Annotated in this window: 117 protein-coding genes, 2 tRNA genes and 1 pseudogene (2 of these 120 running past the window's edge); 86 read left to right on the top strand and 34 right to left on the bottom strand. The window is 67.4% G+C overall.

What is annotated here, in order from left to right:
* The 4 genes from tdh to MRBLMI13_RS06075 form a co-directional block, all read left to right on the top strand.
* On the top strand, positions 1-593 hold the 3' portion of the coding sequence (gene tdh / locus MRBLMI13_RS06090; protein WP_367819730.1) for an L-threonine 3-dehydrogenase. It extends 451 nt beyond the left edge of the window; 593 of the gene's 1,044 nt are visible here — the last part of the coding sequence; the start codon falls outside the window, past its left edge; the stop codon is at positions 591-593.
* Entirely contained in the window at positions 593-1,771 is a 1,179-nt protein-coding gene (locus tag MRBLMI13_RS06085; protein ID WP_367819732.1) for a glycine C-acetyltransferase, read from the top strand. The genes tdh and MRBLMI13_RS06085 overlap by 1 nt, the downstream gene beginning before the upstream one ends.
* Before the next feature lie 74 nt (positions 1,772-1,845).
* Positions 1,846-2,469 (top strand): ArsR/SmtB family transcription factor, encoded by a 624-nt coding sequence (locus tag MRBLMI13_RS06080; RefSeq protein ID WP_309689368.1) that lies wholly within the window; start codon positions 1,846-1,848, stop codon positions 2,467-2,469.
* Positions 2,466-2,684, top strand: coding sequence for a hypothetical protein (locus MRBLMI13_RS06075; RefSeq protein WP_309689365.1), 219 nt, complete (start codon positions 2,466-2,468; stop codon positions 2,682-2,684). Before MRBLMI13_RS06080 ends, MRBLMI13_RS06075 begins: the two co-directional genes overlap by 4 nt.
* 66 nt (positions 2,685-2,750) lie before the next feature.
* Here MRBLMI13_RS06075 and MRBLMI13_RS06070 read toward each other — a convergent pair whose 3' ends face one another.
* The 7 genes from MRBLMI13_RS06070 to MRBLMI13_RS06040 form a co-directional block, all read right to left on the bottom strand.
* Positions 2,751-2,966, bottom strand: a complete 216-nt coding sequence (locus tag MRBLMI13_RS06070) for a hypothetical protein (protein ID WP_042540758.1) — start codon at positions 2,964-2,966, stop codon at positions 2,751-2,753.
* Positions 2,966-5,560, bottom strand: a complete 2,595-nt coding sequence (gene valS, locus MRBLMI13_RS06065; RefSeq protein WP_367819735.1) for a valine--tRNA ligase — start codon at positions 5,558-5,560, stop codon at positions 2,966-2,968. The genes MRBLMI13_RS06070 and valS overlap by 1 nt, the downstream gene beginning before the upstream one ends.
* 97 nt (positions 5,561-5,657) lie before the next feature.
* Positions 5,658-6,131 (bottom strand): hypothetical protein, encoded by a 474-nt coding sequence (locus tag MRBLMI13_RS06060; protein WP_079113043.1) that lies wholly within the window; start codon positions 6,129-6,131, stop codon positions 5,658-5,660.
* A 1-nt stretch (position 6,132) separates the two neighbouring features.
* The gene (locus MRBLMI13_RS06055) at positions 6,133-7,704 is read right to left on the bottom strand and encodes a hypothetical protein (protein ID WP_367819738.1); all 1,572 of its coding nucleotides are present in this window, start codon (positions 7,702-7,704) and stop codon (positions 6,133-6,135) included.
* A complete protein-coding gene (locus MRBLMI13_RS06050) occupies positions 7,701-8,024 on the bottom strand; it encodes a hypothetical protein (RefSeq protein ID WP_367819740.1) in 324 nt (107 codons plus the stop codon). Before MRBLMI13_RS06050 ends, MRBLMI13_RS06055 begins: the two co-directional genes overlap by 4 nt.
* Positions 8,025-8,064: 40 nt before the next feature.
* On the bottom strand, positions 8,065-8,358 hold the full coding sequence (locus tag MRBLMI13_RS06045; RefSeq protein WP_367819742.1) for a WXG100 family type VII secretion target: 294 nt from the start codon (positions 8,356-8,358) through the stop codon (positions 8,065-8,067).
* Positions 8,358-8,762, bottom strand: coding sequence for a YbaB/EbfC family nucleoid-associated protein (locus MRBLMI13_RS06040; protein WP_309689352.1), 405 nt, complete (start codon positions 8,760-8,762; stop codon positions 8,358-8,360). Before MRBLMI13_RS06040 ends, MRBLMI13_RS06045 begins: the two co-directional genes overlap by 1 nt.
* Before the next feature lie 156 nt (positions 8,763-8,918).
* On the opposite strand from MRBLMI13_RS06040, the gene MRBLMI13_RS06035 reads away from it, so the two are divergent.
* The 4 genes from MRBLMI13_RS06035 to MRBLMI13_RS06020 all read left to right on the top strand — a co-directional run bounded on the left by MRBLMI13_RS06035 (position 8,919) and on the right by MRBLMI13_RS06020 (position 13,888).
* On the top strand, positions 8,919-10,529 hold the full coding sequence (locus MRBLMI13_RS06035; protein ID WP_367819744.1) for an ABC transporter substrate-binding protein: 1,611 nt from the start codon (positions 8,919-8,921) through the stop codon (positions 10,527-10,529).
* Positions 10,530-10,632: 103 nt separating this feature from the next.
* Positions 10,633-11,574 carry an ABC transporter permease gene (locus MRBLMI13_RS06030; protein WP_367819746.1) on the top strand — a complete coding sequence of 314 codons (942 nt, stop codon included), beginning with the start codon at positions 10,633-10,635 and terminating at the stop codon, positions 11,572-11,574.
* Entirely contained in the window at positions 11,571-12,383 is an 813-nt protein-coding gene (locus MRBLMI13_RS06025) for an ABC transporter permease (protein WP_367819748.1), read from the top strand. The genes MRBLMI13_RS06030 and MRBLMI13_RS06025 overlap by 4 nt, the downstream gene beginning before the upstream one ends.
* On the top strand, positions 12,380-13,888 hold the full coding sequence (locus MRBLMI13_RS06020; RefSeq protein WP_367819750.1) for an ATP-binding cassette domain-containing protein: 1,509 nt from the start codon (positions 12,380-12,382) through the stop codon (positions 13,886-13,888). The genes MRBLMI13_RS06025 and MRBLMI13_RS06020 overlap by 4 nt, the downstream gene beginning before the upstream one ends.
* Here the strand turns inward: MRBLMI13_RS06020 and MRBLMI13_RS06015 are convergent.
* Entirely contained in the window at positions 13,878-14,528 is a 651-nt protein-coding gene (locus tag MRBLMI13_RS06015; RefSeq protein WP_367819752.1) for a pentapeptide repeat-containing protein, read from the bottom strand. The genes MRBLMI13_RS06020 and MRBLMI13_RS06015 overlap by 11 nt on opposite strands.
* Positions 14,529-14,828: 300 nt before the next feature.
* On the opposite strand from MRBLMI13_RS06015, the gene ileS reads away from it, so the two are divergent.
* Genes ileS through ndk form a run of 4 tightly spaced genes read left to right on the top strand, consistent with a single transcriptional unit; the run spans position 14,829 to position 20,362 of the window.
* A complete protein-coding gene (gene ileS, locus MRBLMI13_RS06010; protein WP_367819754.1) occupies positions 14,829-18,194 on the top strand; it encodes an isoleucine--tRNA ligase in 3,366 nt (1,121 codons plus the stop codon).
* Positions 18,191-19,543, top strand: coding sequence for a bifunctional folylpolyglutamate synthase/dihydrofolate synthase (locus MRBLMI13_RS06005; RefSeq protein ID WP_367819756.1), 1,353 nt, complete (start codon positions 18,191-18,193; stop codon positions 19,541-19,543). Before ileS ends, MRBLMI13_RS06005 begins: the two co-directional genes overlap by 4 nt.
* Complete coding sequence (locus MRBLMI13_RS06000) at positions 19,540-19,944, top strand: DUF4233 domain-containing protein (protein WP_367819758.1); 405 nt, start codon at positions 19,540-19,542, stop codon at positions 19,942-19,944. The genes MRBLMI13_RS06005 and MRBLMI13_RS06000 overlap by 4 nt, the downstream gene beginning before the upstream one ends.
* Before the next feature lies 1 nt (position 19,945).
* Positions 19,946-20,362: a nucleoside-diphosphate kinase gene (ndk, locus tag MRBLMI13_RS05995; protein ID WP_367819760.1), complete on the top strand. Its 417-nt coding sequence runs from the start codon at positions 19,946-19,948 to the stop codon at positions 20,360-20,362.
* Positions 20,363-20,432: 70 nt separating this feature from the next.
* Here ndk and MRBLMI13_RS05990 read toward each other — a convergent pair whose 3' ends face one another.
* Positions 20,433-21,050 carry a vitamin K epoxide reductase family protein gene (locus MRBLMI13_RS05990; RefSeq protein WP_367819761.1) on the bottom strand — a complete coding sequence of 206 codons (618 nt, stop codon included), beginning with the start codon at positions 21,048-21,050 and terminating at the stop codon, positions 20,433-20,435.
* A gap of 281 nt (positions 21,051-21,331) precedes the next feature.
* Here MRBLMI13_RS05990 and MRBLMI13_RS05985 point away from each other — a divergent pair, with 281 nt between their 5' ends.
* Entirely contained in the window at positions 21,332-23,860 is a 2,529-nt protein-coding gene (locus tag MRBLMI13_RS05985; protein WP_367819763.1) for an Rne/Rng family ribonuclease, read from the top strand.
* On the opposite strand, the gene MRBLMI13_RS05980 is transcribed toward MRBLMI13_RS05985, so the two are convergent.
* Positions 23,825-24,091 (bottom strand): DUF4031 domain-containing protein, encoded by a 267-nt coding sequence (locus MRBLMI13_RS05980; protein ID WP_079113029.1) that lies wholly within the window; start codon positions 24,089-24,091, stop codon positions 23,825-23,827. The two genes, MRBLMI13_RS05985 and MRBLMI13_RS05980, sit on opposite strands and share 36 nt — an antisense overlap.
* Positions 24,092-24,302: 211 nt before the next feature.
* Here MRBLMI13_RS05980 and rplU point away from each other — a divergent pair, with 211 nt between their 5' ends.
* The 11 genes from rplU (at position 24,303) to MRBLMI13_RS05925 (ending at position 32,078) form a co-directional block, all read left to right on the top strand.
* Complete coding sequence (rplU, locus tag MRBLMI13_RS05975; RefSeq protein ID WP_072591411.1) at positions 24,303-24,611, top strand: 50S ribosomal protein L21; 309 nt, start codon at positions 24,303-24,305, stop codon at positions 24,609-24,611.
* An 18-nt stretch (positions 24,612-24,629) separates the two neighbouring features.
* Positions 24,630-24,887: a 50S ribosomal protein L27 gene (gene rpmA, locus MRBLMI13_RS05970; RefSeq protein WP_028501603.1), complete on the top strand. Its 258-nt coding sequence runs from the start codon at positions 24,630-24,632 to the stop codon at positions 24,885-24,887.
* Positions 24,888-25,027: 140 nt separating this feature from the next.
* The gene (obgE, locus tag MRBLMI13_RS05965) at positions 25,028-26,530 is read left to right on the top strand and encodes a GTPase ObgE (RefSeq protein ID WP_309689279.1); all 1,503 of its coding nucleotides are present in this window, start codon (positions 25,028-25,030) and stop codon (positions 26,528-26,530) included.
* Positions 26,527-27,312: a glutamate 5-kinase gene (proB, locus tag MRBLMI13_RS05960; RefSeq protein WP_367819768.1), complete on the top strand. Its 786-nt coding sequence runs from the start codon at positions 26,527-26,529 to the stop codon at positions 27,310-27,312. The genes obgE and proB overlap by 4 nt, the downstream gene beginning before the upstream one ends.
* A gap of 9 nt (positions 27,313-27,321) precedes the next feature.
* The gene (locus MRBLMI13_RS05955; RefSeq protein WP_042537711.1) at positions 27,322-28,575 is read left to right on the top strand and encodes a glutamate-5-semialdehyde dehydrogenase; all 1,254 of its coding nucleotides are present in this window, start codon (positions 27,322-27,324) and stop codon (positions 28,573-28,575) included.
* A 66-nt stretch (positions 28,576-28,641) separates the two neighbouring features.
* A complete protein-coding gene (locus MRBLMI13_RS05950) occupies positions 28,642-28,866 on the top strand; it encodes a hypothetical protein (RefSeq protein ID WP_042537709.1) in 225 nt (74 codons plus the stop codon).
* 6 nt (positions 28,867-28,872) lie between these two features.
* On the top strand, positions 28,873-29,475 hold the full coding sequence (nadD, locus tag MRBLMI13_RS05945) for a nicotinate-nucleotide adenylyltransferase (RefSeq protein WP_042537707.1): 603 nt from the start codon (positions 28,873-28,875) through the stop codon (positions 29,473-29,475).
* On the top strand, positions 29,472-30,617 hold the full coding sequence (locus tag MRBLMI13_RS05940) for a hypothetical protein (RefSeq protein WP_367819771.1): 1,146 nt from the start codon (positions 29,472-29,474) through the stop codon (positions 30,615-30,617). The genes nadD and MRBLMI13_RS05940 overlap by 4 nt, the downstream gene beginning before the upstream one ends.
* Positions 30,617-31,000 carry a ribosome silencing factor gene (rsfS, locus tag MRBLMI13_RS05935; RefSeq protein ID WP_042537705.1) on the top strand — a complete coding sequence of 128 codons (384 nt, stop codon included), beginning with the start codon at positions 30,617-30,619 and terminating at the stop codon, positions 30,998-31,000. Before MRBLMI13_RS05940 ends, rsfS begins: the two co-directional genes overlap by 1 nt.
* Position 31,001: 1 nt before the next feature.
* The gene (locus MRBLMI13_RS05930; protein WP_367819773.1) at positions 31,002-31,691 is read left to right on the top strand and encodes an SDR family oxidoreductase; all 690 of its coding nucleotides are present in this window, start codon (positions 31,002-31,004) and stop codon (positions 31,689-31,691) included.
* A gap of 102 nt (positions 31,692-31,793) precedes the next feature.
* Positions 31,794-32,078, top strand: coding sequence for a hypothetical protein (locus MRBLMI13_RS05925; protein WP_042537699.1), 285 nt, complete (start codon positions 31,794-31,796; stop codon positions 32,076-32,078).
* A 59-nt stretch (positions 32,079-32,137) separates the two neighbouring features.
* On the opposite strand, the gene MRBLMI13_RS05920 is transcribed toward MRBLMI13_RS05925, so the two are convergent.
* The 3 genes from MRBLMI13_RS05920 to MRBLMI13_RS05910 all read right to left on the bottom strand — a co-directional run bounded on the left by MRBLMI13_RS05920 (position 32,138) and on the right by MRBLMI13_RS05910 (position 33,862).
* Positions 32,138-32,320 (bottom strand): hypothetical protein, encoded by a 183-nt coding sequence (locus MRBLMI13_RS05920; RefSeq protein WP_367819775.1) that lies wholly within the window; start codon positions 32,318-32,320, stop codon positions 32,138-32,140.
* A gap of 122 nt (positions 32,321-32,442) precedes the next feature.
* Positions 32,443-33,558, bottom strand: coding sequence for an AI-2E family transporter (locus tag MRBLMI13_RS05915; RefSeq protein WP_153302212.1), 1,116 nt, complete (start codon positions 33,556-33,558; stop codon positions 32,443-32,445).
* A gap of 231 nt (positions 33,559-33,789) precedes the next feature.
* Positions 33,790-33,862, bottom strand: a tRNA-Ala gene (locus tag MRBLMI13_RS05910).
* Between the two features lie 93 nt (positions 33,863-33,955).
* On the opposite strand from MRBLMI13_RS05910, the pseudogene MRBLMI13_RS05905 reads away from it, so the two are divergent.
* The 6 genes and pseudogenes from MRBLMI13_RS05905 to MRBLMI13_RS05880 form a co-directional block, all read left to right on the top strand.
* Positions 33,956-34,411 (top strand): annotated as a pseudogene (locus tag MRBLMI13_RS05905) (GNAT family N-acetyltransferase); the annotation flags it as partial.
* Between the two features lie 42 nt (positions 34,412-34,453).
* Positions 34,454-35,518 (top strand): NAD(P)-binding domain-containing protein, encoded by a 1,065-nt coding sequence (locus tag MRBLMI13_RS05900; RefSeq protein ID WP_367819777.1) that lies wholly within the window; start codon positions 34,454-34,456, stop codon positions 35,516-35,518.
* 66 nt (positions 35,519-35,584) lie between these two features.
* Positions 35,585-36,376, top strand: coding sequence for a hypothetical protein (locus MRBLMI13_RS05895; RefSeq protein WP_042537692.1), 792 nt, complete (start codon positions 35,585-35,587; stop codon positions 36,374-36,376).
* Positions 36,373-36,900 carry a hypothetical protein gene (locus tag MRBLMI13_RS05890; protein WP_367819779.1) on the top strand — a complete coding sequence of 176 codons (528 nt, stop codon included), beginning with the start codon at positions 36,373-36,375 and terminating at the stop codon, positions 36,898-36,900. The genes MRBLMI13_RS05895 and MRBLMI13_RS05890 overlap by 4 nt, the downstream gene beginning before the upstream one ends.
* Positions 36,901-36,945: 45 nt before the next feature.
* Positions 36,946-37,602, top strand: coding sequence for an SDR family oxidoreductase (locus tag MRBLMI13_RS05885; RefSeq protein WP_309689246.1), 657 nt, complete (start codon positions 36,946-36,948; stop codon positions 37,600-37,602).
* Positions 37,586-38,794, top strand: coding sequence for a glycoside hydrolase family 3 N-terminal domain-containing protein (locus tag MRBLMI13_RS05880; RefSeq protein ID WP_367819782.1), 1,209 nt, complete (start codon positions 37,586-37,588; stop codon positions 38,792-38,794). The genes MRBLMI13_RS05885 and MRBLMI13_RS05880 overlap by 17 nt, the downstream gene beginning before the upstream one ends.
* Positions 38,795-38,798: 4 nt before the next feature.
* On the opposite strand, the gene MRBLMI13_RS05875 is transcribed toward MRBLMI13_RS05880, so the two are convergent.
* The 3 genes from MRBLMI13_RS05875 to MRBLMI13_RS05865 are packed head-to-tail and all read right to left on the bottom strand — an operon-like array spanning position 38,799 to position 41,377.
* On the bottom strand, positions 38,799-39,674 hold the full coding sequence (locus MRBLMI13_RS05875; protein WP_367819784.1) for a 3-methyladenine DNA glycosylase: 876 nt from the start codon (positions 39,672-39,674) through the stop codon (positions 38,799-38,801).
* A gap of 1 nt (position 39,675) precedes the next feature.
* Positions 39,676-40,701, bottom strand: a complete 1,026-nt coding sequence (locus MRBLMI13_RS05870) for an App1 family protein (protein ID WP_042537681.1) — start codon at positions 40,699-40,701, stop codon at positions 39,676-39,678.
* A gap of 4 nt (positions 40,702-40,705) precedes the next feature.
* Positions 40,706-41,377 (bottom strand): DedA family protein, encoded by a 672-nt coding sequence (locus tag MRBLMI13_RS05865; protein ID WP_042537680.1) that lies wholly within the window; start codon positions 41,375-41,377, stop codon positions 40,706-40,708.
* A gap of 41 nt (positions 41,378-41,418) precedes the next feature.
* Between MRBLMI13_RS05865 and MRBLMI13_RS05860 the strand changes: the two genes are divergently transcribed.
* From MRBLMI13_RS05860 to MRBLMI13_RS05845, 4 genes are all read left to right on the top strand, one after another.
* Positions 41,419-42,744, top strand: coding sequence for an anthranilate synthase component I family protein (locus MRBLMI13_RS05860; protein WP_367819787.1), 1,326 nt, complete (start codon positions 41,419-41,421; stop codon positions 42,742-42,744).
* Positions 42,745-42,777: 33 nt separating this feature from the next.
* The gene (leuS, locus tag MRBLMI13_RS05855) at positions 42,778-45,354 is read left to right on the top strand and encodes a leucine--tRNA ligase (protein ID WP_042537777.1); all 2,577 of its coding nucleotides are present in this window, start codon (positions 42,778-42,780) and stop codon (positions 45,352-45,354) included.
* A gap of 118 nt (positions 45,355-45,472) precedes the next feature.
* The gene (locus MRBLMI13_RS05850) at positions 45,473-46,072 is read left to right on the top strand and encodes a helix-hairpin-helix domain-containing protein (protein WP_367819789.1); all 600 of its coding nucleotides are present in this window, start codon (positions 45,473-45,475) and stop codon (positions 46,070-46,072) included.
* A gap of 110 nt (positions 46,073-46,182) precedes the next feature.
* Positions 46,183-47,079, top strand: coding sequence for a hypothetical protein (locus tag MRBLMI13_RS05845; protein WP_367819791.1), 897 nt, complete (start codon positions 46,183-46,185; stop codon positions 47,077-47,079).
* 25 nt (positions 47,080-47,104) lie between these two features.
* Here the strand turns inward: MRBLMI13_RS05845 and MRBLMI13_RS05840 are convergent, their stop codons facing one another.
* On the bottom strand, positions 47,105-48,382 hold the full coding sequence (locus MRBLMI13_RS05840) for an FAD-dependent oxidoreductase (RefSeq protein ID WP_367819793.1): 1,278 nt from the start codon (positions 48,380-48,382) through the stop codon (positions 47,105-47,107).
* A 266-nt stretch (positions 48,383-48,648) separates the two neighbouring features.
* Here MRBLMI13_RS05840 and MRBLMI13_RS05835 point away from each other — a divergent pair, with 266 nt between their 5' ends.
* The 3 genes from MRBLMI13_RS05835 (at position 48,649) to holA (ending at position 53,709) form a co-directional block, all read left to right on the top strand.
* Positions 48,649-50,016, top strand: coding sequence for a D-alanyl-D-alanine carboxypeptidase family protein (locus tag MRBLMI13_RS05835; RefSeq protein ID WP_367819795.1), 1,368 nt, complete (start codon positions 48,649-48,651; stop codon positions 50,014-50,016).
* Between the two features lie 341 nt (positions 50,017-50,357).
* Complete coding sequence (locus tag MRBLMI13_RS05830; protein WP_367819797.1) at positions 50,358-52,631, top strand: ComEC/Rec2 family competence protein; 2,274 nt, start codon at positions 50,358-50,360, stop codon at positions 52,629-52,631.
* A gap of 40 nt (positions 52,632-52,671) precedes the next feature.
* Positions 52,672-53,709 (top strand): DNA polymerase III subunit delta, encoded by a 1,038-nt coding sequence (holA, locus tag MRBLMI13_RS05825; RefSeq protein ID WP_309689222.1) that lies wholly within the window; start codon positions 52,672-52,674, stop codon positions 53,707-53,709.
* 166 nt (positions 53,710-53,875) lie between these two features.
* Here holA and rpsT read toward each other — a convergent pair whose 3' ends face one another.
* Positions 53,876-54,136, bottom strand: coding sequence for a 30S ribosomal protein S20 (gene rpsT, locus MRBLMI13_RS05820; RefSeq protein ID WP_042537672.1), 261 nt, complete (start codon positions 54,134-54,136; stop codon positions 53,876-53,878).
* A gap of 238 nt (positions 54,137-54,374) precedes the next feature.
* Between rpsT and MRBLMI13_RS05815 the strand changes: the two genes are divergently transcribed.
* Complete coding sequence (locus MRBLMI13_RS05815; protein WP_367819799.1) at positions 54,375-55,640, top strand: MFS transporter; 1,266 nt, start codon at positions 54,375-54,377, stop codon at positions 55,638-55,640.
* Here the strand turns inward: MRBLMI13_RS05815 and MRBLMI13_RS05810 are convergent.
* The 5 genes from MRBLMI13_RS05810 to MRBLMI13_RS05790 form a co-directional block, all read right to left on the bottom strand.
* On the bottom strand, positions 55,591-56,358 hold the full coding sequence (locus MRBLMI13_RS05810) for an alpha/beta fold hydrolase (protein WP_367819801.1): 768 nt from the start codon (positions 56,356-56,358) through the stop codon (positions 55,591-55,593). The genes MRBLMI13_RS05815 and MRBLMI13_RS05810 overlap by 50 nt on opposite strands.
* Before the next feature lie 83 nt (positions 56,359-56,441).
* A complete protein-coding gene (locus MRBLMI13_RS05805) occupies positions 56,442-58,154 on the bottom strand; it encodes an ABC transporter family substrate-binding protein (protein WP_367819803.1) in 1,713 nt (570 codons plus the stop codon).
* Between the two features lie 117 nt (positions 58,155-58,271).
* The gene (locus MRBLMI13_RS05800; protein WP_367819805.1) at positions 58,272-60,203 is read right to left on the bottom strand and encodes an ABC transporter ATP-binding protein; all 1,932 of its coding nucleotides are present in this window, start codon (positions 60,201-60,203) and stop codon (positions 58,272-58,274) included.
* Entirely contained in the window at positions 60,200-61,117 is a 918-nt protein-coding gene (locus MRBLMI13_RS05795) for an ABC transporter permease (protein WP_042537660.1), read from the bottom strand. Before MRBLMI13_RS05795 ends, MRBLMI13_RS05800 begins: the two co-directional genes overlap by 4 nt.
* Positions 61,117-62,100: an ABC transporter permease gene (locus MRBLMI13_RS05790; RefSeq protein WP_042537659.1), complete on the bottom strand. Its 984-nt coding sequence runs from the start codon at positions 62,098-62,100 to the stop codon at positions 61,117-61,119. The genes MRBLMI13_RS05795 and MRBLMI13_RS05790 overlap by 1 nt, the downstream gene beginning before the upstream one ends.
* Positions 62,101-62,340: 240 nt before the next feature.
* Between MRBLMI13_RS05790 and lepA the strand changes: the two genes are divergently transcribed.
* The 3 genes from lepA to hemW all read left to right on the top strand — a co-directional run bounded on the left by lepA (position 62,341) and on the right by hemW (position 66,154).
* Complete coding sequence (gene lepA / locus MRBLMI13_RS05785; RefSeq protein ID WP_079112964.1) at positions 62,341-64,194, top strand: translation elongation factor 4; 1,854 nt, start codon at positions 62,341-62,343, stop codon at positions 64,192-64,194.
* Positions 64,195-64,266: 72 nt separating this feature from the next.
* On the top strand, positions 64,267-64,920 hold the full coding sequence (locus tag MRBLMI13_RS05780; protein ID WP_042537657.1) for a DUF1990 family protein: 654 nt from the start codon (positions 64,267-64,269) through the stop codon (positions 64,918-64,920).
* 16 nt (positions 64,921-64,936) lie between these two features.
* Entirely contained in the window at positions 64,937-66,154 is a 1,218-nt protein-coding gene (gene hemW, locus MRBLMI13_RS05775; protein WP_367819808.1) for a radical SAM family heme chaperone HemW, read from the top strand.
* A 13-nt stretch (positions 66,155-66,167) separates the two neighbouring features.
* On the opposite strand, the gene MRBLMI13_RS05770 is transcribed toward hemW, so the two are convergent.
* Positions 66,168-67,583 carry a carboxylesterase/lipase family protein gene (locus MRBLMI13_RS05770; protein WP_367819810.1) on the bottom strand — a complete coding sequence of 472 codons (1,416 nt, stop codon included), beginning with the start codon at positions 67,581-67,583 and terminating at the stop codon, positions 66,168-66,170.
* A gap of 91 nt (positions 67,584-67,674) precedes the next feature.
* Between MRBLMI13_RS05770 and hrcA the strand changes: the two genes are divergently transcribed.
* From hrcA to MRBLMI13_RS05710, 12 genes are all read left to right on the top strand, one after another.
* Complete coding sequence (gene hrcA / locus MRBLMI13_RS05765; protein ID WP_042537651.1) at positions 67,675-68,706, top strand: heat-inducible transcriptional repressor HrcA; 1,032 nt, start codon at positions 67,675-67,677, stop codon at positions 68,704-68,706.
* A 39-nt stretch (positions 68,707-68,745) separates the two neighbouring features.
* Positions 68,746-69,861, top strand: coding sequence for a molecular chaperone DnaJ (gene dnaJ, locus MRBLMI13_RS05760; RefSeq protein ID WP_042537649.1), 1,116 nt, complete (start codon positions 68,746-68,748; stop codon positions 69,859-69,861).
* A gap of 14 nt (positions 69,862-69,875) precedes the next feature.
* Positions 69,876-70,604, top strand: a complete 729-nt coding sequence (locus tag MRBLMI13_RS05755; RefSeq protein WP_367819813.1) for a 16S rRNA (uracil(1498)-N(3))-methyltransferase — start codon at positions 69,876-69,878, stop codon at positions 70,602-70,604.
* A gap of 45 nt (positions 70,605-70,649) precedes the next feature.
* Positions 70,650-70,997, top strand: a complete 348-nt coding sequence (locus tag MRBLMI13_RS05750; RefSeq protein WP_042537645.1) for an HIT domain-containing protein — start codon at positions 70,650-70,652, stop codon at positions 70,995-70,997.
* Positions 70,998-71,061: 64 nt separating this feature from the next.
* Positions 71,062-72,087, top strand: a complete 1,026-nt coding sequence (locus tag MRBLMI13_RS05745; RefSeq protein WP_367821318.1) for a PhoH family protein — start codon at positions 71,062-71,064, stop codon at positions 72,085-72,087.
* Positions 72,088-72,103: 16 nt separating this feature from the next.
* On the top strand, positions 72,104-72,562 hold the full coding sequence (ybeY, locus tag MRBLMI13_RS05740) for an rRNA maturation RNase YbeY (RefSeq protein WP_042537641.1): 459 nt from the start codon (positions 72,104-72,106) through the stop codon (positions 72,560-72,562).
* A complete protein-coding gene (locus MRBLMI13_RS05735; RefSeq protein WP_367819816.1) occupies positions 72,559-73,854 on the top strand; it encodes a hemolysin family protein in 1,296 nt (431 codons plus the stop codon). The genes ybeY and MRBLMI13_RS05735 overlap by 4 nt, the downstream gene beginning before the upstream one ends.
* A complete protein-coding gene (gene era / locus MRBLMI13_RS05730) occupies positions 73,847-74,743 on the top strand; it encodes a GTPase Era (protein ID WP_200933779.1) in 897 nt (298 codons plus the stop codon). The genes MRBLMI13_RS05735 and era overlap by 8 nt, the downstream gene beginning before the upstream one ends.
* A gap of 51 nt (positions 74,744-74,794) precedes the next feature.
* Positions 74,795-75,322: an RNA polymerase sigma factor gene (locus tag MRBLMI13_RS05725; RefSeq protein ID WP_367819818.1), complete on the top strand. Its 528-nt coding sequence runs from the start codon at positions 74,795-74,797 to the stop codon at positions 75,320-75,322.
* Entirely contained in the window at positions 75,312-76,295 is a 984-nt protein-coding gene (locus MRBLMI13_RS05720; protein WP_367819820.1) for a hypothetical protein, read from the top strand. The genes MRBLMI13_RS05725 and MRBLMI13_RS05720 overlap by 11 nt, the downstream gene beginning before the upstream one ends.
* Entirely contained in the window at positions 76,292-76,777 is a 486-nt protein-coding gene (locus MRBLMI13_RS05715; RefSeq protein WP_367819822.1) for a hypothetical protein, read from the top strand. Before MRBLMI13_RS05720 ends, MRBLMI13_RS05715 begins: the two co-directional genes overlap by 4 nt.
* A 15-nt stretch (positions 76,778-76,792) precedes the next feature.
* Entirely contained in the window at positions 76,793-77,743 is a 951-nt protein-coding gene (locus MRBLMI13_RS05710; protein ID WP_367819824.1) for a quinone oxidoreductase family protein, read from the top strand.
* Here the strand turns inward: MRBLMI13_RS05710 and MRBLMI13_RS05705 are convergent.
* On the bottom strand, positions 77,740-78,378 hold the full coding sequence (locus MRBLMI13_RS05705) for a hypothetical protein (RefSeq protein WP_367819826.1): 639 nt from the start codon (positions 78,376-78,378) through the stop codon (positions 77,740-77,742). The genes MRBLMI13_RS05710 and MRBLMI13_RS05705 overlap by 4 nt on opposite strands.
* Before the next feature lie 197 nt (positions 78,379-78,575).
* On the opposite strand from MRBLMI13_RS05705, the gene leuA reads away from it, so the two are divergent.
* Positions 78,576-80,330, top strand: coding sequence for a 2-isopropylmalate synthase (leuA, locus tag MRBLMI13_RS05700; protein ID WP_367819828.1), 1,755 nt, complete (start codon positions 78,576-78,578; stop codon positions 80,328-80,330).
* Positions 80,331-80,492: 162 nt separating this feature from the next.
* Here the strand turns inward: leuA and MRBLMI13_RS05695 are convergent, their stop codons facing one another.
* Positions 80,493-81,188: a trimeric intracellular cation channel family protein gene (locus tag MRBLMI13_RS05695; RefSeq protein ID WP_042537622.1), complete on the bottom strand. Its 696-nt coding sequence runs from the start codon at positions 81,186-81,188 to the stop codon at positions 80,493-80,495.
* A 34-nt stretch (positions 81,189-81,222) separates the two neighbouring features.
* Between MRBLMI13_RS05695 and recO the strand changes: the two genes are divergently transcribed.
* Entirely contained in the window at positions 81,223-81,969 is a 747-nt protein-coding gene (gene recO, locus MRBLMI13_RS05690; protein ID WP_042537620.1) for a DNA repair protein RecO, read from the top strand.
* Positions 81,966-82,769, top strand: coding sequence for an isoprenyl transferase (locus tag MRBLMI13_RS05685; RefSeq protein WP_042537618.1), 804 nt, complete (start codon positions 81,966-81,968; stop codon positions 82,767-82,769). The genes recO and MRBLMI13_RS05685 overlap by 4 nt, the downstream gene beginning before the upstream one ends.
* Here the strand turns inward: MRBLMI13_RS05685 and MRBLMI13_RS05680 are convergent.
* Complete coding sequence (locus tag MRBLMI13_RS05680) at positions 82,709-83,323, bottom strand: AAA family ATPase (RefSeq protein ID WP_079112952.1); 615 nt, start codon at positions 83,321-83,323, stop codon at positions 82,709-82,711. The genes MRBLMI13_RS05685 and MRBLMI13_RS05680 overlap by 61 nt on opposite strands.
* A 53-nt stretch (positions 83,324-83,376) precedes the next feature.
* Here MRBLMI13_RS05680 and MRBLMI13_RS05675 point away from each other — a divergent pair, with 53 nt between their 5' ends.
* Entirely contained in the window at positions 83,377-84,069 is a 693-nt protein-coding gene (locus MRBLMI13_RS05675) for a DsbA family oxidoreductase (protein ID WP_367819832.1), read from the top strand.
* Here the strand turns inward: MRBLMI13_RS05675 and MRBLMI13_RS05670 are convergent.
* Positions 84,066-84,560 (bottom strand): glutathione peroxidase, encoded by a 495-nt coding sequence (locus MRBLMI13_RS05670; protein WP_042537613.1) that lies wholly within the window; start codon positions 84,558-84,560, stop codon positions 84,066-84,068. The two genes, MRBLMI13_RS05675 and MRBLMI13_RS05670, sit on opposite strands and share 4 nt — an antisense overlap.
* Before the next feature lie 59 nt (positions 84,561-84,619).
* On the opposite strand from MRBLMI13_RS05670, the gene dusB reads away from it, so the two are divergent.
* From dusB to MRBLMI13_RS05645, 5 genes are all read left to right on the top strand, one after another.
* On the top strand, positions 84,620-85,774 hold the full coding sequence (gene dusB / locus MRBLMI13_RS05665) for a tRNA dihydrouridine synthase DusB (protein WP_042537612.1): 1,155 nt from the start codon (positions 84,620-84,622) through the stop codon (positions 85,772-85,774).
* Positions 85,764-87,158 (top strand): deoxyguanosinetriphosphate triphosphohydrolase, encoded by a 1,395-nt coding sequence (locus MRBLMI13_RS05660; protein WP_042537611.1) that lies wholly within the window; start codon positions 85,764-85,766, stop codon positions 87,156-87,158. The genes dusB and MRBLMI13_RS05660 overlap by 11 nt, the downstream gene beginning before the upstream one ends.
* Complete coding sequence (gene dnaG, locus MRBLMI13_RS05655; protein WP_367819835.1) at positions 87,158-89,023, top strand: DNA primase; 1,866 nt, start codon at positions 87,158-87,160, stop codon at positions 89,021-89,023. Before MRBLMI13_RS05660 ends, dnaG begins: the two co-directional genes overlap by 1 nt.
* Before the next feature lie 36 nt (positions 89,024-89,059).
* Positions 89,060-89,833 (top strand): ATP-binding cassette domain-containing protein, encoded by a 774-nt coding sequence (locus MRBLMI13_RS05650; protein ID WP_042537607.1) that lies wholly within the window; start codon positions 89,060-89,062, stop codon positions 89,831-89,833.
* 96 nt (positions 89,834-89,929) lie between these two features.
* Positions 89,930-90,002 (top strand) — tRNA-Asn (locus MRBLMI13_RS05645).
* On the opposite strand, the gene MRBLMI13_RS05640 is transcribed toward MRBLMI13_RS05645, so the two are convergent.
* Complete coding sequence (locus MRBLMI13_RS05640; RefSeq protein ID WP_367824972.1) at positions 89,964-90,257, bottom strand: helix-turn-helix domain-containing protein; 294 nt, start codon at positions 90,255-90,257, stop codon at positions 89,964-89,966. The two genes, MRBLMI13_RS05645 and MRBLMI13_RS05640, sit on opposite strands and share 39 nt — an antisense overlap.
* A gap of 110 nt (positions 90,258-90,367) precedes the next feature.
* Here MRBLMI13_RS05640 and MRBLMI13_RS05635 point away from each other — a divergent pair, with 110 nt between their 5' ends.
* From MRBLMI13_RS05635 to MRBLMI13_RS05525, 23 genes are all read left to right on the top strand, one after another.
* Complete coding sequence (locus MRBLMI13_RS05635; protein ID WP_367819838.1) at positions 90,368-90,544, top strand: hypothetical protein; 177 nt, start codon at positions 90,368-90,370, stop codon at positions 90,542-90,544.
* Between the two features lie 166 nt (positions 90,545-90,710).
* Positions 90,711-91,283, top strand: coding sequence for a helix-turn-helix domain-containing protein (locus MRBLMI13_RS05630; RefSeq protein ID WP_367819840.1), 573 nt, complete (start codon positions 90,711-90,713; stop codon positions 91,281-91,283).
* Entirely contained in the window at positions 91,280-91,597 is a 318-nt protein-coding gene (locus MRBLMI13_RS05625) for a hypothetical protein (protein ID WP_367819842.1), read from the top strand. Before MRBLMI13_RS05630 ends, MRBLMI13_RS05625 begins: the two co-directional genes overlap by 4 nt.
* A 143-nt stretch (positions 91,598-91,740) precedes the next feature.
* On the top strand, positions 91,741-92,160 hold the full coding sequence (locus tag MRBLMI13_RS05620; protein ID WP_367819844.1) for a hypothetical protein: 420 nt from the start codon (positions 91,741-91,743) through the stop codon (positions 92,158-92,160).
* The gene (locus tag MRBLMI13_RS05615) at positions 92,147-92,350 is read left to right on the top strand and encodes a DNA-binding protein (RefSeq protein ID WP_367819846.1); all 204 of its coding nucleotides are present in this window, start codon (positions 92,147-92,149) and stop codon (positions 92,348-92,350) included. The genes MRBLMI13_RS05620 and MRBLMI13_RS05615 overlap by 14 nt, the downstream gene beginning before the upstream one ends.
* On the top strand, positions 92,343-93,038 hold the full coding sequence (locus tag MRBLMI13_RS05610; RefSeq protein WP_367819848.1) for an HNH endonuclease: 696 nt from the start codon (positions 92,343-92,345) through the stop codon (positions 93,036-93,038). The genes MRBLMI13_RS05615 and MRBLMI13_RS05610 overlap by 8 nt, the downstream gene beginning before the upstream one ends.
* A gap of 151 nt (positions 93,039-93,189) precedes the next feature.
* Positions 93,190-93,576 (top strand): hypothetical protein, encoded by a 387-nt coding sequence (locus tag MRBLMI13_RS05605; protein WP_367819850.1) that lies wholly within the window; start codon positions 93,190-93,192, stop codon positions 93,574-93,576.
* Entirely contained in the window at positions 93,557-94,966 is a 1,410-nt protein-coding gene (locus tag MRBLMI13_RS05600; protein ID WP_367819852.1) for a hypothetical protein, read from the top strand. The genes MRBLMI13_RS05605 and MRBLMI13_RS05600 overlap by 20 nt, the downstream gene beginning before the upstream one ends.
* A 92-nt stretch (positions 94,967-95,058) precedes the next feature.
* Positions 95,059-96,285, top strand: coding sequence for a phage portal protein (locus MRBLMI13_RS05595; protein WP_367819854.1), 1,227 nt, complete (start codon positions 95,059-95,061; stop codon positions 96,283-96,285).
* The gene (locus tag MRBLMI13_RS05590; protein ID WP_367819856.1) at positions 96,278-98,080 is read left to right on the top strand and encodes a head maturation protease, ClpP-related; all 1,803 of its coding nucleotides are present in this window, start codon (positions 96,278-96,280) and stop codon (positions 98,078-98,080) included. Before MRBLMI13_RS05595 ends, MRBLMI13_RS05590 begins: the two co-directional genes overlap by 8 nt.
* Positions 98,081-98,082: 2 nt before the next feature.
* On the top strand, positions 98,083-98,403 hold the full coding sequence (locus MRBLMI13_RS05585) for a hypothetical protein (RefSeq protein ID WP_367819858.1): 321 nt from the start codon (positions 98,083-98,085) through the stop codon (positions 98,401-98,403).
* The gene (locus tag MRBLMI13_RS05580) at positions 98,403-98,792 is read left to right on the top strand and encodes a hypothetical protein (RefSeq protein ID WP_367819860.1); all 390 of its coding nucleotides are present in this window, start codon (positions 98,403-98,405) and stop codon (positions 98,790-98,792) included. Before MRBLMI13_RS05585 ends, MRBLMI13_RS05580 begins: the two co-directional genes overlap by 1 nt.
* An 11-nt stretch (positions 98,793-98,803) precedes the next feature.
* Positions 98,804-99,220, top strand: coding sequence for a hypothetical protein (locus MRBLMI13_RS05575; RefSeq protein WP_367819862.1), 417 nt, complete (start codon positions 98,804-98,806; stop codon positions 99,218-99,220).
* A gap of 1 nt (position 99,221) precedes the next feature.
* Positions 99,222-99,605, top strand: coding sequence for a hypothetical protein (locus tag MRBLMI13_RS05570; RefSeq protein ID WP_367819864.1), 384 nt, complete (start codon positions 99,222-99,224; stop codon positions 99,603-99,605).
* Entirely contained in the window at positions 99,602-99,955 is a 354-nt protein-coding gene (locus tag MRBLMI13_RS05565; RefSeq protein ID WP_367819866.1) for a hypothetical protein, read from the top strand. Before MRBLMI13_RS05570 ends, MRBLMI13_RS05565 begins: the two co-directional genes overlap by 4 nt.
* A gap of 123 nt (positions 99,956-100,078) precedes the next feature.
* Entirely contained in the window at positions 100,079-101,500 is a 1,422-nt protein-coding gene (locus tag MRBLMI13_RS05560) for a hypothetical protein (protein ID WP_367819868.1), read from the top strand.
* On the top strand, positions 101,491-103,329 hold the full coding sequence (locus tag MRBLMI13_RS05555; RefSeq protein WP_367819870.1) for a M23 family metallopeptidase: 1,839 nt from the start codon (positions 101,491-101,493) through the stop codon (positions 103,327-103,329). Before MRBLMI13_RS05560 ends, MRBLMI13_RS05555 begins: the two co-directional genes overlap by 10 nt.
* The gene (locus MRBLMI13_RS05550; protein WP_367819872.1) at positions 103,326-103,679 is read left to right on the top strand and encodes a hypothetical protein; all 354 of its coding nucleotides are present in this window, start codon (positions 103,326-103,328) and stop codon (positions 103,677-103,679) included. Before MRBLMI13_RS05555 ends, MRBLMI13_RS05550 begins: the two co-directional genes overlap by 4 nt.
* Positions 103,680-103,692: 13 nt before the next feature.
* Positions 103,693-104,190, top strand: coding sequence for a hypothetical protein (locus MRBLMI13_RS05545; RefSeq protein WP_367819874.1), 498 nt, complete (start codon positions 103,693-103,695; stop codon positions 104,188-104,190).
* Positions 104,187-105,299 carry a hypothetical protein gene (locus MRBLMI13_RS05540; protein WP_367819876.1) on the top strand — a complete coding sequence of 371 codons (1,113 nt, stop codon included), beginning with the start codon at positions 104,187-104,189 and terminating at the stop codon, positions 105,297-105,299. Before MRBLMI13_RS05545 ends, MRBLMI13_RS05540 begins: the two co-directional genes overlap by 4 nt.
* Entirely contained in the window at positions 105,296-106,147 is an 852-nt protein-coding gene (locus MRBLMI13_RS05535; protein ID WP_367819878.1) for a hypothetical protein, read from the top strand. Before MRBLMI13_RS05540 ends, MRBLMI13_RS05535 begins: the two co-directional genes overlap by 4 nt.
* Entirely contained in the window at positions 106,144-106,488 is a 345-nt protein-coding gene (locus tag MRBLMI13_RS05530; RefSeq protein WP_367819880.1) for a hypothetical protein, read from the top strand. Before MRBLMI13_RS05535 ends, MRBLMI13_RS05530 begins: the two co-directional genes overlap by 4 nt.
* 28 nt (positions 106,489-106,516) lie before the next feature.
* Positions 106,517-106,771: a hypothetical protein gene (locus tag MRBLMI13_RS05525; protein WP_367819882.1), complete on the top strand. Its 255-nt coding sequence runs from the start codon at positions 106,517-106,519 to the stop codon at positions 106,769-106,771.
* Here MRBLMI13_RS05525 and MRBLMI13_RS05520 read toward each other — a convergent pair.
* The 3 genes from MRBLMI13_RS05520 to def all read right to left on the bottom strand — a co-directional run bounded on the left by MRBLMI13_RS05520 (position 106,740) and on the right by def (position 109,082).
* A complete protein-coding gene (locus tag MRBLMI13_RS05520) occupies positions 106,740-107,567 on the bottom strand; it encodes a tyrosine-type recombinase/integrase (protein WP_367819884.1) in 828 nt (275 codons plus the stop codon). The genes MRBLMI13_RS05525 and MRBLMI13_RS05520 overlap by 32 nt on opposite strands.
* Before the next feature lie 314 nt (positions 107,568-107,881).
* A complete protein-coding gene (locus tag MRBLMI13_RS05515) occupies positions 107,882-108,397 on the bottom strand; it encodes a septum formation family protein (RefSeq protein WP_367819885.1) in 516 nt (171 codons plus the stop codon).
* 118 nt (positions 108,398-108,515) lie between these two features.
* Entirely contained in the window at positions 108,516-109,082 is a 567-nt protein-coding gene (gene def / locus MRBLMI13_RS05510) for a peptide deformylase (protein WP_079112949.1), read from the bottom strand.
* Positions 109,083-109,131: 49 nt separating this feature from the next.
* On the opposite strand from def, the gene MRBLMI13_RS05505 reads away from it, so the two are divergent.
* Complete coding sequence (locus MRBLMI13_RS05505; RefSeq protein WP_367821322.1) at positions 109,132-110,133, top strand: DMT family transporter; 1,002 nt, start codon at positions 109,132-109,134, stop codon at positions 110,131-110,133.
* A 23-nt stretch (positions 110,134-110,156) separates the two neighbouring features.
* On the opposite strand, the gene pgl is transcribed toward MRBLMI13_RS05505, so the two are convergent.
* Together pgl and MRBLMI13_RS05495 are read right to left on the bottom strand one after the other, a co-directional pair.
* Complete coding sequence (pgl, locus tag MRBLMI13_RS05500) at positions 110,157-110,942, bottom strand: 6-phosphogluconolactonase (RefSeq protein ID WP_367819888.1); 786 nt, start codon at positions 110,940-110,942, stop codon at positions 110,157-110,159.
* A protein-coding gene (locus tag MRBLMI13_RS05495; protein WP_079112947.1) for a glucose-6-phosphate dehydrogenase assembly protein OpcA crosses the window boundary here: on the bottom strand, positions 110,942-111,066 show its end. It continues 811 nt past the right edge of the window; 125 of the gene's 936 nt are visible here — the last part of the coding sequence; its start codon lies off the right edge, out of view; its stop codon occupies positions 110,942-110,944. Before MRBLMI13_RS05495 ends, pgl begins: the two co-directional genes overlap by 1 nt.

Genomic DNA, 111,066 nt, shown 5'->3' with positions numbered 1-111,066 from the left:
GCAACGCCGTGCACACGGCGCTCACGTTCCCGCTCGTGGGCGAGGATGTGCTCGTGACAGGGTGCGGTCCGATCGGCCTCATGGCGATCGCCGTCGCTCGGCACGCCGGAGCCCGCTTCATCGCGGCGACGGATGTGAGCGCGCCTCGCCTCGAGATGGCGCGTCTCATGGGCGCGGACGAGGTCGTCGACGTCTCGGCCCGCGAGATCCGAGATGCCCAGCAGGCGCTCGGTCTGCGCGAGGGATTCGACATCGGCTTCGAGATGAGCGGCGCGGCGTCGGCGCTCCCGGCGATGATCGACAACATGAACCATGGCGGCCGGATCGCGATGCTCGGACTGCCCAGCACCGGATTCGAGATCGACTGGGGCAAGCTCGTCACGCACATGCTCACGATCAAGGGGATCTACGGACGCGAGATGTTCGAGACGTGGAACGCGATGGGTGCCATGCTGCAGACGAGTGCGACGCTGCGCGACTCGATCGGACGGGTGATCGCGGATGTGATCCCCGCCAGGGACTGGGAACAGGGCTTTGCCGCGGCCGAGTCCGCCGGCACGGGAAAGATCATCCTCGATTGGACGGAGCTGTGATGTACGGGACATTCCAGAAGCATGTGGCTGACGAGCTCGCCGGGATCGAGGCTGCGGGCCTCACGAAGCACGAACGAGGCATCCGCGGGCCGCAGAACGCCGAGATCACCGCCGACGGCGCAGAGGTGCTCAATTTCTGCGCGAACAACTACCTCGGTCTCGCCGACGACCCGCGGATCCTGGATGCCGCCACTGCGGCACTGCAGGAGTGGGGCTACGGGCTCGCCAGCGTCCGCTTCATCTGCGGTACGCAGGAACAGCATCTGGAGCTCGAGCGACGACTCGCGGGGTTCCTCGGCACCGACGACTCGATCCTCTACTCGTCATGCTTCGACGCGAACGGAGGAGTGTTCGAGACGCTCTTCAGTGCTGAGGACGCGATCATCTCGGACGAACTCAATCACGCGTCGATCATCGACGGGATCCGTCTCTCGAAGGCGCGTCGGCTTCGCTACCGCAATCGTGACATGGCGGATCTCGAAGCGCAGCTGCAGGCGGCATCCGATGCACGCTTCCGGGTGATCGTCACCGACGGTGTGTTCTCGATGGACGGCTACATCGCGCCGCTCGCCGAGATCTGCGACCTCGCGGATCGCCACGACGCCCTGGTGTTCGTCGACGACTCGCACGCGGTCGGCTTCGTAGGGGAGAACGGACGAGGAACGCCGGAACTCTGCGGTGTCGCCGATCGCGTCGACATCTATACGGGCACGTTCGGGAAGGCGCTGGGTGGAGCATCCGGTGGCTATGTCGCCTCGCATGCCGACATCGTCGCCCTGCTGCGTCAGCGTTCGCGTCCGTATCTGTTCTCGAACACGCTCGCCCCCGCCATCGTCGCCGGAACCCTCACCGCGCTCGATCTCGTCGAGGGTTCGGCCGATCTCCGTGCGCGTCTGCGCGACAACGCGGCACTGTTCCGTGAGCGGATGACCGCGGAGGGTTTCGATCTGCTGCCGGGAGAGCATCCGATCGTCCCCGTGATGTTCGGTGATGCGGCTCTCACGGCACGCATCGCGACCGAGATGCAGGCGCAGGGGATCTACGTGACGGCGTTCAGCTTCCCTGTAGTCCCCAGAGGACTGGCGAGGATCCGAGTGCAGCTGTCGGCCGCGCATACGACTGCGCACATCGAGCGGTGTGTGGCGGCGTTCGTCTCAGCGCGGGCCGCCGTGAACTGACACCCTCCGTCAGCAAAGAGTCCTTTGCAAAAGTTTGCTTGCAAAGAACTCTTTGCAAGAGTATCTTCGCAGGTATGGAAGAAGAACAGCAGTTGCGGCGGCTCGACGCGGGGGCACTCAAAGCCCTCGCGCACCCGCTGCGTGTGAGGATCTTCGATCTCCTCAGCGCTCACGGGCCGCAGACGGCGAGTTCGCTCGCCTCGATGCTGGGGGAGACCTCGGGGTCGACCAGCTACCACCTGCGCACCCTCTCGGCGCATGATCTGATCCACGAGGTCGAGGGACGCGGCACGGCTCGGGAGCGATGGTGGGAGCTGCCGCAGGGGCGCATCGACATCCCCGGTCCGAGCCAGAGCATGTCGCCGGCGAACCGCGCTGCTGCTCAGATCGTCTCGTCCGAGTTCTTCCGCCTCCGTCACGAGACCCTGATGGCCTATGTGAACCGTCCGGACACGGAAGTCCCCGAGGGATGGAAGGATGCGGGCCTGATCGCGACGACGCTTCTCGAGATGACCCCCGCGCAGATGGAGGATCTCAAAGACGAGCTCATGGCCGTCATCGACGGAGCGGTGGAGCGCTATCGCGGCCAGACAGGACCGGACGTACGTCGCGTGTCTCTGCGCACTGAGCTGTTCGACCTCGCGGCGTCGGGTCCGGTGCTCTCCGATGCCGCTGACCAGAGCACGGAGGAGTCATGACCAGCGCGACCATCCACCTCGTCGTCCCGACGCGTGCCGAGCGCAAGCTGCTCGGCCTCGCGGGAAGACTCACGGCCTTCGTCGAGCATCGCATCGAGCGACGTGCCGAGAAGAGGGCGCTCGATCTGCGCCTCCTCCGCCAACGCCAGGCCGGACGGCAGGATCCCCACGCCGCCGACCATCTGCTCGCACAGATGGGGATATCGCGGCGCTGACAGCCTCAGGCACGGCGAAGCCCCCTGCCGCAGACGCGGACAGGGGGCTTCGTCAGCAGAGACCGCTCAGTCCTCGAAGGGCCGGGCGACCACATCGCCGGACCCGGTCTGGAAGACCTCCCAGCCCGCATCGAGCTCTGCGATCGCGCGGCCTTCGAGCCACGTGAGCGTCCAGTGCCCGGAGAGACCGCGCGATTCGACCTCGGCGATCGCCGGCCGGAGCGCGGCGGGAACGGATGCCGGTGGCTCGGAACCGGTGGCCCACCTCGTGCCCAGCTGCATCAGGCGCCCTCGACCGGCGCGAGCTCGATCGCGGTGACCGCGAACTCGTCGGCCTCGGTGAACTCGAGTTCGGCGATGCGTCCCACTGCCCGGAGGTCGTCGGCCGCGGCGCGGAGCGCCTCGAGCTTGACGGCGGGAGCGGCGATCGCGGCGCGGGAGACCGGAGTCTTCTGCGATGCCTTGGCCTCGGTCTTGGCGCGGCGGATGCCGATCAGCGCCTCGCTCGCGGCCGACAGCACGGCCGTATCGCCCTCGATGCCGAGTGCTTCAGGCCACGCCGCGGTGTGCACCGAGCCTTCTTCGAACCACGACCACACTTCTTCGGTCGCGAACGAGATGATCGGGGCGAGCAGGCGCAGGAGCGTCGACAGTGCCAGACGCAGCGCGAGAGCGGCGGATGCCTGACCCACGTCGTTCTGGTTGTAGGCGCGCTCCTTGACGAGCTCGAGGTAGTCGTCGCAGAACGTCCAGAAAAACGCCTCGGTCACTTCGAGCGCCTTGGCCTGGTCGTAGTTCTCGAACGCCTTCGTCGCCTCCTCGATCACGGCGTCCAGGCCGGTGAGCATCGATGCATCGAGCGCGTGGGTGACCTGAGCGCCCTCCGGTACGGGGAACGACAGCACGAACTTCGCGGCGTTCAGCACCTTGATCGCCAGACGGCGGCCGATCTTGACCTGCGTCGGGTTCTGCGGGTCGAAGGCGGCATCCATGCCCAGGCGGCTCGACGCGGCCCAATAGCGCACCGCATCCGATCCGTGGGTCTCGAGGATGTCCGCCGGAGTCACCACGTTGCCCTTGGACTTCGACATCTTCTTGCGGTCGGGGTCGACGATGAAGCCCGAGATGGCGGCGTTGCGCCACGGCGATCGGGAGTCCTCGAGAGTCGATCGCAGCATGGTCGAGAAGAGCCAGGTGCGGATGATGTCCTGGCCCTGGGGGCGCAGGTCGAACGGAGCGGTGAGCTGCCACAGCTCCTCGTCGCGCTGCCATCCGCCGGCGAGCTGCGGAGTGAGCGACGAGGTCGCCCAGGTGTCGAGGATGTCGGCTTCGGCCTCGAATCCGCCGGCCGCACCGCGCTGGTCCTCGGTGTAGCCCGCGGGGACGTCGGTCGTCGGGTCGATGGGAAGGCTCGCGTGGTCGGGAGCGATCACCCGGTCGTAGTCGCGCTCGCCGTTCTCATCGAGTCCGTACCAGAGCGGGATCGGCACGCCGAAGAAGCGCTGGCGTGACACGAGCCAGTCGCCGGTCAGGCCGCCGACCCAGTTCTCGTAGCGCACGCGCATGAAGTCCGGGTGCCACGCCAGCTGGGTGCCGCGCTCGAGCAGCTCGTCGCGCAGCTTCGTGTCACGCGCGCCGTTGCGGATGTACCACTGGCGGGTCGAGACGATCTCGAGCGGGCGGTCGCCCTTCTCGAAGAACTTCACCGCGTGGTTGAACGGCTTGCCGACCGCCGTCATGTCGCCGGTCTCCTGCAGCTTCTCGACGATGGCCTTGCGGGCCGAGAACACCGTCTTGCCGGCGAGCTCGGCCTGGTACCAGTCGATCGCCTCAGCGTCGGCCACGATCGACGGGGCGGTGGGGAGGAACCGGCCGTCGAGACCGATCGTCGTCATGTTCGGGAGGTGGTCGCCCGCGGCTGTGCGCAGCTCACGCCACCAGATGATGTCGGTCACGTCGCCGAAGGTGCAGACCATCGCGGCTCCCGTGCCCTTGTCGGGCTGTGCGAGGTGGTGTCCGTGGATCTCGATCTCGGCGCCGAAGAACGGCGTGCGCACCTTCGTGCCGATCAGGTGCTTGTGCGGGCCCTCGGGGTGGGTCACGATCGCGATGCACGCCGGCAGCAGCTCGGGGCGGGTGGTCTCGATCGTGATCGAGCCGGATCCGTCGGCGAAGGGGAAATCGATGGTGTGATAAGCGGCCTGCTGGTCGCGATCCTCGAGTTCGGCCTGCGCGATCGCCGAGCGGAAGTCGATGTCCCACAGGGTCGGTGCGAGCGACTGGTAGGCCTCGCCGCGCTCGAGGTTGCGCAGGAACGCGAGCTGGCTCTGGCGGATCGTGTCGTCCGAGATCGTGCGGTACGTCTGGGTCCAGTCGACCGAGAGACCGAGCTGGCGGAACAGCGCCTCGAACTGCTTCTCGTCTTCGATCGTCAGACGCTCGCAGAGCTCGATGAAGTTGCGTCGGCTGATCGGCACCTGGTCGGCGGCGCGGCTGGACTTGTTGTCGCCGCCCTCGAACGGCGGTGTGAAGTCGTCCTGGTAGGGAAGCGAGGGGTCGCAGCGCACGCCGTAGTAGTTCTGCACCCGACGCTCGGTGGGAAGGCCGTTGTCGTCCCAGCCCATCGGGTAGAACACGTTCTTGCCGCGCATGCGCTCGAAGCGCGCCTTGACGTCGGTGTGCGTGTACGAGAACACGTGGCCGATGTGCAGGCTGCCGGATGCGGTCGGCGGGGGAGTGTCGATCGAGTACACACCCTCGCGGCCGGACTGTGCGGCGCGGAGTCGGTCGAACAGGTAGGTTCCCTGCTCCGACCACGACTCACCCCACTTCGCTTCGAGACCTTCGAGTACGGGCTTGTCGGGAATCACGGACATTGAGGTCTCCTCGAGCGATGTATGCGGCACTGTGTGAGCGTGCCTGAGTGTGGGTTGTGCCCCACAGTCTAATCGCCCCGAACCGGAGGGGAGCCCCTCACTCGCCCCAGACGGCCTCGACGATCGCGGCTGCCTGGTCGTTCGTCACCTGGATGTCGCCGTAGGTGCTCGACGCGATCTCCAGGTCCGGCGAGATGCTCCGCACCAACGCCTCGAGGTCGATCGATTCGCCATCACTTCCGTCGACGCCGAGGTCGATCTCGTCGCTGGGCACGTCGTTGTGCTCGAGGACGATCCTCAGGATGCCCGCCAGATCATCGGCGGAGGCGTCTTCGTGGTCGAGATCGACGCCCACGCTCAGATAGAAGGTGAACCCGGAGATCGTCTTCGCAGCGTAGGCATCGGTGACGCCGATCTCTGAATCCATCAGCGCTGCGGGAATCGTCTCGGCGAAGTCCCCGTCGGAGGTCTCCTTCAGAAGCGGGCCGCACCCGCTCAGTGCGAGCATCATCGCCGCGAGCGCGAGTGCGACGGCTCCCCGAGTGGCTCGCGCACGGCCGGTGATGCTCATATCAGCGTTCCACTCCTTGGTATACCTGGTGATCGACCACTGTGCCGCCGAGACCGGCGAGGTCCCAAGGATCCGTTCCGCCGTTGGCATCGCGATAGGCGGCTTCCCACTCTGCCACGGACGTCGCATACTTCGGGTTGTTGTGTGCTCCGAACCCGTGTGCCCCATCCGGGTCCGGGAGCGTGATCTGGTGGATGTTCGGCGGGAGCACGGTCACCGGGGTGTTCGGGATGTCGAACGGGGACTGGCCCGGCAGCCCGGGAACGCCGACGAGGCTCCCATCCAGCATCGGCACGACGTCTGTCGCGTGCTGGAACGCGTAGACCGGCACGTTCGGCGGCACGTGGAAGTTGTCGACGGGGGAGCCGTTCGTCACGACCCCGATCGGGTTGTACGGGAAGGACGAGTCCGCGGCGAGGTTCGCCGCCATGATGCCGCCCTGGCTGAAGCCGGTCAGCACGACGTCGGATCCCGCGGGGATCCCCGCCTGCTGCATCGCATCCAGCACCGCGCGCTCGTACTGCGTGCGGAAGAGCGGGTTGTCGAGCATCAGCGCGAGGTTGTTGTCCCGGTCGTTCATCGCGCCGCTCGAGGGGCCGAACTCCCAGGCCTGTGTCGACGGGAGCGACACGACCCAGTGCGTCGAGCCGTCGGGACCGACGACCTCTTTGATGTCGATCGCCGTGGAGCTCTCCCCGCCCATCGCGTCGGTCGTGCCGTTCACCGACACGAGATCCGACAGCGAGTCGAGCGAGGTGACCTCATGAGCGTCGTTCCATGCGGCCAGTTGATCCTCGTTCAACGTCGACGGATCGATCTCGCGGACCCGCGCGTCACCGGTCAAGAAGTCGTGGAGGACGTTGCCGAACACCAGTCCGAGCGGCCCGCCGGTGAGTCCGCCGACCAGCGGCAGCATGTCGGCGAGGACATCGCGGAGGGTGGCCAGCGCGTCGCCGACGAGCGGCACGAGCTTGTAGAGGAGCTGCGCAAGAGACACGACGGCGCCGGTGAGACTCTTGACCAGCGCGCCGGCGGTGCTGACGAACTCGGCTGCGGACTCGGCGAACCGCTGGATGTCCTCGAGCTTCTGCAGGGGATTGAGGCTGAAGCGGAACAGATCGTCGGCGAAGCGGCTCAGGCGACCGAGGAAGTCGCAGATCAGCACTCGTGTCGACTCGATGATCTGGCTGACCAGGCGCACCGCGCTCGCCGTGGCTCCGGTCCACTGGGCGGCATCCTCAGCGACGGACAGCAGGTCGCCGTACCGGGCCCGCAGCGCGCGGACCGTGCGGCCGTCGAGCTCGGCCAGCCGGGGCTCGGCATCGCGGAGCGTCTCGACCACTCGGCGGAGCGAGCTCTCTGCGCCCTCCCAGCGCGAGGCGAACCCGCCGACGGTGCCGGGGTCGCCGAGGAGATCGTCGAACCACTCCCGCAGCGGGGCGATGTACTGCATGAGCATGCCGGCGATGCCGGGGATGCTCGCGCAGTCGGCCTGCGAGGCGCTGTACCCGGGTGCTCCCGCCGCCCACGAACCGGAGCGCACCTGGCTGCTGATGCTTGCGACGGCGCTCACAGCTCTCCCTCGATGGCGCGGAACGAGGTGACGGCGCCGTCTTCGATCGCGCCGAACGCATCGACGATCCCCTTGAGGCCGGTCGCCGTCGCGTCGGCGAGAGTCGTCGCTGCAGCGAGCGTCGACTCGGAGGCATCCGCGAGCGCGTCGACCGCGGGCCCGAGCAAGGGGCCGCACATCGCGCCGAACGCCGGCTGCCCCACACCTCCGGCGGCTGTCGTGGCGGCGGAGCCGAGCAGCTCGGCCGCTGCGGTGAGCACCCGCACGTGCGCGCGGAGCTCGTCCTCGTCGATCACGATCTGCTGATTGGATGCGGTCATGATGATCGGTTCCCCCCGATGATGTGATGTCTGTCCGACGTCAGCTGCCGCCGAGGACGCGCTGACCGGCGAGGTCGGCGTCCGAGTACTGGGTCGCGAGTTCGCCGAGCAGATCGGAGACGGCCATGACGAGCCCCGTTCGCTCACGCATGTTGCCGTCGAATCGCTCCTGTGCGGCGTCGAACGCCGATTGCGCGTCTCCCGACCACGAGCGACGCAGAATCGTCGCGTGCGCGGTGAGCTCCTCCAGGCCGGCGTCGATGTTGCGTGACGCGACGCTGATGGCCTTGGCGGCCTTCGCCACCTGCGCCGGATTGACCTCGATGACGCCCATCAGCGGTACTCGATCGTGCTGCCGCCGACCTGCGGGAACGCGGTGTCGACATCCTGGCGCACCGCGGCCACGAGAGGGGAGTCGGCCCCGAGGGTCTGCTCCATCGAGACGAGCACCCTCTCCGCCGCGACCCGCTGCGCCCTCGCGATCGTCTCGGTGATCGTGACGCCGAGGGATGCCAGATCTGCGGCCGCGCCTGACTGCAGTCTCACCGACTCGATGGCCCCGGTCGGCCGCGCGGTGATCGTCACTCGGCCGTCCGCCGACGTGACCGTCGCCATGGTCTGCGACGCCTCCGTCTCGAGTCTGGCCGACTCCTGGGCCAGCTGTCGGGACTGCGTGATCTGGGCATCGATCTTCGCGTTCACTGCGGCGATCGTGTCAGCGAGTTCTTCGGACGACACTGTTCCCCCTCCTCCGGTGTCATCGCAGTATATGAGGGAGCGATGACGGTATGAAGGTCCCACGACGCCCGTGTCACCGCGGAGGATCTAGAATTGGATCGAGTCCAAGAACTGATGCATCCGCGTCATCTCCCGCATTCCCTCCCGAGGAACAGCATGCCTATCTCCTTCCTGCGCCGTGCCATCCCGCTCGGCGCGACCGTCGCCGTGAGCGCACTCCTGCTCAGCTCCTGCGCTGCGCCCTCGTCCGAGTCCGACGGCGGTGAGCTCGTCTGGTCGATCGAGGGTGCGAACCTCTCAGCGGGGCACATGGACCCGCAGGTGAGTCAGCTCGACGTCTCGGGCATGGTGCAGCGCGCGGTGCTCGACTCCCTGGTCTTCCAGGAGGATGACGGTTCGTTCGTGCCCTGGCTCGCGAAGGACTGGAAGGTCTCGGACGACAGCACCGAGTACACGTTCATGCTGCGTGACGACGTCACGTTCACCGACGGCGAGCCGTTCGACGCGGAAGCGGTCAAGGCGAACTTCGATCGCATCGTCGATCCCGAGACGGAATCCGCGCAGGCGGCCAGCATGATGGGGGCCGACTTCTACGAGGGCACCGAGGTCGTCGACGAGCACACGGTGAAGGTGAGCTTCACCCAGCCGTACGCGCCGTTCCTTCAGGCGACGAGCACGCCGCAGCTCGGCTTCTACTCGCCGGCCGTGCTGGAGGAGTCCGCCGACCAGCTCAAGGCGGGCGGCCCGGGGATCACCGTCGGAACAGGACCGTTCGAACTGAGCGAGTACACACCCGATCAGGAGATCGTCTACACGCGCAACGACGACTACGCCTGGGGGCCGCACGGCGAGAAGGCACCGAAGGTCGAGACGCTGCGGGTCGAGATCCAGCCCGAGGCATCCGTGCGCACGGGCGTCATCGAGAGCGGCGAGGCCGACCTCGCGAGCAACATCCCGCCGAACCTCGCGGGTGACCTCGGCGACGGCATCACGGTCGATTCGATCGAATACCCGGGCCTGCCCTACTCCCTGTACCTCAACGAGAAGTACGGCGTCTTCGCCGACGAGAAGGTGCGCCAGGCGTTCGCGTTGGGCATCGATGTCGACGCGGCCGTCGAGGAGATCTTCTTCGGACAATTCCCTCGCGCCTGGAGCGTGCTCGGCTCCACGACTCCCGGTTACGACGCCTCGCTGGAGGGCGCCCGACCGTTCGACGCGGACGCGGCGAACACGCTTCTCGACGAGGCCGGATGGACGGAGCGCGACTCCGACGGCATCCGCATGAAGGACGGCGAGCGCCTCTCCGCGCGGTGGATCGCATGGACTCCGGTCCCCGACGACCGCGCTGCTCTCGCGAACGCCATCCAGTCGGATCTCAAGACCATCGGCTTCGAGGTCGTCCGCGAGACGCTCGAGCCCGGCGCCTACAACGAGCAGTACGAGCCGAAGACCTTCGACCTCACCGACTGGGGATTCTCGGGCGTCGACCCGGACTTCCTCCGCGCGCACCTGCACACCGAGGGGTTCCAGAACGCCTCGCAGGTCACCGATCCCGAGATCGATGCGCTGCTCGAGCAGGCCGTCGCGTCGAACGATCAGGATCAGCGCAACGAGATCTACACCCAGCTGCAGGAGTGGAACGCCGACTACACCGCGATCGTCCCGCTCTACAGCCCGTCGGCGATCACGGCTGTCGGCGAGCGGGTGGACGGGCTCGCGTACGACCTCTACGGTCGTCCGCTGTTCTACGACGTGAGCGTCGGCTGACACCCGAATCATCGAGCGCCCCTCGCTCGCGCACTGCGATATCGTTCGTGAGCGCGCGCCGTGAGCCGAGGGGCGCTCAGGATCCGTCGAGAGGGCGTCAACGGTGAAGGCAGCGCTCACCCGGGTCGCCGGACTCGCGGCATCCGTCGTGATCGTCCTCTGGGGTGCGGCGACGCTGGTGTTCCTCGCGTTCCGGGTGATCCCGGGCGATCCGGTCTCCGTCATGCTCGGGCCCCAGGCGCAGGTGAGCGATGAGGTCAAAGACGGCATCCGGGCGGAACTGGGACTCGACCGTCCTCCACTCGAGCAGTACGTCACGTTCATCGGGCAGCTCGCGCGAGGAGACCTCGGCGAGTCGTATCAACTGCGGATGCCGGTGGTCGAGGTCATCGGCCGCCAGCTGGGTTCCACGCTGCAGCTCTCCGCGCTGGCGCTGCTCATGGCCGTGGTGCTCGCCTTCGCCGTCGCGCTGCTCGTGCGAGGGCGCGCCGGGCGCACCGTCGCCGCGGCAGTCGAACTCGCCATCCTCTCTTCACCCGTCTTCTGGATCGGCCTGATCCTGCTCAGCGTCTTCGCGTTCGGACTCGGCTGGTTCCCCGTGTCCGGTGCACGCAACCCGGCGACGATCGTGCTGCCCGCTATCACGCTCGCCCTGCCGGTGGCTGCTCTGCTCAGCCAGGTGCTGCGCGACGGCCTCGCCCAGGCCGAGCGGATGCCGTTCGCCGAGACCGTGCGTGCGCGGGGTGCGAGCGCGTCCTGGTTCACTCTGCGGCACGGCCTCAGACACGGCGCGGCGAATGCGGTGACGCTCGCCGCGTACCTGACCGGATCCGTGCTCGGAGGAGCGGTCCTCGTCGAGACGGTGTTCGCCAGAGCAGGTCTCGGTCGGGTGACTCTCGCCGCCATCACCAATCGTGATCTGCCGGTTATCACCGGCATCATCCTGCTCAGTGCCCTCGTCTTCGTGGTCGTCAACCTCGTGGTCGAGCTGCTGCACCCGCTCATCGATCCTCGTCTGCGCATCGACCGAGGAGGCGTGCGGTGAGGCGGGCGCAGGCCGTGCTGCTGTGGGGCGCCACGGCGGTGCTTCTCGTGCTCGCCTTCGCCGCGGTGTTCCCCGGGGTGCTCGCCACGCACGATCCCCTGCAGACGGACGTGCGGGCTTCGCTGCTGCCGCCGAGCGCAGACCACCTCTTCGGCACCGACCAGAGCGGGCGCGATGTCTTCTCACGGGTGGTCTACGGAGCCGGGCGCTCGATCGGCATCGGACTGCTCGCCACGGGCGTCGCCCTCGCGGTCGGACTCATCGTCGGGTCTCTGGCCGGGCTCGCTCCCCGGGGCGTCGACGCCGCACTCATGCGGGTGAACGACGTGCTGATGGCCTTCCCCGAGTTCCTGGTCGCGCTCGTGGTGGTGGCGGTGCTGGGGCCGGGTCCCGTGAACATCGCGATCGCCGTCACCCTCGCCGCCGTACCCGTCTACATCCGCCTCGCGCGCGTGCAGACGCGCACGCTGCGCGGCGCAGAGCATGTCGAGGCCGCCCGCATCCTCGGGGTGCGCCCTGTGCCCGCCTTCGTGAGGCACGTCGTGCCCGGCGTGCTCGGGTCGCTCAGCGTCCTGGCGACGATCGGCATCGGATCGAGCATCCTCGCCGCGGCCGGACTCAGCTTCCTCGGTCTCGGGCCATCGGAGCCGACGCCGGAATGGGGACTGATGCTCGCCGGCGGACGCAACGTGCTCGGTCAGGCCTGGTGGATCGCCGTCTTCCCCGGCATTGCGATCACGATCACCGTCATCTCGGCCACGATCGTCGGTCGTGTGCTGCGAGCCAGAGCAGAGGGGCTGACGTCATGACCGCCGCGCTCGAACTCGTCGGCCTGCGCGTCGACTTCGGAGGGACGCCCGTGGTGAGCGGTGTGTCGCTGTCGGTCGAGCGAGGTGAATGCGTGGCGATCGTCGGAGAGTCCGGGGCCGGCAAGACCCTGACGGCGAGGGCTCTGCTGGGACTCGCTCCGCAGGGTGCCCACGTGGCGTTCGATCGACTCGTCGTCGACGGGACGGACGCCGCCCGTCTCGGCGAACGCAGGTGGCGGGCCCTCCGCGGCGCCCGCATCGGACTCGTCTCGCAGGATGCGCTGGTGTCTCTCGACCCGCTGCAGCGAGTGGGCTCGGAGATCGCCGAGCCGCTTCGTCTGCACGGACTCGCGACCGGGCGGGCCGCGCTGCGCGAACGGGTGCAGGACCTGCTGCACCGGGTCTGGATGCCCGACGCTGCCCGGCGGGCACGCCAGTATCCGCATCAGCTCTCCGGAGGGCTCCGGCAGAGAGCGCTGATCGCCTCGGCCATCGCGGCCGAACCCGCAGTCCTCGTCGCCGACGAGCCGACCACCGCACTCGATGCCACCGTGCAGGCGAGGATCCTCGGGCTGTTGCGAGACATCGCCGATGCGGGCACCGCCATCGTGTTCATCAGTCACGACTTCGCGGCCGTGCGCAGGATCGCGGATCGGGTGCTGGTGATGCGCAACGGCATCGTCGTCGAGTCAGGGCCCGTCGATGAGGTGCTCGAGAAGCCGCAGCACGAGTACACCCGTCAGCTCATCGCCGCCACGATCCACGAGCCACGTGCAGAGCGTGAAGGCACGGCCGAGCCTGTGCTCGTCGCCGCCGGGGTCACGAAGGCGTTCGGCGATCTCGTCGCGGTGCAGAACGCGTCGTTCTCCGTGGCCGCCGGACGCACACTCGGCATCGTCGGGGAATCGGGATCGGGCAAGACGACGCTGGCGCGAATGATCGTGGGCGTCGAGGATGCGGACGACGGAGGCCTGCGGTGGATCGGACAGCACCGGGTGCAGCTCGTGCACCAGAATCCTCTCGGTGCCTTCGACCCGCGATGGACGATCGGGAGATCGCTGAGAGAGGCGCTCGCCGCCGGGGGGGTGCCTCGTCAGCAGCGAACGGCTCGAGTGGTGGAGCTTCTCGCCGAGGTCGATCTCGACCCGGCGCTCGCGAGCCGCAGACCCATCGCCCTGTCGGGCGGGCAGCGTCAGCGCGCGGCGATCGCGCGGGCGCTCGCCGCTGAGCCCGAGGTGCTGGTTCTCGACGAGCCGGTATCGGCTCTCGACCCTTCGGTGCGTGAGAAGGTGCTGCAGCTCCTGCTGCGCCTCCAGCGCGAACGGGAGCTGACGATGATCTTCGTGTCGCACGACCTCGATGTCGTCGGCGCGGTGGCCGACGAGGTGCTCGTGATGCAGGACGGCGTGATCGTCGAGCAGGGAGCGGTCACCGACGTGTTCGCCGCGCCGCAGCATCCGTTCACCCGGGAGCTGCTCGAGGCGAACCGGCCCGTCAGTCCATGACCTGGATGCCGATCCCCGCCGCGAGCAGCGGCGCGAGCTGCTGCACCTGGAAACCGGTGAGCGTCGTGCCTCGCAGGCTGTTCGCATCGAGGAACGCAGAGGCGTCGAGTCCGCGGAGGTCGACGTGCCTGGCCCGCATCGCCCGGGTGTCGACCTCGTCAGAACGACTGCCGGTGAAGCCCACGCGCGTGAGTTCGGCCTGAGGCATGTCGAGGGTGCGGATGCCGCAGTCGCGGATCTCGATGTCGGTGGCCTTCGCCGCCCCGAGATTGAGATAGTCGATGCGCACGTCGCTGAGCAGCAGCTCGTCGATGCGAGCGCTGCTCAGATCGAGCGTGCCGATGCGGCCCCCACTGATGCGCACGCGGCGGATGCTCGCATCCCGCATCTTGAGCGATGCGATCCGCACGCCGGTGAGGTCGACGTCGATGAGCGTGGCACCTGTCAGGTCGACCGCGTCGGCATCGGCGGCGACCGTGCACTGCTCGAGCGAGGCATGGGCGAGGTCGACCGTGCCATCGAGATCGAGACTCGCTGCGATCAGATCGACGCTGCGATGTGCTGCGGCGGACGTGAACTCCCGCGGAAGGTCGGGCGGCGAGACGCGGGGAGCCACGGGGGATTCGAGGGAGCGGGCCATGCTTCGAGAGTAGGGGGTGGGTGCGACAGCGCCCAGAGTGCTCAGGAGGCGCACCCCCGCCGCCGCGCGTACAATGGAGACACGAGCATCGATCCGGACATCACCGGGGAGCTCTCGGAAGAACGGTCGGGCTCGCACGGGTCGACTCAGTAGAACCGAGCGGGGCAGGCCCGTCACAGCCGCAGTGAGAGTGGCTCCGCCGTGAGGCGCGGCACGCGAGGTGGTACCGCGGTTCCCCGGGATGAGATTCCGGACGGATCGTCCTCGCAGCAGCATCCGCCACGACTCCTGCGAGACGACATGACCTACCCGCGTTCCTCCTTCGGCCCCGCCGCCGACCAGGCTGCCTCCGTCGCACCGAGCCCTCGGTTCCCTCAGATCGAGCGCGAAGTGCTCGACTTCTGGGAGACCGACCAGACCTTCCGCGCCTCGATCGAGCAGCGCGAGGGCAACGACGAGTGGGTCTTCTACGACGGCCCGCCGTTCGCCAACGGCCTGCCGCACTACGGGCACCTGCTCACCGGGTACGCCAAGGATGTGTTCCCCCGCTTCCAGACCATGATCGGCAAGAAGGTCGATCGCGTCTTCGGCTGGGACACGCACGGTCTGCCCGCTGAGCTCGAGGCCATGAAGCAGCTCGGCATCACCGAGAAGAGCCAGATCGAAGAGATGGGCATCGACGTCTTCAACGCGAAAGCGAAGGACTCGGTGCTGAAGTACACGCACGAGTGGCAGGACTACGTCACGCGTCAGGCTCGCTGGGTCGACTTCGAGCGCGGGTACAAGACGCTCGACCTCGGCTACATGGAGAGCGTGCTCTGGGCGTTCAAGACGCTGTTCGACAAGGGGCTCGCCTACGAGGGCTACCGGGTGCTGCCGTACTGCTGGCGCGACGAGACCCCGCTGTCGGCGCACGAGCTGCGCATGGACGACGACGTCTACCAGAACCGTCAGGACCCGTCGGTCACCGTCACGTTCCCGCTGACAGGTGCGAAGGCCGAGGCCCTCGGACTCACCGCCGTGCGCGCGCTCGCCTGGACGACCACGCCCTGGACCCTTCCCACCAACCTCGCGCTCGCCGTGGGACCCGACATCGAGTACGTCGTGCTCCCGGCAGGTCCCGGTGGAGCGGCGGACGTGCACCAGATCGCCGGAACGACGGATGCCGCAGTCGAGGCGTCCTCCCATCGCTACCTCCTCGCACGCGAGCTGCTCGGCGGCTACGTCAAGGACCTCGGCTACGAGAGCCTCGACGACGCGCTCGCCGCTGTCGACGCGACGGTGCGAGGAGCCGACCTGGAGGACGTCACCTACGACCGACTCTTCGACTACTACGCCGACGCCGAGACCTACGGCACCGAGAACGCCTGGCGCATCCTGGTCGACGACTACGTCACCGTCAGCGACGGCACCGGCATCGTCCACCAGGCTCCCGCCTACGGTGAGGACGACCAGCGGGTCGCCGGTGCCGCCGGCATCCCGACGATCCTGTCGCTCGACGACGGCGGGCGCTTCCTGCCGAACGTCACAGACGTCGCCGGCCAGCTCTGGATGGATGCGAACACGCCGCTCATCCGTCTGCTCCGCGCCGAGGGACGACTGCTGCGCGAGCAGAGCTACGTGCACTCGTACCCGCACTGCTGGCGCTGCCGGAACCCCCTGATCTACAAGGCCGTGTCGAGCTGGTTCATCCGTGTCACCGACATCAAGGACGACCTGCTCGCGAACAACGAGCAGATCACCTGGGTGCCCGAGAACGTCAAGCACGGCCAGTTCGGCAAGTGGCTCGAGGGGGCGCGCGACTGGTCGATCAGCCGCAACCGCTACTGGGGCTCGCCGATCCCGATCTGGAAGAGCGACGACCCGGAGTACCCGCGCATCGACGCATACGGCTCTCTCGAAGAGATGGAGCGCGACTTCGGCACGCTGCCGCGCAACCCCGAGGGCGAGATCGACCTGCACCGCCCCTACATCGACGACCTCACGCGTCCGAACCCCGACGACCCCACCGGCAAGAGCACGATGCGCCGCATCGAGGACGTCTTCGACGTGTGGTTCGACTCGGGTTCGATGCCGTACGCGCAGGTGCACTATCCGTTCGAGAACCAGGAGTGGTTCGACACGCACGCACCCGCCGACTTCATCGTCGAGTACATCGGGCAGACGCGTGGCTGGTTCTACGTCATGCACGTGCTGTCGACCGCGCTCTTCGATCGTCCGGCCTTCACCGGTGTCAGCTGCCACGGCATCGTGCTGGGCAACGACGGCTACAAGATGTCGAAGTCGCTGCGCAACTATCCGGATGTCTCCGAGGTGCTCGACCGCGACGGCTCCGACGCGATGCGCTGGTTCCTCATGTCGAGCTCCGTGCTGCGCGGTGGCAACCTCGCGGTCACCGAAGAGGGCATCCGATCGGGCGTCCGCGAGTTCCTGCTTCCGCTGTGGAACTCGTGGTACTTCTTCGCGACGTATGCGAACGCGGCCAAGCCGGGCGGCTACGAGGCGACCTGGCGCACGGACTCGACCGACGTGCTCGACAGGTACATCCTGGCTCGGCTCGGCGACCTCGTGCGCGACGTGCGGGCGGACCTCGAGGGACTCGACTCGACGACGGCGTCCGCTCGTCTGCGCGACTTCGCCGAGGTCCTCACCAACTGGTACATCCGCCGCTCGCGCGACCGGTTCTGGGAGGGCTCGAACACCGAGGCCTTCGACACGCTCTACACCGTGCTCGAGACGCTGACCCGCGTCGCGGCTCCGCTCGTGCCGCTCGTCAGCGAGCGCGTCTGGCAGGGGCTCACAGGCGGACGCAGCGTGCACCTGCAGGACTGGCCTGACGCCACCGCGTTCCCCGCCGCCGACGAGATCCGGAATGCCATGGATGCCGTCCGCGAGCTCTCGAGCGTCGGCAACGCGTTGCGCAAGAAGGAGAAGCTGCGCGTGCGTCTGCCGCTCGCCCGCCTCACGGTCGTGTCACCGCTGGCAGGGACGCTCGGCCAGTTCGAGGACATCCTCCGCGAGGAGCTCAACGTCAAGTCGGTCGAGCTCGTCCCGCAGTCCGAGACGACTGCCGCGGACTACGGCATCAGCCACCGGCTCAGCGTCAACGCGCGTGCCGCGGGCCCGCGGCTCGGCAAGAACGTGCAGACCGTGATCAAAGCCGCGAAGGCAGGCGACTGGTCGGAGAGCGACGGCGTCGTCACCGCGGGCGGTATCGCTCTCGAGCCGTCGGAGTACGAGCTCGCGCTCGAGACCGCCGGTCGTCCGGAGGGCGAGGCTCTCGCCCTCGTGCCGACGGGGGGCGTCGTGCTGCTCGATACGCAGACGACACCCGAGCTCGAAGCGGAGGGACTCGCACGCGACGCGATCCGCGTCGTGCAGGAGGCCCGCAAGAACGCCGACCTCGACGTGAGCGATCGCATCGTGCTCGCGCTCAACGTGAGCCCGGACGACGCCGAGGCGTTGCAGGCGCATGCAGAGCTGATCGCAGGGGAGACCCTGGCTGTGGCGTTCGCTGTGCAGGCCACCGACGAGATGAACGCTCTCGTGCAGGACGTCACCAGCCCGGGAGGCGGCGTGTTCCGCAGCGGGGCGACCGCGCTGGGCGCCGACAAGCGTCCGATCATCGTCACGATCGACACGAACATCGAGGAGCCGAGCGCATGAGCGCACGTGACAGGGCGGATGCCGTCTACGAGACGCTGCTGAGCCGCGCGGGGGAGCGCTGGGTGCAGCCGCGCAAGGAGCGCACCGCGCGCATCCTCACATACCTCGACGACCCGCAGCGCACCTATCGCGTCGTGCACATCACGGGGACCAACGGCAAGACGTCGACGGCTCGGATGATCGAGACTCTGCTTCGGGCGCACGGGCTGCGCACCGGGCTGTTCACGAGTCCTCATCTCGAGCGCTTCACCGAGCGGATCATGATCGACGGCGAGCCGATCGAGGATGCCGCCGTCGCCGACGCGTGGGATGAGATCGAGCCCTTCGTCGAGATCGTCGACGCCGAGCTCGAGGCCGCAGGGGAGGAGCCGCTCACGTTCTTCGAGCTGCTCACCGTGCTCGCCTTCGTGGCCGTGGCCGATGCCCCTGTCGACGTGCTCGTGCTCGAGGTGGGCATGGGGGGCGAGTGGGACTCGACCAACACGGCGGACGGCGACGTGGCGGTCTTCGCGCCCATCGACATCGACCACGCGGATCGTCTCGGAGGTACGATCGCCGAGATCGCGACGGTCAAGGCGGGGATCATCAAGGAAGGCGCGGCCGTCGTCTCGGCGCAGCAGCCCGCAGAGGCCGCTGAAGTGCTGCGTCGCGTCGCCGCCGAGAAGAACGCCACGATCGCGTTCGAGGGTGAGGAGTTCGGACTCGCCGACCAGAAGCTCGCCGTCGGTGGACAGCTGTTGACCATCCGCGGACTCGCCGGCGCCTATGTCGAGGAGTACCTGCCGCAGTACGGAGCGCACCAGGGGCACAACGCCGCCCTCGCGGTCGCCGCCGTGGAGTCGCTGATCGGAGGCGGCGAGCAGCCGATCGCCGCCGACATCATCTCCGAGGGGCTCCAGGGAGCGACCTCGCCCGGACGCCTCCAGCTGCTGGGGATCGCTCCGACGGTGATCGTCGATGCCGCGCACAACCCGCACGGCGCCGCCGCGCTCGTTCTCGCGATGGACGACAGCTTCGACTTCGACGAGTGGGGCGTCGTGCTGGGTGTGCTCGCCGACAAGGACGCCGCCGGCATCGTCGCGAAGCTCGCACCTGCAGCAGCGCACGTCTTCGCCACCGCGCCGGAGTCCGACCGCGCGAGCGACGCGAACCTCATCGCCGACCTCGTCGAGGCGACGGGACAGCGTGCGACCGTCCATCCGACCCTCGCTGAGGCTGCTGATGCCGCACGGGAATGGGCGGCATCGTCCGATCGCCGAGCCGTCGTGATCGCCGGGTCGGTCGTGCTCGCGGGCGAGGCGATCGCCCTCGCCGAGGCAGAGGACTGGAAGTCCGGGTGGCGCGCATGACCGCCGTCTCCCCGTCTGCGCGTCCGCCCCGCACGCTCGTGCAGAAGCTGGCGCCGATCGTGCTCGGGTTCGAGTCGATCGTCGTCTTCCTCGCGGGTCTCACGGTCTTCGGTCTCAAGTCGCTGCCTGCCGGCATCCCGCAGTGGTGGGGGATCGTCGGCGGCGCGGTCGTGGGACTCGCCTGCATCGCCGTCGCCGGGATGATCACGAAGCCCTGGGCGATCACCGCAGGGTGGATCCTGCAGGTCGTCATCGCGCTGGCGGCTATCCTGGTGCCCGCGATCCTGCTCGTCGTCGTGGTTTTCGGCGGCATGTGGGGGTATGCGACGATCATGGGGGCCCGATTGGACGCACGACGTCCTGACGGGCCCACGACCGAGACTCAGACAGAGAGTGAATGACATGGCCACCGAAGAAACCCTCGTCCTCGTAAAGCCCGATGGTGTCGCCCGCGGCCTCACCGGCACGATCCTGGCTCGCATCGAAGCGAAGGGATACTCCCTCGTCGACATCTGCCTGGTCGAGCCCGACCGCGACCTGCTGGCCGAGCACTATGCCGAGCACGAGGGCAAGCCGTTCTACGAGCCGCTCCTCGAGTTCATGCTCTCAGGGCCGTCCGTCGCGATCCGCCTCGCGGGCAACCGCGTGATCGAGGGCTTCCGGTCGCTCGCCGGCACGACCGACCCCACCACCGCCGCACCCGGCACGATCCGTGGCGACTTCGGTCGCGACTGGGGCCTCAAGGTGCAGCAGAACCTCGTGCACGGCTCGGACAGCCCCGAGTCGGCCGCACGCGAGCTCGGCATCTGGTTCGACTGACCGATCCGCTCACGACGAAGCCCGCCGCACGAGATCGTGCGGCGGGCTTCGTCGATTCAGGGGTGAGGAATCAGAAGATGATGCGCGCCATCTCGCCGAGGAAGTCGAGACCCTGCAGCTGAGCCATCACGATGATGATCGCGTACGCCAGGATGGTCGCCAGCGGAACCCAGACCATGAGCTTGTCCGCACGCGCCTGGGCCTTCTCGCTCTTGGTGAACGTGCCGTTCCGAGTGAGATGCAGCATCGTCGCAAAGAACGTCGGGATGGTCACGGCCCAGGTCACCATGCACCACGGGCACAGCACTCCGAGGTTCGATGCATACAGGCTCTGGCCGATCAGCCAGCAGACGAGTCCGAATGCGAACGTGATGCCGGCGCCGAACGCAGCCCAGAACCAGCGGGGAAAGCGGGCTCCAGCGAGGATCGCGACCCCGACGACCAACGGCGCCATCCACCCGGTCAGTCCGAGCAGCGGGTTGGGGAAGCCGAAGATCTCGCCCTGCCACGAGCCCAGGTTCTTGCTGCACTGGATGAAGGGGCTGACGTCGCAGGCCAGGGCATCGGTTGGGTTCTCGAGAAGCACGAACTTCTCGACCGTGAGCTGGAAGGCGGCGAACCAGCCGATGACGCTCGCGATGATCAACCACACGGCATAGACGACGGGGCGGGTGCGCTGCTCGCTCATGTCTGGATTCTCTCAGCGATCGCTATGTATCGGGCGTGAGCGCGCCGGAGAAAACGACTCAGTGCCCCGACGATGCCGCGAACCGGCGCACTTGGTGCGATAATGGCCTGTGATGCATCGCTCGACCCTGTCGCGGCGGGCATCGACGCAGACTTCGGGGCCGTATGCCCCTCGTGATCAGAGCCATGAGCCGGTCGCACACCGAATGAGTTCGCGGCACCTGCGGGTGCCGCATGAGAGTTAGCGGAACACGAAGTGTCCGCGCGAGGAGCAAGCCAGAGATGGCCGATGACAACAATGACTACGACGCCCCTACCCTCGACTTCTCTGCGGATGCTGACGCACCCGCAGAGGTAGTCGCCGACGCTCCGGAGGCCGACGGCACGTCCGACGCTTCGGAGGACGGCGCGGGTTCGACCGCTGAGCCCTCTCCGGCGGAGGAGACTCTTGCGGAGGATGCTCCTGCTGCGGACGCAGCTACTGCGGATGCTCCTGCTGAGGATGCTCCCTCCGAGAACGCACCTCCTGCGGAGGCTTCCGCCGAGGCAGCTCCTGCCGCTGAGGCTCCTGCCGCTGAGGCTCCTGCCGCTGACGCTCCTGCGGTCGACGCTCCTGCCGTCGACGCTCCCGCGGCCGAAGCCTCTTCTGAAGAGACGGCTGCTGAGCCTGCCCAGGAGAAGCCCGAGGCGCCCCAGCCCCTCACGGCTGTGTCACTGGGGCTGCTGCCCGAGGTCTTCGTCTCTCAGGTATCGACGCAGCTGCACTTCTACGCTCCCGAGGTCCTTCCGCTCCCGGCCCGTCCGGGCCGCGAGCGCGTGTTCGACCGCATCGCCGAGCGGGAACCGGAGGAGCCGGCCGGCCGCCGTGGACGCCGCCGTCGCGGTGGTTCCGACGATGTCGAGCAGCGCGAGCCGCGTGAGCAGCGTGACGAACCTCGCCAGCCCCGCCAGCGCGTCGTCGAATACATCACCGAGCCCAAGGCGATCAAGGGTTCCACGCGCCTCGAGGCGAAGAAGCAGCGCCGTCGCGACGGACGGGATGCCGGTCGTCGGCGTCCGGTCGTCACCGAGGCGGAGTTCCTCGCGCGTCGTGAGTCAGTCGACCGCAAGATGGTCGTCCGTTCCAAGAACGGCCGGACGCAGATCGGCGTCCTCGAAGACGGCGTGCTCGTCGAGCACTATGTCGCGCGCAACCAGGATGCCTCGCTGATCGGCAATGTCTACCTCGGCCGCGTGCAGAACGTGCTGCCGAGCATGGAGGCCGCGTTCGTCGACATCGGCCGTGGCCGCAACGCCGTGCTCTACTCCGGCGAGGTCGACTGGGATGGCGTCGAGACCGGCAACCAGCCGCGTCGTATCGAACTCGCGCTCAAGGCGGGCGACCGCGTCCTGGTGCAGGTCACCAAGGATCCGATCGGGCACAAGGGCGCCCGTCTGACCAGCCAGATCTCGCTTCCGGGTCGCTACCTCGTGTATGTGCCCGGCGGATCGATGAACGGCATCAGCCGCAAGCTGCCCGACAACGAGCGCACGCGCCTGAAGCGCATCCTCAAGGAGGTTCTCCCCGAGTCCTCCGGGGTGATCGTCCGCACGGCGGCCGAAGGTGCCACCGAAGACCAGCTCACTCGCGATGTTCAGCGGCTCACCAGCCAGTGGGAGCACATCCGCAAGCAGGTCGAGAGCCAGCAGGCGCCGGCGCTGCTGCACGCCGAGCCCGACCTTCTGGTCAAGATCGTCCGCGACGTCTTCAACGAGGACTTCACGAAGATGCTGATCCAGGGCGAGGAAGCGCAGCGCACCATCCGCGCCTACCTCGAGAGTGTCGCGCCTGATCTGCTCGAGCGCGTCGAGTCGTACGAGGACGAGAGCGATCCCTTCGATGTGTTCCGGATCACGGAGCAGATCGAGAAGGCGCTCGACCGCAAGGTCTGGCTGCCGTCCGGTGGCTCGCTGGTCATCGACCGCACCGAGGCCATGACGGTCGTCGACGTCAACACGGGAAAGTTCGTCGGCTCGGGCGGAAACCTCGAAGAGACGGTCACCAAGAACAACCTCGAGGCGGCGGAGGAGATCGTCCGCCAGCTGCGTCTGCGCGACATCGGCGGCATCATCGTCGTCGACTTCATCGACATGGTGCTCGAATCGAACCGCGACCTCGTGCTGCGCCGCCTGATCGAGTGCCTCAGCCGTGACCGGACGAAGCACCAGGTCGCCGAGGTCACGTCGCTCGGCCTCGTGCAGATGACCCGCAAGAAGCTCGGACTCGGCCTGCTCGAGACGTTCAGCGAGGCGTGCGACGTGTGCGCCGGTCGCGGCGTCATCGTGCACCACGACCCGGTCGTGAAGCACCGCTCGAGCAGCAACGGCAATGGCAACGGCAACTCGCAGTCCAACCGTCGCCAGCGCGGCGGCAACGGCCAGTCGCAGAACTCGGCGCCCGCCGCGGTGACGACGCACAGCATTCCCGAGGGGGCGAAGTCCGCGCTCGCGCAGATCGCGGCCTCGACGCGCGTTCCGAACGCCGACGAGCCGACGGAGGTCGTCGCTCCCGCCGCGGAGACGATGACGGAAGCCCCCGCCACGCAGGAGCGAGCCAAGAAGCCCCGCAAGAAGCGCGGATCCGACCGCAAGTCGCCCAAGTCCCCGGCTGAGGCGCTGCTCGATTCCGTGCTCGATGCGCTTCCCGAGCCGAAGGCTCCGGGGCAGGGACGCGGTCGTCGCCGTGTCTCCACCGCCGCGCTCACCGGCACGCCGATCTCCGTGAACTCGGAGCCGTCAGCGCCGGTCGCGGGCGGGGACTCGCAGTCCTGAGGCGATCAGTCGCCTGACCAGCTCCTTGCCGCCGACATGCTGTGCGCCGGCGGCGAGGAGCCGGGGGATGAGCTCTTCGGGGACGTCGTAGTGGTCGAGGTCGAAGGCGCGTGCAGGAACGTCGTGCGACCTCGCGAAGGCGTGCAGCTCCTGCAGGCTGTCGTCGCTGACGAGATGGGCCCACAGGCGCCCGTGTGCGGGCCAGATGGGGTCATCGACGAGAACGGTCATTCGTTCAGCCTATGACCGGACACACCAGGCGGCGCGTTTTGCCACAGTGTCCTGCATCCGGTAAAGTAGTCCCTTGGTGCGTATGCCGCGTCGTCCTGGACGGTCGAAGCGGAGAGTCTTGCGTTCGTGCCCGTCGCCCAGCGTCGCATGCAAGCAACAGTCTTCCCGTGAGATATCGGAGCCGCGAGCTCCCCAACGAAACAGGTATGAAGTGGTTTACGCAGTAGTGCGCGCCGGTGGGCGGCAGGAGAAGGTCGAGGTCGGCACGATCGTTCAGCTCGACCGTGTCAAGGCTGCCCAGGGCGAGAAGATCGAGCTGGCCGCAGTGCTGCTCGTCGACGGCGCCTCGGTGACCACCGACGCCGACTCGCTGGCGAAGGTCAAGGTCACGGCAGAGGTCATCGGCAACCTCCGCGGCCCGAAGATCATCATCCAGAAGTACAAGAACAAGACCGGCTACAAGAAGCGCCAGGGCCACCGTCAGGAGCTCACGCGCGTCAAGATCACCGGCATCAAGTAAGACCGAGGAGACCAGGACATGGCACATAAAAAGGGCGCAAGCTCCACCCGTAACGGTCGTGACTCCAACGCTCAGCGACTTGGCGTCAAGCGTTTCGGTGGACAGCAGGTTCTCGCCGGCGAGATCATCGTCCGCCAGCGCGGCACGCACTTCCACCCCGGCGTGAACGTCGGCCGCGGTGGCGACGACACCCTGTTCGCTCTGGCCGCCGGTGCGGTGCAGTTCGGCGCGAAGGGCGGCCGCAAGGTCGTCAACATCGTCGCCGCTGCTGAGTGATCACAGCACGACAGTAGTCATGCGATTCGGGGCGGGCTTCGGCCCGTCCCGAATTTGCGTTTTCGGCGGGACATGTGTTCCCAGCCGAATCGCCGGCCGAACTCTCGGTTCCGGCCGAGTTCTTTATTGAGGAGAGAGACATGGTCAGTTTCGTCGACACCGTGACGCTTCACCTGCGTGCGGGCAAGGGCGGCAACGGCTGTGTCTCGGTGCACCGCGAGAAGTTCAAGCCGCTCGGCGGCCCCGATGGAGGCAACGGCGGTGACGGCGGCGACATCGTTCTCATCGCCGACACCCAGACGGGCACGCTTCTCTCGTACCACCACTCGCCCCACCGCAGCTCCGGCAACGGCGGACCCGGCATGGGCGACCACCGCGCAGGGTTCATGGGTGAGGACCTCGAGCTTCCCGTTCCCGTCGGCACCGTGGTCAGGAACGCGGCCGGCGAGGTTCTGATCGACATGATCGAGCCCGGCGAGCGATTCGTCGTCGCGAAGGGCGGCCATGGCGGACTCGGCAACGCCGCACTGGCGACGCCGAAGCGCAAGGCGCCCGGATTCGCGCTTCTGGGCACCCCGGGAGACGAGGGCGATGTCGTCCTCGAGCTCAAGACCGTCGCAGACGTGGCTCTCGTCGGCTATCCCTCTGCAGGCAAGTCCAGCCTGATCGGTGCGATCTCGGCGGCCCGCCCCAAGATCGCCGACTACCCGTTCACCACGCTCCACCCGAACCTCGGTGTCGTGCAGGCGGGGGAGTCGCGCTACACCGTCGCCGATGTCCCCGGACTCATCGAGGGAGCGAGCGAGGGGCGTGGTCTCGGACTGGAGTTCCTCCGCCACGTCGAACGCTGCACCGCACTGCTGCATGTGCTCGACTGCGCGACGCTGGAGCCCGGTCGTGACCCGATCTCCGACCTCGACGTCATCCTCGGCGAACTGGCCGCGTACGAGGTCCCCGAGGGACAGACTCCGCTGCTCGAGCGACCCCAGCTCATCGCGCTGAACAAGATCGACGTGCCGGAGGCCCGCGACCTCGCAGATCTCGTGCGTCCGGACCTCGAGGCTCGCGGATTCCGCGTCTTCGACATCTCCACCATCTCGCACGAGGGCCTGCGCCAGTTGACCTATGCGCTCGGCGATATCGTCGACGCACACCGCGCAGAGCTCGCCGCGACCGAGGTCCCGCGTGAGCGCGTCGTGCTTCGCCCGCGCGGCCCCAAGAAGGGCTTCGAGATCCGGGTCGAGGGTGGCAGCTACGGCAACATCTATCGCATCCTGGGCGAGAAGCCCGTCCGATGGGTTCAGCAGACCGACTTCCAGAACGAGGAGGCCGTGGGTTATCTCGCGGATCGCCTCGAGAAGCTGGGCGTCGAAGACGAGCTCTTCCGCCTCGGTGCAGTGCAGGGATCCACGGTCGTCATCGGCGAAGGCGAGAGCATCGTCTTCGACTGGGAGCCCACCATGACGTCTGCGGCCGAACTCATGACGGCGCCCCGCGGAACCGATCCGCGCCTGGCGCCCAACGCCCGTCGCACCACCTCCGAGCGTCGTGAGAACTACTACGAGCGCATGGATGCCAAGGCCGAGGCTCGCGCCGAGGTCGAGGCTCAGCGGCTCGCGGCCTACCGCGAGGACGGGGAGTGACCGCTCGCACGAGGGCGGATCTCGCCACAGCCTCGAGGATCGTCGTCAAGGTCGGGTCCTCATCGATCAGCGGTGAGTCGTCATGGCGGATCCCCGTTCTGGTCGAGGCGCTGGCCGCAGCGCACGCGCGCGGAGCAGAGGTGATCCTCGTCTCCTCCGGAGCGATCGCCACAGGCATTCCGTTCCTGCGTCTCGACGCCCGCCCGACCGACCTGGCCACGCAGCAGGCCGCGGCCGCGGTCGGACAGAACATCCTGGTCTACCGCTATCAGGAGTCTCTGCGTCGCTTCGACATCGTCGCGGGGCAGGTGCTGCTCACGACGGGCGACCTCGAGAACCCGACCTCGCGCAGCAATGCTCGGCGGGCCATGGAGCGACTTCTCGGTCTGCGCATCCTGCCGATCGTGAACGAGAACGACACGGTCGCGACGCAGGAGATCCGCTTCGGCGACAACGACCGACTCGGAGCGCTCGTCGCGCAGCTGATCGAGGCCGACGCTCTGGTCCTGCTGAGCGACATCGAGTCGCTCTACACCAAGCCGCCGTCCGACCCGACAGCCGAGCCCATAGACGTCGTCGCCCCCGATGCCGATCTGTCGGGACTCGAGTTCGGATCGACCGTCGTCAACAGCGTCGGCACCGGAGGAGCCGCGACCAAGGTCTCGGCCGCTCGCCTGGCTGCCGCGTCCGGGATCGGCGTGCTCGTGACGAGTGCCGACCTGGTCGACAAGGCCCTCTCCGGGGCCGACATAGGGACCTGGTTCCAACCCGCGCTCTCTTAGACTGGGCGGATGACCGACCAGACCCCCCAGACGCGCCTGGAGCTCGCCAAAGAGGCGTCCCGCGCAACGGCCAGGCTGACCAGCGATGACAAGGCCCGGGCTCTCGAGGCCATCGCGGTGGCTCTCGAGCAGAATGCTGCCGCGATCATCGCGGCCAACGGTCGAGACATCGAGCGAGGTCGGTCCGACGGCATCGGAGAATCGCTGATCGACCGGCTGCGCCTCGACGAGAAGCGCGTCGCCGCTCTCGCCGCGGCAGTCCGCCAGGTCGCGGCCCTGCCCGACCCCGTCGGTCGCGTCGTCGGAGGGCATCGGATGCCCAACGGCGTGGCACTGGAGCAGGTGCGGGTGCCCTTCGGAGTGGTCGGCGCGATCTACGAGGCGCGTCCGAACGTCACCGTCGATATCGCCGCGCTCGCGCTGCGCTCGGGCAACTCCGTGGTCCTGCGCGGTGGCAGTGCCGCACGAGAGTCGAACACCGTACTCGTCGAGATCATGCGTGGAGCGCTGCAGGCTGCGGGCGTCACGCCGGAAGCGGTGCAGACGGTCGACGACTTCGGTCGTGACGGCGCCACGGCATTGATGCACGGACGCGGGTTCATCGACGTGCTCGTGCCCCGGGGCAGCGCGGGGCTGATCGAGACCGTCGTGACCGAGGCCACCGTCCCCGTGATCGAGACAGGCGCAGGCAACGTGCACATCGTGCTCGACGAGAGCGCTCCTGACGACTGGGCGCAGGACATCGTGGTGAACGCGAAAGTGCAGCGTCCCAGTGTCTGCAACGCCGTCGAGACGGTGCTCGTGCTCCGTCAAGCCGCACCGCGGCTCGTGCCGCTCGTCGCGAGCGCACTGCAGAGCGAGGGAGTCGCGATCCACGGTGACGACATGGTGGCGGGGCTCGTCTCGAACGTGATCCCGGCGACGGAAGACGACTGGGCGACGGAGTACCTCAGTCTCGACATCGCGATCAAGGTCGTCGACACCCTCGACGATGCGCTCGACCACATCCGTCGCTACAGCACCGGGCACACGGAGTCGATCATCACCACCGATTCGCGCAACGCGGAGCGATTCCTGGCCGAGGTCGACTCGGCAGTCGTGATGGTGAACACGTCCACTCGGTTCACTGACGGGGGAGAGTTCGGGTTCGGCGCCGAGGTCGGCATCTCGACGCAGAAGCTGCACGCGCGAGGACCGATGGGGCTTTCCGAGCTGACCAGCACGAAATGGCTGGCGCGTGGGGCAGGGCAGACGCGCGGCTGAGGGCTAGACTAGGGGGCGCTGTGGCTCTTCGTGAGTCATGCCCGCCAGCCACGAAACGGAGTCAGGATGAACCTCGTCGCACAGATCGCGATGGTCGCTGCCGAAACCGAGCACCACGGCAATGTGCAGCTCGAGACGCTGATCTTCGGCGTGATCGCCATCATCGTCTTCGCCTTCCTCGGCCTGGTCACGCTGTCGTACAAGAACGTCGCCAACCGCCACTCCGCCAAGGCCGACGCCTGGGCGGCGAAGCACGGCAAGGACGGCCACGAGGCAGGGCACGGCCACTAGGCCCGTATGAACGACACGACCTCGCGTCCTGCGCGCATCGGTGTGATGGGCGGCACCTTCGACCCCATCCACCATGGCCACCTGGTCGCCGCGAGCGAGGTCGCCCACTCCTTCGATCTCGACGAGGTCGTATTCGTCCCCACCGGACACCCATGGCAGAAGTCTGATGTCACCCCCAGCGAGCACCGCTACCTGATGACGGTGATCGCCACTGCATCCAACCCGCAGTTCACGGTGAGCAGGGTGGACATCGACCGTGAGGGGCCGACCTATACGATCGACACCCTTCGCGACCTGAAGGAGAAGCGCCCCGACGCGGAGCTCTTCTTCATCACCGGTGCCGACGCCGTGGCGCAAATTCTCAGTTGGAGGGACCATGATGAACTGTGGGAGTTGGCCCACTTCGTCGCGGTCTCGCGTCCAGGACACGTTCTGAGCACTGACGGCCTCCCCAGCGACAACGTCAGCCAACTGGAGGTGCCGGCGCTGTCCATCTCGTCGACGGCCTGCCGCGTGCGGGTCCGCGACGACGAGCCGGTCTGGTACCTCGTCCCCGACGGAGTCGTTCAATACATCGCGAAGCATCATCTGTATCGGAGCAAGGCATGAGTACATCGGATCAGCAGGGTCACGGTCCGCTGACGCGAAAGCAGCTGCGTGAGATCCGGCTGACGGGTTCCACGCCGGTCATCTCGGTGGAGGAGGCTGCAGCTGCCGCTGCCGTCGCGGCTCCACCCGTGCCGCCAAAGCCAGAGGCGCCCGAGTCGACCACGGTCGAGCCCACCCCGCCGGCCCGGTCAGGCGCGAGCGACACCGAGGGGGAGTCCTCCCACGGGACTGTGGGGCTGACACGTCGACAGGTTCGCGAGCGCGAGCGCGCCGCGACGGGATCGGTTCCTGTCGACGAGTCCGATGCTCCTGAGGGATCGGCCCCCGAGAATGCGGCCGAAAAGACGCAGCCCGTCGAGCCCGCATCCGAGCCGAAGAGCGAGACTCCTGCGTCCTCTGCATCCGATGATGATGACGAAGACGATGACGACACTGCTGTCGAGGGCCTCCCCGCTCCCGTCAGTGCTTCGACGTCCGTCGAGGCCACGGATGACGACGCTCAGACCGCTCCCGAAGCGGGCGACACCTCTTCGGCCGTGGCCGAACTCGGCATCGACGCAGATCCGGCCGATGCGAACGACGACGTCCTGGCCGATGTGGCCGAGTCCGATGACGTCGACATCGCCGAAGGGGAACGCCCCACGGTGAACTCCGCCTTCGGGCAGGAGCTGCTCACCGACGGCGCGGAGACCCGCAAGCCCTTCTCACCGTCGTTCGACGAGCTTCTGACCGTCGGTGACTCGACCGGATCGCAGCATCTGGCCCCGAACACGCTCATCTTCAACCCCTCCCCGGGAGACGGGTCGCTGTCTGGCCCGGTGGCCTCCACGGGGGAGATCCTCGTGACCGGCTCGTACGAACTGCCCAAGGGCCTCGGTTCGCAGGGTCACGCGCACGGCACCACAGACGGCAAGGATGTGGACGCCGTGCTGATCGACGGCGAGCTGCCTCCGGCATCGTCGCCCACGCCGATCGCCGCCAGTGCGGCCGTCAGCACCATCAAGCCCGCCGGTGAGGTCATCCGCCCACCCGCCCCCGAAAAGGGCAACAAACTCATGCTCATCCTCGCGATCGTGGCGGGTGGTCTTGCGCTCGCGCTGGGCGTTTCCCTGATCGTCGCCTTCAACTCGAATGTGTTCTAATGCAGTCACCTGAAACCGCCGAAGAGATGCTCCAGCTCGCGGCCGACGCCGCCGTCTCGAAGGGCGGTGAAGATCTCGTCGCCCTCAACGTGTCGGAGCCTCTTCCGCTCGTCGACATCTTCCTGCTCGTCACCGGAAACAGCGAGCGGAACGTCGCCGCCATCGCCGATGAGATCGAGGACAAACTCATCGAAGCCGGCCACAAGCGGGTCCGCCGTGAGGGTCGTGCGGAGGCCCGCTGGGTGCTCCTCGACTTCGGCGACCTGATCGTGCACGTCTTCCACCAGGAGGAGCGGGTCTACTACGGCCTCGAGCGCCTGTGGAAGGACTGCCCTGTGGTGCCGTTCGAGCTCGCAGACTCCGCTGCAGCAGACCGCGACTGACGTGAGCGTCCACCTGATCACCGGTGCCGGTTCCGGCATCGGCTCCGTCGTCGCGCGCCGACTGCTCGATCGGGGCGATCAGGTCGTCGTGCTGGCCCGTGATGCGGGACGCGCCAAGGAGATCACCGCGGCGCTTCCGGGCGCATCGGCGATCGTCGGTGACCTGGCACAGCCCGGAAGACTGTCATGGGCGCTGTCGAAGCAGGCGCTTCCCGAACGAATCGACTCGCTGATCCATGCAGCGGGCGTCGTCGACCTCGGGCCGGTGGCCGACCTGGCGGCGAACCTGTGGGAGCGTCAGCTCGCTGTGAACCTCGTGGGGCCCGCAGAGCTGACACGCCTGCTGCTGCCGCTGCTGCGTGTCTCCGGTGCTCGGGTGGTGTTCGTCAACTCCGGCGCGGGGCTTCACGCGCACGCAGGCTGGTCGGCGTACGCCGCGTCGAAGCACGGGCTCAAGGCTCTCGCCGACTCCCTGCGGGCCGAGGAGGCCGATCACGGGGTGCGGGTCACCTCGATCTATCCCGGTCGCACAGCGACGCCCATGCAGGAGCGCGTGCACCAGCAGGAGGGGCGCGACTACGATCCGGGGCGCTTCATCACGGCTGACTCGGTCGCGACGACGATCCTCACCGCACTCGACCTCCCGGACGACGCCGCTCTCACCGACCTGACGATCCGCCCTCGCGGCTGATCCCCTTCCCTGCAGTCTCTCTCGCAGCTGTCAAGCCCCTGTGGGCCGGGGGCGGCACCGTGGATGATGTGCAGTGGGGGAGAAAGTCGTGGAGGGAATCACATGTCCGGAGATCCAGATCCTAGATACGTGCTGCATCGTGTCACGCCATCGGAATGGGTGATCAACGACCGACGGTATGAGTCGCACGATCCGCGGCACGTGGTGGCGAGTGTGTACGAATACGCCGACACCGAGGTCGAGGTCGTATGGCTTCGTGATCTGCCTCTGGCAGTGCGATACGCCACCGCCACCGAAGTCCTCGAAGAGGTCACTCGGGTGCAGGATTCGAGTCGGGCGACGAGGCCCATCGCGATCCCGCATCTGCCACCCCTTCTCTCGAACTGAACAGACTGCGCGGCAGGACCCGGGGAGGGACCTGCCGCGCACTTCTGCGCCAGGGGGACTCAGGAGTCCTCGCCCAGCGGCTTCTGTGCGGCCAGGCGGTCGGCGGCAGCACCGTCGACCTGATCGGCATCGGCGTCCGTGTCGAGCACGGGCTCCCCATCGACTTCGCGGTGGGGGACACCGTCGATCTCTCCGTCATCGTCCGGCCGGGGGACGAGCGGGGGTATCGGATTGTTCGTCATCATCGACTCCTCTCGTGGGATGTGAGGCCACGGTAGGACGGCTCATCGTCTGAGAGGGAGCGGGTTGACGGATGCAGTCCCGGGGGAGTACCGGGCGTCGCTGCCGACCTTCACAGGCGGACTCAGACCGTCTCGGGGCGCTTCTTGCGGAACGGCTTCGCGGGCGTGTGCGGTCCGTCCCACACGGTGATGATGCCCCAGGCGACGGCGGCGATGGGCACCGAGAGGACCGCTCCCACGATCCCGCCCAGGATCGTCCCGGTGGTCAGAGCGAGCAGGATCACGAGGGCGTGCAGCTTGAGTGAGCGAGCCATCACGACCGGTTGCAGGAAGTTGCCCTCGAGCTGGTTCACGAGCACCACGATGCCGACCACGATGAGGGCAGCCACCGGTCCGTGTGTGACGAGTGCCACGAGTGCCGCGAGGATCCCCGCCGCGGTCGCGCCGACGAGCGGGATGAACGCCGTGAGGAACACGATCACGGCGAGGGGCAGGGCGAGCGGGATCTGGAGGATCGCCAGACCGATGCCGATGCCGAGGGCGTCGGCCGCCGCGACGATCGAGGTCCCGCGGATGTAGCCCCCGAACACATCGACCGTCTTGTCGCCGATGCGGCGGGCGCGGTCGTAGCTGGCTCCGGTGAAGGGACGCAGCAGGAACTCCCAGATGCGCGGTCCGTCCTTGAGGAAGAAGAACAGCACGACGATCATCAGCGCGAGGCCGGTGAAGAAGCTCGCGGTGGCTGAGACGCCGGCCAGCGCTCCGCGTCCGAACGATGCGCTCGTCAGGAAGTCTCCGACGCCGGCCCACACCTCATCGAGGTCGAACGACGCGAGGTTGAACGGCAGGGTGTCGAGCCAGGCCGTCACCTGGGTGATGCCGTCGGTGGCCGAGTCGATGAGGTCGTCCCACTGCGAGCGGACCGTCAGGACGATCACCCAGACGATTCCGCCGAGAATCGCGAGGATCCCGATCAGTGCGATCCACGTCGCCAGGATCGACGGCACCCCGCGACGGCGCATGAGAGCGACGAGCGGGTGGATGGCCGAGGCGAGGATCAGCGCGATCGTCACCGGGATGAACACCAGCGAGAGCTGCGTGATCACCAGGACGCCGACGGCGACCAGGGCGAGCACCGACAGCGTCTGCAGGCTTCGGGTGGCGGCGAGTCCGACACCGCGTGACCAGAGGCCGGGTTCTGCGATCGGCCGCGGGCCGTCTGATGGCGGGGACGACATGATCCCCTGTCGTCGGAACAGTCCCAGCACGTGCGTCCTCCACCTCGTCGAAGACCGTCTCACTGACGAGGACGGCCTGGCCTTTCTATCCGGAGCGGCAGGCGATGGCAAGTCCCTGGCGCTCCGCCTCGTGATGACCCGTCTATGACGCGTGTTCGCCGAGCCTCCACGACGCTGAGCAGGGGCAGACGAAAAGAAGGCCCCGCGATCTCTCGCGGGGCCTTCTGTATGTGGACCTGGGGGGACTCGAACCCCCGACCCCCTGCATGCCATGCAGGTGCGCTACCAGCTGCGCCACAGGCCCAGAACTGCTTCCTCAGTGCTCGAAGCAACTTGAACAGAGTACTACACGGATCGCGCGCAACACCAATCGACGAGGGCCTCCCGGGCGCGTCGCGTTAGGCTCGACGGCATGACGACGATCAACGCGATCACACAGGCGGACTTCGACGAATGGTCGGGTCTGTGGCGCGGATATCTGACGTTCTACGGCACCCAGCTCTCGGACGAGATCACGGCTGACACGTTCCGGCGGCTCGTCGAGGATGGGGAGCTGCACGGCGCCGTCGCCCGCGACGACGCCGGACGCGCTATCGGCATCGTGCACTGGCTCACCCACCCGGCGACGTGGAGCAGATCTGCCTACTGTTACCTCGAGGATCTCTATGTCGATACGGCATCGCGAGGCTCCGGAACGGGGCGGCTGCTGATCGCGCACGTGCGGGGCTGGGCCGCGGAGCACGGATGCGAGAAGGTCTACTGGCTGACTCAGGAGACCAACATGACGGCTCGCGCGCTCTACGACAGCGTGGCGACGCACACGGGGTACACCCACTACCAGATCGCACTCTGAGGCCTGCGGAACAACGGCGCGATCGCGGGTGTTGTCACCAGCGTGAGCATCCTGGACAGCGTCGTGATCGGCGCCGGTCAGGCCGGTCTGTCGGCCTCCTTCCATTTGACCCGTCTGGGCATCTCCCATGTCGTGCTCGACTCGGATTCCGAGCCAGGGGGCGCGTGGCGACACCGGTGGGATGCGTTGACGATGCGCGACGTGCATGGAGTGGCCGAGCTGCCGGGGGAGTCACCTCCTCCGCGTGACGGACAGCGCGCCAACGTCGCCGTCCCGGCATACTTCGCCGCCTACGAGCATGCTCACGGTCTGCCGGTGGTCCGACCTGTCCGCGTCGACCGGGTGATCGACGACGACGGGTTCCTTGCGGTCCATGCCGGCGACCGGCAGTGGCGCACTCGCACCCTCGTCAACGCCACCGGCACCTGGACGCATCCGTTCCTGCCGCACTACCCGGGCATGGAGACGTTCCTCGGCGAGCAGCTGCACACGGTCGACTATCCAGGACCGGAGCACTTCGTGGGCAAGCGGGTCCTGGTCGTGGGCGGAGGTGCGTCGGCCGTCCAGTTCCTCGGAGCCCTCGCGCCCCTCACCGACACGCTCTGGGTCACGCGTCGCGAGCCGGTGTGGCGCGACGATGACTTCACTCCCGAGGCCGGGGCAGCGGCGGTCGCTCTCGTCGAACAGCGAGTCGCACAGGGGCTGCCTCCGCAGAGCGTCGTGAGCGTGACCGGACTCATGCTGCGACCGCAGGAGCGCGAGGCCGAGCGTCTCGGGGCGTACGCCGCACGCCGTCCGATGTTCGCTCGCATCGAACCGGACGGCGTCCGCTGGGCCGACGGCTCGTTCGAGCGCGTCGACGTGATCCTGTGGGCGACAGGATTCCGACCCGCCATCGCGCACCTCGCCCCGCTGCATCTGCGCAGTGCGGCCGGCGGCATCCAACTCGACCGTGGAGGCCGCGGCACGACGGCGGTGCAGGATCCGCGGGTCCAACTCGTCGGCTATGGCCCGTCGGCGAGCACGATCGGTGCGAACCGGGCGGGGCGCTCGGCGGCGAAGGGCGTGCAACGCGCGCTGGCGAGGGAATCCCTGCGCACCTCGTAGAACGGCCGGGACGGGACGGTCTCCGGGGCGCGTGATCGAGCGATACCCCATCGCTACGCTGAGGGCATGATCCGCATCGTGCTCCTGGTCGTCTGGCTGCTGCTGTCGGCCTGGCTCGTCATCTGGACCGGAGAGGGTCTCTTCGGCGTGAACCAGCGGGAGTCGATCCTTCCGTTCTCGGGGGAGGACACCCTCGGAGGGCCGATCTTCATAGGGGTCGCGTGGGGACTGCTCCTCACCTTCGGAGGCACGATGTCGGGCTTCGGTCGCCGCCGGAAGGTGAGGGGCGAGTCGCAGATCGGCGTGGGCCGCCTCGTCGAGATATCCAGAACCGGTCTAACGGTGAACGATGTGCCCCAGTACGACCTGTTCATCCGAGTCACTCCAGGAGTGGGCGAGGACTTCGTCGGGCAGCTGCGGATGCTGGTCGATCACAGCGAGATCGGGGCCCTGCAGGTCGGGCAGCCGATCCCGGTCCGATACAGCCTCAGCGATCAGGACACGGTCGAGCTCGCCGACATCACCGACCCCGCGGTGCGAGACGCGATGCTGCAGTGGCGGATCGAACGGGGTCTGATCGACCCTCGTCTGGTGAGAGCGCGAACGAGTGGCACGCAGGTGCCGGCATCCGTGCTCGAGGTGCGCCCCACCGGACGCCGCCTCGAGGGGCAGAGCGAGCTGGCGCTCAAGGTGCTCATGGCTCCGGAGGGCGCCGCGACCTGGGAGGCCGACACGACGGTGTTCGCCTTTCCCGAGGCGATCTCGCGATTCCAGGTCGGCGCGCCGATCTGGGCCTTCTATCGACGCGAGGATCCGCACACCGTGGCCGTGACGATCGAGAAGGAGGCCGGACGATGAACGTTCTCGACACTCTGATCTGGCTGATCAACTTCCCGGCCTCGCACGGATACGCGATGGTGTTCATCGCCGGGTTCTCGATTCTCGGACTGTTCGCGGTGTCCGCACCCGGTGCAGCGCCCGGCGTCGCGCTCCGACGCCTCCGCGAGCGTGAGGGGCTGGTGCACGCTGAGAACGCGGTGCGGGGGAGGGCAGGCGGCACGGCCCTGCGGATCGTGTTCCGGATCCTCGCGTTCGTGATGGTCGCGAACCTCGTGATCGGCATCCTGAGCCTCACCGGCGTCCCCATCACGCGTGCGTACATCCATGAGCACGGTCAGCCGACGACCGGGACCATCGATGGCGACTGGGTCACCTTCTCGACCTCTTCGGGCATCGAGTACACGATCGAGAGCAACTTCTTCACTCCTGCGGTCTACCCTGATCGCGACGCGTACCTGCCCTCCGGCGAGCCGGTCGTCGTCCGGTATCTTCCCGGGCACCCTCAGGCGTTCGTCATCGACAGCTCGCAGGGGCCGCGCTGAGCGCATGCCCGAGCCGACGTCGGCGCAGGCGCGTAGGGTGAAGACATGTCGCGAATCATCGTCTTCGGCGGCCACGGCCGCATCGCACTCCTCCTCGCCCCGATCCTCGTCGCCCGCGGCGACGAGGTGACCTCGGTCATCCGCAATCCCGACCATGTCTCAGAGGTCGAAGCGACGGGGGCGCACGCGCTCGTCGCGGACGTCGAGACCCTCGACACCGATGCGCTGGCGGAGATCATCCGCGGACACGACGCCGTGGTCTGGTCGGCGGGGGCCGGTGGCGGCTCTCCTGAGCGCACCTACGCCGTCGACCGCGACGCCGCGATCCGAACCATGGATGCCGCCGAGGCTGCCGGTGTGAAGCGCTATGTCATGGTCTCCTGGCTCGGCTCCAAGGCCGACCACGGAGTGCCCGAGAGCGACGGCTTCTTCGCCTACGCCGATGCGAAGTGGGCGGCAGACGAGCACCTGCGATCGACAGACCTCGACGGCACGATCCTCGGCCCTGGCACGCTCACGTTCGACGAGCCCACGGGGCGCATCGTCCTCGATCCCGAGGGCAAGGGGGAGGTCGCCCGCGCCGATGTGGCAGCCGTGATCGCCGAGGTCGTCGGCAACCCGTCGACCTTCGGCCGCACCATCAGATTCGGAAACGGCACGGACGACACGGCGGTGCCCATCGTCGATGCCCTCAGCGCCTGAGGCTATGCGGCGGCGTCGCTTCGGGGCGGTCGGAGCGGCGGTGATCGCCGGCCTGGCTCTGGCATCCGCACCCGCGTCCGCATCGACTCACGACACAGTACGTGTCGGCGACGTCCTGTCGGATGTCTCCTCTTCGGGGACCATTGACCACGCAGCGGCCCTCGTCTCGGAGATGACGACGGCCGAACAGGCGGCGAGCATCGTGATGGGGCACATTCCTACGACGGATGCCGCAGCCCTCCACGCGTACATGCAGCAGGGCATCGGCGGATTCATACTGATGGGCGCGAACATCCCCGCGACGGATGACGAGCTGCGAGCTCTCACGGCCGCTCTCACCGTCGATCCTGCACTGCCGCCGCTCGTCGCGATCGATCAGGAGGGCGGGATCGTGTCGCGCCTCGGCAGCGACGTGTTCCCGGCCTCGACCGGTCTCAAGTCGCAGCCGGTCGCGGACGCAGAGGCGGCCTTCTCCGCACGGGCCGCGCTGGTGGCGAAGGCCGGGATCACCGTGAACTTCGGCACGGTCGCAGACATCACGGCCGATTCGACCTCGTTCATCTACGATCGGGCACTCGGAACCGATCCTCAGACTGCCGCAGAGCGGGTCGTGGCCGCCACGAAGGCGCAGGAGCAGGTCGTCGCCTCCACGCTGAAGCACTTCCCCGGTCACGGTGCGGCGCCGGGCGACTCCCATCAGGCGATCCCGACGACCGGTGAGACCCTCGACGAATGGCGTGCGACCGATGCGGTGCCGTTCGTCGCCGGTGTGGACGCCGGTGCCTCATTGCTCATGTTCGGTCACCTTGCCTACACCTCGGTGGATCCGGTCCCTGCGTCCCTCTCGGCGCGCTGGCACGAGATCGCCCGGGAGGAACTGGGCTTCGACGGAGTGATCGTGACAGACGACCTCGGGATGCTGCAGTCCTCGGGGATTCCGGAGTACTCCGACCCGGTGCGCAACGCGGTGTCGGCGGTCGTCGCCGGAACCGATCTCGTGCTCATGATCGCGGGCTCCACGCCCGACACCGCCGGCCAGATCGTGCAGGGGCTCACTGCGGCGGTCGATGCAGGCTCGCTCCCCGCCGATCGCCTCGCCGAGGCGGCGACACGGGTGATGTCGCTGCGCCTGCAGTCCATGTCGGCGACGACGGACTGGGCGCTGTGCCCGGAGTGCGAGCCGGCGGGCTGACTCGTCAGCTCGCGACTGCGGCGGGCTCAGCCGAGCCGAGCCACGCGTGCAGGAGTTCGCCGCGAAGCCGCGTGCCTCGCTCGGCGAAGACGCGCTGCTGACGCACGTAGTCCGCTTTGCCCTCGGCGGTCTCGATCGGCACGGGCACGATGCCCCACGGTGCCAGATCATAAGGAGCGGCCTGCATGTCGAGAAGGCGGATGTCCCTCGCGAGCTCGAACGCATCGAGCAGCAGATCGCCCGGCACCAGAGGGCCGAGCTTGACCGCCCATTTGTACAGGTCCATGCCGGCGTGCAGACAACCCGGCTGCTCGAACAGAGGCTGGTCGTCGCGGGTCAGCTCTGTGCGGTTGCGCGGCACCGCTTCGGGCGTGAAGAACCGAAAGGCATCGAAATGCGTGCACCTGAGGTCGTGACTCTCGACGACGAGATCGGTGCCTGCCTGTCCGAGACGCAAGGGCACCGGATGCCTGTGTTCGTCGGCACGGTAGACCATCGCCCACTCGTGCAGCCCGAAGCATCCGAACTGACCGGGGCGCGAGGCGGTGCGGCGCAGCATCCGCTCTACCAGACCGGCGAGGTCTGCCTTCTCGCGCGCGAACACGGCGGCATCCGGGATCGCACCGTCTTCGGTCCTGCCGGGGGAGTACCAGCGCCACGTCAGCCGCTCCGGGGCCTGCTCCAGCTCGATCCCCGCGCCCGGGTGCCACCGACGCAGCTGCGCAGGCTTGTAGCTGTAATAGGTGAAGAGGAAGTCCCACACCGGGTGCTTCTCGCCTCGGGCAGCCCGCTCCCTGTGCTCTGCCGTGAGCGCGTCGGCTCTCGCCTGGTGCGCTCGCTCACGCTCCAGCCAGTCGGCCCGCGGAAGCGACGTGATCATGTCAGCGGAGGATGCCGGCTTTGCCGAGCAGGTCACGGAGTCCCGCGCCGTCTTCGGCGCTGACCCAGGGGGCGACGCCTTCGGCATGCTGCTCGTGACCGGCGCGTCCACCCGCGAGAACCGCCTCGGCCGGCAGCAGTCGACGGATGGCGACGCCGGCGATCGAATCGGGGTGCTCGTCCATGAACTCCGAATAGATGGACTCGTCGTGCTGGCCGTCGTCGCCGATCAGCAGCCACTTCACGTGCGGGAACTCGGTGGCCAGGCGACGCAGGTTGGTGAGCTTGTGCTCTCGGCCGCTGCGGAACCAACGGTCGTGCGTGGGACCCCAGTCGGTGAGGAGCATGGAGCCTGCAGGAAAGAGGTGGCGCCCGAGGAAGCGCCGGAGCGTGGGGGCCACATTCCAGGCGCCGGTCGACAGGTAGACCATCGGGGCGCCTGGGTACTCGCGCAGCACCTGATCGAGAAGCACGGCCATACCCGGGACGGGGATGCGCGCGTGCTCGTCGACGACGAACGAGTTCCAGGCGGCGATGAACGGACGGGGGAGAGCCGTCACCATCACGGTGTCGTCGACGTCGGAGACCACGCCGAAGTGCGTCGACTCGGCGACGATGAACGCGGTCGTCTCGACCGGATCCTGTCCCTCGACGGAGAACGTGAACGTCTGCCACCCGGGCTCGAGGTCGGCGTGGACCACCGAGTCGATCACCCCGCCTCGGTCAGCGACGACGTAGTGCGTCGAGTCGCCGATCTGCACGGCGACCTTCGCGAAGCTCACCGGGATGCCGACGAAGCTCCGCCAGCCGCGGACGCTCGCCGGCTCGCCGTCTTTCGTGCTCCGCGCGGGCGGGACGATGAGCACGCGTCCGACGACTCGTACCCACCCGGGCCCGCCGTAACCGGGGAAGGGGAGGATGGTCGCGGTACGACCGCGACGGCGCGCTCGTCCCTCGCGCCACACGTGGAGGCGGTGTTCGAGGCGCGCGAACCAGTGGATCCGGGGCGCCGGAGGTGACGAAGCCATTGCTTCAGTCTTTCACGTCGGTCGAGTCCTTCGTGTCGGAGATGTCGAGGTGACGCGACTCGAGGCGCGAGATCACCTTCTTGCCGACGAATACAGCGATGAGGAAGAGCGCGATGATGCCGACGAAGATGTACCCCGCGTAGTGCACCCGGTCGGCGAGCTCATCGAAGCTGCCGGCGGCGAGCGACGTGATGCTCACGTAGGCCGTCGCCCAGAGCAGGCAGGCGGGCGCCGTCCACGCGAGGAACCGGCGGTACGAGTAGTGACTCATGCCCACTGTCAGGGGCACGAGAGAATGCAGCACGGGCAGGAAGCGCGAGAGGAAGATCGCGATGCCCCCGCGGCGCGCAAGGTACCGCTCGGCGCGTACCCAGTTCTCCTCGCCGACCCGACGACCGACCCAGGAGGCGCGGATGTGGGGGCCGATCCATCGCCCCAGCCAGAAACCGATGCTCTCGCCGATCAACGCGCCGAGCACGACGGAGACGACCATCGCCACGGCCTGAGGGAGGCTGGTGATGCCGATGGATGCGACGAGCACGACCGTGTCGCCGGGGAAGACGAGACCGATCAGAACGCTGGTCTCGAGCATCACGGCGAGCCCCGCGACGAGCGTGCGGGCGACCGGGTCGATGGACCGCATGAAGTCGATCAGCCACGGCACGAACTCGTCCACTCCTTGAGAATACGGGACTCGCCGCGGCCTAGGCTGAGAACGTGCCCGAACCTCTGAGCGCCCGCGTCCTCGGCGACCGGGTGGCGCCCGAAGCGCTCTTCCTCGCGCTCGAGCGTGAGTGCGCAGACGTGTTCTGGCTCGACGCCGGGGCCGATGCGTCCGAAGGATGGAGCTTCATCGGAACCGGCCTTGCGTCGTCATTCCCCGGGGACGTCCGACTGGATGTCGGCGCTGCTGCTTCCGACGCGGGCCCGCTGCTGCGGGGAGGGTGGGTCGGGTGGTGCGATTACGAGAGCGGCGCCCGAGCAGCGGGAGCCCCCGTTTCGGAGGCGGCCGACGTGCCGGGCGGGGCCTGGCTGCGTATCTCCCGGCTGGCCGCCTTCGACCACACGACCGGTGACGTCTGGGTGGCCGCGGCCGAGACGGATCTCGAGGAGTGGGGCGTCTTCGTGACGCACGCCGCGGCGATGACGGCACTCGACGGCGAACCGGCCCTGCATGATGGCGCGTCGAGGCGCGTCGAGGCGCGGCACACTCCGACCCAGTACGCCGCACTCATCGAGCGCTGCCGTGAGCTGATCCGGGCGGGAATCGCGTACCAGCTGTGCCTGACCACGCGCTTCACCGTCCCCGGTGTGCACGACGGCGTCGCGGTCTATCGACGACTCCGCGCGGCCACCCCGGCGCATCACGGCGGTTTCATCCGCATCGGCGGTCGCTCGCTGCTCAGTGCAAGCCCTGAGCAGTTCCTCCATGCGGAAGACGGAGTCATCCGCACGCGTCCGATCAAGGGGACGCGACCCCGCGGCGTTGACGACGCGCACGACGCCGCACTCGCGTCCGAGCTCGCCGTCGATGCGAAGGAGCGCGCCGAGAACGTCATGATCGTCGACCTGATGCGCAACGACCTGTCGAGGGTCTGCGAACCGGGGTCGATCCGTGTCGACGCGCTGTGGGCGGTCGAGACCTATCCGGCGGTGCATCAGCTCGTCAGCACTGTCAGCGGCACGGCGGCCGCAGGCACGACGGCGAGTGCCCTCCTCGAGGCATCCTTTCCTGCCGGCAGCATGACAGGCGCGCCGAAGCTCTCGGCGATGACGCGTCTGCACGACCTGGAGGGCGCGCCGCGGGGTGTGTACGCCGGATGCTTCGGGTATATCGGCGATGACGGGGCACTCGATCTCGCGATGGTCATCCGCAGCATCGTCCTCGACGGTGCAGAGGCGGTCGTCGGTGCGGGCGGCGGGATCACGTGGCGATCGGTCGCCGCATCCGAGGTCGCAGAGGTCGCGACGAAGGCGCGCGCACCTCTCGCGGCGCTGGGAGCGGAAATGCCCGCGGCCTGGGCTTCCGATATCCTGAACTGACCCCCTTTTCCCTTCAGATTGGTCGTGCGTTCGTTGTCTGAGAACCTGTCCACCTCTCCCGTCGACGAGGAGACCTCCTCGGCGCACGCTATCCAGGCCAAGTGGCAGAAGTACTGGGCGGAGAACGAGACGTTCCTCACCGGCGGCGATGACGACAAGCGGCCCCGCCGCTACGTGCTGGCGATGTTCCCGTACCCCTCGGGCGACCTGCACATGGGTCACGCCGAGAACTACCTCTACTCCGACATCGTGGCCCGGTTCTGGCGCCACCGCGGGCACAACGTGCTCAACCCGATCGGCTGGGACTCCTTCGGTCTGCCGGCCGAGAACGCGGCGATCCGCCAGGGAGCCGATCCGCGCGAGTGGACGTACCAGAACATCGCGCAGCAGAAGCAGGCGTTCCAGAACTACGGCGTCTCCTTCGACTGGTCGCGGGTGCTGCACACCTCCGACCCCGAGTACTACCGCTGGAACCAGTGGCTGTTCCTGAAGCTGCACGAGCGTGGCCTGGCTTATCGCAAGAAGAGCGCCGTCAACTGGTGCCCGAACGACCAGACGGTTCTCGCGAACGAGCAGGTCGTCGACGGGCGCTGCGACCGCTGCGGCGCCGAGGTCGTGAAGAAGAAGCTCACCCAGTGGTACTTCAAGATCACGGACTACGCCGACCGTCTGCTCGACGACCTGAACCAGCTCGAGGGCTTCTGGCCGCACAAGGTGCTGCAGATGCAGCGCAACTGGATCGGTCGCTCGATCGGCGCTGACGTCGATTTCCGTATCGAGGGACGCGAGGAGCCGGTCACGGTGTTCTCGACGCGGCCTGACACGCTGCACGGCGCGACCTTCTTCGTGGTGGCACCCGACTCCGACCTGGCGTCCGAGCTGGCGGCGGATGCTCCTGTCGAGGTGCGCGAGCGCTTCCAGAAGTATCTGGCCGATGTGCAGAAGACCACCGATGTCGACCGTCAGGCGACGGATCGCCCGAAGACCGGCGTCTTCCTCGAGCGGTACGCGATCAACCCTGTCAGCGGCGAGAAGCTGCCGGTCTGGGCGGCCGACTACGTGCTGGCCGACTACGGGCACGGAGCAGTGATGGCCGTGCCTGCGCACGACCAGCGCGACCTCGACTTCGCGCGTGCCTTCGACCTGCCGGTCAAGGTCGTCGTCGACACGACGGCTCCCATCACCGGCGCAATGCCGGTCATCGAGGTCGACGAGGAGGGCGTGCCGATCGACACCGGCGCGGCACTCGACGAGCAGAACCCCGCGACCACGGGCATCGCTCTGACCGGCGAGGGACGGATGATCAACTCCGGCCCCCTCAACGGTCTGTCGAAGCGCAACGCGATCGCCCGCGCGATCGAGCAGCTCGAGGCCTCGGGAACGGGTCGTGCGGCGAAGAACTACCGGCTGCGCGACTGGCTGATCTCTCGCCAGCGCTTCTGGGGAACGCCGATCCCGATGCTGCACGCCGAGGACGGCCGGATCATCCCCGTGCCTGAAGACCAGCTGCCGGTGAAGCTGCCCAGCGTCGAGGGACTCGACCTGAAGCCCAAGGGATCCTCGCCTCTCGGCGCGGCCGAGAGCTGGGTGCGCACGGTGGATGCCGCCAGCGGCGACCCGGTGCTGCGCGACCCCGACACGATGGACACGTTCGTCGACAGCTCGTGGTACTTCCTGCGCTTCCTCTCGCCGAACAGCGACACCGTGGCGTTCGATCCGGCTCAGGCCGCCCGCTGGTCGCCGGTCGACTCGTACATCGGCGGCGTCGAGCACGCCATTCTGCACCTGCTCTACGCGCGCTTCATCACCAAGGTGCTGTTCGACATGGGGCTCATCGACTTCACCGAGCCCTTCTCGAACCTGATCAACCAGGGCATGGTCCTGCTCGACGGCGCGAAGATGTCGAAGAGCAAGGGCAACCTGGTGCTCTTCGAAGAGGAGCTCGACGCCTACGGTGCCGATGCACTGCGTGTCGGCCTCGCCTTCGCCGGCCCGGTCGAAGACGACAAGGACTGGGCAGACGTCTCGACCACGGGCGCCCAGAAGTTCCTGGCGCGTGCGCTGCGGATCGCCCGTGAGGTGTCGTCCCCGGTCGACGTGGTGTTCGCCGGAGGCGACTCGGCGCTGCGCCGTGCGACGCACAAGCTGCTCGCCGATGCTCCGGCCCTCGTCGAGCAGACGAAGTTCAACGTCCTCGTCGCGCGTCTGATGGAGCTGGTCAACATCACCCGCAAGACCATCGACGGGGCTGCAGGTGCGGCTGATCCTGCGGTCCGCGAAGCCGCCGAGACGGTCGCGGTGATGCTCGACCTGATCGCCCCGCACACCGCGGAGGAGATCTGGGAGATCCTCGGTCACGAGCCCTCCGTCGGTCTCGTCACGTGGCGGTCCGCCGACCCGGCTCTCCTCGTCGAAGACACGGTGACCGCTGTCGTGCAGGTGGGCGGCAAGGTCCGCGCCCAGCTCGAGGTGCCGGCGCGCATCGGCGAGGCCGAGCTCGAAGCACTGGCTCGCGCCGATGAGCGGGTCATCCGTTCGATCGGCGACCGCGAGATCATCAAGGTCGTCGTGCGCGCTCCGAAGATCGTCAGCATCGTCGTCAAGGGCTGATCCCGCGGTTCATCACCGCCGACTCATCCGCTCTGCACATCCGGCCGCCCATCGGGGGTTCTCCCCGATGGGCGGCCGGACGTCTTTCCTCCCTCGGCGGGCCCCTTAGCGTTGTCGGATGCCCGAGTCCCCGTCTGCGTCGACACCCCCGCGACGGCTGAGACTGGGCGTCGGCGCAGCGATCGTGCTTGCGCTCGTCGTGCTCTCGGCCGCAGTCGGGCTCGGGTTGATGCGGGGCCAGGCCGCACCCACGGAGTCCGTGCCGCTGTCGACCGGAGGTGAGAGGACCGCAGGCTCATCGGGCGAGCTGTACGTCCATGTGCTCGGAGCCGTCGCGAATCCTGGGCTCTACGTCCTCGACCTCGATGCGCGGTTGGTCGACGCGGTGGCTGCTGCCGGGGGAACGACCGAAGACGCCGACCTTGCCGCGATCAATCTCGCCCGCGTGCTCTCGGACGGCGAGCAGATCATCGTGCCGGTGGTCGGAGGAGCTGCTGCAGACACAGGAGGATCCACGCCTGGCGATGACCGAGTCGATCTCAACGCGGCTGATCAGGCAGCGCTCGAGACTCTGCCGCGTATCGGTCCTGCGCTGGCGGAGCGCATCATCGCGTGGCGAGAGGAGAACGGGCGGTTCGCCTCGGTCGATGATCTGCTCGCCGTGCCGGGCATCGGAGAGAAGCTGCTCGCCGGCGTCCGTGTCGGGGTGCGCGTGTGACGCGCGAGGGATCGCCCCCGGAGCTGGTCGGGCTGCCGCACAGCTCGATCGTCCCGTCGTCGTCGTCGCACGTGGGAGTGACAGACTGAGCAGCCGGAGGGGGAGTCATCATGGCTGCGAAGAACGGGACGAAGAAGAAGGCATCCGCGAGGAAGTCCTCCGCGGGGATCGCCTCCCCGATGGATGCGGAGTCGGTCGAGCTGATCCCGCGTCGCTGGTGGTGGGTGCTTCTCTGCGCCGGGGTGCTCTCGATCGCGCTCGGCCTCGTCATGGCGGCCGTCTACAGCATCCCCTACGCGATCGATGAGCCCGGACGCATGAATCTGCCTTTCGTGGACGAGTACCCCACTGTCGTCGAGATCCTGCTCCCGCCGTTCATCGCATTCTTCATCGGAGGAATCCTCACGTTCCTGGGCGAGCTCCTTCGTCGCGGGACGATGATCAAGAACGAGGTCACCAATGTCGCCGTCTTCCGACCGCTCCCTGTCGTCGTCCACGCTGCGTGGATCCTCCCGCCGTTCGTCGCGTGGCTGATCGCGATGCCCTGGGTGCTCTCTCTGCTGGTCCGGCACGCGGATGCGGGGCAGGACGCGATGATCCTCGACGCGGAATCGGATGCCGTGTTCCTCATCGGCGTCTACGGAGGCCTTGCCGCGCTGATGACCGGAGCGGTTGGGGGATCGCTGTTCAAGAAGCTCTGGTTCCTCGCCGTGGTGCGGCGATTCGGTGTTCCCGACTCGTCCTCGGCGTTCTGGTGGAGCTTCTCGTTCTACTGGCGGCTCGATGTATGGCTCGTCGCGCTGGGTGTCCTCCTGCTCGGTCTGGCGCCCCTGCCGTGGCAGCTCACCAGCGCCGGAGGCACAGCAGTGACGTTGGGTGGCGGAGCGGCGCTCTTGACGCTCGGCCTGCTGACATGCACGCAGTTCTTCAGAGCGGGTATGCCGTTGGGCGTCGGCGTGTCCGTCACCGGAGGTTACCGATCGCTGCTGACGCCTCGTCGGCCGTGACCGCGAGCTGCGACGTCATCGCACGTCAGCCGTGAAGCGCTGCGGTGCTCCCCGAATACCCCGCGTCAGACAGCACCGCACGCGCGGCACGCTCGCCAGACGCGAGGGCGCCTTGAATCGACGCGGTGTCTCGATGGTCCCCTGCGACGTACAGGCGCTCGGCGTAGCGCGGCGGTCGCGCTGCTCCGAGGGGTGCCGGTTGGGCCGGGAGCGCGTCTTCGATGTCGTCGCGCCGTATCAACTCCCATGTGCTGGTGTCTGCACCCCAGATCTCACTCAGGTGGCGGCGGACATCGTGCTCTTCGGCCGGATCGCCGCCGCGTGGCAGCAGGCATGTCGCGGCGATGAGGTGACGTCCGGCCGGCGCGTACGAGGGCACTGTGTGCGTCATCACGACGGTGTTGACGACGGGGCCGCGGTCTCGGCGTCCATCGACGGTGAGCAACGCGGACCCGGTCGGTGGTTCGGCGGCGGCGAACCACCATGTCTGCAGGCCGTTCGTCGCGGGAGCGAGAAGTCCGGTGAGACCGGCGACGTCATCGGGACCGACCGCGACGACCACCCGAGCAGCCCCGACGGAGTCGCCGTCCGCCAGTGCCACCCGGACGCCATCGCCGCGCGCCGATATCCGCTCCGCACGGGAATCGAGACGGATGTCGGCGCCCGCCGTGCGTGCGCGGGCGGCGAGCTGCTCCGGGACCGCAGCTATCCCTTGTGCGGGTAGGCCAGGGCGGCCGAGCGCGAAGTACCGCACGAGCAGCCGGGCGAACGCGTTCGACGTCTCGAACTGGCTCTCTGCCAGGACCCCGGCGAGGAACGGCTCGAGCACGGCGGTGCGGAGCGGGCCGCGGAGCCCCACGGCATCCCAGCCCTCGCGCACCCTGACATCGTTCCGGGCGAGCCGAGAGAGCGGACGCACCAGAGCCGGCGCTGCCCAGCGTGCCAGCGCGACGGCATCCCGACCGTTCACCAGGCCGCTGCGCAACGACGTGCCGATCGACAGCGGGTGCCGCAACGGATGCCGCAGCTCGGCCATCCCATCCGCGGTTCGCACCCCCACACCGACCGGGAAGGTCCCCAGCGCGAGCGCGTCGAGATCGACGCTGCGGCGGAGCGCCGGGTAGGCCGGATTGAGCACCTGGAAGCCGCGATCCAGCCGGAACCCGTCGATGATGTCGGTGCGCTGGCGTCCCCCCACAGCATCCGCGGCGTCGAGGACGACGACATCGAGTCCCCGTGTGGAGAGCAGCCCGGCGCATCGGAGCCCCGCGAGTCCCGCGCCGATCACGATCACATCATGCATTCGCGACTTCCTTCCCTCGGCGGATCGTCGCCGCGCGCCGGCCGATCGCCGCGCCCCGGCGTATCGCCGCGCGCCCGTCGCCGTCGATTCGATCCAGCGTCCGCTCCATGACACCAGCGTACGGGGACGCCCAGGCGGGCAGCGTGGTTCGGCGTCTTCCGCACATCTGTCCCCCGAACGGCCGATACCGGAGGCTGGGGACGTGCGAGAGGATGAGATCTTCCGAGGATTGCGAGCGACAGGTGGGGCGCGATGAGGGTCACTCGATGACGGCACCCGAGCAGCCGGTGGATGGGCTGTCCGATTTCGCGGAGCTCATGGCGCACGAGCAGGAGTTCAGCGGCGATCGGATCGACCCGGCGGTGCGCAGAAGACGCAGACGACGAGGGCTCATCATCACCGCCGTCTGCCTCGTCGCGCTGCTGGCCGTGACCGGAGGCTACGTCGGGTGGGCACTCACTGCGCCGGTGAATCCGCCGGCGGTGACCACTCGCGCACCGCAGGTCCCGGTCGGCGAGGCTGCTGCCATCGCCACGCATACGGCCGCGGCATCGGCGATCAGCATCGCCGGCGCCGATGCCTATCTGGGCGAGGGGGCAAGCGGGACCTGGTCGGCGACAGGGACGGGCGAACCGCTTCCGATCGCGAGCATCACCAAGCTCATCACCGCCCTGGTCATCCTCGACGCGGCGCCCCTCACCTCGGCGGATGACGCAGGGCCCACCATCACGTTCGGCAAGGCAGACCACGATCTCTACGACGTCTACTACGTGCAGGGAGCGACCATCGCTCCGATGCCCACCGGCACCTCGATGTCGCTGCATGATGCCCTGGCCGTCATGCTCATCCCGTCGGCGAGCAACTACGCCGAGGCGCTGTCATCGCAGATCTTCGGCTCGCAGAACGCGTTCCTCGCCGCGACGCGCGACTGGCTCGCAGCGCACGGACTCTCTGGGACGACGGTCGCGGAGCCCACGGGCATCAGTCCACGCAACACGAGCACGCCCGCCGACCTGCTGGCCATCGCGAAGCTCGCTGCCGCGCATCCGGCGATCGCGAAGATCGTCGCGACCTCGTCTGTCTCGATCCCCGGCGCCGGTCCGCTGCACAACACCAACGATCTCCTCGGCACCGCGGGGATCACGGGTCTGAAGACCGGGAACCTGGGCGAGGGCACGCACAACCTGCTGTACACGGCGACACTCGACGTGGGCGCGGCCGATCCGCTCGCGGTCACCGGCGTCGTCCTCGGGGGATCATCGCACGCGGCGGTGAACGCCACGGTGTTCGCCGTGCTCGAGAGCATCCGCTCCGGCTTCCACCAGGTGCCCGTCGCGACCGAGGGCCAGGAGGTCGGATCGATCTCGACGCCCTGGGGGTCTGCCGCCAAGATGGTCATCGCCGAAAGCGCGTCGATCTTCACCTGGTCGGACACGCCGATCGAGCTGACGATGGACATCGACACCCCACCCACGTACCGCGACGGCACGGTCGTGGGCAGTGTCACCTGGACAGCCGGACCGAATACCGTCACCGCTCCCGTGGAGATCGCGGGGAGCATCGACCAGCCCACCGAGTGGTGGCGGCTCACCCACCCGTCCGAGCTCGGCTCCCTGATGGATGCAGGGGACTGAAGCTGTTCAGCAACACGGGGACTGCAACCATGGCGATCTCGCACCCGTTCCTCGTGCTGGGACATTGACAGCAGTGCTGGCTGTGCCGCCTCCCCTCAGCTAGCACCAAGTGCGGCCGCGCGCACTCCTCGAGGTCGTGCAGGAGCCGCCATGGAGTCGCCCGACGCTTCTGCACACTGCGGCGTCGTCGACGCTTGTGCACAGTGCTCGGGTCCATGTCGGCGAGGCTGCTTCGGGGGATCCTAGGTTCTTCTGATGGGAGCATCCGCGACGAGGGCGAGCAGTCGAGGGATGCTCACTGTGATCCGCGACGTCGTGCTCGCGTGAGGCGGGATCTGCGGATGCTGCCCATCGCGGTGGCTGTGTGGATGGTCGCGCTCCTCTGTGTGTTCGTCCCTGCTGCGGCAGGATGGTGCGCGCTGGGGAGCGGATGCGGCGCGATCGTGGTGCTGGGAATCGTGCTGAAGCGTCGGGAACATGCTGCGTCGAGGGCAGGACTGATCGTGGTGCTCCTTGCCGCCGCTGCGGCCGTGTCCATCGCAGCCATGACCGCGATGCCCGCCCGCGACAACGCGGCGTCGTGGGATGGGCGGGTGGTCGAGGCGACGGGGGAGGTCACGTCGTCGGCATCGGTGGGTCGGGACGGGCGACTGTGGATGGAAGTGCAGCTCACCGGCATCGGATCACCGGGGTCGGTGCATGGGGCATCGGCTCCGGTGCGGGTCGGCATCGATCCGGCCGACGGGTTCGATCTCGGCGCGACGCTCACAGTGACAGGCGAGGCAGCGGCGACGGATCCGGGGGAGAGGGCGGCGCTCGTGGTGTTCGCGAGCACCGCGTCGGTCGAGGTTGCGGCGTCCGGCGCGTTCGCGGTGGCGGCCGATGCCCGGAGCGCTTTCATCGAGCGGTCCACACGTCTCCCTGAACCGGGAGCGGGCCTGCTCCCTGGCCTCGCGGTCGGCGACACCCGCGCAGTGTCGACCGAGCTGAACGACGACATGCGCACGAGCGGGCTGAGTCATTTGACGGCGGTCTCCGGAGCGAACTGCGCGATCGTCGTCGGGGCCGTCTTCTGGCTGGCCGCGCTGTGTGGGGCCGGACGTGCGACCCGGGTCATCGCAGCCGCCATCGCGCTCGCGGGATTCGTTTTGCTCGTGACACCGGAACCCAGCGTGATCAGGGCGGCGGTCATGGCCGGCGTCGCGATGCTGTCATTGATGCTCGGTCGGCCGAGCGCGGGGGCCGGGATGCTGGCGCTCAGCGCGAGCGGCATCCTCATCGCCGACCCGTGGCTGGCCTCCACTGCGGGGTTCGCACTGTCGGTTGCCGCATCGGGAGCGCTGATCATGCTCTCGCCGTCGCTCACCCGAGGGCTCGCACGGTGGATGCCGCAGCCTCTCGCTCTCGCGATCGCCGTGCCGACGGCAGCGCAGCTGGTGTGCGGTCCCGTCATCGCCCTGTTCGCCGAGCAGCAGTCGCTCGTCGGTCTGGCGGCCAACCTGCTGGCCGCGCCCGCAGCACCCATCGCCACGATCATCGGTCTGCTCGCATGCCTCGCGGCTCCGCTTCCGTTGCTCGCAGACCTTCTGGCCGCCTCCGCGTGGTTGCCGGCCGCCTGGATCGCGCACACGGCAGGCATCACCGCGCGACTTCCGTACGCGCAGGTCGCGGTGGTTCCCGGCATAGCGAGTGCAGCGCTCGTCGGCATCGTGAGCGCGGCGGTCGGGGTGATTCTGACCGGCGCATACCGCACTATCCCGGTCGTCAGAGGCGCTTCGGCATCCGTCATCGCAGTGATGCTCGCTCTGGGCGGCGCCCACGTCGCCCTGAATGGACCGCTCGCCAGCGCCACCAGCCCGGATGGCTGGTCGATCGCCGCCTGCGACGTCGGCCAGGGTGATGCGCTGCTCGTCAGGTCGGACAGCCGGATCGCGCTGATCGACACGGGCCCGGAGCCCCAACCCCTGGCAGCGTGCCTGCGCAGTCTCGGCATCGAGCACATCGACCTGCTCGTCCTCACGCACTTCGACCTCGATCACGTGGGCGGCGTCGACGCCGTGCAGGGGAGAGTCGGGGCGGTGCTGCACGGACCACCGGGGGAGAGCGGCGATGACCGGATGCTGCAGCGGTTGGCTGACGGCGGTGCGGCGGTCACCCTCGCGACGGCGGGGATGCAGGGCGAGCTGGGCACCGCATCGTGGCAGGTGCTGTGGCCGCAGCGCGGATCCGAGGTGTTCCCGCCAGGAAACGATCAGAGCGTGGTCCTCGAGGTCGAAGGCGGCGGTGTGCCGCGGGCTCTCTTCCTCGGTGACCTGTCGGCAGAGGCTCAGCGGATGCTGGCGCGCACGGCGCATCTCAGGGGCAGCTACGCCGTGGTCAAGGTGGCGCACCACGGCAGCGCCGACCAGGACTTCGCGCTCTATCAAGACCTGCGTCCGGTCGTCGCCCTGTTCAGCGCCGGCATCGACAACGACTACGGGCATCCGCGCGCAGAGTCGCTCGCGTCGCTCGAGGCGGCGGGAGCGCGCGTGTTGCGCACCGACCAGGAGGGCCGACTCCTCGTCGGTCTCGATGGGGACGAGCTCCAGCTCTGGACGGAGAGGCAGCCGCCCTGACCACGAGGGCGACGTCTGCGGCCCCCGGTAGTCTTGAGGCATGGCTGCTTCTCGTACCCCCTCCCGCGGTGGAGCGAAGGCAGCCAAGATCGCGCAGGTCTCCTGGCGCGAGCCGCGCCCCGCTCCCGTGGTGCTCGTGTTCGGCCCCGAAGAGGTCTGCGCAGAACGTGCGATCGCCGGGGTCCGCGACTACCTCCGCACCGAAGACCCTGCGCTCGAGGTGACCGATGTCCGCGCTGACGACTACGCGCCCGGCACCCTCCTCTCGTTGACGTCGCCGTCGCTGTTCGGCGAGCCCCGTCTCGTGCGCGTGTCGGGTGTCGAGAAGTGCTCGGATGCCTTCCTGCAGGAGGCTGTCTCCTACCTGGATCACCCCCAGGAGGGAGCGACGGTCGTCCTCCGGCACACGGGCGCGAGCGTTCGAGGCAAGAAGTTGCTCGACGCTGTGCGCGCCGGCACGGGCGACGGCATCGAGATCCCGTGCCCCGCGGTCAAGCGCGACAGCGATCGCGTCGACTTCGCCGCAGGGGAGTTCAAGGCGGCCAAGAAGCGGATCGCACCGCCTGCGCTGCGGGCCCTGGTCTCGGCGTTCGCCGATGACCTCACTGAGCTTGCGGCGGCATGCCAGCAGCTGATCGTCGACGTCGAGGGCGACATCACTGAGGACGTCGTCACGAAGTACTACGGCGGGCGCGTCGAGGTGTCGGCCTTCGTCGTCGCCGACACGGCGATCGCCGGACGCTATGGCGAAGCCCTGGTCGCGCTGCGCCATGCGCTCGCATCCGGCGCCGACCCTGTGCCGATGGTCGCCGCCTTCGCGATGAAGCTGCGTACGATGGCACGCGTCGCCGGCAACCGCGAGCCCAGCCGTCAGCTCGCCCAGCGGCTCGGCATGAAGGACTGGCAGGTCGACCGCGCGCGGCGCGACCTCGCCGGGTGGAACGAGCGATCACTCGGCATGGCCATCCAGGCGACGGCGCGCGCCGATGCCGAGGTCAAAGGCGCGGCGCGCGACCCGATCTTCGCGCTGGAGCGCATGCTCACCGTCATCGCGACACGTCAGCCGTTCGGCGAGTGAGCGCCATCGCGGCGGCGCGGCACCGTCGCTGACATCTGCACTCCGCGCGACGTCGAACGAGCGCTGTCGCGCCTGCCCGACGTGTCGCGTGGGTACCTCCGCACGCGAAAGAGCCCGCCCCGCGAACGGGACGGGCTCGTGTCACACCGTCAGGCGTGGAATCAGCTCAGAGAGCGGAGACCTGCTTGGCGATGGAGGACTTGCGGTTCGCAGCCTGGTTCTGGTGGATGACACCCTTGCTGACGGCCTTGTCGAGCTTGCGGGAGGCGGCCTTCAGAGCCTTCTCGGCTGCAGCCTTGTCACCGGAGATGACAGCAGCGCGCGTCGCGCGGATGTGCGTCTTCAGCTCGCTCTTCACGGCCTTGTTGCGCTCGTGAGCCTTGTCGTTGGTCTTGTTGCGCTTGATCTGCGACTTGATGTTTGCCACGTGTGGACGCTTTCTGTACGGAGTTGTTAGGAAATGCCGGCAGAAGAAGAGGGCTTCCACTCGGCGGTCGTGAGGGAAGAACCCACACGCAAGCCAAGAACCAACTCTACCAGCATCGGGGCGGTTCGCCCTAAACGGGGGCAGCGTCCTCTCGTGCAGGATGCGGCATCGGGGCGTGCGGGTGCACAATCATCAGTATCCCGACACTCGCGTCGCGAGATCGACGTCAAGGAGCGACATGAGCCCCGCCCTCCCCGCTGTCTCGCCGACGCCCAGCTTCCGCAGGGTCGGGCCGCGATGGATGACCGTGTTCACCCTCGCCTGGCTGGCCATCTGGACCGTGCAGCTCACGCCCGTTCAGCTTCTGCTGCCACTCCAACTCGACACCGCGGACGACGACTGGATCAGCGGCGTCATCTCCTCGGGGTTCGTGCTCGGCATCGGCGGTCTCGCCGGCATCGTCGCAGGCCCGGTGGCCGGCGCCCTGTCAGACCGAGCACGAGTCGGACGCCGACGCCGGCGCCCCTGGGCGATCGGGGGCGTGCTCGTCACCGCGGTCTTCCTCATCGTCACCGGCTTCAGCGAAGGCCCCTGGGCCGTGGGCGCCGCGTGGGTCGGGGTGTCTATCGGCGTCTCGGTGTCGTCGGCCGCCTTCACCGCACTCATCGCCGATCAGCTCCCGACGACGCAACGGGGCGCGGCAGCCGCGGCCGTGGGATCGAGTCAGGCGGTGGGGATCGTCCTGGGGGTGGGTCTCGTGGTGCTCCTCGGCCTCGGCATCCGCGACGGCTACCTTCTGCTCGCCGCGGTGATCGCGGCGGTGGGAACGGCCGCGGCGCTGCTTCTACCCGACCCGCCGGCGCTCGTCCGCACCCAGCCCGGCAAGAGCGATCGTCGTCTGCTGGCATCGCTGCGCGATCGGGACTTCGCCTGGATGCTGTCAGGCCGCCTCGTGACCAACATCGGCAACGCGCTGGGCACCGCGCTGTTCCTCTTCTTCCTGCTTCACGGCCTGCACCAGGAGACGACGGTGGCGCAGGACAACCTGCTGCTCCTGATCGTGGTCTACACGCTGTTCGTGGTGCTCGCGTCGGTCTTCACCGGCGTGCTGTCCGACCGCACCGGCAACAGACGCACCCTCACCATCCTGGCCACGTTCGTGCAGGCGGCCTCGGGCATCGTGATCGCCCTGGCCCCGACGTTCGAGGCGACGATGGTCGCGGCTGCGCTCATGGGGCTCGGCTACGGCGCGTTCTCCACCGTCGGACTCGCCTTCGCTGCCGATCTGCTTCCCGACGAGAAGGACCACGCCCGCGACCTCGGCATCGTGTACGTCACCGCCGCCCTCGGCCAGCTGATCGGCCCTGTGCTCGGCGCAGGCCTCGTGGCGCTCGTCGGCGGGTTCTGGCTCGTGTTCGTCGTCGCCGCCGTGCTGTCGCTCGTCGGCGGCGGGCTCACCGCTCTCGCGAGACAGCCTGCGCGGGATCCGCTGCCGAAGCAGTAGCGTCGGACTCGATGGTCGCGACGGCCAGTCGCAGGACGATGTTGAAGATCTGCGGACGCATCGCGGTGACGAGGTGGGTGGTGCGAGGCACGACGATCAGCTCGGCGTGCGGCGCGAGCCGTCGGAAGAGGGCTTCGTTGACCCGCAGCTGATCCCACTGCCCGTTCACGAACCACAGCGGCACCTCGATGCGAGAGACGGCGGTCGCGAGGTCGAGGGTGGCGAGGTTCCGAAGAGCGGTGTCCTGCGTATCCAGGGCGTAGCCTCCCGCGGCGAAGTCTCCGCGCGTCTCGATCGGGATCGTCGCGGCGAGGAACCGCCTCGTGAGCCACATCCCTCGATCCGGCAGACGGTCGACGGCCCGGGCGATCGCACGATACGCCGCAAGCCCCGCGCCGCGGGGGAGCGACGTGCAGGACGCGGCCACCAGTCCGGCGACTCTCGGTGTCTCGGCGCCTCCGACATAGGCGAGCGACAGCAGGCCGCCCATCGAGTGTCCGACGAGCAGCACGGGCCCGCGCGTCGCGGCGTCACGCACCGCGACGTCGATCGTGTGAAGCGCCTCGTGCAAGGTGAAGTCCTCGTTCATCCGGGTGCCGTGGCCGGGAAGATCGACAGCGACGGCAGGGATGCCCTGGTCGGCGAGGAACTCGAGTTGCGAGCGCCACATCGTCGCGGACGTGCGGATGCCGTGCACGAAGACGATCTGGACGCTCACGCCTTCAGCATAGAGAAAGGCGGGGCCGGTGGATGAACCACCGACCCCGCCGCGAAGCCCTGACGAGTCAGGCTCCGAATGGATTACTTCTCGTATCCCACGTTCTCCACCGGCGTGATGCCGAAGAGGTCGAGGCCCACGTAGGGCTCGGGCGTGAGGTTGGCGAGACCCTCCTTGACGGTCCAGATCTCCGGGCCGTTGAGAACCGGGATGACGCCCCAGGTCTTCGCGAAGATCTCGGACTCCATCTCCATGGCCTTCTTGGTCTGCTCGACCGGGTCGGAGATCGTCTCGAGCTCATCGTGGATCATCTTGTCGATCTCCTCGGTGCCGGTGCCCGAGAGGTTCAGGCCGCTGTCCGAGCAGTACAGCTGGCAGAACCAGGCAGCACCGAACGGGTCGGACGACGTGAAGTTGAGGAAGAAGATGTCACCGTTCTGCGTGGTGTAGTCCTCTGCGAAGTCCGCCGACGGACGCTGGTCGATGACGACCTCGACACCGACCTCCTTCAGCTGAGCCTGAACCGCGAGCGTGCGGGCACGAGCGGTCTCGGTGTCGGAGTGGTTCGGGAAGACGAGCGACAGGCGCTGGCCGTCCTTCTCGCGGATGCCGTCGGCACCGGCGACCCAGCCGGCCTCATCGAGGAGCTTGTTGGCGCCCTCGGTGTCGCCGTCCTTGCGCCCGGCCTCTTCCAGCGCGTTGATGTAGTTCGGCTGGAACGAGAACAGCGTGAGGGAACCGGCGGGCTCCTCCGTGTAGTTCAGACCGTTGAAGACGATGTCCTTGACCTGCTCGATGCTGATGGCCTCGAACACGGCCTTGCGGACCTCGAGGTCGGCCAGCACGGGGTTGGTCGAGTTCAGCGTGAAGATCGCGTTCGCGGTGGCCTGGCCCTTGTAGGTCTTGACACCTTCGAGGCCCTCGACCTGTGCGAGCAGCTCGGCGCTGCCGGTCTCGGCCATGTCGACCTCGCCGTTGCGCAGTGCGTTGACCGCCGCGGTCGGCTCCATCTGGATGAAGGAGACCTTGTCGAGCAGCGGAGCGTTGCCCCACCACTTCTCGTTCGGGACGAGGGTGACGACGCCGCCGGTCTTGTCGAAGTTCTCGACCGTGTAGGGGCCAGCGCCCCACTCCGGGTGCCAGTCGCCGAGGAAGGCGGTGTTGAAGAGTTCAGGCGTGTTGACCGCCGGGTGCAGCAGCTGCGAGTAGACCATCTCGGGCCAGGCGAACTCGCCCTTGAAGGTGACGATGACGTCGCGGTCGTTCTCGCCGGCCTCGACGGACTCGATCTCCTTCCAGCCGTCGGTCGCGTTCGGCTGGTACTCCTCGTTCTCGCCGTTCTGGGCTTCCCAGGTGGCCTTGAACGCGGTGACGTCGATCGGCGTGCCGTCGTTCCAGACCGCCTTCTCGTTGACCTTGAAGTGCAGGACGGTCTTGCCGTCCTCGACACCGAAGGAGTAGTCGTCGAGGTACGCGTCGTTCTTCTTGACGGTGCCGTCAGGATCCATGAGCAGGATCTGCGGGCGGAACCACGTGCCGACCTGCGTGACGCGCGCGTCGCCGTCGCTGTGGAAGTAGTTCAGCTGCTCGGCGATGTTCGAGATCGGGATGCGGAGCTCGCCACCCTCTGCGAGGTTCTCGCGGGGCTGCGGGTTGTAGTCCGCGCCCTCGACCGTCTGAGCTTCGCCTTCGCCGTTGTTGCCGCCGCCGTTGCCTGCCGGTGCACACCCGCTCATGACGAGTGCGAAGGCGGCGCCGAGAGCAGCGATGCCCATCAGCTTCTGATGCCGTTTCATGGTACTCCTTAGTGCCTGTCGGCCTTACTTGGGATAGGGGCAGACTAACCCCGCAACTCGCGGGCGAAACCCCAGGGACACGGAACCGTTACCGGACTGTGCACATCGGTAAACAGGTCAGCTGGCGGCGATCGCCTCGGCGTCGAAGCCTTCGACCGGGAGGATGATCCGCTCGCGGGTGCGCTCGATGTCAGGGTCGGGAATCGGGATCGCCGACAGCAGCGCCTTCGTGTACGGATGCTGCGGATCGTCGAACACCTGATCGACATCACCGTGCTCGACGAACGATCCCTTGTACATCACGGCGACCCGGTCGGCGATGTGCCGCACGACCGCGAGGTCATGGGCGACGAACAGATACGACAGGCCGAGCTTGGCCTTCAGCTCGTCGAGCAGGTTGATCACGCCGGCCTGGATCGAGACGTCGAGCGCCGAGACGGGCTCGTCGAGCACGACGATCTTGGGGTTCGTCGACAGTGCTCGTGCGATGCCGATGCGCTGACGCTGGCCGCCCGAGAACGCCTGGGGGAATCGATCGCTGTGCGCGGGGTCGAGACCGACGAGCCCCATGAGCTCTTCGACACGATCGAACACGTCGTCCTTGCTCATGCCGATTGCCAACATCGGCTCGGCGATGATGTCCCAGACGGTCATTCGAGGGTCGAGTGCCCCCATCGGATCCTGGAACACGATCTGCAGGTCGCGGCGGAGCTTGCGCTCCTCTGCACGGTTCTTGATGTCGGCGACGCTGGTGCCGCCGATCCGGATGTCGCCGTCCTCCTGCTCGACCAAGTCCATGATCTGCAGCAGCGTCGTGGTCTTGCCGCTGCCGGACTCGCCGACGATCGCGAGGGTCTCACCCTGGCGGATGTCGAAGCTGATGCCCTTGACAGCGTGCACCTCGCCGACCTTGCGCTTGAAGAAGGCACCCTTCATCAGCGGGAAGATCTTGTTGAGGTTGACCGCCTCCAGCGTGATCGGGCGATCCTCGCGCGGCACCTTGGCGAGCGTGCTCTCGGGGATCTCGGGGATCGGGAACACCGGCAGCCCGCCGATCTTCCCATCGTCGTCGATGTCGTTCGCGCGGATGCAGGCGACCGAGTGATCGGTGTGCCCGCTCGTGGTGATCGGCAGCAGGTCGGGCTCACGCTCACGGCACGCATCGATCGCGATCGGGCAGCGCGCCGCGAACGGGCACGCCTCCGGCAGGTTGATCAGCAGCGGAGGGTTGCCCTTGATCGGGATCAGCGGCACCTTCTCGGTCTTGTCGACGCGGGGGATGGCTCCGAGCAGGCCGATCGAGTACGGCATCCGGGTGCGGTAGAACAGTTCGCGCACCGGTGCGTGCTCGACGGGCTTTCCCGCGTACATCACAAGCACGTCGTCGGCGGTCTTCGCGACGACTCCCATGTCGTGGGTGATGATGATCATCGCGGCGCCGGTCTCCTCCTGCGCCTTCTCCATGAGCTCGAGGATCTGCGCCTGGATGGTGACGTCGAGCGCGGTGGTCGGCTCGTCGGCGATGATCAGCTTCGGATTGTTGGCCATCGCGATGGCGATCACGACGCGCTGGCGCATGCCGCCGGAGAACTCGTGCGGGAACGCCTTCATCCGGCGCTCCGCCTCGGGGATCCCCACGAGCTTCAGCAGCTCGACCGAGCGGTCCCAGGCATCCTTCTTCGACAGTCGACGGTGCACGGTGAGCGCCTCGATCAGCTGGTCGCCGATCGTGAAGACCGGAGTGAGCGAGGTCAGCGGGTCCTGGAAGACCATGGCCATGCCGTTGCCGCGGATCACCGAGAGCTGCTTGTCGGACTTGCCGAGAAGCTCCTGGCCGTCGTAGACGATGGAGCCGCTGACCTTGGCATTGTCGTCGAGCAGGCCCATGATCGCGAGCGAGGTGACGGACTTGCCGGAGCCGGATTCGCCGACGATACCGAGCGTCTTGCCCGCTTCGAGATCGAAGGAGACGCCACGCACGGCGTCCACGCGACCAGCTTCGGACGGGAAGCTGACCTTGAGGTCTCGGACCGAAAGAACAGTACTCATGCGCGACCTCCAGCCGCCGAGGTCGGATCGAGGGCGTCGCGCAGACCGTCGGCGATGAGTGCCATCGAGACGGTGAGCAGCGTCAGCGCCGCCGCGGGGAAGTAGAACAGCCACGGCGCACTCACGAGCGTGCTCGAGCCGTAGCCGATGAGCGCACCGAGTGAGACGTCGGGCAGCTTCACACCGAACCCGAGGAACGACAGGGCGGTCTCGGTGAGCACCGCCGAGACGACGCCGAGGGTGAAGTTGATCACCAGCAGTGAGCCGATGTTCGGCAGCATGTGGCGGATCACGATCCGCATGCCCGACAGACCGGCGTAGCGGGCGGCGTGGACGTACTCGCGCTCGCGGATCGACAGCGACAGCGTCCAGATGACGCGTGCGGGGAAGAACCATCCGACGATGAAGATCATCACGAGCGAGATCACGAGCCAGTTTCCGCCGGCGTCGTTCGAGATCATCGCGAGGATGAGGAAGTTCGGCACGACCATCATGAAGTGGATGATGGCGAGCATGATGCGCTCGTAGCGTCCGCCGAAGTACGCGGCGGTCGCACCGACGATGGCCGAGACCACGGTCGTGCCGATCGCCACCAGCGCAGCGATCATCATCGAGCGCTGGAGGCCTACGGCGACCTGCGCGAAGTTGTCGTTGCCCGATCCGTTCGTCCCGAACCAGTGCTCGGCCGACGGCCCCGTGCGCAGCGCGAGGAAGTCGAGGTCGGTGTGCGAATAGGGCGAGATCAGCGGACCGACGATCGCGAAGACCACCAGCAGGGCGAGGATGACGACGCCGATCAGCGCGCCGCGGTTGCGCATGAAGCGACGCGTGTACAGCGTCAGCATCGAAGTGCGCTTGCGGTTCTTCGGCTTGTCTGCGATTTCGGGGGAGACCCCGATGCTTTCCAGAGCCATCAGCTCACCCGCACTCTCGGATCGAGGACGACGACGGCGATGTCGGCGAGGATCGCGCCGATCGCGGTCATCAGGGCGCCGAATGCCGCGACCGCGACGACGCCGTGGATGTCGTTGTTGTTGAGGGTCTGGATGAAGTAGCGCCCCATCCCGTTCCAGTTGAAGATCGTCTCGGTCAGCACCGCACCCGTGAAGACGGCCGGGATGGTGAACGCGACCTGCGTCGTGACGGGGATCAGCGACGTTCGCAGAGCGTGCTTGCGGATCGCCTGCTGCTTGGTCAGCCCCTTCGCCCGCGCGGTGCGCACGTAGTCGGCCTTGATGTTGTCGAGCAGCAGCGAGCGCTGGAGGAAGTGGATGCCGGCATACCCCGTGAGTACGAGGGCCAGCGTGGGGAGGGTCAGATGCTGCAGCACATCGACGAGCACGGGGAAAAAGCCCTCCACCCCCTGACTGGACGAACCCACCACGTAGAAGACGGTCGTGCCGACCGCGTTGTTGAAGTTGATCGCCAGAAGGACCAGAGCGAAGCCGGCGACGACGGTGGGGATGTTCATCGTGATGATGCTCGTGCCCTGACCGATGCGGTCAGCGAGCTTGTACTGCCGCGAGGCGGTGTACACGCCGAGGGCGATGCCGAGGATCGTCGTGATGATCGTCGCACCGAGGACGAGCTCGGCACTGATCCAGACGCGGTAGGCGACCTGCTCGTTGATCGACTCGCCCGTCGGGCTGAGACCCCAGTTCCAGTGGAAGAGGATGTTGGAGAACCAGGTCCACCACCGCTCGATGAGAGGCACCGACTCGCTGAGGTTGCGAGGACCCAGCAGATTGTCGATCTGATCGGCTGACAGCGGTGGACGCCGTCCGACGTAGTTGTTCTCAGGGTCGAGGTACAGCCACGCGAGGAAGTAGGTGATGTTCGTCGCGATGACGATCATCAGCACCCAACCCAGCAGGCGGCGCAACAGATACTTGATCAAGGTGATGATTCTTTCTCTTTTACAGACGCACGCGGGATCCGCCGACGCAACGCTGAGCCGGGAAGACAGTCAATCACCATCAGCCGATCTGCGCGACACGACGCCTCCACTTGGTCTGTGACGGAGTCTTGTCGCTCACGGGATCCGGTGTCACGGATGGCTCCCGGGCAACCTCGGCAGAATATCACCGGATCGGACGAAGCGGGCATTAGTCGCGCCTCACCGTAGAATCGTCAGGACATGTCACCACGCGCCCTCACTCCGCTTCAGCCTGCCGCGACGCCTTCGGCGCAGATCCGCAATTTCTGCATCATTGCGCACATCGATCACGGCAAGTCGACCCTCGCCGACCGCATGCTCCAGATCACCGGCGTGGTCTCGGACCGTGACATGCGCGCGCAGTACCTCGACCGCATGGACATCGAGCGCGAGCGCGGCATCACCATCAAGAGCCAGGCCGTGCGGATGCCGTGGGAGATCGACGGCGAGACCTTCGCGCTCAACATGATCGACACCCCGGGGCACGTCGACTTCACGTACGAGGTGTCACGATCTCTCGCCGCGTGCGAGGGAGCGATCCTGCTCGTCGACGCTGCCCAGGGCATCGAGGCCCAGACGCTCGCGAACCTCTATCTGGCGCTCGAGAACGATCTGCACATCATCCCGGTGCTGAACAAGATCGATCTGCCGGCGGCCGATCCCGACAAGTACGCCAAGGAGCTGGCATCGCTCATCGGCGGCAAGCCGGAGGACGTGCTGCGGGTTTCGGGCAAGACCGGTGTGGGGGTCGAGGAACTGCTCGATCGCCTGGTCAAGGAGATCCCGGCGCCCGTCGGCGATGCCGACGCCCCGGCCCGAGCCATGATCTTCGACTCCGTCTACGACGCCTACCGAGGCGTGGTCACCTACGTCCGCATGATCGACGGCAGTCTGTCACCGCGCGAGCGCATCCAGATGATGTCCACGGGTGCTACCCACGAGGCGCTCGAGGTCGGCGTGTCGAGCCCAGAGCCGGTGCCCACCAAGGGTCTGGGCGTCGGCGAGGTCGGCTACCTCATCACCGGCGTGAAGGACGTGCGGCTCTCCAAGGTCGGAGACACCGTCACGACGGCGCGCAGGCCAGCGACCGAGGCCCTCGCCGGCTACACCGACCCGAAGCCCATGGTCTTCTCGGGCATCTACCCGATCGACGGCAGCGACTACGCGGAGCTGCGCGAAGCGCTCGACAAGCTGAAGCTCTCCGACGCCTCGCTCCAGTACGAGCCCGAGACGTCGGTCGCCCTCGGGTTCGGATTCCGATGCGGTTTCCTCGGCCTGCTGCACCTCGAGATCATCACCGAACGTCTCGAGCGCGAGTTCGGTCTCGACCTCATCACCACCGCTCCCAGCGTGATCTACGAGGTGCTCACCAGCGACACCGGCGAGACCGTGACGGTCACGAACCCGAGCGAATACCCCGACGGGCGCATCGGCTCCGTGTCCGAGCCCATGGTCAAGACGGCCATCCTGCTGCCCAAGGACTACGTCGGCACCGTCATGGAGCTCTGCCAGTCGCGCCGCGGATCGCTCCTGGGCATGGAGTACTTCTCGGAGGAGCGCGTGGAGCTGCGCTACATGATGCCGCTCGGCGAGATCGTCTTCGATTTCTTCGATCAGCTCAAGTCGAAGACTCAGGGTTATGCGTCGCTCGACTACGAGCCCGCCGGACAGCAGGAAGCGGACCTCGTGAAGGTCGACATCCTGTTGCAGGGCGACAAGGTCGATGCGTTCAGCTCGATCGTGCATCGCGACAAGGCCTACGCGTACGGCACGCTCATGACGGAGCGACTGCGCAAGCTGATCCCTCGCCAGAACTTCGAGGTGCCGATCCAGGCCGCCATCGGCGCCAGGATCATCGCCCGCGAGACGATCAGAGCGCTGCGCAAGGACGTGCTCGCCAAGTGCTACGGCGGTGACATCAGCCGTAAGCGCAAGCTCCTCGAGAAGCAGAAAGAGGGCAAGAAGCGCATGAAGATGGTCGGACGGGTCGAGGTCCCCCAGGAGGCGTTCATCGCTGCACTCTCGGGAGATGTCGAAGGCAAGGAAAAGAAGTAGGAGCTCTGCGGGTCGGGCGGTTCCGGCGCGTACAGGGTGATCCTCCAGGGAACGGGAAGTAGGCTCGAAAACATGCGGCGCGGGACTTTCCGAGACGACACGGTGGACTATGCGGCCGTGGGTGCGACCCACGCGCCCGACCTGATGCAGTACCCGCCGGAGCGCAGCATCCCTGCGGAGAACTCCTGGCGGATCGGCAGCGGTGTCGAGCGGTTCCAGTCCGCGGGCGAAGCACTCCTCACCTGGACGGCGCAGCGCGCCTCAGGTCTGAGCGTCGATGATGTCCGTCCGGCCCCCGGCCCCGCGTACGCCGGAGTGAGCTTCGATGCCGAGGGAAATCCGATCGCCCCGAGCAAGAACGACGTCGAGCAGCGTTTCGATGCCGAGGGAACTCCGTTCGCAGGGCCAGGGATGACTCTTCGTCTGCATGGGCGTGTGAGTGGGATGCGAGCGGATGCCGAGCTCCGCGTGATCTCGGTGACCGAGGAGAAGCGACGGATCGGCTTCGTGCTCGGCACCGTCGGCGGGTCGGTCGTGCGGGGCGAGGAGTCGTTCGACATCGACTGGCGCGAAGACAACGACGAGGTCTGGTTCACGGTGCGGGCGTTCGACGCCCCCAACTCCCTGCTCTACCGCGTCATCCCGCCTCTCGTGAAGCGTCGCCGACGCGAGCTCTTCGCGCGCTATCTGCGGGCGATCTCGCCGCTGTACGCGACCCCCGTCTGATGGCCGCACCTCTCTGATGGCCGGCCCGCTTCCTCTCGGCGATCCGGCACCGGCCGACGGCCGTCTTCCGTCCGATCTGCCGATCGATCGCGCCGTGCCTTTCTCGGCCTATCTGCACGTCCCGTTCTGCCGGGTACGCTGCGGCTACTGCGACTTCAACACCTACACGTCCGGCGAGCTCCGAGGCGCGAAGCAGGAGGACTACGCCTCGACGCTGATCACGGAGATCGACCTCGCGAGACGCGTCCTCGCGGACGCTGGCGCGCTGCGCCCCATGGACACGGTGTTCTTCGGCGGAGGCACGCCCACCCTGCTGCCGGCCGGCGACCTCGCCCGCATGCTCGACGCTGCGACAGATGCGTTCGGGCTGGTCGACGGGGCAGAGGTCACGGTGGAGGCGAACCCCGATACGGTGACGCCGGAAGTCGCTCGAACCCTTGCGGATGCCGGGGTCACGCGGCTGTCGATCGGCATGCAGTCGGCCGTTCCCCATGTGCTCGCTGCTCTCGACCGCACCCACCGGCCCGAGAACGTGACGACAGCCGTCGCGGCAGCGAAGGATGCGGGTCTCGCGGTCAGCGTCGACCTGATCTACGGCGCGCCGGGGGAGTCGCTGGCCGACTGGGAATCTTCGATCGAGGCGGCGCTGGCACTCGAGTCCGACCACATCTCGGCCTATGCGCTGATCATCGAGGACGGCACCAAGCTCGCCCGGCAGATCCGCCGGGGCGAGGTGCCGTCGCCGGACGACGATCTGCAGGCCGACATGTACGAGCTCGCCGATGCGCGTCTCGCGAGGGCGGGCTTCGAGTGGTACGAGATCAGCAACTGGTCTCGCAGCGTGGACCAGCGCTCGCGACACAACCTCGCATACTGGCGGGGAAGCGACTGGTGGGGGTTCGGCCCCGGCGCGCACAGCCATGTCGCTGGTCTGCGGTGGTGGAACGTCAAGCACCCGGCCGCCTACGCTCAGCGTCTCGCGGCCTCGGAGTCGCCCGCGGCGGGCACCGAGCGCCCCGACGAGGAGTCCACGATGCTCGAGCGGGTCCTGCTCCTGAGCCGGATCCGCGAGGGGATCGCGGTCGCCGACCTCCAGGCAGACAAACGCACCAGGGTCGCCGGCCTGATCGCGGACGGACTCGTCGACCCGGCCGCCGCCGTGCGCGGACGCGTTCAGCTCACTCTGCGCGGTCGGCTGCTCGCCGACGCCGTGGTTCGCGCACTCACCGACTGAGCAGAGACGCGCGCTACGGAAGCAGGTCGAGCGCGTCGGTCCGTCGCTGCGGCACCGTGGCGCTGTCGGTGTCGAACAGGCGGGTGGTGCGCTCCGCACCGAAGACCGGCCAGCCGGGGTCTCCGGTCTTGATGAAGGAGACCCACGCGGAGTGCATCTCATCGGCGAGCCCCTGCGGCGCCTCAGCGCCTGCGAGGCGCTTCGCCTCGGGGTCGCCGAGGCGATCGAAGACGAACCCCAGCTCGAGCGCGTGCGCGGCACGCAGGTCGCGGACGGGACTCCGCCACGCGAACTCGTAGACGTAGGTCGGTGCCGTGCGCGCCCTCGCCAGCGTCGTCAGCGGCCCTCGCAGCATGATGTCGGTCGCGAGCTGGCCGAAGATCTCGCCCGTGGTCGCGCCGGGAAAGGCCGAGCGATAGGCGGCCACCGCTCGGCGGGGGATCCGCAGAGCGAGTCGTCCGAGCAGCAGCTTCATCTCGCTGATCCGGGCGAGGGCTGCGGGCGGGAACCAGAGCCGGTACTCGTCGGTGTTGCTCCCGATGAGGAGCGGCACGTCGGCGCCGGCGAGGACCTCGTGCGGAGAACGCGGCAGAGACCCGGCATCCACAGCGAACTGGAATCCTGGTGCTCCGCCGAGCGGAGATGACCCTGCGGCCTGCTGGCGCCGTGCCTCCAGCAGCTGCTCGGGGGAGACCGTAGCGAAACCCGCTCGGTCGGCGGCGACTCCGAGCCGCTTGGCGAGCTGCGCCGTGACGCGGCCGGCCTTCTTCGCCGTCTGCGCTTCGAGCGGCCCCGACTCGATGATGGCCCGCGCGATCCGCGCCCGAGACGAATCGTTCGCGAGGAGCCCCGCGACGATCGCACCGCCCGCGGACTCGCCCATGACCGTGATCTGCTCCGGCTCTCCGCCGAAGGAGGCGATCTCGCGGTGCACCCAGGCGAGTCCCGCTGCTGCATCCTGCAATCCGAGGTTCCGGGGAGCGTCCTCGAGCACGGAGAATCCCTCGGATCCCAGGCGGTAGTTGATCGACACGAAGACGATCCCGGCGCGTGCGAAGCCGGCGCCGTCATACAGCGGGATGGCTGCGGTGCCTCGTTCGAGCGCGCCACCGTGGATCCAGACGACGACCGGGGCGCGGTCGGCGTCCTGAGGCGTCCAGATGTTGGCGGAGAGGATGTCGTCGCCGGGAATCTCGACCGAGCCCAGCAGCTCGCCGATGGCACCGGGGTAAGGACGCTGAGGCGCGGTCGGCCCGAACGCCGTGGCATCCCGGATGCCGTCCCATGAAGGAGCCGGCTGGGGCTCGCGGAAGCGATTCGGTCCGAGGGGTGCCGCCGCGTACTGGATGCCGAGGAAACGCCGAACACCATCGACCACCTCGCCGCGCACGATTCCGGCGGAGACCGCGACCTGTGGGGCGACACTCATACCCGTCATCGTATGGCGATCAGCATGTGGTCGGCACGGGCGGGTAGAATTGGCACTCGTAGCCAGTGAGTGCCAGAGGGAGGGAGTTGCGATGGTCAGTGAAAGAGGCCTCCGGGTTCTCCGCGCGATCGTGCAGGACTACGTCGAGACCCACGAGCCCGTCGGCAGCAGGTCGATCGTCGACCGCTACTCCTTCGGTGTGTCGGCTGCGACGATCCGCAACGACATGGCACTCCTCGAAGACGAAGAGCTGATCGCCGCCCCGCATACGTCGTCCGGTCGCGTTCCCACCGACAAGGGGTATCGCGTCTTCGTCGACCACCTCGCGCAGCTGCGGCCGCTCTCGGTCGCCCAGCGCACAGCGATCGAGTCCTTCCTCACCGCTCCCTCTGATCTGGACGACCTGATGGTGCGCACCGTCCGGGTGCTCACGCAGCTCACAGGTCAGGTCGCCCTCGCGCAGTACCCGTCGTTCGCCCGCGCGCACCTGACGCATCTCGAGCTCGTGGCGCTCGCTCCCAATCGGCTGCTCATCGTGCTCGTCACCGACGCGGGCGGCGTCTCGCAGCGGATCGCCCCCTTGCCCGTCGATGTGGATGATGCCGACATGGCACTGCTCCGTGCGCGCCTGTCTGCGCTGATCACCGGGCGGGCGGTGAGCGATGCGGCTGAGCGGCTGCAGACGCTGCTCACCGACGATGAGCATTCGCACGACATCGTGCTTCGTGCACTCGCGACCATCGTCATCGACGAGCTCGGCGCGTTCCGTCAGGAGCGCCTGGTGATGGCGGGTGCGGCGACCCTCGCGAAGCGCGAGCAGGACTTCCGCGGCAGCATCCATCCCATCCTCGAGGCGATCGAAGAGCAGGTGACTCTGCTGCGCCTGATGAGCGAGATGGAGGCGGACTCTCACGGCCTCGCAGCCAGCATCGGCACCGAGAACGCGTCATTCGGACTCGGCGAGGCATCGATCGTCGCCAGCAACTACGCCGCCCCCAGCGGCACGGCGCGCGTCGGCGTGATGGGGCCGACGCGCATGGACTATCCGAGCAATCTCGCGGCGGCACGGGCGGTTGCCCGCTACCTGTCGCGGATGCTCGACGAAGACGAGGCGGCCCGCTGACGCGGCCGCCCAGATGACAGCACACGCAGAAGGGCCATTGTGGCAGACCACTACGAGGTACTCGGCGTCTCTCGCGACGCCTCCACCGATGAGATCAAGAAGGCGTACCGGCGCCTCGCCCGTCAACTCCACCCCGACGTGAACCCGGGTGAAGACGCCGCTGAGCGGTTCAAGCTCGTGACGCACGCCTATGACGTGCTGAGCGACGACGACTCCCGCCGCCGCTACGACATGGGCGGGGGAGACGGAGCGGCGAACGACTTCGGCGGGTTCGGCGGCTTCGGAGACATCTTCGAGACGTTCTTCGGCGCAGGCCAGGGCGGCGGGCGCGGAGCGCGTCCGCGGTCACGGCGCGAGCGCGGCCAGGACGCCCTGGTGCGCGTGACCCTCGATCTCGGCGACGTCGTCTTCGGCGCCCACCGCGACATCGAGGTCGACACGGCCGTGCTGTGCGAGACCTGCAACGGCTCCTGCTGCCAGGAGGGAACGTCGCCCGTCACCTGCGACATCTGCGGCGGTTCCGGTCACGTTCAGCGTCAGGTGCGGAGCCTGCTCGGCAACGTCGTGACGTCTCAGCCCTGCGGCACCTGCGAGGGCTACGGCACCACCATCCCGTACCCGTGCGGCACGTGCGGAGGACAGGGTCGGGTGCGCTCACGCCGTACCGTCTCCCTCGACATCCCTGCCGGCGTCGAGACCGGACTCCGTCTTCAGCTTCCCGGCTCCGGCGAGGTCGGCAAGGCCGGCGGCCCGAACGGCGACCTGTACGTCGAGGTCTCCGTCAACCCGCACCCCTCCTTCAGCCGTGACGGCGACGACCTGCTCGCCACACTCGAGGTGTCGATGCCCGATGCCGTCCTCGGCACCGAGACGACCATCCAGGGGCTCGACGGCGAGGTCGATCTCGAGATCCGCTCGGGCGTGCAGTCGGGCGACGTCCTGACCATCAAGGGCCGCGGCATCACTCCGCTGCGAGGAAACCAGCGGGGCGACCTGCGTGTCGGCGTGCAGGTGGTCACCCCGACCAAGCTGGACTCTGCGCAGCGCGCGCTCATCGAGGACTTCGCGAAGAAGACGAAGGCGCCGGGTCCGCAGCTGGCGCAGTTCCAGCAGGGTCTGTTCTCGAAGCTTCGCGACCGCTTCCGTTCGCACTGATCCGGACGGCGATCATGGCACTCCACTTCCTCGTCGAGAACTCCTCGGATGCCGCGGTCGGCGACCTCGTGTCGCTCACCGGGGCTGAGGCCAAGCACGCCGCGGTCGTCCGGCGGCTCCGCGTCGGCGAGGCGGTCACGGTCGGCGATGGTGCAGGGGTGTGGCTCACCGGCGTCGCCGAGGAGGTATCACCGTCTCGGGTCGAGGTGCGCGTGTCGGTCCGATCCGAAGAACCCGCACCGCATCCGCGGATCGTCCTCGCGCAGGCTCTGGCGAAGGGCGACCGCGACGAGCTGGCGGTGCAGGCGGCGTGTGAACTCGGGGTCGACGAGATCGTCCCGTGGCAGGCCAGCCGCAGCGTGTCCCGTTGGGAGGGGCCGAAGGCCGTCAAGGGGCGCGAACGCTGGTCGACGATCGTCCGAGAGGCCGCCAAGCAGGCGCACCGCGCCTGGGTTCCCGAGGTCTCGCCTCCGGCGACGACGGCAGATCTCGCGGTGCGTGCAGCGTCTCAGCGCCTGCTGCTGCTGGATCCGGGCGCATCGACGCGATTGTCCGACCTCGAGCCGGACGCCCGCGACATCGTGCTGGTCGTCGGCCCGGAGGGCGGGATGTCCGATGAGGAGCTCACGAAGCTCTCCGACGCCGGTGCGGAACGGGTCCTCCTCGGGGAGACGGTACTGCGCACCTCCACCGCGGGTCCTGCGGCGATCGCCGTGCTCTCGGTGGCGCTCGGCCGCTGGTGAACGAGGGGACGGGCCGCGCCGGGCTGCGGTCAGTAGACTGAGAGCATGTCCGAGCCCTCGATCTTCACGCGCATCCTCAACGGCGACATCCCGGGTGAGATCCTGCTGGACACCGGCCGGGTGTTCGCGATTCGCGACATCAACCCGCAGGCACCTCTGCACGCGCTCGTGGTTCCCAAGACCGAGGACTACCGAGACGTCACCGAGCTGGCTCAGGGCGACCCGGGGCTTCTCGCCGAGATGGTCGCCGCGGCCAAGCAGCTCGCCGCAGAACATGCGAACGGCGAGTACCGCCTCATCTTCAACAACGGCGCGAGCGCCGCCCAATCCGTCTTCCACGTGCACGCCCATGTGCTCGCCGATATCGAGGAGAACAAGCTCGTTGGCTTCTGACGAAAACGACCCTGTCACCGCATCCGACACCGCTGTCGAGAAGATCTATGCCGACGGCGTCGCCATGGTGCAGCTGCTCGGACCGCAGGACCGCCTGCTGCGGATGCTCGAGAAGGAGCACCGCGACGTGCAGGTGCTCGTCCGCGGCAACGAGATCACGCTCACGGGCACGGCGGACGCCGTCGCGAAGGCGAAGAGTCTCGTCGACGAGCTGATGACCATGACCAAGGCCGGCCACGACCTCGCTCCCAGCGACGTCACGAGCTCGGCGCGCATGCTCCGCAACGACGGAGGACCCCGCCCGAGCGAGGTGCTCGGCGAGGCCATCCTGTCGACTCGCGGCAAGGTCATCCGGCCCAAGACCCTGGGCCAGAAGGAGTACGTGGACGCGATCGAGGAGAACACGATCGTGTTCGGCATCGGTCCGGCCGGAACGGGAAAGACCTATCTGGCGATGGCGAAAGCCGTCCAGGCGCTGCAGCGCAAGGAGGTCACCCGGATCATCCTGACGCGCCCCGCTGTCGAAGCTGGAGAGCGTCTCGGCTTCCTCCCCGGCACTCTCACCGACAAGATCGACCCGTACCTGCGTCCGCTCTATGACGCGCTCAACGAGATGATGGACCCCGAGATCGTCCCTCGCCTGATGGCGACGGGGACCATCGAGGTCGCGCCGCTCGCGTACATGCGCGGCCGCACGCTGAACGACTCGTTCGTGGTTCTCGACGAGGCGCAGAACACGACGCCCGAGCAGATGAAGATGTTCCTCACGCGTCTCGGCTTCGGCTCGAAGATGGTCGTCACCGGTGACATCACTCAGGTCGACCTCCCGCAGGGATCCTCGGGGCTCCGCCTCGTGACCCGGGTGCTGGACGGCATCGACGACATCCACTTCGCACGACTCACGAGCGACGACGTCGTGCGGCATTCCCTCGTCGGACGCATCGTCGACGCGTACAGCGAGTACGACGAGCGCCGCACTGCGCAGCGCTTCGAGCGCGAGCAGGCCGCGGAGTTCGCCAATCGCGCCGACCGCCGAGGCGCACAACGACCAGGACCCCGGGACCGGATGCCGAAGCGAGGCCTCTCCTGATGAAACGAGCACAGTCATGATCGAGATCAACAACGAGTCGGCGATCGACGTCGACGAGACCGTGCTGCAGCGGCTGACCGACTTCAACCTGGCGCAGATGCACGTGAGCCCGGATGCCGAGGTCGCGATCGTCCTCGTCGACGAGGGCGCCATGGAGGCACTTCACGTGCAGTGGATGGACGAGCCGGGTCCGACCGACGTTCTCAGCTTTCCGATGGATGAGCTGCGCCCCGGCACCGAAGATCGCCCCACGGCACCAGGGCTGCTCGGAGACATCGTGCTGTGCCCTCAGGTCGCCGAGGCCCAGGCGCAGGCAGCCGGCCACACTCTGATGGATGAGCTGATCCTGCTCACCACGCACGGTCTGCTGCACCTCCTCGGCTTCGATCACGCCGAGCCCGAAGAGGAGCGCGAGATGTTCGGACTGCAGAAGGAGCTCATCCAGGGCTTCGCCGCGGCTGAACGTCGACGATGACCGCCGCTCTCCTGCTCGCAGGCGCTGTTCTGCTCGTCGCATTCGGCGGGCTCATGGCGGCGATCGACGCGGCCTTCGGGGTCACGTCGCGTTCGGACATCGAGGAGATGGGCGCCGAAGGGCGCAACGGCAGCCAGCTGCTGCGGATCGCGGCTGACCCGGACGCACACGTCAACGCCGTCGCGTTCATCCGCGTGCTCGCCGAGACGGCAGCCGCCGTGCTCGTGACGGTCGCGTTCAGCATCCTGTTCGACAACATCTGGTGGGCGATGCTCGCAGCGGCTCTGCTGATGACGGGCATCAGCTTCGTGCTGGTGGGGGCGAGCCCACGTTCCTTCGGCCGGCATCACGCCGAAGGCATGCTCCGCGCGAATGCGCGGATCGTCCGCGGGCTTCGTATCATCCTCGGGCCGCTCGCCCAGGGACTGGTTCTCCTCGGCAACCGGGTCACCCCCGGACGCGGCCGCAGCTCGTTCACGTCCGAGGAGCAGCTGCTCAGCATGGTCGACGAGGCCGCCTCGAACGACCTGATCGAGGCCGACGATCGCGACCTCATCCACTCGGTGTTCGACTTCACCGACCAGTTCGTCCGTGCCGTGATGGTGCCCCGCACCGAGATGGTGACGGTCGATGCGACCGCGACGACGAGCGAGGCCATGACGCTGTTCCTGCAGCGTGGTGTGTCACGCATGCCGGTGGTCGACGACGACGCCGACGACGTCGTCGGCGTGCTGTACCTGAAGGACCTGGTGCTGTTCGCCTTCCGCGATGAGAACGCCTGGCGCACGGCGTCCATCCGCCCCATCTCGCGTCCGGCGACCTTCGTGCCCGAGTCCATGCGCGCCGAGACGCTGCTTCAGCAGATGAAGCGCGACGCCGTGCACGTATGCCTCGTGATCGATGAACACGGAGGCATATCGGGCCTCGTGACCCTGGAGGACCTCATCGAGGAACTCGTCGGCGAGATCTCCGACGAGTACGATCAGGTCTCAGCTGAAGTCGTCGAACTGGGCGACGGACGCTACCGCGTGAGCTCCCGACTCTCGCTGGAGGACGTCGGCGATCTGTTCGGTCTCGAACTCGAGGACGAGGACGTGGACTCCATCGGCGGTCTGCTGGGCAAGGCACTGGGCCAGGTTCCGCAACCGGGATCGACGGCGACGGTGGAGGGGCTGACCCTCACCGGCGGCGCGTCTCGAGGGCGCGGCCGCGGAATCGCGACCGTGTTCGTCGAACGCGCGGCAGACGACGCGGATTACGCCGCAGATGAGAGAGACGGAAACGATGACTGAGCAGACGCGGAGCGGGTTCGTGACCTTCGTGGGGCGCCCGAACGTCGGAAAGTCGACTCTCACGAATGCGCTGGTCGGCGAGAAGATCGCCATCACGAGTGAGAAGCCGCAGACGACCCGCCGCGCGATCCGCGGGATCGTGAACCGCCCCGCGGGGCAGCTCGTCATCGTCGACACCCCCGGCATACACAAGCCCCGTACGCTTCTGGGCGAGCGACTGAACGACCTCGTCGAGCAGGTGCTCGGCGATGTCGATGTGATCGGCTTCTGCGTGCCGGCGACCGAGAAGGTCGGACCGGGCGATCGCCGCATAGCTGCTTCGCTCGACGGATACCGTCGCGCCAAGAAGATCGCCATCGTCACCAAGACCGATGCCGCGAACCGCGACGAGATCACCGAGCGTCTCCTGGAGGTCGATGCACTGCGCGAGGACTGGGATGCGGTGATCCCAATCTCGGCGCTCACGAACGACCAGCTCGAGGTCCTCGCGGATGAAGTCCTCTCCCTCATGCCGGTGGGCCCCGCCCTCTACGGCGAGGGAATCACGACCGACGAGTCCGAAGAGGATCGCATCGCCGAGATGATCCGCGAGGCGGCGCTCGACGGGGTCCGAGACGAGCTTCCCCACTCGATCGCGGTCGTGATCGACGACATCGCCCCCCGCGAAGGAACTGACCTGACCGATGTGCATGCGTCGATCGTGGTGGAGCGCGACAGCCAGAAGGCGATCATCATCGGTCACAAGGGCAAGCGTCTGGCCGACGTCGGACGCCGTGCCCGTGCCGGCATCGAAGAGCTCCTCGGCACGAGGGTCTTCCTGGGCCTGCACGTCAAGGTCGCGAAGGAATGGCAGCGCGACCCGAAGCAGCTCGGCCGCCTCGGCTTCTGACATGCGACTCCGAGACGCGACGCGGATCGGGTGCTCCGGCGGACGAGAGAGATGAGCGCCCGCGGTGAGAACCGTGAGACCCAGAGGGACGAAGCCTTCACCCGGCTCTTCGACGCCAACTGGGCGGCGGTCAGGCATCATGTCGAAGGAGTGGTCGAGGACCCCGCTGAGGTGACGGAGATCGTCTCCGAGATCTTCCTCCTGGCATGGTCCCGGCTCGTTCCGACGAAGCCGATGGATCGGATCTGGTTGATCCGGGCGGCCGATCGGGTGCTCGGAGGGCGATCGGGTCGGTCGACGCTGCGGCGCACGGCCATCGACGCCGTGCACGGTGGTGTGTCCGGCGAGAAGGACCCGCCTGCCCTGGCCACTCGCGCGAGGGTGCTCGCAGCTCTGGGTGTCCTCACCGGGCGTGAGCGGCGTATCATCATGCTGACGTACTGGGATGGGCTCGCAGTGGGGGAGATCGCCGAGTTGCTGCGCAGCCCGCGTATCCGGGTACGGAAGACGCTCTCGCGTGCACAGGCGAAGTTGTGTGCGGAGCTCGGACTGGAGGGGCGGAGGGATCATGACGGATGACCATGCTCTGCTCGAACGCGTCCTGACGGAGGCCGATCCCGCCCGGACGCCACGCGATGCGAAGCCGGACCCCGCGGCGGAGCGGACAAGGGATCGGATCATCCGCACCGCTTCGAAGCCTCGGCCTCAGCGGAGGCGTGCTCTCGGATGGGCTTCCGGCATCGCGATGGCGGCCGCGGCCGTGGTCGTGGCCGTCGCCGTCCTGGTTCCCCAGGGGGCGGCGGTCGCAGGCTCGCCCGCACCCCTGGACTTCGCTGCAGGGGAGGGCACGGCCGAGACGCTCGACACGGCGCAGGCGACGCTCAGCGCGACGCCTGGACCTGCCGATCCGGAGCGCGTCGTGAGGTCGGCGACGTGGGGGCTGGACATCAACGGCAGCACCGGGGCGACGAAGGTGGTCCCGCAGCTCAACACCCTTCGCTGGGAACCCGACCTCTCGGGGCGGATGGTCTCGGTGAGGGGTGTGCCGTATGACCCGACCGACGCGTCTGCGAACGTCGGCGCGGAGATCAGCAGCTCGGGCGAGGTCGTCGTAGACCTGCCCATCGAGCCCGGTCAGTTTTCCACCCCCGTTCCCGACGTCTTCGGCGATTCCCGCGAGGACGTGTCCGCAGCCCTCATGGCGTTCGGTATGCCGTCGGATCCGACCGGGTCCGAAGTCGTCGCCGCTGCGACATCGGTGCTCGAGCAATGGACCCTCACGAACGCCCAGGAGTCGCAGGTGCTCGACATCCTCGCGGATGCGGACGGAGTGGAGGCGCTCGGCACGACCGCCGACCGCCTGGGACGGCAGGCCGCAGGACTGCGAGTGATCACGACGGACGGGGCTGCGAGCGACGTCGTGCTCCTGTCTCTCGACACCGGGAGGATCATCGGCGTCGAGCGGACCAACCTCATCGCGAACGATCTGATGGCCGGTGGCGCGATCATCTCGTACACGATGTGGGACGTCGATGAGGATCTCGTGAAATGAGACGTCGGGGGGTGCTCGCCGCAGTCGTCGGCGGATTGCTCAGCATACTGATGCTCGGCGCTCCGGCATTCGCGGACGCCGGAGCCGACACGGGCGAGAGCATCGACCCGCTGATCCTCGACGTGATGGCGGAGGTTCCCGGCGGGGTGATCGTCGATGCGCAGCATGCCGTGTGGCCCAGGCTGGGGATGGATCTCGTCGTGCTGGAACAGCGCAGCGCTGTCTCGGCGGCTTCGGTGGGCAGCTGCGTCACAGGCACCGTGTGCGTCTACACCGGATCGTCGTTGAGCGGCGCGAAGTTGAGCTGGACCATCTGCGGGATACTCTCGATCCCGTCGTCGTTCTCGGCGAAGTCGATCGCGGATGCGCGGTCGGCGGGCTATGCCCAGGCACGCAACAACTCCACGGTGCTCGCCACCGCACCCGCAGGAGGGTGGGCCAACATCGCCGGAACGGCGACCAATGTCCGGTGCGTCTTCTGAGGGTAGGGTCGCGACATGACAATCGCCGAGCATTGGATCGCGTCGTCGTGGGGCGCCCCTGACACATGGGAGTTCGTCGAGTACGAGGTCTCACCCCCGGGCCGCGGGGAGGTCACGATCCGGGTGCACGCGGCCGGCGTGAATCCGGCGGACGCCAAGCATGTCGCGTCCGCCCGCTCCGGGGCGCAGCTCCCGGTTCCGATCGGCTACGAGGTCTCCGGACGCATCAGCGCGCTCGGGCCGGACACCCGTATCGGGTCCGGTGACGCGGCCGTGGGCGACGAGGTCGTCGCTTTCCGGGTGCGCGGGGGCTATGCGACCGAGCTGACCGTCCCCGCCGAGAAGGTCTTCGCGAAGCCGACCACGCTCACTCACCCGGAGGCGGCGAACCTGCTGCTGGCCGGAACCACGGCGGCCGAGATGCTCTGGGTCACGGGCTCTGCCCCGGGCGAGACGATTCTGCTCCACGGCGCATCAGGTGCGGTCGGGGTGAGCGTGCTTCAGCAGGCGGCGCTCCGCGGCATCCGCGTGATCGGCACCGCGAGTGCGAAGAGATTCGACGTCGTCGAGCGCTTCGGCGGCATCCCCGTCACCTACGGCCCGGGGCTGGCTGACCGCGTGAGAGCGGCAGCGGCCGGCGGCGCGGTGGTCGCGGCGCTCGACGCCGTCGGTACCGATGAAGCCATCGATGTGTCCCTCGAACTGGTCGACGAACGTCGTCGCATCGTGACGATCGCCGCGGCCCAGAGGGCCGGCGCCGACGGCATCCAGGTGATCGCAGGATCCATGCCTGAGAGCGCCCGGTTCCGCGACGACATCCGTGCCGAGCTGGTCGCGCTCGCGCAGAACGGCGACCTCGTCGTCCCCATGGCGCGCACCTTCCCGCTCGACGAGGCGCCTGCTGCACTGCGGTTGCTCTCCGGCGGTCACCCCGGCGGCAAGCTCGCGCTGATCCCGTCGTCCTAGTCGATCTGGCGCAGAGCCGACGTCACGAGGACGACTCCGTCGCCGTATGCCTCATCGACGGCATCCTGCAGCGTGCCGTCGTCCCAGACGACGCTGACCCAGACATAGCCGCGCTCGGTCCAGAGGGTCAGGGCATCGCGTCCCAGTGACGTCGACAGGTCATCCTGTACTCGCATCAGGTCGGCCTCGGAGCTCGTGCCGTCGACACCGTTCGCCGGGTCTTCCGGGCGGACGGGATCGTAGAGCGCGAGCATGATGGGCGGGTCGGTGACGGTGTACCGCTCGCCGTCGAAGGTGCCGTAGACGGCATAGGTGCCCCACGTCGTGTCTCCGCTGATCTCGCTGCCGTCGACCCCCTCCCACGTCCAGCCATCGAGCGGGATCCCCGTGCACTGAGGCGGGTAGGACTCGGCGACGGCACCGAGACACAGCTGTGCCTCGCCGGCGACGTCGAGAACCGTGCCCGTGCCGATGACGCGGCCCTCCGGCGGTGCCGCGTTCGCGGCATCCCACGTGGGCGATCCCGAGCTCGTGGGCGCGGGGGAGGAGCCGGTGCCGGCGGTGCACGCGGCGAGGCCGAGTGCCCCCACGAGTGCGACGACGGCGAGAAGCATGCGACTGCGCGATGTGCCCATGTCTGACAGTGTCTCGTGTCGGTGGATCGTCTCAGCAGCGAGTCGGACGACTTCCGGATCCCTGCTACCATGGCCGCATGCCTTTCGGCGGTCTGCTTCTTCTTAGCTGCCGCGACGAGTCCTAAAGCTAGGGCCTTCCTCGTCGCGGCGCTTGTGTTGGCCCGTTCACATTTCTGACGAAGAGAAGAAGCCCCATCATGCAGAACACTCAGCGCCCGTCCGCGATGCCGATCCACAAGTACCGGCCGTACCACGAGCAGATCACGGTCAACCTGCCCGACCGCACCTGGCCTGACGCCCGGATCACCGAAGCTCCTCGCTGGTGCGCGGTCGATCTCCGCGACGGAAACCAGGCGCTCATCGACCCGATGTCGCCCGAGCGCAAGCGCGTCATGTTCGAACTGCTCGTCAGCATGGGCTACAAGGAGATCGAGGTCGGGTTCCCCTCGGCCAGCCAGACCGATTTCGACTTCGTCCGTCAGCTCATCGAAGAGAACCTGATCCCCGACGACGTGACGATCCAGGTGCTGACGCAGGCTCGCGAGCACCTGATCGCGCGCACCTACGAGTCGATCGCCGGCGCGAAGCAGGCCATCGTGCACCTCTACAACTCGACCAGCGTGCTGCAGCGTGAGGTCGTGTTCCGCACCGACAAGCAGGGCATCATCGATATCGCGCTCGAGGGTGCACGTCTGTGCCGTCAGTACGAGAAGACGATCCCTGACACCAAGGTCTACTACGAGTACTCGCCCGAGAGCTACACCGGCACCGAGCTCGAGTTCGCGGTCGATGTCTGCAACCAGGTGATCGAGGTCTTCGAGCCGACTCCCGACCGCAAGGTGATCATCAACCTCCCCGCCACTGTCGAGATGGCCTCGCCGAATGTCTACGCCGACTCGATCGAGTGGATGAGCCGCAACCTCGCACACCGCGAGAACGTCATCCTCTCGCTGCACCCCCACAACGACCGCGGAACCGCGATCGCCGCCGCCGAGCTCGGATACATGGCCGGCGCCGACCGCATCGAAGGCTGCCTGTTCGGCAACGGCGAGCGCACCGGCAACGTCGACATCGTGGCGCTGGGCATCAACCTGTTCACGCAGGGCATCGACCCGCAGATCGACTTCAGCGACATCGACCAGGTCAAGCGCACGGTCGAGTACTGCAACCAGCTGCCGGTGCCTGAGCGCAGCCCGTGGGCCGGCGACCTGGTCTTCACGGCGTTCAGCGGATCGCACCAGGATGCGATCAAGAAGGGCTTCGAGGCGATGGCCGCCCGGGCCGAGGCCGAGGGCGTCACGGTCGACGACATCGAGTGGGCCGTGCCGTACCTGCCCGTCGACCCGAAGGATCTCGGCCGTTCGTACGAGGCCGTGATCCGCGTCAACTCGCAGTCCGGCAAGGGCGGCGTCGCCTACCTGCTCAAGGCCGACCACGCGATCGACCTGCCCCGCAAGCTGCAGATCGAGTTCTCGGGTGTCGTCCAGACCAAGACCGATGCCGAGGGCGGCGAGGTCACGAGCGAGCAGATCTGGTCGATCTTCAACGACGAGTACCTGCCGGCGGCCGATGAGGCAGCCAAGTGGGGTCGCTTCGAGCTGCTGGCCACGCAGACCCGCAGCGACATGTCAGGAGATGTGGTGCTCGACGTCGTGCTCCGGGACGACGACCAGCAGGTGGCCGTCGCCGGCAACGGCAACGGTCCGGTCGCCGCGTTCGTCGAGGTGCTCCGCGGACAGGGCTTCGACATCACGGTCTACGACTACGTCGAGCACGCTCTCAGCGCCGGTGGCGATGCGCAGGCCGCTGCCTACGTCGAACTGCAGGTCGGCGACCAGCGCCTGTGGGGTGTCGGCATCGACGGTGACATCTCGACGGCGTCGCTCAAGGCGATCGTCTCCGGCGTGAACCGCTCGATCCGCACGCGTCACCAGGAGCTCGCAGCCGTCTGATCCTCGGCTCGAGTGGGCACCTGCTGCCGGTATGCGTGCGTGATACCGGCAGCAGGTGCCATCTCTGTGTGAGGGGATCACCTCGACCTGACACCGGCGGTCGGAATACGGGTTCGATTCTGACCGGAGGCGCCCACTCGACGGCGGCGCAGCAGACGGGCGTCAGTCCGCGCTCGGCTTGACGACCTGGATGACTCCGGTCTCAGCGGCGACCTTGCGACGGTAGAGCCGCCTCTGCTCGGGCAGGGACACGTCGAAGCTCACGGCGAGCACGCGGATGACAGCGGTGACGATGATGCCCAGCACGGCGGCGAGGGTGATCGACATCCCCAGGCTGTTCGCGGTCGCGATGAAGACGCATCCGGCACCGGCCGCGACGGCGTAGAGCGAGCCGACGTGCATGATCGACGTCGGGAGTCCCATGAGCATGTCTCGCAGCACACCGCCTCCGACGGCCGCGCAGACGCCGATGAAGACGGCGGGCACGGGAGGGATGCCGAACGCGATCGCCTTGCTCGTGCCGAACGCACCGAACATGCCGATCACGACGGCGTCGAGCACCACGATCACGGTGTTCAGTCGATTGAAGAGTCCCGCGAGCAGCATCCCCAAAAGTGACGCGCCCGTGGCCGTGAGCAGATACCAGTTGCTCTGCAGCGTCGCGGGCGTCTGGCCGAGAAGGATGTCGCGGATGAGGCCGCCCCCCATGCCGATCATGATCCCGATGATCGCGACGCCGAGCCAGTCGAGGCGTCGCTGGCCTTGGAATCCCGAGGCGAACATCGCGCCCTGGACACCGCCGAGGCCCACGCCGAGCAGGTCCGCCCAGAGCGGAATGATAAAGAGCGGTTCGGTCACGCCTCTATTCTCCTGCACGGAGGATAATCGAACGGTGCCCACCTACCGAGACGAAGCGGTGATCCTGCGCACCCACAAGCTGGGTGAGGCCGATCGCATCGTCACCATGCTCTCTCGGCGACACGGCAAGATCCGCGCAGTCGCGAAGGGCGTGCGACGCACGTCGTCGAAGTTCGGGTCGCGTCTCGAGCCGTTCATGGTCGCCGATGTGCAGCTCTATCAGGGGCGCACTCTCGACATCGTCCAGCAGGCCGAGTCGCTCGGCTCGTACGGATCCGACATCGCGGCCCACTACGACCGATTCACCTCTGCGAACGCGATGGTCGAGACTGCCGACCGGCTCAGCGACTCCGAGGCGACGCCCGATCAGTACCTCCTGCTGGTCGGTGGGCTGCGTGCGCTGTCTCGGGGCGAGCATTCGCCCCGCAGCATCCTCGACTCCTATCTGCTTCGGGTCATGGCGCTGTCGGGGTGGGCTCCGTCGCTCGGCGACTGCGCGCGATGCGCCACCCCGGGGCCTCACGCGCATTTCGTCGGGCAGCTCGGCGGGGCCGTCTGCCCGAACTGCGCGCCGGCGGGCAGCCCGAAGGTCGCAGAGAAGACCCTGTCGCTGCTGCGGTCGCTCATGGCCGGTGAATGGGAAGCGATCGACGCTGCTCCGCACGCCGACAACGCCGCAGCATCCGGCCTCGTCGCCGCCTACGCCCAATGGCATCTGGAGCGCGGCATCCGCTCACTCGAGCACCTGGTGGCCGACATCCCCCGAGAAGGAGCACGGTGAGTCCCAAGCCCTACACGCACAAGGATGCCGTCGCGTATCGCCCCCTCGACTGGACGGGCGTCTATCCGCCGAGCTTCCGATCGGTTCCTGAGCATGTCGCGATCGTCATGGACGGCAACGGTCGCTGGGCCAACCGTCGGGGACTCAGCCGCGTCGAAGGGCACAAGGCAGGGGAGGAGGTGCTTCTCGACGTCGTCGCCGGCGCGATCCAGGCCGGCGTGAAGCACCTCTCCGTCTACGCGTTCTCCACCGAGAACTGGGCGCGCTCTCCTGACGAGGTGCGCTTTCTCATGGGATACAACCGAGATGTCCTGCATCGCAGACGCGATCAGCTCAACGAGTGGGGCGTGAGAGTCCGATGGGCCGGGCGCAAGCCACGGTTGTGGGGCAGCGTCATCAAGGAGCTGCAGTACGCCGAGCAGCTGACCAAGAACAACGACGTCCTCACACTCACCATGTGCGTGAACTACGGCGGCCGCATCGAGCTCGTCGACGCGATGCGCTCGATCGCCGCCGATGTCGCGGCCGGTCGGGTCAAGCCGAACGCGATCTCCGAGAAGATGATCCGTCGCAACCTCTACGTGCCTGACATGCCGGACGTCGACCTGTTCCTGCGCAGCTCGGGGGAGCAGCGCACCTCGAACTTCCTGCTGTGGCAGGCGGCGTATGCCGAGATGGTGTTCCTCGACACTCTCTGGCCAGATTTCTCGCGAGAAGAGCTGTGGCGCGCGATCGGGGTCTATCTGTCGCGTGACCGTCGCTTCGGTGGAGCGATCGACGCGCCTGACGCCTCTGCCTGAGCGCGCAGCCATCTCTCCGTCTCGCGGGGATGCCGCAGCCGCACGATCGTGAGGTGCGGGAATCGTTCCTGCTTCTCAGGCATCTGAGTCGTCCAGAACATCCGCGTCTTCGACTGCCAGGAGAGGATGTTGCGCTCCGCATCCCGCGTGGCCAACAGATGCCAGATGGGTTTCTCGACGTTCCCGTTGTACATCTCCGTTCGCAGGATGCTGCGGCTGAGAGTGCGTCGGACAAGCCGGCCGCGGACGACCGGCCAGGGATAGTCGAGCCAGACAGCCAGCTGCGCGCGAGGCGTCATGATCTCGTCGGTGCCCTTGCTCGTGTACTGCCACTCGGTGACCCAGCGGTCCGTGGCGGCGAACTCGCGGACGTCGTCGAGGAAGGAGGGACGCGGGGTCCAGTTCTCGCCGTGGAACAGGCCGTCGATCTCGATGTGTCGAAGCTGCCACAGCTCGGCAACGCGCCGCGCGAGCGTCGTCTTGCCCGACCCGGTGACGCCCGCGATCAGAACGCGCGCAGGTCGGAACGGCAGCGGATCGACGGCGGAGAGCATCTGAGAATCCTAACGACGGAATAGCCCATAGGTGCATACGGTTGGATGTCAGTGTGAGTGAAGCCATCTCGATTGACATCTGGTCCGACATCGCCTGCCCCTGGTGCTACATCGGCAAGCGCAACCTCGAGAAGGGACTCGAAGCCGTCGCCGGCGACGAAGACGCCCCGCAGGTGAACATCACCTTCCACTCGTTCGAGCTGTCGCCCGACACTCCCGTCGACTTCGACGGCGATGAGATCGACTTCCTCGCGGGTCACAAGGGGATGCCGCGCGAGCAGGTCGAGCAGATGCTCTCGCACGTCACCGGCGTCGCCGAGAACGCCGGTCTCGCGTACCGCTTCGACCTGCTGCAGCACACCAACACGGTCAAGGCGCACGAGCTGCTGCACTTCGCGAAGGCGCACGGACTGCAGCACGAGATGGAAGAGCGGCTCATGTCCGCGTACTTCACCGAGGGCAAGCACGTCGGCCGCATCGACGACCTGGTCGAGCTCGCCGTCGAGGTGGGGCTCCACCCCGATGACACCCGCGAGGCCCTCGTCTCCGCCCGTCACCTTGCGGATGTCCGACAGGACCAGGCGCAGGCTCAGGCCTACGGCATCCAGGGCGTACCGTTCTTCGTGATCGACGGGCAGTACGGCATCAGTGGCGCGCAGCCGCCTGCCGCATTCGAGAACGTACTGCGCGACCTCTGGGCCAAGCGCGGCGACGCCGAGGCCGAGCCCGAGGCCGCAGCCGTCTAGCGGGTCAGCGCGGCTTCGATCGCGCCGACGATCTCGGGGTCGTTCGGCTTCTGCTTCGGGCGGAACCGGACGACCTCGCCGTCGGGCAGAACGAGGAACTTCTCGAAGTTCCACTCGACGCGGCCGGCCTTGCCTCCGGCATCCGGAGTCTCCTTCAACGTCTTGTAGAGGTCGGTGGCGTTCTTGCCGTTGACCTTCACCTTGTCGTTGATGGGGAACGTCACCCCGTAGGTGGTGGAGCAGAACTCGAGGATCTGATCGACCGAACCGGGCTCCTGACCGAAGAACTGATTGCACGGGAACCCGACGACGCTGAACCCGCGGTCGCCGTACAGACGCTGCAGTTCTTCGAGCTGCTCGTACTGCGGAGTGAGCCCGCATTTCGAGGCGACATTCACGACGAGCACCACGTCGGCGCCGAGATCGTCGATCGTCTTCTCGTTGCCGTCGGCGTCGATGAAGGGGATGGAACGCACTGCGGGATCGGTCATATTCACAGCTTAGATCGGTGCGCCGATACCGGCTCCGGGTCTGGGAGAATGGAGGGGATATGACTGTCGCCACCGCATCCGCTCGCACCCTCAACATCGGCCCGATCGCTCTCGACGTGCCGGTCGTGCTCGCACCCATGGCGGGCATCACCAACACCGCGTTCCGTCGCCTCTGCCGCGAGTACGGTGCGGGGCTTTATGTGAGCGAGATGATCACGTCGCGGGCGCTGGTCGAGCGCAACGAGACGACGATGCGGCTGATCCGCCATCACGAGTCCGAGACCCCGCGGTCTATCCAGCTCTACGGCGTCGATCCGCACACCATCTCCGAGGCCGTCCGGATCATCGTCGCCGAAGATCACGCCGACCACATCGACCTGAACTTCGGATGCCCGGTGCCCAAGGTCACGCGCAAGGGCGGGGGAGCAGCCCTGCCGTGGAAGAGCTCCCTGTTCTCGCAGATCGTGACGCAGGCGGTCAAGGCAGCGGGCGACGTGCCGCTGACCATCAAGATGCGCAAGGGCATCGACCCCGACCACCTCACCTTCCTCGATGCGGGTCGCGCCGCCGAAGATGCGGGTGTCTCGGCGATCGCGCTGCACGCACGCACGGCGAGCGAGTTCTACTCCGGCTTCGCCGACTGGAACGCGATCGGCGAGCTCAAGCAGGCCGTCACGAGCGTTCCGGTGCTCGGCAACGGCGACATCTGGTCGGCCGACGATGCCGTGCGCATGATGCAGCAGACCGATTGCGACGGAGTCGTCGTCGGTCGCGGATGCCTCGGCCGGCCGTGGCTCTTCGGCGAACTCGCCGCGGCCTTCGGTGCGGAGTCGCACCCCGTCGATGCGACCCTCGGCTTCGTGGCCGATGCGTTCCGTCGTCATGCAGAACTCCTCGTCGAGTTCTTCGAGGACGAGGATCGAGGATGCCGCGACGTCCGCAAGCACGTCGCCTGGTACTTCAAGGGCTACCCGGTGGGCGGCGACATCCGCACCGGGCTCGCGACGGCATCCAGCCTGGCTGAGATCGACGAGCTGCTCGGTCAGCTCGACCACACGGCGCCGTATCCCGGTGCGGATGCCGAGGGCCAGCGCGGTCGGTCCGGACGCCCGAAGCGACCGGCGCTGCCGGACAAGTGGCTGGAGTCGCGCGAGCTCGCGGCATCGGCATCCGAGATGATGCGAGGGGCGGAGATCGAGAACAGTGGCGGCTGATCCTCAGGCACACCCGGCGCGCGGTCGCTCGGACGGATACGACCCGCGCGATGCCGAGCGATTCTTCGCCGAGACCCATCGATCCGAACGCGACGATTTCGCCCGCGATCGCGCGCGCGTGCTGCACTCCGCGGCGCTTCGACGCCTGGCGGCCAAGACACAGGTGCTCAGCCCCGCGAGCACAGCGGACTTCGCCCGCAACCGTCTGACGCACTCGCTCGAGGTCGCTCAGGTCGGACGCGAACTCGCGACCGCGCTGGGAGTCTCGGCCGATGTCGTCGACACCGCCTGTCTCAGCCACGACCTCGGACACCCTCCGTTCGGTCACAACGGCGAGCGTGCGCTCAACGAATGGGCAGAGCCGATCGGCGGTTTCGAAGGCAACGCGCAGTCCCTGCGCATTCTGACCCGGCTCGAGGCCAAGGCGATCGACGACAACGGGCAGTCGGTCGGCCTCAACCTGACCAGGGCGAGCCTCGACGCGACCTGCAAGTACCCGTGGACCGTCGACAGTCCGGTTCCTGACCCGGGCGGACGCCTCAAGTTCGGTGTGTATCCCGAGGACGAGGCCGTGTTCCGCTGGATGCGCGACGGCGTTCCCGGGCGTCGACGCTGCATCGAGGCCGAGATCATGGATCTGTCCGACGACATCGGCTACTCCGTGCACGACTTCGAGGATGCGATCCTCAACGGCTACGTCGACGTCTCCCAACTCGCCGATCCGCAGGCGCACGATGCGCTGATCGATCGCATCCAGCAGTGGGTGGGTTACGACTTCACGCGCGACGAGCTCGCCGACGCGCTCTACCGGCTGGCATCGCAGCCCATGTGGCTGCAGTCCTTCGACCGGTCGCGGCGAGATCTCGCTCGACTCAAGAACCTCACGAGCGACTTCATCGGTCGCTTCGCGCGGGCAGCCGTCTCGGCCACGCGCGAGGCGTATGCCGGCCCTGCACTCGTGCGCTACAACGCGCACGTCGTCGTGCCGCGCGTCATCGAGGCCGAGATCGCCGTTCTCAAGGGCATCATGGGGCAGGCGATCGTCACCATCGAGGCCCGCAAGGGCGTCTACAAGGAACAGCGCCGTGTGCTCAAGAGACTCGCCGACGCGCTGTGGTCCACAGACACCCTCTGGTCGGCAGGCGCGGATGTGCTCGAGCCCGCCTTCTCCGCCGACTTCGTCGCCGCGACGACGGATGCCGAACGCGCACGCGTGATCGTCGATCAGATCGCGAGTCTGACGGATCAGAGCGCCATCGACTGGCACAACAGGCTGGTCGGCGAGATCGACCCCGCAGAGGTCGGCATCTGGACGCCACGACACGCGCGACCGGGTGCGCGGGAGCACACGCCGCGGCAGGCGGTCGTCGAAGGGGCCGGCTGATGCCCCGCATCCGCCAGGCCGACGTCGACGAGGTCAAGGCGCGCATCAACATCGCAGACATCGTCGGGGAGCGCGTCGCGCTCAAGTCCGCAGGCGTCGGCTCGCTCAAGGGCCTGTGCCCTTTCCACGACGAGAAGAGTCCGAGCTTCCACGTGCGGCCGCAGGTCGGCTACTACCACTGCTTCGGATGCGGAGAGTCCGGCGACGTCTACTCGTTCCTCCGCGAGATGGACCACGTCAGCTTCACCGAGGCCGTCGAGCGTCTCGCAGGCCGCATCGGATACTCACTGCACTACGAAGACGGCGGGTCGGCTCCGGAGACGAGTGGGCGCAGCCGTCTGTACGCCGCCAACACCGCTGCCGCGGAGTACTTCCGGGCGCAGCTGCTCACCGCCGACGCCGAGGCAGGACGACGTTTTCTCGGCGAGCGAGGATTCGACGCGGGTGCCGCCGCGCATTTCGGTGTCGGCTTCGCACCGCGCGGGTGGGACAAGATGCTGAAGGCTCTCACCGCGCAGGGGTTCACCCGCGACGAGCTGAGTGCCGCCGGTCTGGTGTCGACGGGGCAGCGCGGCGTCTACGACCGTTTCCGCGGTCGCCTCGTCTGGCCGATCCGCGACGTGTCCGGTCAGACCATCGGATTCGGCGCGCGCAAGCTGTTCGACGACGATCAGGGCCCGAAGTACCTGAACACCCCCGAGACCCCGATCTACAAGAAGGCGCAGGTGCTGTACGGGCTCGACCTCGCCAAGCGCGACATCTCGCGGGGTGACCCTCGTCGGGTGGTGGTGGTCGAGGGGTACACCGACGTCATGGCCTGCCACCTCGCGGGCCTCACGACCGCGATCGCGACCTGCGGCACCGCGTTCGGAACCGATCACATCAAGGTGCTGCGTCGCGTCATGGGGGACGACAACGCCTCGGGAGAGGTCGTCTTCACGTTCGACGGCGATGAGGCAGGCCAGAAGGCGGCTCTTCGGGCCTTCACCGAGGACGACCGCTTCAACGCCCAGACGTTCGTCGCGGTGGCGCCCGACGGGCTCGACCCGTGCGACCTCAGGCTGCAGCGCGGCGATGCCGCCGTGCGCTCGCTGATGGAGACGAAGCAGCCGATGTTCGAGTTCGCGATCGACAGGAAGCTCAGCGGCTTCGACCTCACGACGGTCGAAGGTCGTGTCGGCGCTCTTCGCGCGGCAGCGCCGATCGTCGCCGAGATCCGCGATCGGCTGCTGCGACCCGGTTATGAGCGCGTGCTGGCTCGGCGCCTGGGTATGGACCCCACCGAGGTGCGCAACGAGGTCGAGCGTGCCGCCCGAGGGGGATCGCAGTCGTCGAGACACGAGCCGACCAGGCGCGAGAGTGCGAGTGACTCCGCATCCGGTGTTCCAGGGGTGACTCCGGTCACCCTCGCGAGCCTGCCGCGCACTGCCGATGCCGCCGTGGAGCGCGACGCTCTGATGGGCGCGCTTCAGTACGGACATCAGATCGATCAGGCGTTGCTCACGCGGGCCCTCAGTGCGCCGTTCCGCACACCGGGGCTGGACGCCGTGCGCGAGGCCGTCGCATCCGCGCCTGATCGGACTCGAGCCGGATGGGTGACGGACACCGTGAACTCGGTGCGGGAGCCCTACCGATCGCTCGCGGGCGAACTGCTGATGACCCCCTTCCCGGCGCGCAACGAAGAGGGCGCCGTCGCTTCGACGACCGACCTGGCCAAGCGACTCATCATGCGCATTCTGGAACATGAGAAGCAGGAGCTCCTCGGAGCGGTGCAGCGGGTTCCCGCGGATTCCGACGGCGGGCGTGCTCTGCGCATGCGCCTTCGCGACATCGACGTCGAGCGTCAGCGGTTCGCCGAGTCGTAACGGCGGCAGTCAGGCGCGGCAGGGCAGGATGGAGGAATGTTCTCTCGGCCCGAATCGACCAATGCGATCGACAGCTCAGATCTGGTGATCGACCGCATCGGGCACAGCGGCCCGACCCGCGCCATCGACGGGGTCAGCTTCTCGCTCGCGCCGGGCGAGCTCATCTGCGTCGCGGGTCCGACCGGTTCGGGCAAGTCCACCCTGGTCGCCGCCCTGGCGGGTTCGACCGACCCGTCCGTGCGCGTCGTGGGCGGCAGTGCGCAGGTCTGTGGAGTCGACATCCGCCGCCCGGGGCGCAAGCATCGCCTGCTCACCTATCGCACGGGCTTCGTGCCGCAGGGGGCCGGTGCCGACCTCCCTCCGCAGCTCACGGTCAACGAGGTCATCGCCGAGCCGATCCTGATCCGTGAGAAGCGGGTCAACACCAAAGCCCTGTCCATCCGAGTCGCGACGCTTCTCGACGAGCTGCACCTGCCTCTCGGAACAGCCTCGAAGTTCCCGTATGAGCTCAGCGCCGGAATGCGCCAGCGCGTCGCGATCGCCCGGTCGTTCGTTCTCGAGCCCCGGGTGCTCATCGCCGACGAGATCCTCGCGAACCTCGACCTCGAGGTGCGACCGGTGGTCTTCGACGCGATCACCCGCCGCCGCAAAGAGCAGGGGATGGGTGCGCTGCTGGTCACGAACGACGCCGATTTCATCCGCGAGCTCAACGCCGAGACCCTGATGCTGCGCGGTGGTCATGTGGTTGCCCGCGGCGTCGGCAAGGACCTGCTGTGGGCTCCCAATGCCGAGGCGGATTCCGGGCACTGACGGGGTCGCCGGCGACACGCCCGACCTGCGGCCGGTGTCACGAGCAGGGTCCGGAGTTTGCTAGGATTGACGAGTTGCCCGCGCAGCGGAGCACATTCCTCGGTAGCTCAATTGGCAGAGCAGCCGGCTGTTAACCGGCAGGTTCTTGGTTCGAGTCCAAGCCGGGGAGCAATCCCCCTCCAGGCGAGGTCCCTCCATCGTGAGGGGCCTCGCCTGTTTCGAGCCAGGCCAGCGGAAAACCCGTACGCATAGCGATCGCCATCAGATCGCGCCTACGCGGGATCGTGTGGCCGTTGATCCAGTTGCCGACCGTGTTGCGGTTCACGTCGAGCGCCTTCGCAAGCTCGGTGACTCCAACGTCGGCTACTCGCATCGCGCGCCGGATGCGGTCAGCAGCATCGAACTCGTAACGTTCAGCGTTCATGGGTTGCATCGACATAGCTCGATCTTGGCACCTATGCCGCAACTTATGCAACACGCCGCGCGGATGGGCAATGCCTAAGTTTGCCAGTCGATTGGGCAATGCTAAGTCACATGGCAAAGCTCATCGGATCGGCTGAAGCAGCGATTATCCTCGGCATCGACCGCAGCGTATTGCTGCGCCGGGTGACCTCAGGTGCGATCGTGCCCGTGCAGAAGCTCCCCGCCGCGACAGGCGCGTACCTGTTCGACGGCGACGAGATCGAGCAGATGGCCTCGGTCGAGTCGTGAAGTGCCTCTGCTACCACTACGTGAGCACCAAGCGGCTCATGGCCGACCCCGAGGCAGTCGAGACGTGCAGTAACTGCGGGGCATCCGTTCGCATCACATGGCGTACCGACGAGCACGGCACCAAGTGGAACCGGTATGAATACTCCGGCCGGGACGGGGTTCTCTGGTGAGCATCGAATCAGTAGCGATCGCCCTGCACCACTCACGCGCCACGGGCTCGGCCAAGCTCGTGCTGATCGGCATCGCCAACCATGACGGTGACGGCGGCGCGTGGCCCTCGATCGACACTCTCGCGAAGTATGCCGGCGTCGCTCCGCGCAACGTGCAGATGGCTATCAAGAAGCTCGAAGCGCTCCACGAGGTGCGACGGTTCGTGCAGGCCGGCGGTGACCACCGTATAGCCGATCACCAGCGCCCCAACAGGTATCAGTTCCTGCTCAAGTGCCCCCTCGACTGTGACCGTTCGAGCAGCCACCGCACCCGCTATCAGGTGTCCTCAGAACTCCCGATTGAAGAGTTATCCACACGGGTGACGCAGGCGTCACCCGGTGACGCTGGCGTCAGGGGAGGGGTGACGCAGGCGTCACCCAAACCATCCCTTAACCATCCCAATACCACTGAGAAGAAAACTCACGTTGGTAACCGCGCGAGTTCCGGCGCGTGCGGTCACCCCCTGATCGATGACCGCCACTGCGAGCGCGGCTGCGCTCCCTCTCAGGTACTCAAGGAGATCGCATGACCACCCACGCCCCCAATCGTCTCGCCGGCCTCGGAGATCGCGTAGCGCTCTCAGATCAGCTCTGGGACGCATCCGACGCATTCACCATCGAAGCGCAGCTCTGGAACGGCAAAGCTCGGCAGGACTGCCAGCGCAGCGCCGACCAGCTCGCGCACACCGCGCGCTGCATCCTCCGCGGAACGATCACCATTCCCGAGGCAGAAGCGTTCACCGAAGCATCGAGGAAGGCGCTCGGCCGAGTCGCCGGGGCACGTCGCCTTCGCGATGCGCTCAGAGCGCCGCAGACGCGACAGAACGGCGCGACCGATGCATGACTACATCCCGACGCTGATCGGCCTCCCACTAGCCGCCCTGTTCGCTACGTGGGAATGGCGGCTTCAGCGCCGTGACGCCCGCAAGCTCAACCCACCACCCGCAACCGGCCCGCGAGGCGCAGCCGGAGACTCTGGAGCATCGAATGTCTGAGATCAACACCCCCACCTGGCCCGAGAACCGCGACGAGGCGACCGCCGACCGGCTGATCGCGTGCGCAGCTACAGGCACGCTCGACCTGGACGCACGTCACGATGCCCTGTATCGAGCCGTGCCGTGGGACGACAAGGCAGCGCCCGAGTATGGCCCCGCGATCCGTCGATGGGTCGATGCGATCAGCGCGACGGTATCGCGTGCGCAGTTCGCCGCGCTGCTCGTCACGATGCAGTCGCAGGACCGCGCAGTCGCCGACGCGGCTGCGCAGCTCATCTGGGACATGACCGAAGACGGCGGCTGGCTCATCGAGATCATGTGGGACTACCTCAACGACCGAGGCTACGACGCTGAGGCGATCGTCAAGCAGATCCGGGCCGAGCGCGGCACCAACGACGATGACGACCACTGAGCCTCGCCGTGCGTGGGCGACACCCGAGCAGCTCTCCGAATGGCTCCAGCTCGGCCCTAACGGCGTCCGCAAGCTGCGCACGATGCGCCGAGACGGCACCGGCCCGAAGTTCGTGCCAGTAGGCCGCGAGATCCGCTACGCATGGACCGACGTGCACGCATGGTGCGCAGCGAGGCGCGACCGTGGGTAGGCGCGGAGGGCGCGCGTCCCAGAGCCTCACCCGGCTCGTCCTGGAGACGTACGGCACGGTGTGCTGGCTCAAGCTCCCAGGATGCAAGGGCGTCGCGACGACGAAGGATCACATCATCCCCGCCGACCACGGCGGCCCTGACACGCTGGAGAATCTGCGCCCTGCGTGCAAGTCGTGCAACAGCAAGCGGCAAGACCGCGTCATCAGTGGCTATGGTGCCGTCGTCATCGTCGTCACCGGCCCGCCGGCGGCTGGCAAGACCACGCATGTTCTGCAGCACGCACGCCCCACTGACGTGGTGATCGACATGGATCGCATCGCGCGTTCCCTCATGCCCCTCGATCCCGACAACTCACACGACTACCCCGAGCACGTCCGACACGTGGCGATCGCAGCACGCAAGGCCGCCATCCGGCGAGCTACCCGCCTGCGCGAGCGCGTCACAGTGTGGCTCATCCACGCCATACCCGAGCCCAAGGATCTCGCCGAGTATCGAGCGTTCGGCTGGCGCATCGAGACCATCGACCCGGGCCGCGCCATCGTAGAGCAGCGAGCCCGCACCATGCGCCCCGCCGCGATGATGCACCACGTCGAGCGCTGGTATGCACAGCACCCTGACGCCCTCGACCTCGCGACTCGTGACCTCACCATCGAGAAGCTGACACCGGCAGCCGGCGGTGACTGGTGACGTGCTCATGCCCTTCGGGTGACGGCAGTCTGCGATGGCCGTGCGCGCTGCATCCGCCGGCCCGTTTTTCCGACAGCGAACGCACGGAAGCCCCGCGTCCACCGTCCCCATCTCCCCAGGTCACGCTAGAAAAAAGAAAGCGAGCGGCACCGTGAGTATGACGCTCCCAGGGTTCGACAACGAGACCCAAAACGGCCCAAATCTCGGCGGATACGGCCAAGGCGCGACCGAAAGCGAGATACGCCAAGCGATTGGCGAGATCGAGGCCGACATTCCCATGACCGGCATCCGCCGCATCCTCAAAGCCTCCGCGATCGCCCTCGCCATCAGCATCGACGCCGGCAACCGCAAGGGCCGCGCCGTCGCCAACGAGAATCGCGAGCTCGTCGCCGTGATGCAGCAGCTCTCGCCGGCCACCGACGACGCCGGCCCCACCGACGACAGCCACCTGACCCCCGAGACGAGGCGACTCCTTGACGCGCTTGCTGCTCCCGCCCAACTTGACGCAGCCCCGGAAGGTGACGCCCCGGAACTATGACCGCGCGACGCACGGCGCGAAGCTCGCCGCGATCGCCGCCGAGATGGGGCAACCGCTCCTGCCGTGGCAACGGTACGTCGCCGATGTCGCCCTGGAGGTCGATAGCTTCGGCCTGTTCGTGTACTCGACGATCGTCATCACCGTGCCGCGCCAGGCCGGCAAGACGACGCTCGATCTCGCGTCGTCGATTCAGAACGCGCTGCTCGGACGGAATCGCCGCACGTGGTACACCGCGCAGAGCGGCCAGCACGCCACCGAGAAGTTCCTTGAGATGGTCGAGCTGTGGGAGGAATGCGGCCTCCGACAGCTCGCGCCGGTCGCTCGCCGCTCGAACGGCTCCGCAGCTCTCCCCTTCGTCAACGGCTCGAAGTTCCGACCGTTCGCCCCCGTCGAGGGAGCGCTCGACGGCAAGCAGGCCGACAAGGTCAGCCTCGATGAGTTCTGGTACTGGACGAGTCAGCAGTACGCGGTGCTGCGCCAGTCGTTCAGCGCCACCAAGCTCACCCGCGAGAAGGTCACCGGACAGCGCCCGCAAACCTGGATCTTCTCAACCGAGGGCACCGTCGAATCGACCGCGCTGAATGCACTACTCGAGGAATGCCGCAGCGACGAACCCGATCCGACGGTCGCGTTCTTCGACTGGGGCATCCGCGAGGGCGATGACCCGTTCGACCTTGACCGGATCTACGCGTGCCACCCCGGCGCCGGCTTTCTGTTCACCCGCGAAGGTCTCGACGCTTTCCGCGCCGAGTTCGCCGACTCCCCGAGCGAGTTCGCCCGCGCGTTCGGCAACCGACGCACCGGCGCGACAGAGCGCGTCATCCCCGTCGAGCCGTGGAAGCGTGCAGCGTGGCACGAACCGACACCGCCCGCGCCAGGCCGCGTCTGCTTCGCCGCCGCCGTCGGCGTCGATGGCGTGGATACGACGATCACCGCGACCCAGCTTCACGCCGGCGGCACCCTCTCCGCAGTCGTCAAAGGTGGCTGGATGGAACACACCTACGGCGCGCTCGACAAGCTCCGCGAGCTGCGCGCGAAGTACCCGGACGCGGGATTCATCATCGACCCCTATGGCCCGTCCGCTGCGCTGCACGACGAGGCCGAACGCGACGGCTTCGAGCTGATCCCGGTCAAGACCGCCGACGCCGTCGCGGCCACTCAGGGCACCGTATCCGGCATCCAGAACCCGTCCGGCCCGACGTGGCGCTACCGGCCCCACCCGAAGCTCGACGCGGCGGCAGAGCTTGCCACCAAGCGATTCTCAGGCGACGGCACATGGCTATTCGGGCGACGCGCATCCGTCGGCTCGATCAGCGCCCTGGAGTCCGCGAATCTCGGCAGCTACGGCATTCATCACCTGCCCGCCGTGCGCGCCTTCCAGCTCGGCTGAGATCGGTCACGAACGGTCACGAGATGTCGTGACCGGTCGCGAGCGGTCGCGATTCTTGGGAGTCGCGTCCGCTCGCCGTCAGAGTCGTGGCCATGTCGTTCATCAGCACAGTCCGCGAGGCGGTCGTCAAGGCCGCGAAGTGGCTCAACGAGGTTCCGGATGCCCCAGCCGGCTACCCCGCCGATGTGTTCCCCGATGGACGGCAGCGGCAGGCGGCGGTGACGACGGAACGTGCCCTCTCCCTCTCGACGGTCTATCGCGGCATTCAGATTCACGCGACCGCCGCCTGCCAACTCTCGATCGCCGTCGAGCGTGACGGCGAGATCATCCCCACGCCGGCGCTGGTGCAGCGCCCCGACATCGACGAGACGCGATCCGCGTTCATCGAGTACACCGTCGTGTCGCTCTACGTGGACGGCAACGCCTTCTGGCGCATCATCCGCAACGACGCCGGCCAGGTGGTCAACCTCGTGGCCCTCAACCCTCACGAAGTCTCCGTGAACGTCGAGTACGACCGCCACAACAACGAGACGGTCACGTTCGGATGGCGCGGCCTCAAGCTCACCCGCCGCGACGTGAAGCACCTCCAGCTGCTCCGCATCCCCGGCCTGCGCCGCGGGCTCGGCCCGATCCAGGCCGCGCAGATCGAAGTGCGCGGCGCGCTCGACGCCCGCGACTACGGCGCGATGTGGCTCACCGACTCGAACATGCCCGACGGCGTGCTGTCCACCGATCAGGAACTTGCACCCGGCGACACCACGAAGTACAAGAACGTCTGGTACGGACGCAACCCCGACGGCACGCCGATCGCGGATGCCCCCGACAAGGCCATCGGCGAACGACTGCGCGTGCTCGGCAAGGGGCTGAGCTACACGCCGCTGCTGCTCAAGCCGTCCGACGTGCAGTTCCTCGAAACCCAGCAGTACTCGACGATCCAGATGGCGCGCCTGATCGGTGCGCCGGCCTCGATCATGCTCGTGGCCGTCGAGGGCTCCAGCGAGACGTACAGCAACGTCGAGCAGGAATGGATTGGGTACGTCCGATTCAGCCTCATGAAGCCGCTCCGCGAGATCGAGGAAGCGCTGACCGAGCTGCTTCCCGGCAAGCAGACCGCCCGATTCAAGATCGACGCGCTGCTGCGCTCCGACACCAAGACCCGCTACGAGGCGCACGGCATGTCGCTCGACCCGCAGAAGGGCTGGGCGACCGCCGACGAGGTTCGCGCGCTCGAAGGCATGGCACCGCTCACTGACGCGCAGCGCGCCGAACTCGACGCCCGCAAGACGACGACCAAGACCCCGGAGGCCGCGAATGCCTGACCTGACCACCGCGCGCGACAAGTTCGCCGCCCTCGCCGCCGGCCTTGAGTCGCGCTGGAACGTCGCGACCGACGACGACACCCGTACCGGAAGCCTGCACCTGTACGGCGCGATCGGCGGCTACTGGGGCGGCATCGACGCCGCCGAAATGGTGCCGGCGATCCGCGATCTCGACGTGGACACGCTCAACGTCTACGTCAACAGCCCCGGCGGCAACGTGTACGACGGCATCGCCATCCGCAACGCGCTCCGCAGCCACAAGGCACACGTGATCGTCACCGTGGACGGCCTCGCCGCATCCGCCGCATCGTTCATCGCGTGCGCCGGCGACGAAGTGGTCATGGCCGAGAACAGCGAGTTCATGATCCACGAGGCGTGGGGACTGGCGATCGGCAACGCCGACGACATGCTCGCCGCCGCCGACGACCTCGACCGCATCAGCGGCAACATCGCCGAGATGTATGCCGCGAAGGCCGGCGGTGACGCAGCCGACTGGCGCGCGCTCATGAAAGCCGAGACCTGGTACAGCGCCGCCGAGGCAGTCGCCGCCGGCCTCGCCGACCGCACAGACGCCGACGCCGAAGACGCCGACGAAGACGAGGCCACCGTCTCGAACCTGTTCGACCTGTCCATGTACGCCCACGCGGGCCGCGCAGCGGCCTCCGCACCCCTCCCTGTCGCCGCCATGGCGTCAAACCGAAAGGAACGCCCCATGCCCGAACTCACCCGCGCGGATCTCGACCAGGCGCTGTCTGAGCACGCCGAAGCGCAGACCCGGACGCTCGACACCCGTCTCGCGACGTTCTCGAACCCGGCAGCGACCGCCGGCCCCACCTGGCCGACGTTCGGCCACTTCGTCAAGGATCTCGTCGGCGGCTCCGCTGACGCGATGGCCTTCTACGAGACCAACGCGGCCTACGACGGTTCGACCACCGCCGACGACAAGCAGCCCAACACCTGGATTCGTGACGCCATCCACCTGATCCGCCGAACGCGCAAGATCATGGGCGAGTTCTCCACCGAGCCGCTTCCCGGTGACGGCATGACGCTGGAATACCTCCAGCTCAAGTCCAACAGCATCGCCGTCGCGAAGCAGGCCGCGCAGGGCGAGAATCTCGTCAAGGGCAAGATCCAGCTCAAGAGCGAGACGACCCCCGTTGACACCTACGGCGGCTGGACCGAACTCACCCGCCAGCAGATCGAGCGCGGCAGCGCTGCGTACATCTCCACCGCCCGCACGGCGATGAACCTGGAGTACGCCCGCGCAACCGAGGAAGTCGTCCGCGACCTCCTGCGCGGCATCATCGCGACCAAGCTCGCCGACGCTACGCCCGACCTCGCGATCGCCGCCGATGCGACCGCGTACGAGTGGCTGGATCTCATCGTCGACGCCGCCGGCCTGTTCGATGACCTGTCGTTCAACCTCGACGGCGGGCTCGTGTCCAAGGACGTGTTCAAGCGCCTCATCCGCCTGGAGGACACCAACGGCAACAGCCTCATGCGCGTCTGGGGCACCGGCATGAACCAGATCGGCGAACTCGACCTCCGCGAGGTGAAGGGCGACCTCGCCAGCGTGCAGTTCAAGATCCTGCCCGGCGCGCCCGAGAACACGGTCGAGTTCCACGACCGTCTCGGCATCACCACGTGGGAGAGCCCCGGCGCACCGTTCCGCCTCCAGGACACGAACGTCGTCAACCTCACCGAAGCGATGTCGCAGTACGGCTACCTGGCCGCAGCATCGCAGTTCCCCGACGCCATCCAGGCCGTCGAGGTCGAGCCGGCTATCGGCGGCTGACCATGCCCGACACGACGCCCGCCACCACCCTCGAATGGTACGTCCAAGCCGTCTCGGCCGACGCTCCGTTCGCGAAGGAATCCGAGGAGGTTGCAACGCAGATGGTCACCGATTTCATCGGTGACGGCAACCCCTTCGGAGTCCCGGCCAAGGTGGTGGCGCGCGCCGTGCTCGAAGTCGGCGCAGACCTCTACTACCGGAAGGCGAGCCGCAACGGCGTCGTCACGATGGAAGGTGTCGAGCCGCAGATGTTCCGCCTCAACCGCGATCCGATGGCAGCGGCATACCCGCTGCTGCGCCGCTACCTCGTGATGGGGCTCTAATGGTCGCCCCGCGCATCGTCCAGGCCAACGCGAAGGCGGGACAGCTCCGCACGATACTTGCCGACGCCGGCCTCGACAAAGTGACCGTGACGCTCGACGCCCGCGAGATCGCGTCCGCCGCTCGAAACGGCGTCATCGTGATCTCGCCGCCCGATCTCACGTTCGAGACCTGGCACAGCGTCGATGCGACCTACGAGCTTTCCGTCATCGCCGGCCCCGCCGACAACCTGCTCCACGCGTGGGAAACGCTCGACTCGATCATCGAGGCGCTGCGCGTCGGGAAGCTCGACATGACCACCGCACGGGGCGACATGTTCGCCCCGACCGGCTCGGCAGCTCTGCCGGGCTACACGATCAACCTCAATCCCGACACTCTCATCGACGACTGAAAGCAGGAATCATGCCCGTCAAAGCTCCCACTGTCGGCCCCGGCAGTTTCACCATCGGCTCGGAAGCCGCGCTCACCAACTTCTCGAGTCAGATCCGCGGCGCGAAGCTCGTGCCGAACGTCACCAAGGGCGACCCCATCGACGTGCTGTCGGGCGAGCAGGCACCCGGCGATCGCACTGAAGAGAACACGATCGTCGTCACGCTGCAGTCGGACTTCGGCCACGCCGATTCCAACACCGAGTGGCTGTGGGAGCACCGCGGCGAGCAGCACCCGTTCGAGTACGTGCCGAACAACACCCTCGACCGGAAGATCACCGGGACTCTCGTCGTCGAAGCGATCGAGATCGGCGGCGACGTGAAGACGAAGCCGAGCGCCGAGGTGACGTTCGATCTCGTCGGCCCTCCCGTCTTCGAGGCTCGGGTCTGACATGTCTTCGCCGGTCTACAAGGTCGAGGGAGGGCGCGAGCTGCGCCGCACCCTCAGACAAGCCGGCGACGACCTGCAAGACCTCACCAAAGCTCACCGCGAGGCCGCCGAGATCGCCGCCAAGGCATCGAGTGCCCTCGCACCGGTCAAGAGCGGCCGGCTGCGCGACACGATCCGCGCAGCCGGCACCAAGACCGCCGGCATTGTTCGGGCCGGCTTCGCCCGCGTCCCGTATGCCGGCCCCATCCATTGGGGCTGGGGACGCCGCCACATCAAAGCCCAACCGTTCATCTCGCGAGGCGCACAGGACAGCGAAGGCCGCTGGATCCGCGTCTACGAGGACTACATCGACACGACTCTAGAGAAAGTCAAGGGAACAACATGAAGCGCATGACACTGGCCGTCGAGCTCGAACAGCCCGGCACCGACGACACCATCGAGTACACCGTCGAGGGCGACAACCGAGACATGGTGCGGTTCGACCTGATCCGCGCTCGCAAGAACTGGCCGGGATCGTCTGACGCGCCGATCCTGTGGGCGACCGTCGTCGCCTACTTCGCCCTGCTCCGCTCGGGATCTATCCCGCAGTCCGAGACCGTCGAGCAGTTCATCGACCGCGCGGTGAACGTCACGTACCTGAAAGATGGCGAGCCCGTCACCCCTGAGCAGGCCATCGCCGGCGAGAGCGGTGACGACGTGGCCCCTTTCACGTCGGGAGCCGAGCACGGCTCCTGATCGAAATCGCGATCGAGACGGGGCAGCCGATGCCCTATCTGCTCGACGCCGACGACGAAGTGATCGAGACATTCGTGGAGCTGCTCAACGAGCGCGCCGAGGCCCGGAAAGTGAGGTGAGGTAATGGCCGGCAAGAGTGCTGTTCTCGCCATCCGCATCATTGCGGACGGCAAGCAGGCGGGCCGCGAGTTCGCCGAGACGAACAAGCAGGTTGCGGCGTTCGATGATGGCATGGGGAAGGCCGCCGGCGGTGCGGCCATCCTCGCCGCCGGCATCGGCGTGCTCGCGTATCAGGCCGGCCAGAGCGCATCGAACCTCCAGCAGGCCACGGGCGCGATCGAGTCCGTGTACGGCACGCACGCCAACGAGGTCAAGAAGATGGCCGATGCGGCGGCTGAGAATGTCGGGCTCGCCGAGTCTCAGTACATGGAGCTGTCGTCCGTCATCGGCTCGCAGCTCAAGAACATGGGCGTGCCCATGAACGATCTCGCCGGCCAGACCGATGATCTCGTGTCGCTCGGCGCGGATCTCGCCGCGACCTTCGGCGGCTCGACCTCTGACGCCGTGTCGGCGCTTGCCTCGCTGCTGCGCGGTGAGCGTGACCCGATCGAGAGATTCGGTGTCTCGATCAAACAGGCCGACGTGAACGCGCAGCTCGCCGCGATGGGCATGGCCGACCTTGAGGGCGAAGCCGCGAAGTCGGCAGAGACTCAGGCCGTGCTCGCGCTCCTCACCAAGCAGACTGCCGATGTCACCGGCCAGTTCGCCCGCGAGACGGACACCGCCGCCGGCTCGCAGCAGATCGCGAACGCACAGTACGAGAACGCAATGGCCGTGCTCGGCGAACGTCTCCTGCCGATCATGGCGCAGTTCTCCACCATGCTCGCCGACGTTGCCCTGTGGGTCGCCGAGAACTCGGAGCTGGTGACCGCCCTCGCCGTCGTGCTCGGCACGTTCGCCGGCGCGATCCTCATCGCCAACGGCGCGATCTCGGCCTATCGCACCATCGCCGCGATCGCCACGGCGGCACAGATCGCCTGGAACGTCGCGATGAGCGCGAACCCGCTTGGCCTCATCATCCTCGCAATCGCCGCCGTCGTCGCGGCCATCGTCTTCCTGATCACCAACTGGGAGGAAGTCGGACGCATCGCCGGCGAAGTCTGGGACAACATCATCGCCGCGATCGATACCGCGATCGGCTGGATCAAGGACGCCATCGGCTGGATCGGCTCACTGTTCGGTGCCGCCGGCGAAACCCCGCGCACGCACCGCGGCAGCGGCAATGGGGGAGGCGGGCCGGAAGCCACACCGGCGCTCATGGCGATGTCTGCCAGTACCGTCGCCCCGGCATCGTCCGCGACGAGCAGCGGCGGCGGCTGGGACTCGTGGGCCGCAACCAGCGCGCCTCGCGCCGGCGACAACGTCACGAACAACAACGTGACAGTCAATGGTGCTGTGGACGTGGACTCGACCGCCCGCCAGCTCAAAGGCATCCTCGGCGAGCACGACAAGCGCACCGGCGGCGGGGGGACGACATGGCGCTGACCGACGCCCCCCGCATCCAGATCGGCTCGACTGTCGTCTCGAACGCATGGACGCTCGCCGAGCGAATCGGAATCGACGGCGTGCGCCTGACGTGGGGCCGAAAGGCTCACACCGACCGCGCCGTGCCCGCGCAGGCGTACTTCGAGCTGATCGACACCGATGGCCACCTGGACGGATACGCCAGTCTCATCGGCGAGCCTGTCATCATCTCGCGCGGCCCCGCCGCCGACGGCAGCCGTCGTGTCATCTTCCGCGGTCGCGTGACTCACTATGGCGTCGAAGTCATCCACCTGACTGACCCGAACCTGTTCTACCGCCGGCGCGCGTGGCGGCTCTCGGTGAGTGCGTCCGACAAGCTCGCAGACCTGTCGCGCGTCGTCCTCGCCGGCCCCGGCGGGCCGCTCGTGCCGGCGCTCGGGCCGGGATACTGGCCGAGCGGTTCAGCCGAGCAGCGGCTCACCGACGTGCAGAACCAGGGTGCGCGCGACATCGTCACAGGCGGCGTCGATTGGGCACCCCTTCCCGACGGCGATCCCGGCGTGAGGGTCGCCACATGGGCGGAAGCAAAGACCGCGCTAGAGATCATCGAGAACGTCTACGCCGGCCACGCTCTCGGCTATGCCCTGTTCGACGCGCACACGAACACCGTTCATATCGGCACCCCTGCAATCTCCGCCGGCCTCGCGCTCACATGGGCCGGCGGCATCCTATCCATCACCGTCCCGAGCGGCGGCCAGGCGATCCCCGCGTCTCGCGTCGCAGTCCCGAACGGCTACAAAGCCACCACAGGCATCGACGAAGCGATCGACATCGTGCTCGCGCACTCTGGCGGAACCGTCATAGCAGACGACGGCAGCGGCGGATTCACCGTCTCCCAGTACGAGAACGTCGTGGAGCACGCCGTCGCAGGGTACGACATGATCGCCGGCGGACGGCGCGAGCATCGAATCGCGACTGACTTTTTCACCGCACCCGACCGCCCCGACGCCGGCGCAGCGGTCTACGAGTACCCGTTCCCGATGTCCGTCATGAACAGCCCCTACGGCTGGCGAGAATCTACCAACAGTTTTCACGCCGGACTCGACTTCTCATACCCGGACATCGGCGGCGCGGCGATTCACCCCGTCGGCCCCGGCGTCGTCGTGGAGAAGACGACGCTCCACAGCGGATGGGGAAACACGATCGTCATCGACCACGGCGACGGGCTGTCTTCTCGTTACGCGCACATGGTCGATCCGTCCACGCTCGCGATCGGCGAGACGGTCACGCGCGACAGCGTGCTCGGGTACGTCGGCACGACGGGCAACTCGAGCGGAAACCACCTGCACCTGGAGACCTACGTCAACGGCGCACACATCGACCCGCAGATCTGGATGGCCGATCGGCAGAGCGCGACACCGCCGGCCCCCGAGCCCGCCGACGATTCCAAGCTCGCAGCGATCGCGGCACGCACCGCCGCCGCGCTCGGGCAGCTCACCGGTAAGACCGTGATGCCGCCGCTGCGCCTCGACTGGCGACACTTCGAGTACAGCCAAACGGTGACGGATGCATTCATCGACACCAAGACTTCGCGTGTCCCGCTCTACTTTCCCGGCTCTGTCTTCGCCACGATGCTCGACGCCGCAGCCGTTCATCAGATCATCGGCGGCACGCTCGTCTTCGCCGAGGGCGGCTGGACTCTCGATGCGACAGTCGCCCCGGCGCTTGGCCACGGCGAAGGCGTCACGGTCGCCGGTCTCGTCACCCGAGATGAACCGACGATCGCCGATTTCTCTGACGACATCACCCTCGCCGATCTCGGCAACATCACGATTGGAGCCACCGCATGAGCGGCGTGACCCCGCACGGCATCCGCTACCCCGACGGGGCGAGCAAGGCCAAGAATCTCGGCCCCGAGCTGAAGCAGATGGCCGAAGACATCGACGGCTTCATCGATGACAAATTCGATGCCAGTGATCCTCTGTTCGCCGCTCTCGCCAACGCGGCGATCACCGCCGCCCTCACCACGAAGCTGGGGCTTTCCAAGTGCGTGCACCTTGAAGCCGGGAAATGGGTGTGGGACGGCCCCAACGCGCCTACCGCGACCCACTACCTCATCCCCGACGAGAACGCCGCTCTCGTCGCCCGCGCCACACCTTTCCCGACCCCATCGGCCACCGCGCCGGAACTCATCTGGTAGGAGACCACAGATCATGGCTGACGCAAACAAGACCCTCGTTACTCGAGCGGATTTCACCAGCAACGTAAACGCCGCCGCCGGTCGCGCGCAGCTCCTGTTCGACGGTCAGGCGTCCGACGTCGCGTCGTTCACCGGTGTCCGTGACATCACGGGACTCATCACCCCCGGCCGCATCGCGTCCGGACGGCTGCTGATGCTGCGCGATGGCAGCGACGTTGACTGGATTTTCGCCAACGTCGTGCTCCCGCCCGAGGCCGAGGGGCAGTCGTGGCAGCTCTTTTCTCGCCCCGAACTCGCACCGTTCCGCCCGTTCTACACGACGACGCACACCTACCGCACGAACCTTGGCGATGTCGTCCGTCTAGCCGTCAACTCGTCCGTTGCACTATTCGTGCAGTACGCGAAGTCCGGCACTGCGATCAACACCGTGCTCTCCAGCCGCACGCGCGCGGGGTGGCCTGCCACTCTTCCCGGTGTGGCGGACGGTCAGCCTGTGGTCGTGGTCCCGTGACTTATCTTCTGACCCTCACTGACGAGCTGGCCCTTGACGAGACGGGCCGTAGGGCGATCGCGAAAGACTTCGTGGCTCGCACCGAGGTATCTCGCCCCGGCGTCACCGCGACGTTCAAAGCGCCGGTGTTCAACCCCGAGAGCCCCGCACTGCTCACCATCCGGCAGAAGGTGATGCGAGCGATGCTCGGGCGCGGCACGTGCTCGATGCTCGTCGCCGGTGATTCCAAGTCGTCGGAGTACCTGGGAACCGTCGTGTCCTGGCCGACGCAGCTGCGCCGGCTGCTCGATGCGGTCGAAGGTTTCGTGCAGGCGGACAACGGCGTGATGGACGCTCGCTGGACTTCTGCCGGCATGTCGCCCACCCCGACGACCTCGATAGGGCTCCAGCCGACGACCGCTGGCACGACCGCCGTCAAATCTGTCACGTTCACGGGCACCGTCACTGCATCCGGCGGCAAGCTGCTCGCGCGCATCCCCGGCGGCGGCTCCGCGACTCTCACTATCAACGGAGCTTCGCAGACGGTCGCGATCTCGTCCGCCGCCGGATTCCAGACCGTGGAGCTGGGAGGCCTGTCCGCCGGCCCCATCACCGTCACAATCTCATCGACGGCAGACCTTCACGTCGCCGGCATCCGGTTTACCTACTCCACGCCGGGGCTCATCATCAGCAACCCTGCGCGCCCGTCGTCGGCAGCTTCGGACTGGTCACCGGGAAGCAGTACCGGGCGATGGGCGACCGTCGTCGCCGGCCCCGCCACTGATCCTGATTTCATCGTCAGCGCGCTCGGCACCAACGAGATCACCGACCTCGCCGCCCTCACGACCTACTACGACGCCCTCGCGACCCGCGGTGTTCCCGTCATCATCGTGTCGCCCGGAGGGCTGGGACTCTCCCGCACGCGCCCCGAGGCTGAGGCACTGGCAGCGCGCCTGTACTCGATCGCACAGTCCCGCGACTGGGTGCTCATCGACTTCGAGCAGGTTATCGGCACCTACGACCAAGCGCTCGCACATCTGCTCATGCTCGACACTCTGCACGAGAACAGCCGCGCCGCGCTGCTCGAAGCCCTCGCCGTCTACGCACTCATTTTCGGAGGTCTGTCGTGACCACTCAAGTTGATCTCGGCCACGGACGCGGCTGGGCGTCTCCTACGGCGGCGGCATCCATCCTCCGCATTGATCGGCAGCTCGGTCGCCTCGCCGACATCAACGAGGCCGGCAGGTCGCCCGAGAAAGCCAACGAGAACCGCCGCAAATGGCTCGCCTACGAGCGCTACCTCAACGGCGGCCCGTGGGCGCCTAAAGCGCCGTTTGCGCTCGGCGCTGAAGACTCCGTGCACTGCTCAGGTGATGCCGCCGACTCTGACGACTGGTACGACCCCGCCGCCGCCGCCGTATGGCGCGCGAACGGATGGCGACAGACCGCGCTCTACCCACACAATCTCGCCAAGCACGAGCCCTGGCACGGCGAGCACTTCGTCCATCTCGATACCCACCGTTTCGACCCCGTACCCGCCACACCCGCCACCGTGATTCCCGAGGAGGAACCAGAAATGCAAACGATCAAGTGGGGTGAACACATCTTCACGCTCGACGAGATGTACCTCAAGCACGAGACCAATACCAAGCAGGCGTCGATTATGGGGTGGCTGTTCAACCGCAACGACCGTATGACGAAGGGCTCCACCCTCATCGGTGTCGATAACGAGGCCGTCAACGCGCTCCAGAAGACGCTATCGATCCCCTGGTACGCATTCGATCTCGTCATGTCGGGCCGCGGATTCAACATCGACGGCACGCGAGGCGACGGCACCGGCGAGAACGGTCGCGTGTGGTCTCTCCTGCACGAGATGAACGCGAAGCTCGACGGCATCCGCATCGACACGTCCGGGCTCGCGCAGAGCCTCGATGACATCACCAAGAAAATCAACGATGCCGGAAAGGGCACCAAATGAACAAGCAGGTTATCTTCATCATCATCGCGAGCCTGGCCGCCGTCGGCCTGGCGGGCGTATTCGCCCTCCAGCTGCTCCGCCCCGAAGCGAGCGCGACCCTCATCAACTTCGTTTTCCAGCTGCTCATGCTGCTCGGCGGATTCGGCGGCCTCGCGGCCATGCAGGCGCAGCAGAACAAGGAGATCGAGACGATCAAGACCAACACCAACGGCACGCTCACCCGCCGCGACGACGAGATCGCCGCCCTGCGCTCGAAGCTCGCTGAGCACGCACCGCAGGCACTCGCGGAGGTTGAGACTGGCGCGATCGACGTGAGCGACAAGCTGCGCCGCGACCTGTAGACGGGGGAGAGCGCATAGACTCCCTCGCATGGGAGAAACGAAGTCGCTGCTTAATCAGGTGATCGCCATGCGTGACGATCAAACGATGGATCCCGATTTGCGCCCGTGGGCGGCGATCGAGTTGCTCGCGCAGCGGCTTGACGAGCTGAGTCCCGATCAGACAGATGAGCTGATCGGGACTCGCACGGTTGACGAGACCGGCCCCGGCAAGGTCGAAATCTGGTGGGGTAAGCCGCCGGCGACGACGGCCCCTAAGCCGCCAGCGACGAAGGTGGCCGGATAATCGTTCCCGCCGCCGCAGCGCGGCGTGCAGCATCGTCCAGGTGCAAGTATCGCTGTGTCGTGAGCAGGGAGGCGTGCCCGAGCATGTCTTGCACGGCTCTGAGGTCGCCCGTCGCCCGGTAGGCCGCTGTCGCGCCGGCGTGGCGCAGAGCGTGCGGATTCCAGCCCGTGAGCCGCTTGATGATCTTGTGCACCGATTGCGGATGCATGTGGCCGTCGGTGCCGCCGGGAAAGTAGAAGCCGCGCGGTTGCTCGAGTTCGATTCTCGTGAGCGCGTGCGCGAGATCGTCGTTCACGTACACGATGCGTTCCTTGTTGCCCTTGCCGAGCACGCGCAGCAGATCGCCGTCGCGATCGCGCATGTGCAGCGTCGAGATCTCCGTGAGCCGCAGACAGGCGTAGCGCCCGAGCATCACGAGCCCGCGATCGCGCGGCGTCGAGCCCTGGAGCGCCATCAGTATGTCGCGATCGCGTGCTACGCGCGGCATGCGTACCGGAACCGGAATGCTCTCGAGCTCGGCGGTCGGGTCGGCCAGGATGAACCGCTTGGTGACCGCCCAGCCGTAGAACAATCGCCAGCTCGCGAGCATCGAGTGTCGCGTCTCGGTCGATAGATGCCGACAGTCGCCCAAGACCTCCTGGAGCTGACGCTCCCGCGCGAGGGCGAGCGGTAGCCGACGAGCGAGCGCACGCACGTGCCGCATCCGCAGCTTAATCGTCCCGTCACTCCGTGAGCTCGCGAGCAGCCACGTCTCGTAGGCGGCAAGGATCTTGTCATTCTTCATCGGCACATCCATACGCCAATGAACTCATATACGAGTAGACGCGCCAACTTATGCAACCCTATGCGGCGTGCGGTTCAGCGGCCGGCTCGGCGTGCTGAGGCGCGATGCTGCGGATCGGTGCCGGCGTCTTCGCGGACTGGGAACCGGCAGGTTCTTGGTTCGAGTCCAAGCCGGGGAGCCAATGAAAAGTCCCTCTTCGGAGGGGCTTTTCCCTTTGTGTGGCATGTCCTCGGTCGCCTCCATCGAGCGGGGCGGAATGCCGCCTCGATGAACGCGAACGAGGCCCCGTCGACTGACGGGGCCTCGTTGTGCGAATCCGAGTCAGATCAACGTGCAGCGCCCTTGAGCGAGCCGGTGGTCTGGCCAGCGGGGTCGGAGATGACACACTGCACGACGCGGTCGTTCAGTTCGTCCCAGGTCTGCTGGGTCGGCGTGATCGGGTAGACCTCGAGCACGGAGTCGTTGAACGCGATGCCGACGAAGCTCGTGTAGGCGTCGCCGATGCACTCCTGCGAAGCGGCGTCGATGTTCTCCTCCGAGTACTCGCCGTCGTCCATCGTGATCTCGTAGTAGACCTCTTCGTCGTGCGGCTGGTCGCACGGCACGACGTCGGCGTCCTCGATCAGGCCGGTGTCGCTGGCCATCTTGCAGTCACCGAGCTTCAGCGAGAAGATGTCGATGTTCGCGCTCTCGGTGACCTGGCCGGATTCCTCGTCGCGGTCTGCGTCGCCGGAGCCTCCGCCCAGAATTCCGTTGAGCGCGCTACAGCCGGTCAGTGCGACCGACAGCGCTACGGCAGAACCTGCCAGCGCCAGTGCGCGTCGCGTGCGCATCTTCATCATTTCGTCCCCTCCAGAGCCTTCGTGAGCGGGCATATCGATATCCCGCCTCAAGCACGCTATCCGGCTCCGAGTCTGTGATGCAACTCCGAGAAGGCTTTGACTGGGCTGAAAGGTTAGGTCAGCCTTCCAGATCGTCTATGCCGGGGACCCAGCTGGCGCCGGGCTTGCCCCATCCGCGCTTCTTGGCGATCTTCTGCACGGTCTTCCAATCGCCGTCCGAGAGGCGGTCGATGTAGAGGATGCCGTCCAGGTGGTCGAACTCGTGCTGCATGATGCGCGCACGCCAGCCATCGACGGAGATCTCGACAGGCGAGCCGTCGAGATCGGTTCCTATGACGCGCACCCGTTCCGAGCGACGCAGCGGGAATCGCTCGCCGGGGAACGAGAGACACCCTTCCGATTCGAGGTCGTCGTCAGGCTCGCCGGGCTCCAGCGGCACCATCCAGAGTTCGGGGTTGATGATGACTCCGCGCCACGGCTGGTCGTCGTCGTCGACGTACGCGTACGTGTAGATGCGCAGGGGCACCCCGACCTGGGGCGCGGCCAGACCGACGCCGGGAGCGGTGTCCATCGTCTCGAACATGTCGGCGACGAGCGTTCGGATGTCGTCGGTGATGTCCTCGACGACGGATGCGGGGGAGTGCAGGACGGGATCGCCCATGATGCGAATAGGAAGAACAGCCACGCCATAACCCTACTCGGCGCGCATCGCCGGGTAGGGTCGAAGCGTGAGCATCTCCGTATGGACGACTGGGGCGGAAGACGTCACCGACCAGTTGGTAGGCGCGTTCCAGAACCCGGGACTGCTCCTCGGCATCCCCCTCGCACTCGCGGGTGCGGTCTTCATGTCGCTCGGTGCGCAGTATCAGCATCGCGGCGTGGAGAAGATGGAGCGACTGAGCGGCGCGGACGGCGCATCCGGCCTTTCGATGGCCCAGGTCCGCGGGTTGCTGACGCGGCCGTCGTGGCTCGTAGGGACGCTGATGCTCGGCTTGGCCATCGTGTGCCAACTCGCAGCTCTCACTGTGGCGCCCCTGATCGTCGTTCAGCCGCTCGGTGCGATCGCTCTCGTCATGACGACGCTGCTCAACGCCCGCATCTCGGGGCACTCACCGACCAAGCAGTCGATCACCGCGATCGTCTGCTGTGTAGGTGGAATCTTCCTCTTCGTCTTCTTCGCGGCGATCTTCGCCACCGAGAAGGAAGTCACCGACACCGAGCTGTTCACGATCCTGGCGATCCTGTTGGTCGTGATCATCATCCTCGGCGCATGCTGGCTCGTCCTTCGTCACCGCATGCGCGCGCTCTTCTACATCGTCGGTGCGGGCATCCTCTACGGATTCGTGGCTACGCTCGCGAAGGTCGTCATCAAGCGCGTCCAGGCGGGCAACTTCGACTGGATCACCATCGTGTGCGTGATCGCTCTGATCGCCGCTGCGGCTGTCGGAGCCTACTTCGTGCAGACCGCCTACAGCTCGGGCCCGCCGGATCTCGTCATCGCCGGCCTCACTGTCGTCGACCCTCTGATCGCCGTGCTCATCGGCATGGTCGTCCTCGGCGAGGCGGCCGCCGCGCCGCCGTGGGTTCTCGTGATCTTCGCGATCGCGGGAGCAATCGCCGTGTGGGGCGTCGTCGGACTGGCTCGCTATCACCCTCAGGTGCTCAGCGACAGCCAGGACCTCGGCATCACTCGCGGAAGCGACGACAGCGCGGGCAGTGGGTCGAAAGACGCCTGAGGTCGTTCGCTGGCCGGTCAGGCTCAGTAGGCGGGATCGATGAGGTCGGGTGAGACCTCTGAGGCTGCTGCCTCGTCGACGAAGAACACCGTGCGCTTGCGACCCTTGGCGCCGGCTGCCGGGACGTTCGTGTAGCTCGCACCGGCGAGGGCGAGGCCGAGCGCCGACGCCTTGTCTGCGCCCGTGAGAACGAGCCAGACACGCTTCGAGGCGTTCAGCACCGGTCGCGTCAGTGTGACTCGCTCAGGCGGCGGCTTGGGGGAGTCACGCACCGGCAGAGCGGCGGCATCGGTCACCGTGACCTCGGTGCGATCGGGGAAGAGCGAGGCGATGTGGCCGTCAGGCCCCACGCCGAGGAAGCAGACGGCGAACGATGGCCACGGGTGGTCCTCGGTGCCGTAGCGTGCGAGCTCCGCGGCATAGGCGGCGGCAGCCTCGTCGAGGGTCAGACCCTCGCCCGCGGCTGCGACCTCGTGCACGTTCTCCGCAGGAACCGGGATGTGGTCGAGGAGAGCCTCCCGCGACTGCACGGCGTTGCGGTCGGCGTCGTCGCGAGCGACGAAGCGCTCATCGCCCCACCAGAAGTGCACCAGCGACCAGTCGATCTGAGCCGACCGAGCGTCGCCGCGCGTCGCGCGCAGGACCGCGCCGCCCATCGAACCGCCCGTGAGGGCGATATGAGCGATGCGACCGTTGCGCGTGCGGGCACGAAGGCGCGTCAGGAATCGGTCGGCCACGCTCGCGGCGAGTGCCGCCGGCGTCGGTTCGACCACGACCCGCTTCTCAGCGGATGCTGTCTGCGTCGACATCATTCTCCTGTCTCGGGCGGACCCAGCTTCTCCCAGCCCTCGGTGATCACTCGACCGTACAGGACGTCAGGGTCGAGGCGACGCAGCTCCTCGGCGAGGCACTCGCGCAGCGTGCGGCGAGGGA

The organism is Microbacterium sp. LMI13-1-1.1 (genome assembly GCF_040815625.1).
In the GTDB taxonomy this organism is placed as follows: domain Bacteria; phylum Actinomycetota; class Actinomycetes; order Actinomycetales; family Microbacteriaceae; genus Microbacterium; species Microbacterium forte.
The sequence above is the reverse complement of the archived record's forward strand: the minus strand, read 5'-3'. Positions and strand labels throughout refer to the sequence as shown.

Excerpts from the sequence above, each read along its gene's own strand:
- MRBLMI13_RS05750 (WP_042537645.1), top strand. The coding sequence starts at position 70,650 with ATGTCCGAGCCCTCGATCTTCACGCGCATCCTCAACGGCGACATCCCG.
- MRBLMI13_RS05725 (WP_367819818.1), top strand. The coding sequence starts at position 74,795 with ATGAGCGCCCGCGGTGAGAACCGTGAGACCCAGAGGGACGAAGCCTTC.
- MRBLMI13_RS05650 (WP_042537607.1), top strand. The coding sequence starts at position 89,060 with ATGTTCTCTCGGCCCGAATCGACCAATGCGATCGACAGCTCAGATCTG.
- MRBLMI13_RS05980 (WP_079113029.1), bottom strand. The coding sequence starts at position 24,091 with ATGACCGTTCTCGTCGATGACCCCATCTGGCCCGCACACGGGCGCCTG.
- dusB (WP_042537612.1), top strand. The coding sequence starts at position 84,620 with ATGACTGTCGCCACCGCATCCGCTCGCACCCTCAACATCGGCCCGATC.
- MRBLMI13_RS05575 (WP_367819862.1), top strand. The coding sequence starts at position 98,804 with ATGCCCGTCAAAGCTCCCACTGTCGGCCCCGGCAGTTTCACCATCGGC.
- MRBLMI13_RS05780 (WP_042537657.1), top strand. The coding sequence starts at position 64,267 with ATGCGGCGCGGGACTTTCCGAGACGACACGGTGGACTATGCGGCCGTG.
- MRBLMI13_RS06035 (WP_367819744.1), top strand. The coding sequence starts at position 8,919 with ATGCCTATCTCCTTCCTGCGCCGTGCCATCCCGCTCGGCGCGACCGTC.
- MRBLMI13_RS05915 (WP_153302212.1), bottom strand. The coding sequence starts at position 33,558 with ATGTCGTCCCCGCCATCAGACGGCCCGCGGCCGATCGCAGAACCCGGC.
- MRBLMI13_RS05710 (WP_367819824.1), top strand. The coding sequence starts at position 76,793 with ATGACAATCGCCGAGCATTGGATCGCGTCGTCGTGGGGCGCCCCTGAC.
- MRBLMI13_RS05525 (WP_367819882.1), top strand. The coding sequence starts at position 106,517 with ATGGGAGAAACGAAGTCGCTGCTTAATCAGGTGATCGCCATGCGTGAC.
- MRBLMI13_RS05875 (WP_367819784.1), bottom strand. The coding sequence starts at position 39,674 with ATGATCACGTCGCTTCCGCGGGCCGACTGGCTGGAGCGTGAGCGAGCG.
- MRBLMI13_RS05940 (WP_367819771.1), top strand. The coding sequence starts at position 29,472 with ATGAGTACATCGGATCAGCAGGGTCACGGTCCGCTGACGCGAAAGCAG.
- MRBLMI13_RS05990 (WP_367819761.1), bottom strand. The coding sequence starts at position 21,050 with ATGAGCGAGCAGCGCACCCGCCCCGTCGTCTATGCCGTGTGGTTGATC.
- MRBLMI13_RS05580 (WP_367819860.1), top strand. The coding sequence starts at position 98,403 with ATGGTCGCCCCGCGCATCGTCCAGGCCAACGCGAAGGCGGGACAGCTC.
- MRBLMI13_RS06075 (WP_309689365.1), top strand. The coding sequence starts at position 2,466 with ATGACCAGCGCGACCATCCACCTCGTCGTCCCGACGCGTGCCGAGCGC.
- MRBLMI13_RS05755 (WP_367819813.1), top strand. The coding sequence starts at position 69,876 with ATGGCACTCCACTTCCTCGTCGAGAACTCCTCGGATGCCGCGGTCGGC.
- MRBLMI13_RS05745 (WP_367821318.1), top strand. The coding sequence starts at position 71,062 with ATGGTGCAGCTGCTCGGACCGCAGGACCGCCTGCTGCGGATGCTCGAG.
- MRBLMI13_RS05595 (WP_367819854.1), top strand. The coding sequence starts at position 95,059 with ATGTCGTTCATCAGCACAGTCCGCGAGGCGGTCGTCAAGGCCGCGAAG.
- MRBLMI13_RS05670 (WP_042537613.1), bottom strand. The coding sequence starts at position 84,560 with ATGACCGATCCCGCAGTGCGTTCCATCCCCTTCATCGACGCCGACGGC.
- MRBLMI13_RS05585 (WP_367819858.1), top strand. The coding sequence starts at position 98,083 with ATGCCCGACACGACGCCCGCCACCACCCTCGAATGGTACGTCCAAGCC.
- MRBLMI13_RS05705 (WP_367819826.1), bottom strand. The coding sequence starts at position 78,378 with ATGGGCACATCGCGCAGTCGCATGCTTCTCGCCGTCGTCGCACTCGTG.
- MRBLMI13_RS06050 (WP_367819740.1), bottom strand. The coding sequence starts at position 8,024 with ATGACCGCATCCAATCAGCAGATCGTGATCGACGAGGACGAGCTCCGC.
- MRBLMI13_RS05555 (WP_367819870.1), top strand. The coding sequence starts at position 101,491 with ATGGCGCTGACCGACGCCCCCCGCATCCAGATCGGCTCGACTGTCGTC.
- MRBLMI13_RS05635 (WP_367819838.1), top strand. The coding sequence starts at position 90,368 with ATGGCAAAGCTCATCGGATCGGCTGAAGCAGCGATTATCCTCGGCATC.
- MRBLMI13_RS05515 (WP_367819885.1), bottom strand. The coding sequence starts at position 108,397 with ATGATGAAGATGCGCACGCGACGCGCACTGGCGCTGGCAGGTTCTGCC.
- MRBLMI13_RS05795 (WP_042537660.1), bottom strand. The coding sequence starts at position 61,117 with ATGGCTCTGGAAAGCATCGGGGTCTCCCCCGAAATCGCAGACAAGCCG.
- valS (WP_367819735.1), bottom strand. The coding sequence starts at position 5,560 with ATGTCCGTGATTCCCGACAAGCCCGTACTCGAAGGTCTCGAAGCGAAG.
- MRBLMI13_RS05770 (WP_367819810.1), bottom strand. The coding sequence starts at position 67,583 with ATGAGTGTCGCCCCACAGGTCGCGGTCTCCGCCGGAATCGTGCGCGGC.
- MRBLMI13_RS05845 (WP_367819791.1), top strand. The coding sequence starts at position 46,183 with ATGGCTGCGAAGAACGGGACGAAGAAGAAGGCATCCGCGAGGAAGTCC.
- MRBLMI13_RS05870 (WP_042537681.1), bottom strand. The coding sequence starts at position 40,701 with ATGGCTTCGTCACCTCCGGCGCCCCGGATCCACTGGTTCGCGCGCCTC.
- MRBLMI13_RS05545 (WP_367819874.1), top strand. The coding sequence starts at position 103,693 with ATGGCTGACGCAAACAAGACCCTCGTTACTCGAGCGGATTTCACCAGC.
- MRBLMI13_RS05840 (WP_367819793.1), bottom strand. The coding sequence starts at position 48,382 with ATGCATGATGTGATCGTGATCGGCGCGGGACTCGCGGGGCTCCGATGC.
- MRBLMI13_RS05985 (WP_367819763.1), top strand. The coding sequence starts at position 21,332 with ATGGCCGATGACAACAATGACTACGACGCCCCTACCCTCGACTTCTCT.
- dnaG (WP_367819835.1), top strand. The coding sequence starts at position 87,158 with ATGCCCCGCATCCGCCAGGCCGACGTCGACGAGGTCAAGGCGCGCATC.
- ndk (WP_367819760.1), top strand. The coding sequence starts at position 19,946 with ATGGCCACCGAAGAAACCCTCGTCCTCGTAAAGCCCGATGGTGTCGCC.
- nadD (WP_042537707.1), top strand. The coding sequence starts at position 28,873 with ATGAACGACACGACCTCGCGTCCTGCGCGCATCGGTGTGATGGGCGGC.
- MRBLMI13_RS06015 (WP_367819752.1), bottom strand. The coding sequence starts at position 14,528 with ATGGCCCGCTCCCTCGAATCCCCCGTGGCTCCCCGCGTCTCGCCGCCC.
- rsfS (WP_042537705.1), top strand. The coding sequence starts at position 30,617 with ATGCAGTCACCTGAAACCGCCGAAGAGATGCTCCAGCTCGCGGCCGAC.
- MRBLMI13_RS05885 (WP_309689246.1), top strand. The coding sequence starts at position 36,946 with ATGTCGCGAATCATCGTCTTCGGCGGCCACGGCCGCATCGCACTCCTC.
- MRBLMI13_RS05640 (WP_367824972.1), bottom strand. The coding sequence starts at position 90,257 with ATGAACGCTGAACGTTACGAGTTCGATGCTGCTGACCGCATCCGGCGC.
- MRBLMI13_RS06045 (WP_367819742.1), bottom strand. The coding sequence starts at position 8,358 with ATGGGCGTCATCGAGGTCAATCCGGCGCAGGTGGCGAAGGCCGCCAAG.
- hrcA (WP_042537651.1), top strand. The coding sequence starts at position 67,675 with ATGGTCAGTGAAAGAGGCCTCCGGGTTCTCCGCGCGATCGTGCAGGAC.
- ybeY (WP_042537641.1), top strand. The coding sequence starts at position 72,104 with ATGATCGAGATCAACAACGAGTCGGCGATCGACGTCGACGAGACCGTG.
- MRBLMI13_RS05890 (WP_367819779.1), top strand. The coding sequence starts at position 36,373 with ATGAACGTTCTCGACACTCTGATCTGGCTGATCAACTTCCCGGCCTCG.
- lepA (WP_079112964.1), top strand. The coding sequence starts at position 62,341 with ATGTCACCACGCGCCCTCACTCCGCTTCAGCCTGCCGCGACGCCTTCG.
- MRBLMI13_RS05620 (WP_367819844.1), top strand. The coding sequence starts at position 91,741 with ATGTCTGAGATCAACACCCCCACCTGGCCCGAGAACCGCGACGAGGCG.
- obgE (WP_309689279.1), top strand. The coding sequence starts at position 25,028 with ATGGTCAGTTTCGTCGACACCGTGACGCTTCACCTGCGTGCGGGCAAG.
- era (WP_200933779.1), top strand. The coding sequence starts at position 73,847 with ATGACTGAGCAGACGCGGAGCGGGTTCGTGACCTTCGTGGGGCGCCCG.
- hemW (WP_367819808.1), top strand. The coding sequence starts at position 64,937 with ATGGCCGGCCCGCTTCCTCTCGGCGATCCGGCACCGGCCGACGGCCGT.
- MRBLMI13_RS05550 (WP_367819872.1), top strand. The coding sequence starts at position 103,326 with ATGAGCGGCGTGACCCCGCACGGCATCCGCTACCCCGACGGGGCGAGC.
- MRBLMI13_RS06020 (WP_367819750.1), top strand. The coding sequence starts at position 12,380 with ATGACCGCCGCGCTCGAACTCGTCGGCCTGCGCGTCGACTTCGGAGGG.
- MRBLMI13_RS05530 (WP_367819880.1), top strand. The coding sequence starts at position 106,144 with ATGAACAAGCAGGTTATCTTCATCATCATCGCGAGCCTGGCCGCCGTC.
- MRBLMI13_RS05570 (WP_367819864.1), top strand. The coding sequence starts at position 99,222 with ATGTCTTCGCCGGTCTACAAGGTCGAGGGAGGGCGCGAGCTGCGCCGC.
- MRBLMI13_RS06005 (WP_367819756.1), top strand. The coding sequence starts at position 18,191 with ATGAGCGCACGTGACAGGGCGGATGCCGTCTACGAGACGCTGCTGAGC.
- MRBLMI13_RS05565 (WP_367819866.1), top strand. The coding sequence starts at position 99,602 with ATGAAGCGCATGACACTGGCCGTCGAGCTCGAACAGCCCGGCACCGAC.
- MRBLMI13_RS06070 (WP_042540758.1), bottom strand. The coding sequence starts at position 2,966 with ATGCAGCTGGGCACGAGGTGGGCCACCGGTTCCGAGCCACCGGCATCC.
- MRBLMI13_RS05720 (WP_367819820.1), top strand. The coding sequence starts at position 75,312 with ATGACGGATGACCATGCTCTGCTCGAACGCGTCCTGACGGAGGCCGAT.
- MRBLMI13_RS05800 (WP_367819805.1), bottom strand. The coding sequence starts at position 60,203 with ATGAGTACTGTTCTTTCGGTCCGAGACCTCAAGGTCAGCTTCCCGTCC.
- leuA (WP_367819828.1), top strand. The coding sequence starts at position 78,576 with ATGCAGAACACTCAGCGCCCGTCCGCGATGCCGATCCACAAGTACCGG.
- MRBLMI13_RS05925 (WP_042537699.1), top strand. The coding sequence starts at position 31,794 with ATGTCCGGAGATCCAGATCCTAGATACGTGCTGCATCGTGTCACGCCA.
- MRBLMI13_RS05615 (WP_367819846.1), top strand. The coding sequence starts at position 92,147 with ATGACGACCACTGAGCCTCGCCGTGCGTGGGCGACACCCGAGCAGCTC.
- ileS (WP_367819754.1), top strand. The coding sequence starts at position 14,829 with ATGACCTACCCGCGTTCCTCCTTCGGCCCCGCCGCCGACCAGGCTGCC.
- MRBLMI13_RS05805 (WP_367819803.1), bottom strand. The coding sequence starts at position 58,154 with ATGAAACGGCATCAGAAGCTGATGGGCATCGCTGCTCTCGGCGCCGCC.
- MRBLMI13_RS05560 (WP_367819868.1), top strand. The coding sequence starts at position 100,079 with ATGGCCGGCAAGAGTGCTGTTCTCGCCATCCGCATCATTGCGGACGGC.
- MRBLMI13_RS05880 (WP_367819782.1), top strand. The coding sequence starts at position 37,586 with ATGCCCTCAGCGCCTGAGGCTATGCGGCGGCGTCGCTTCGGGGCGGTC.
- MRBLMI13_RS05590 (WP_367819856.1), top strand. The coding sequence starts at position 96,278 with ATGCCTGACCTGACCACCGCGCGCGACAAGTTCGCCGCCCTCGCCGCC.
- MRBLMI13_RS05895 (WP_042537692.1), top strand. The coding sequence starts at position 35,585 with ATGATCCGCATCGTGCTCCTGGTCGTCTGGCTGCTGCTGTCGGCCTGG.
- MRBLMI13_RS05920 (WP_367819775.1), bottom strand. The coding sequence starts at position 32,320 with ATGACGAACAATCCGATACCCCCGCTCGTCCCCCGGCCGGACGATGAC.
- MRBLMI13_RS06085 (WP_367819732.1), top strand. The coding sequence starts at position 593 with ATGTACGGGACATTCCAGAAGCATGTGGCTGACGAGCTCGCCGGGATC.
- MRBLMI13_RS05735 (WP_367819816.1), top strand. The coding sequence starts at position 72,559 with ATGACCGCCGCTCTCCTGCTCGCAGGCGCTGTTCTGCTCGTCGCATTC.
- MRBLMI13_RS05850 (WP_367819789.1), top strand. The coding sequence starts at position 45,473 with ATGCCCGAGTCCCCGTCTGCGTCGACACCCCCGCGACGGCTGAGACTG.
- MRBLMI13_RS05835 (WP_367819795.1), top strand. The coding sequence starts at position 48,649 with ATGACGGCACCCGAGCAGCCGGTGGATGGGCTGTCCGATTTCGCGGAG.
- MRBLMI13_RS06080 (WP_309689368.1), top strand. The coding sequence starts at position 1,846 with ATGGAAGAAGAACAGCAGTTGCGGCGGCTCGACGCGGGGGCACTCAAA.
- MRBLMI13_RS05955 (WP_042537711.1), top strand. The coding sequence starts at position 27,322 with ATGACCGACCAGACCCCCCAGACGCGCCTGGAGCTCGCCAAAGAGGCG.
- MRBLMI13_RS05715 (WP_367819822.1), top strand. The coding sequence starts at position 76,292 with ATGAGACGTCGGGGGGTGCTCGCCGCAGTCGTCGGCGGATTGCTCAGC.
- rpmA (WP_028501603.1), top strand. The coding sequence starts at position 24,630 with ATGGCACATAAAAAGGGCGCAAGCTCCACCCGTAACGGTCGTGACTCC.
- MRBLMI13_RS05520 (WP_367819884.1), bottom strand. The coding sequence starts at position 107,567 with ATGGATGTGCCGATGAAGAATGACAAGATCCTTGCCGCCTACGAGACG.
- MRBLMI13_RS05830 (WP_367819797.1), top strand. The coding sequence starts at position 50,358 with ATGCTGCCCATCGCGGTGGCTGTGTGGATGGTCGCGCTCCTCTGTGTG.
- holA (WP_309689222.1), top strand. The coding sequence starts at position 52,672 with ATGGCTGCTTCTCGTACCCCCTCCCGCGGTGGAGCGAAGGCAGCCAAG.
- MRBLMI13_RS05625 (WP_367819842.1), top strand. The coding sequence starts at position 91,280 with ATGACCACCCACGCCCCCAATCGTCTCGCCGGCCTCGGAGATCGCGTA.
- MRBLMI13_RS05815 (WP_367819799.1), top strand. The coding sequence starts at position 54,375 with ATGAGCCCCGCCCTCCCCGCTGTCTCGCCGACGCCCAGCTTCCGCAGG.
- pgl (WP_367819888.1), bottom strand. The coding sequence starts at position 110,942 with ATGTCGACGCAGACAGCATCCGCTGAGAAGCGGGTCGTGGTCGAACCG.
- MRBLMI13_RS05950 (WP_042537709.1), top strand. The coding sequence starts at position 28,642 with ATGAACCTCGTCGCACAGATCGCGATGGTCGCTGCCGAAACCGAGCAC.
- MRBLMI13_RS05680 (WP_079112952.1), bottom strand. The coding sequence starts at position 83,323 with ATGCTCTCCGCCGTCGATCCGCTGCCGTTCCGACCTGCGCGCGTTCTG.
- MRBLMI13_RS06060 (WP_079113043.1), bottom strand. The coding sequence starts at position 6,131 with ATGAGCATCACCGGCCGTGCGCGAGCCACTCGGGGAGCCGTCGCACTC.
- MRBLMI13_RS06000 (WP_367819758.1), top strand. The coding sequence starts at position 19,540 with ATGACCGCCGTCTCCCCGTCTGCGCGTCCGCCCCGCACGCTCGTGCAG.